Below are 115,343 nucleotides of genomic sequence, written 5' to 3'. Positions count from 1 at the left end.
CGTCACTTCATAGAAGCGGAGCAGCAGCGCCAGCACGGTCGACTTGCCGCCGCCGGAGGGGCCGACCAGCGCGGTGACCTTGCCGGGCTCGGCGGTAAAGCTCATCCGGTTGAGCACAGTCTCATTGGCGCGATAGGAGAAGCTGACGTCGCGCAGCTCGATCCGGGCGTCGGAGAGCTTCAGCGCCGGCTTGTCGTCGTCGGAGTGCTCGCTCGCCGGGCTGTCGACCACTTCGAGCAGCATGCGCGCGCCGACGAGCTGGCTGTTCAAATCGATGTTGAGCCGCGCCAGCCGCTTGGCCGGCTCGGTCGCCATCAGGAACGCGGTCATGAAGGAGAAGAACGCGCCCGGCGTGGCGTTGAGCGCGACCACGCTGTAGCCGCCATAGAGCAGGCAGCCGGCGACCGCGAAGCCGCCGAGCATCTCCATCAGCGGGTTGGAGCGGTTGGCGACGCGCGCCATCTTGTTGGCGTTGCGCTCGACGATGGCGATGTTCTCGTCGATGCGGCTCTGCATGGTGTCTTCGAGCGTGAAAGCCTTCACCGTGCGGATGCCTTGCAGCGATTCCTGCATGGTCTCCATGATGTCGGCCGTGCCGGTGAACTGGTTGTAGGCGAGGCCCTTGATACGCTTGACCAGCTTGCGCAGCACCAGCATCGCCGGCGGCACCACGACGAGGCCGATGAACGACATCACCGGGTCCTGCCACACCATCACGCCGATCATGGCGAGCAGCATCAACAGGTCGCGCCCGACAGCGTTGACCAGCATGTTGAGGACGTCGGTGATCGACTTGGCGCCGGCCGTCAGCCGGGCCAAGAATTCAGACGAATGCCGCTCGGAGAAGAAGCCGACGCTTTCGCGCATCAGTTTCGCGAACAGCTGGCGCTGGTTGGTGGCGAGGATGGCGTTGCTGATCTTGGTCAGGATCACCATGTGGCCGTAGGTCGCCACGCCCTTGATGAAGAGCAGGATCACCGTGATCCCGGAAAACATCGCGATGCCCGGGATGTTCTTGTCGACATAGGCCTGGTTGATGACCTGGCCGAGCACATAGGTCGCGCCTGCCGTTGCGCCCGCGGCGACCGCCATCAGCGCGAAGGCTACGAGGTAGCGCCGCCAATAGACGACCCCCTGTTCCGTGACCAGGCGGCGAATCAGGACCGCTGCCGCATAGGGATCGTCGGTGATTTTCTTTGGAAACTGGGCCATCCGGTGTCCATTGACGGCGCAGGACAAGCCTGCCCGCACGTCAGGGATCGAAGGGCCTCTGTGCCCGCTCAAGCGGGGTTTTTCAAGCCCAATTAAGGGCTTGCGCTCAGATGGAATCTAGGCCGAGGCGGCGTGGCGGAGCTCGCCATGGCGCTCATGGAACAGCTTGTCCTCCCACGCCAAAGCGTGGGCCGCGATGGTCTCGAGGTCCTCGTATTGCGGCTTCCAGTCCAGCAGGCCGCGGATGCGGCTGGTGTCGGCGACCATGGTCATGATGTCGCCGGGGCGCCGCGGGGCGTATTGCACGGCGAAGCTGCGGCCCGACACGCGGCGCACGGCGTCGATGGTCTCCAGCACCGAATAGCCGCGGCCATAGCCGCAATTGAGCGTCGTCGAGGCGCCGCCGTTGCGCAAATAGGCCAGCGCCGAACGATGCGCCTGCGAGAGGTCCGTGACGTGGATGAAGTCGCGGATGCAACTGCCGTCGGGGGTCGGATAGTCGGTGCCGAACACGTCGATCTTGGCGCGCTGGCCGGTCGCGGCCTCGACCGCGATCTTGAGCAGATGCGTGGCGCCGACGGTGGCAAGCCCGATGCGCGCCTGCGGATCGGCGCCGGCGACGTTGAAATAGCGCAGGGTGACGTACTGCATGCCGTAGGCGGCGGCGACGTCGTGCAGCATGATCTCGGTCATCAGCTTCGACGAGCCATAGGGCGACAACGGCCGCGTCGGCGCGTGCTCGGGCACCGGCACCTGGTCCGGATTGCCGTAGACGGCGGCGGTCGAGGAGAAGATGAAGCGGCCGATGCCGCGCTTCACCGCCACGTTGAGCAGGTTGCGCGCGGTCGTGAAATTGTTGCGGTAGTAGCCGAGCGGATCGCGCATCGAATCCGGCACGACCACCGAGCCTGCGAAATGGATGATGCTCTCGATGTTGTGCTGCGCGATCACGCCTTCGAGCAGGTTCTCGTCGCCGGCATCGCCGATGAACAGCGGCACGCCCTCGGGCAGATAGGCGGAGAAACCGGTCGAGAGATCGTCGATCACGACGACGTCCTCGCCGGCTTCCGCCAGCGCGAGGACCGTGTGACTTCCGATATAGCCGGCGCCGCCGGTGACTAGCACAGTCATGATCTCACCCGTCTTCGATCAACGCGCAAAGTTAGCTCTTGCGTGGTGAAGAGGGGGTATCGGCGCGGCTGAACTGGTCACTATGCTTAATGTTGCGTATAGGGACTTTGCGAAACGGAGCATGACGTGGCCAATTCCCCCGGCGATCTCGAAGTGATCGTGCCAAATCTGCACAGGCGCTATTCCGGGGTCACTGCGACCAACCGGATGGTGGCGCCGCGGCTGGCGAAACTGTACCGCGCCGCCTGGTTCGGCTCGCACGCGCCGGCTGGGATTGCGCGGCTGAGCGTTGCCGATTTCCTCAAGCTATGGCGCCGCAAGGCGCCGCTGATCTGGCATGCGCGGCGCAACAACGAGATGATCGCGGGTGTCGCGCTACGCGCGCTCGGCTGGCCGTTGAAACTCGTGTTCACCTCGGCGGCGCAGCGGCACCACAGCTGGATCACGCGCTTGCTGATCCGGCGCATGGACGCGATCATCGCGACGTCAGATCTCTCGGCTTCGTTTCTGAAAGTGCAGGCGACCGTGATCCCGCATGGCGTCGATACCGACATCTATGCGCCGCCGACCGACCGCGCTGTTGCGTTCACGGAGGCCGCGCTGCCCGGCCGTTACGCCATCGGCTGCTTTGGACGCGTGCGCGCGCAGAAGGGCACCGACGTGTTCGTCGACGCGATGTGCCGCCTGTTGCCGCGCTATCCCGATTTCACCGCCGTGATCGTTGGTCAGGTCACGGCCGAGCAGATGGCCTTTGCGAACGAGCTGAAAAAGCAGATCGAAGCGGCCGGCCTGCAATCGCGCATCGTCATCACCGGCGAGCTGCCGATCGAAGCGGTGCAGCGCTGGTACCAGCGGCTGACGATCTACGCCTTCACCTCGCGCAACGAGGGTTTTGGACTGACGCTGATCGAGGCGATGGCGGCCGGCAGCGCGCTCGTCGCCGCACGCGCCGGCGCGGCCGAGCTGGTGGTCGAGGATGGCGTGAGCGGCGTGCTGGTCCCGACCGGCGATGCCGATGCGCTGGCTGCGGCAGTGGAGCCGCTGATGCGCGATGTGGATGCCGCGACGACGATGGGCGAGAGGGGCCGAGCGCGGGTGCTCGCAAAGTTCAGCCTCGATGCGGAAGCGGCGCGGATCGGCGAGGTCTATCGGCCGCTGCTCTGAGCCACGCCGCGAGGGCCGAAAGCAAAAAACGCGAAAACAACCCCATGCACAGTAGCCGGGATGAGCGGAATCAATGGCTTGGCGATGGGTTCGTCCGGTTGCCGATTTAGCGGAAGTCGACTTTGTTCCCGTATGGGAATTTTCGATTAATCCCATTTCGGGAACATGCTATGGCAATGAACGTTATCGCAAGAAGGGCACTGAAGGTCTTCTGGGAGCGATACCCCAAGGCGCGGACCCCGTGGGGACTTGGTATGAGATCGTGTCCAAAGGCGATTGGAGCGGTCCGGCTGACTTGAAGAAGGCGTTCGGAAACAACGTGGACTTCGTTGGCGATAACAGAGCGATCTTCGACATCGGCGGCAACAAGTATCGCCTTGTGGTTCATTTCTCCTACACATTCAAAACTGCTCTCATCGAGTTCGTCGGCACGCACAAAGAATATGACGGAATAGACGCGGAGACCGTGTGATGATGGACGTAAGGCCTCTTCGCAATGAACAGGATTACGATTGGGCTATCGGCGAAGTATCTCGTTATTTCCAGGCCGAGCCGGCGCCTGGTACGCCCGATGGTGATCGCTTCGAAGTTTTGTCTTCACTCATCAAGGAATACGAAGACAATCACTTCGCGACCTCGCGCGGCGATCCAGTCGATGTTCTCCATTTCGCGATCGAGTCCATGGGACGGTCGCAGTCAGAGTTGGCGGGTCTGATTGGTCGCAACAGAGCGTCCGAGATCTTGAATCGTGTCCGTCCGCTGACGCTGGACATGATCCGCATCATCAGCAAGAAATGGAGCATTCCAATTGATGCTCTCACAGCTCCCTACGAACTGACGCGCGCGCATGCTTGATCTCATGCCCGGCTTCCGCGGGCGCCACGCTCAATTCTAAGCCGGCTTTCCAGCTTCCCCCAGCACCCGCTGTGCGATCGCCACCACCTCACTCGCTGCGATATCGCGCATGCAGCGGTGGTCGTTCACCTTGCATACCGTGCTTTGGCAGGGCTGGCAGGGCAGCACTTCCTTGTCCTGGACCACGGTCGCGGCGAGGCCGTTGAGGGGGGCCCAGAGATAGGGGCTGGTCGGGCCAAAGATGCCCATGGTGGGCGTGCCCAGGGCAGCTGCGATGTGCATCAGGCCGGAATCGTTGGAGATGGCGACGCCGGCCGCCGCCATGGCCAGCACGCCGTTGCGCAGATCGTTGCCGGTGAGGTCCCGCACGCCTGAGCCGCCGGCCGCGACGATCTCCTGGGCCAGCCCCTTTTCCGCGGGGCCGCCGACCACCCAGACCTCGAGGCCGCGCTCGACCAGCAGCCGGGCGGCCTCCGGATAATAGGTCCAGCGCTTTGAGACGCCGACCGAGCCGGGGGCCAGCGCCACCGCGGCGCCGGCGCCGATCCCGTTGGCCTGCCGCCAGCGGACGATGTCCTCGGCCGGGACCCGCAATTGCGGCACCGGCCATTCCGCCGGCAGCGGGGCGCCGTCGGGCTGGGCCAGGGCGGCGTTCTTATCGATGAAGCGCGGCAGCTTTTTCTCGCCCCAGCGCCAGCGGTTGAGCAGGCCGAACCGGAACTCGCCGACGAAGCCGACCCGTTCAGGAATGCCGGCGAGGGCGGGGGCGATGGCCGCCTTCCAGGTCCGGGGCAGCACCAGGGCCGTGCCGTAGTTCCGCTCGCGCAGGAGTTTCCCCAGGGCGAGCTGGCGGGCGACGGCGAGGCGTCCGCGCGGCAGGTCCCAGACGATCCCCTCGCGCACGCCGGGCATGTAATCGACCAGCGGGGCGCACACGGAGGTGGTCAGAAGATCGACCGGCCGGTTCGGCCAGCGCTCCTTGAGGACCCGGACAACGGTGTGATTCCGGACGAAATCGCCGATCCACATGTAGGGAATGATCAGAATCGGGCGGGTGTCGCTCCGATCTGCATCTCCGCTAAGTGTCGAATCTTGGTTCATTCGTTAATAGGGCCGAGACGATCTGATTGTGGCGGTTCGGTAGCCGCTCCAGGCCGGCAGGTAAAGCCGGCAGACCACTCAATCCCAAAACCGCTTACACTTTGGCGGCTCATGCGCTACGGCAGGACCGGGCCGCAAAGATCGGGCAGGGATTTCGGAATGTTGCTGGTGACCGGCGGGGCCGGTTTTATCGGGTCGAATGTCGTGGCCGCGCTCAATGACGCGGGCCGCAGCGACGTCGTGGTCTGCGATTTCCTGGGCAACGAGGGCAAGTGGCGGAACCTCGCCAAGCGCCAGCTTGTGGATATTGTCCCGCCGGCCGAGCTGATGGACTGGCTGAAGGGCCGCAAGCTCGAGGCTGTGATCCATCTCGGGGCGATTTCCGCGACCACCGCGACCGACGGCGACCTCGTGTTCGAAACCAATTTCCGCCTGTCGATGCGCCTGCTCGATTGGTGCACGGCGGGCGCGGTGCCGTTCATCTACGCCTCCTCGGCGGCAACCTATGGCGACGGTGAGACGGGATTTGACGACGACGCCTCGCTGCCGGCACTGAAGAAACTGCGGCCGATGAATCTCTACGGCTGGAGCAAGCACATGTTCGATCTCGCGGTCGCCGGGCGCGTAGCGAACGGCGATCCGCTCCCGCCGCAATGGGCGGGCCTGAAATTCTTCAACGTGTTCGGCCCCAACGAGTATCACAAGGGCTCGATGATGAGCGTGCTGGCGCGCCGCTTCGACGACGTCAAGGCAGGCCGCGTGGTGCAGCTGTTCAAGTCGCATCGCGAGGGCATCGCCGACGGCGATCAGCGCCGCGATTTCATCTATGTCGACGACGTCGTGCGCGTCGTGATGTGGCTGCTGGCGACGCCGTCGGTATCCGGCATCTTTAATGTCGGAACCGGCAAGGCGCGCAGCTTCAGGGATCTGATGTTGGCGGCCTATGCGGCGCTCGGCACCAGGCCCAACATCGAATATATCGACATGCCCGAGCAGATCCGCGGGGCCTACCAGTATTTCACCCAGAGCGAGGTCGATCGCCTGCACCGCGCCGGCTATAACGGCGGCTTCACGACGCTCGAGGATGCGGTGAAGGCCTATGTCGGGGATTACCTCGACCGGCCCGACCGCTTCCGCTGAGGCCTTTTGACCATGCCGACGCCCATTCTCGATTTCGACGCCCTCGCGCAGGCCATCTCAGGCCGCACGGTGCTGTGCATCGGCGACATCATGCTGGACGAGTTCGTCTATGGCGAGGTGTCGCGGATCTCGCCGGAAGCGCCGGCGCCCGTCATCGCGGCCCAGCGCAGCGAGATCCATATCGGCGGCGCCGGCAATGTCGCGCGCAATGTCGCCTCGCTGGGCGCGCGCTGCATCTTCGTCGGCCTCGTCGGCGAGGACGATGCCGGTGCACGGCTCAAGGCGGCGCTGGACGGGCACGCCGGCATCGAAAGCGTGCTGGTGTGCGATCCCTCGCGCCCGACCACGCGAAAAGTCCGCTTCGTCTCCGAGCATTTTTCCACGCACATGCTGCGCGCGGACTGGGAGCAGGCGGCGCCTGCTTCCGATGACATCGAGACGAAGCTGATCGAGGCGATCCTGCCGCAAATCGCGCGCGCCGACATCGTGCTGCTCTCGGACTACGCCAAGGGCGTGCTGACGGCGCGCGTCATCCGCCACACCATCGATGCCGCGCGAAAGCTCGGCAAGCCCGTCATCGTCGATCCCAAGAGCCTGAACTGGGCGATCTACCGCGGCGCCACGCTGCTGACGCCCAATCGCAAGGAGTTCTCTGAAGCGACCCGAAGCCGCGCCGAGACGGTGCAGAGCATCGTCGAGGCCAGCGAGGACGTGATGCGGCTCGCCGATTGCGAGGCGATCCTGGTCACCCAGGGCGAGCACGGCATGACGCTGGTGCCGCGCAATGGCGCGGCGGTTCACGTTCCGGCTTTTCCGGTGAAGGTGCGCGACGTCTCCGGCGCCGGTGACACCGTCGCCGCCGCGCTTGCGGTGTCGCTTGCTACAGGCGCGGACTGGGACACGGCGTTGCGCACGGCCAATGCCGCTGCCGCCGTCGCTGTCGGCAAGCAAGGCACCGCCAGCGTGAGCGCGGCCGAGCTGCGCCGAAAGATCCTGCCGCATGCCACTCTGGCGGCCGAGGAGAAAATCGTGCTCGAGCCGGCCGCACTCGATGCGCAGCTCGCCGAATGGAAAACGCAAGGCCAGCGCGTCGGCTTCACCAATGGCTGCTTCGACATCCTGCATCCCGGCCACGTCAAGGTGCTGACCGCGGCGCGCGCCGCCTGCGACCGCCTGATCGTGGGGCTCAACAGCGACGCCTCGGTGCGGCGGCTCAAGGGCGCCGAGCGGCCGGTCCAGGACGAGCGCGCGCGTGCCGAGGTGCTCGCCGCGCTCGAGGCCGTCGATCTCGTCGTCATCTTCGAGGAGGACACGCCGATCGACCTGATCACCCGGATCAAGCCCGGTGTGCTGGTGAAGGGCGGCGATTACACCCGCGAGCAGGTGGTCGGTCACGAGGTCGTCGAGGCCGCGGGCGGCACCGTCGTGCTGGTCGACATCCTGCAGGGCTTCAGCACGACGGCGCTGGTCCATCGCGCCCGGGGAGGGGGCAAGTGACGGCACTGGTACGCGAGACGACCGGCGGGATGTTGCTTCGCCGCCTGCGCAGCCCGGCGGCCTGGCGCGAGACCGTCGACATATTTGCGGTCCTGACCGCGGCTTCGCTGCCGTGGTCGACCTCGCTGGCGGGGATATTCAACGCGCTGATGCTGCTCTGCATGGTGCCGTTTCTCGACGTCCGCGCCTTCCTGCAATCCTTGAAGCGTCCGATCTGCGCGGCCCCGATCGCGCTGGTCCTGCTCGCGCTGGTGGGGACGCTGTGGTCGGACGCGAGCTGGGGCGCCCGCTTCTATGCGGTCAACCCGACCATCAAGCTGCTGGTGCTGCCGGTCCTGCTCTATCATTTCGAGCGCTCGCCGCGCGGACGCTGGATCTTCATCGCCTTCCTAGTGTCCTGCGCCCTGCTATCGGTGATGTCTTGGCTGGTTGCCTTCTACCCGAACCTCGCGCTCAAGACCGATCCGGCCGAGCGCGGCAACTTCGTCAAGAATTACATCGAGCAGAGCCAGGAATTCGCGCTTTGCGCGGTCGCGCTCGCCTATCCGATCGTGATGCTGCTGCTTGAGAAGCGATACTGGTTCGCCGGGCTGCTGACGGCGCTGGCACTGAGCTTCTTCGTCAACATGACGTTCGTCGTGGTGTCGCGCACCGCGCTCGTCACCGTTCCGATCATGTTCGGCGTGTTCGCGCTGCTTCATCTCAAATGGCGCAGCATCGGGCTCATCTCCGCCACATTGCTCGTCGCCGCTATTCTCGCCTGGCAGGCCTCGCCATATTTGCGCCATACCGCCGAGAGGTTTTCCGATGACTACACGCGCTATGTGGAAAAGGGCGAGCCGACCTCGCTCGGCCTGCGCCTCGAATTCTGGCGGAAGTCGCTCGGCTTCTTCGCCGAGGCGCCGATCAAGGGGCACGGCACCGGCTCGACGCGCGGATTGTTCGAACGCGTGGCGACGCCCGCCGGTCAGTACCAGGCGTCCGCCGAGGTGATCGGCAACCCGCATAACCAGACGCTGAACGTTGCCGTGCAATGGGGCGTGATCGGCATCGCCGTTCTCTACGCGATCTGGATATTGCATCTGCGCTTGTTTCGCGGCGACGGCCTTGCCAACTGGATCGGGCTCCTGGTGGTGGTGCAGAACGTCTTCACTTCGCTGTTCAACTCCCATCTGTTCGACTTCCACGAGGGCTGGATGTACGTCATCGGCGTCGGCGTTGCCGGGGGCATGGTGATCCGGGGGCAACAGGCCGAGGCGAAGACGGGGGAAGCCGGTTCCTGAAGGCCGCGCGGCTGGCAAGTCTGGTCCAGATGGGCTATCAGCGCGGTCAGGTTGCATCTAACTGGGTTTTCATCGGTCGGCGGATGACGCGTCTTTCGCATCTCACCTTGCGCAATTTCCTGATCGCGCTCCACGACCTGCTGGCGACCGCGGCGGCGCTTTTTGCCGCCTTCTACCTGCGATTCGAGGGTGGCGACGGCTTCTTCGACCGCCTGCCGCTGCTGTTCCAGATCCTGCCCTACTTCCTCGCCTTCGGCGTGGTCGTGTTCTTCATCTTCAACCTGACCACGACGAAGTGGCGCTTCATCTCGCTGCCTGACGCGCTGAACATCATCCGCGTCGCGACCGTGCTGACGGTCGCCCTGCTCGTGCTCGACTACATCTTCGTCGCCCCCAATGTCCGCGGCGCCTTCTTTCTCGGCAAGGTGACGATCGTCCTCTACTGGTTCCTCGAGATCTCGTTCCTCAGCGCGCTGCGAATAGCCTACCGCTACTTCCGCTATACGCGGGTGCGGCGTCACGCCAGGGGCGAGGAGGCCGCGCCGACGTTGCTGATCGGCCGCGCCGCGGATGCCGAGGTGCTCCTGCGCGGCATCGAGAGCGGGGCGATCAAGCGCATCTGGCCGGTCGGCGTGCTGTCGCCGTCGAGCTCGGATCGGGGCCAGTTTATCCGCAACGTGCCGGTGCTGGGCGGCATCGACGACGTCGAGGACGTCGTCGATGACTTTGCCAAGCGCAACAAGCCGATCGCGCGCCTCGTCATGACGCCCTCGGCATTCGAGCCGGAAGCGCGTCCGGAGTCGATCCTGATGCGGGCGCGCAAGCTGGGTGTGATCGTCAACCGGATGCCCTCGCTCGAGAGTGGCGATACGCCGCGGCTCACGGCCGTCGCGGTCGAGGACCTCCTGCTGCGGCCGAGCGAGACGATCGACTATGCGCGCCTGGAAGCGCTGATCAACGGCAAGGCGGTGATCGTCACTGGCGGCGGCGGCTCGATCGGGTCGGAGATCTGCGAGCGTGTCGTGGCCTTCGGCGCCGCGCGGCTGCTGATCGTGGAAAACTCCGAGCCCGCGCTCTATGCCATCACGGAAGCGCTCGCCGCGCGAGGCGCGGCCGCCGAGATTGAAGGGCGCATCGCCGACATCCGCGACCGCGAGCGCATCATGCGCCTGATGGCCGGGTTCAAGCCGGACATTGTATTCCACGCCGCCGCGCTCAAGCACGTGCCGATCCTCGAACGCGACTGGAGCGAGGGCGTCAAGACCAACATCTTCGGCTCGATCAACGTTGCGGATGGCGCCGTTGCCGCCGGCGCCGAAGCCATGGTGATGATTTCGACCGACAAGGCGATCGAGCCGGTGTCGATGCTCGGCCTGACCAAGCGCTTTGCGGAGATGTACTGCCAGGCGCTGGATCACGACCTCGCAGCCGGGGCGCACGGCGCCAAGCCGCCGATGCGGCTGATCTCGGTCCGGTTCGGCAACGTGCTGGCCTCGAATGGCTCGGTGGTGCCGAAATTCAAGGCTCAGATCGAGGCGGGCGGCCCGGTGACGGTGACGCATCCCGACATGGTCCGCTACTTCATGACCATCCGCGAGGCCTGCGATCTCGTCATCACCGCGGCCACGCATGCGCTCGGAACGCACCGTCCCGACGTCTCGGTCTACGTGCTCAACATGGGCCAGCCGGTGAAGATCGTCGATCTCGCCGAGCGCATGATCCGCCTTTCCGGACTGCAGCCCGGCTACGACATCGAGATCGTGTTCACGGGCATGCGGCCGGGCGAACGTCTGCACGAGATCCTGTTCGCTACCGAGGAGCCGACCCGCGAGATCGGCGTTGCCGGCATCATGGCCGCGCAGCCGAACGAGCCGCCGATGCAGACGTTGCGCAAATGGATCGCGGCGCTGGAGCAGGCGATCGCGCGCGACGATCGCGCCACCATCAGGACCATCCTGAAGGATGCGGTGCCCGAATTCGGGTCGACCGCAGCCTGATGACCATGCAGCCTCGGGGCAAGATCGTCGTCGCGAGCCAGCATTATCCGCCGGATACCAGCACGACGGCGGCCATCATGGCCGAAATCGCCTGCCGTCTCGCCGCCGAGCGCGAGGTCGTCGTGCTCTCGGGCTGGCCGGGCGCATTGCCGGCCTTGCAGACCGGCCCGGACAAGCCGCGCGTCAGGCCGAAGCGGGCTTGAGGACGCTGGCGCGCGACAACGACATGAAGATCTCGGTGATCCGGCCGCCGCTGGTCTATGGCGCGGGTGCCAAGGACAATTTTGCGCTGCTGATGCGCGCGGTCCAGCTCGGGTTGCCGCTGCCCGTTGCCGCGATCCGCAACCAGCGCGCCTTCCTTGCCGTGCAGAACCTGGCGTCGTTCATCCTGCGCCGGCTCGGCCATCCCGATCCCGCCAGCAATTTCGAGATCTTCCTCGTCGCCGACAGGGAGCAGGTCTCGACGCCCGAATTCATCACCCGTCTGGCCGAAGCGTCCGGCAAGAACCTGCGGCTGTTCGGTGTGCCGCCGGGCCTGCTCAGCACGCTGCTCAATGTCATGGGCCGGCAGGATACGCATGACAGCCTGATCGGCTCGCTCGAGCTCAACATCTCGAAGGCGCTCGCGACCGGTTGGCAGCCGCAGGTCTCCCTCGACGAGGGGTTGCGGCTGGCGCTGTCGGCTCAGGATGCCTGAGGGCGGGAAAAGCGCCGCAGCACGAAGGCGACCGCGAACGCGCCTGCGATCACGGAGACGATCGTGACCGTCGTCGAGCCGGCGCGAACGCTGACGATGGCAAGCAATGCCAGCACGAGATTGAGTGCGAACACCTCGCCGATCACCTGCTTGACCGTGAAGCCATTGTCGGTGGCGCGCTGATAGAAGTGCGTGCGGTGTGCCGACCAGAATGGTTCGCGCCGCGCGATGCGCCGAAACAGCGTGATGGTGGAATCCGCAAGATAATAGGCCGGCAGCAGCAGCGCCGCGGCGGGCTGTCCGTGCCAGGCGAGCTCCAGCAGGCACCAGCCGAGCAAGAGGCCGATCGGCAGGCTGCCGACATCGCCCAGGAAGACCTTTGCGGCGGGACGGTTGAACGGCGCAAAGCCGAGCATGGCTCCGCACAGCGCGGTGGCGAGCAGCGCCGCGGACGGCGAGAGGTCGCCATACCATCCGAGCAATCCCAGCGCGGCCGTGACAGGCACCACCTCCGCCACGGTCATCAGGTCGAGCCCGTCCATGAAATTGACGAGGTTCACGAACCAGATGCCGGCGAGCAGGATGAGGCCGCGCTCGAGCGCGAGCGGCAGCGCCGGCACGATGCGCGCGGTCTCCGGTGTCGTGAAGACGACGGCGGCCACGGCTCCCGCCTGCAGCACGAGGCGGAGCAGCACGGGCAGGGGCCTGATGTCGTCGACGAGCCCGACCATCGCGATCACGACGGCGGAGCCGATCAGAGGCAAGGGAATCGCGCCGTAGGTCCAGGCGGCCCAGGAGGCAGCCACCAGCAGCGTGGCCGCGACAACCGCGATGCCCGCACCCTGCGGGGTTGGTATCTTGTGCGACGAGCGTGCATTCGGACGCGCCAGTGCATAACGCTGCAGCAGCGGCATGCTCTGCCAGGTGACGCAGGCCGAGATCAGTGCAGCCAGCACGGCCGGCGCAAGCGCGAACAGCACCAGCCCGGCCGCAAGGTCCGGACCCGCGACGAGGGTCGTCACTCCGGTACTCCGATCGGCTTCGACCCCTGCGCCGCTTTCTCCGCGCTGAGGATCCAGACCAGGCCGCCGAACGCACCGACGATGAAGGACACGGCGCCGAACAGCAGCGAGACGTTGACGCCCTCGTTGGCGGCAAGTCCGGCGAAGCCGAACGCCAGGCCCATCGTGGCTTCACGCACGCCCCAGCCGGCAATCGAGATCGGCATCATCGTGATCAGCATCACGGGCGGGACCAGCAGAAACACGTCGCTGAAGCGAACCGGGGCCGCAATCGACTGCACGACGCACCAGGCGATGACGACGGCGAGCACGTGAACGAGCACCGACAGGATTGCGATGATCGGTCCGCGGCTGCGGCTGAAGATCACGCGGTTCGCGATCACGGCACAGGCGTGAATGTGATGCGTGGCCCACCAGGTCTTCAGCCAGCGCCATTTCAGAGCGCCGAAAACCAGGAAGCCGAGGCCGCCGGCGAGCGCCAGGAAATCGATGAGCAGCAGCGCCGAGCGCCCGTGCGGATCGGTGATGAGGGTGTAGCTCCAGGGCAGGCTCGCGACGATGAGAATCGCGAGCGCGATCAAGCCGATCGCGCGGTCGACGAAGATCGAATAGGTTGCCGCACGCCAGCCGGCGCCGGCGCGCGCCACCAGCCAGAGCCGGACCGCGTCGCCGCCGATCGCCGATGGCAGGGTCTGGTTGAAGAAGGAGCCGATCACGTTGTAGCGCATGGCGCGGCCGAGCTCGAGCGGCGCGCCGCAGACGGCGCTGATCTCGCGCCAGCGCAGCACGCCGACGAAGATCTGCAGGAAGGTGACCGCGATCGCGGCGCCGATCCAGAACAGGCTGGTCACGGTGAAGCGCGAAAACAATTCGGACAGATCGACCTTGCGCAGCGCCAGATAGAGCAGCGCCGCGGAAATCACGATTTTGGCCGTCGACAGCAGGATTCGGCGCATCTCGCCCGCATGAACAGGGTTTGCGAAGATTTGAGGCAACCCGACGCGAGCGCCGAATTCGGCCGCTTTGGTATGGTTTTGGCGCCAATCTTGCAATAGCCCTCGTGAGGCTCTCGTGAGCCCTCGTGGGGGGGCATTATGGAGCGCATACAGCGGGCCTATTGCGATCACCTTGAGGTGACGGCTAAACAGGATCGGGCTAGGGATCCCCAGGGAACAGGATGACGGATCAGGCGATTTTGGTCACCGGGGCCGCAGGCTTCATCGGCTTTCACGTCGCCCGGCACCTCCTGGGCGAAGGCCGCACCGTCGTCGGGCTCGACAACCTCAACAGCTATTACGATCCGGCACTGAAGCGGGCGCGCCTGGCACTGTTGCAGAGCGAGCCCCGCTTCTCCTTCGTCGAGGCCGATCTTGCCGACCGCGAGACGATGGCGGCGCTGTTTGCGCAACATCGTTTTACGGAGGTCGTGCATATGGCGGCGCAGGCCGGCGTGCGCTACTCGATCGAGCAGCCGCACGCTTATGCCGATTCCAATCTGTTGGGCTTTCTCAACGTGCTCGAAGGCTGCCGCAACAGCGGCTGTCGTCATCTCGTTTACGCCTCGTCATCCTCCGTTTATGGCGCCAACACAAAATTGCCATTTGCGGTTGCGGACCGGACCGACCATCCCGTGAGCTTCTACGCTGCGACCAAGAAGGCGAACGAGGTGATGGCGCAGTCCTACAGCCATCTCTATCGCTTGCCGGTCACGGGCCTGCGCTTCTTTACCATTTACGGGCCATGGGGACGGCCCGACATGGCCATGTTTCTGTTCGTAAACGCCATCATGGCGGGCAAGCCGATCCGGCTGTTTAACCATGGCCGAATGCGTCGCGACTTCACCTATGTTGATGATGTCACACGTGTAGTATCCAAGCTGCTCGATCTTGTGCCTGCGGACGATCCGGCTGCCGCAAATGCGCCGTTTAAGCTCTACAATGTCGGCAATCACCATCCGGAGGAACTGATGCACGTCGTCGGTCTTCTGGAGCGGGAGCTGGGCCGGACGGCGATCAAAGAATTGCTGCCGATGCAGCCGGGAGATGTGCTGGAAACGTTCGCGGATGTCGAGGATCTGATGCGCGACACCGGCTTTGCACCGTCAACGCCGATCGAGCATGGGGTCCATAATTTTGTCACCTGGTATCGGGACTACTTCAAGGTTTGAGATGACGATGGACAAACGCATTATCCCCCTGATCATGTGCGGCGGTGCCGGCACGCGGCTGTGGCCGGCTTCGCGCGAGGTGCGGCCAAAACAGTTCCTGCCGCTGTTCGGCACGCGCTCGACTTTCCAGGACACGCTGCTGCGCGTCTCCGATCCTTCCCTGTTCGACCGGCCGATCGTCATCACCAATGCGTCCTATCGCTTCATGGTGCTGGAGCAGCTCGCCGAGATCGGCATCGAGGCCGACGTGATCCTCGAGCCGATGCGGCGCGATTCAGGACCTGCGATCGCGGCCGGCGCCGTGTTCGCGCAGAACCGCGCCAGTGAAGCCATCGTGCTCGCGCTCGCCGCCGACCACGTCGTGCAGGACAATGCCGCTTTCGTTGCCGCATGCCGCGAGGGCCGTAACGCCGCGAGCACCGGCCGTATCGTCACCTTCGGCGTCAAGCCGGAGCGGCCCGCGACCGAATACGGCTATATCAACCCGGGCGAGGTGATCTCCGGCGAGGTGCATGCGGTCGCGCGCTTCGTCGAGAAGCCGGACGCGGTGAAGGCCTCCGACTACGTCAATTCGGGCTATCTCTGGAACAGCGGCAACTTCATGTTCCCGGCCAGCGTGCTGCTCGATGAGTATCGCAGGGTCGATGCAGGAAGCGTCGAAACCGTCACCAACGCGGTCAACAATGCCGGGCGCGATCTCGGCTTCGTCACGCTGGAGCCCGAGGCGTTCGGCGCGGCCAAGGCGATCTCGATCGACTATGCCGTGATGGAGAAGACCTCGCGCGCCGCGGTCGTGCCGGTGTCGTGCGGCTGGTCCGATGTCGGCTCCTGGCACGCGGTGTGGGAGCTCTCCGACAAGGATGCGCAGGGCAATGCCTCGCACGGCGCCGCGGTGTTCGAAGACTCCCGCAACTGCAACGTCACCACCGACCAGGCGCTGGTCGCGCTCGAGGGCGTCGACGATCTCGTCGTGGTCGCGACCGCGGATGCGGTGCTGGTCTCGCGCCAGAAGGATGCCAATGGCCTGAAGCGTCTCGTCACCAAGTTGAAGGCGGTCGCGCCGAAGGTCACCGAGGAGCATCTCAAGGTGCATCGGCCCTGGGGCAGCTATCAGTCCGTCGACAATGGTGAGCGCCACCAGGTCAAGCGCATCGTGGTGAAGCCGGGCGGGCGGCTGTCGCTGCAGAAGCACCATCATCGCGCAGAGCACTGGATCGTGGTCCGCGGCGCCGCCCGCGTCACCGTCAACGAGGCCGTGAAGACCGTGCACGAGAACGAGTCGATCTACATCCCGATGGGCGCCGTGCATCGGATGGAGAACCCCGGTAAAATCATGCTGGAACTGATCGAGGTCCAGACTGGAAGCTATCTCGGGGAAGACGACATCATCCGGATTGAAGACGACTATCAAAGGTCGTAACCAGCAAACTCCGAATCACGTGACCCGGGCCAAAGACGCGATATTTTTCGGCTTAAGGCCCGGGGAACGTGTAACTTTTTGAATCAAATCGTGTCCGGGCCGCCAAGGCGGCATTCGCCACAAATGTGGCGTCCGTGCTAGAAGCGCGCCGGGGATTTGCGTTGAATCGGGGTTTACTCAGATGAGTTCCAAAGGGTCTGCACCGGCAAAGGCCGGCTTGCGCGTCGGCGTCATTGGCGCTGGCGTGATGGGGAGCAACCACGCGCGCGTGCTTGCGGGTCTTCCCGGCGTCAGCCTCGTCGGCGTCGTCGATCCTTCGCCGGCACATCGCACACGCGCGACGGAACTTGCCAGTTGCGCAAGCTTCGAGACGCTCGACCAGCTCTTCGCCGAAGGCGTCGACGCCGTCACCATCGCAGCTCCCACCCATCTGCATCACGAGGTCGCGCTCGCCTGCATCGCCAGGAACATTCATGTTCTGGTCGAGAAGCCGATCGCATCCACGGTGGAGGAGGGCCGCGAGATCGTCGCTGCCGCGCAAAAGGCCGGCGTCACGCTGATGGTCGGCCATGTCGAGCGCTTCAATCCGGCGGTCGCCGCCGTCAAGCAGGCGATCGCGGGCGAAGACATTCTTTCCATCGCGATCACGCGCGTCGGCCCGTTCCCGCCGCGCATGTCCAATGTCGGTGTCGTCATCGACCTCGCCGTGCACGACATCGACCTGATCCGCTGGTTCACCGAATCCGACATCGTCGAGGTGCAGCCGCAATTGTCGAGCGCGGTCGCCGAGCGCGAGGACATCGCGCTGCTGCAGTTCCGCACCGAGAGCGGCGTGCTCGCCCACATCAACACCAACTGGCTGACGCCGTTCAAGGCGCGCAGCGTCACGGTCGCGACGCGCGGCAAATACGTGATGGGCGATCTGCTCACGCGCCAGGTCACCGAGTGCTTCGGCTTCAAGCCGGACGGCAGCTACTCGATGCGGCATCTGCCGGTCGGACATGACGAGCCGCTCCGTGCCGAGCTGATCGCGTTCCTCAAGGCGGTGCGCAACGGCGAGACGCCGGCGGTCACCGGCGACGAAGGCGTCGCCAGCCTCGAGATCGCGACGCAGTGCCTGGAGACGCCGTCGCGGCCCGCGGCCAAATCGCCCGCCCTCAAGGGCCCGCGCCGCGTCGCCGGCTGAACCCCTTCATCCATGTCGACCATTCAAGAAGGCGCCAAGAGCCAGGTCATGAACCAGCATCTGCGTTCCGAACCCATTCCCTTCATCGACGTCGCCTCGCAGCGCCGCCGGCTCGGCGCTTCGCTGGATGCCGCGGTCAAGCGCGTTCTCGACCACTGCCAGTTCGTCAATGGCCCTGAAGTCGCCGAGCTCGAGAAGCAGCTCGCGACTTATAGCGGTGCCAAGCACGTGATCGGCTGCGCCAGCGGCACCGACGCACTTCTCATGGTGCTGATGGCAAAGAACGTCGGTCCCGGCGATGCCGTGCTGTGTCCGTCCTTCACCTTCATCGCGACCGCGTCGCCGGCGGCCCGGATGGGCGCGACCCCTGTCTACGTCGATGTCGACGAGACGACCTTCAACATGAGCCCGGAGTCGCTCAAGCGCGGCATCGCAACCGCCCGCAAGGCCGGCCTGAAGCCGGTTGCGGTCATTCCGGTCGATCTGTTCGGCCAGCCCGCCGACCACGATGCCATCGCCGAGATCGCCAGGGCCGAAGGCCTGTTCGTGATCGACGACGCCGCGCAAGGGTTCGGTGCGAGCTACAGGGGCCGCAAGCTCGGCACCTTCGGGCTCGCCACCACGACCAGCTTCTTCCCCGCAAAGCCGCTCGGCTGCTTCGGCGACGGCGGCGCGATCTTCACCGATGACGACGATCTCGCGGCCACCTTGCGCAGCATCCGCGTGCACGGGCAGGGCGTCGACAAATACGACAACGTCCGCCTCGGCCTGACCGGCCGGCTCGACACCATGCAGGCCGCGATCCTGATCGAGAAGCTGAAGATCTTCGACGACGAGATCGCCGCCCGCAACAAGGTCGCCGAGCGCTACGCGCGGGGCCTGAGCAACGTCGTCACCGTGCCGCGCCTGGCACCCGGCAACACCTCGGTCTGGGCGCAGTACACGATCCGTCTCCCTGAGGGCACCGACCGCGACGGCTTCGCTGCCGCGCTGAAAGCCCAGGGCGTGCCGACCGCGATCTATTACGGCAAGTCGATGCATCAGCAGACCGCCTACAAGCAATATCCGGTCGCCGAGGGCGGCCTGCCCGGTTGCGAGAGCCTGTCGCAGGACGTCATCAGCCTGCCGATGCACGCCTATCTGACCGAAGCCGATCAGGAGCGAATCATCGCCGCCGTCCGCGGCGCGATTGCGGGCTGATCGCTTACCCTCTCCCCCTGTGGGAGAGGGTGGCTCGCCGCATAGCGGCGAGACGGGTGAGGGGTCTCTCTCCACACGGTATGCGCTGAGAGATACCCCTCACCCGATTGAGTTTGCATCTACCAGCGTCGCTGCCCTCGAGGGCACGGCAATGCGCATCGCAGGCCGAGCGCCCGTCTTTTTTGATCACGTCAAACTTCAAAGCCTTATCGTTAGGCTGATTAGTCTCTAAAACAGACGCATGCTCGGACGCATCTTCACGGTCGGTGGTTACACGCTGCTCTCGCGGCTGACGGGGTTTGCCCGCGACATCATGCTCGCGGCGATCCTCGGCGCCGGCCCCGTGGCCGACGCCTTTTTCGTCGCCCTCCGGCTGCCCAATCATTTTCGCGCGATCTTCGCCGAGGGCGCCTTCAACGCCGCCTGGGTGCCGGCCTATGCGCATGTCCATGGCGAAAAGGGCGCGGCGGCGGCGCGCCTGTTCGCCGACCGCATCTTCACGCTGCTGCTGGCCTCGCAGGTGGCGCTGTTGATCGTCGCCTGGCTGTTCATGCCGCAGGCCATGAGTATCCTCGCGCCGGGCTTCGGTGAGGATGCCGAGCAGCGCAAGCTCGCGATCGAGCTGACCCGGATCACCTTTCCCTATCTCCTGCTGATCACGCTGGTGACCCTCTATGGCGGCATGCTCAACGTGATGCAGCGCTTTGCCAGCGCCGCGGCCGCCTCGATCTTCCTGAACGTTTCGATGATGATGACGCTGGCGGTCGCCGTCTGGTTTCCGAGCGCGGGCCACGCCGCGGCCTGGGGCGTCCTGATCTCCGGTTTCCTGCAATATTTCCTGCTCGCCGGCGATCTCGCCCGCCATGGCGGTCTGCCGCGGTTTGCGCCGCTCAAGCTCGACGAAGACGTCCGCGGCTTCTTCAAGGCACTCGGCCCCGCGACGCTGGGCTCGATGGGCACGCAGGTGGCGCTGTTCGCCGACACCATCATCGCGACCTTCCTGCCGGCCGGCGCGCTGTCGGCGCTCTATTACGCCGACCGGCTCAACCAACTCCCCATTGGCGTGATCGGCATCGCCATCGGCACCGTGCTGCTGCCGGAGATGTCGCGGCGGATCACCGCCAACGACCATGACGGTGCGATGAAGGCGCAACGCCGCGCTTTCGATTTCACGCTGCTGTTCTCGATCCCGTTCGTGGCCGCGTTCCTCACCGTGCCCGACGAGATCATGCGCGCGCTATTCGCGCGCGGCGCGTTCTCCAAGGCCGACGCGGTCGCCGCCGGCGGCACGCTCGCAGCCTACGCCATCGGCCTGATCCCGTTCGTGCTGATCCGCAGCGCGGTTGCGACCTTCTATGCGCGCAAGGATACGGCGACGCCGGTGCGGGCGTCGCTGACCGGCATCGCCGTCAACGTCGCGCTGAAGTTTGCCTTGATGGGGACGCTCGCGCAGATCGGACTTGCGCTCGCGACCGCCATCGGCGTCTGGACCAATCTGCTGCTGGTGCTGTTCTTCGCCGTGCGGCGCGGCTTTCTCGTGCTCGACCGCGCCTGGCTGATGTCGCTGGCCAAATTCCTGCTGACAGGGATCATTCTCGCCGCCGCCTTCTGGCTGATCGCGCACTTCAGCGCTTCAGCTCTCGCCTCGATGCGCTTCCACGACGAGTTGACACTGGTCCTACTGGCCGTCGGTGGCACGATCGTCTACGCGCTTGCGATCCTCATCCTGTTCGGCCGCAGCTGGCTGGTCTCGCTGGTGCGCGGCTAGGCGTGTGCCGAAAGCCAACACGCCTAGCCCGCCGTCACCGCGCCGAAGAATCGCTTTGAACGCGGCCAACGCCGTGAGCGGATGGACCGTTTGTTGGGCCTCGGATGCACCAGGGGTCTACAGTGCGTCATGCCTCGCGGGGCGGCCTTCATGCGGTTCGCCAATCGTGATACGATATTCAGGTACCGTCCTCAGGTAGCAACGCGATGAGGCAGTGACCATGTCATTTCGCTCTCCCTGGTCCACATCTCGGATCGACCAGTTCGCCACCAGCAATGCCGACCTGCTGATCCTGATCGGCCGCATCCTGCTTGCATGGGTGTTTGTTGGAAGCGTGTATGGAGCACTTTCCAACTTCAGTGGCTCAGTGGGCTATTTTCGGTCGCTCAACCTTCCAGTGCCGCAGCTGTTCACGACGACCACCGTCATCCTGGAAATACTGATATCGGTTGGTTTGATACTCGGCATTGGTACGCGCTACTGCGCAATTTTGATCTTTCTGTTTGTATTGTCGGCGACTGCAATCGCACATCGTTACTGGGAATATCCCGCCGGTCCGCAACAGATCGGGCAGTACAATAATTTCCTGAAGAACATCTCGATATCAGGAGGCGCTCTGTTGATCCTGGTCACCGGAGGAGGCCGGTTCTCCCTCGATCGGAGGCTGGCAGGCTAAGCAGCGTTGTTCGTTTCAGCCGTTTCCTCAGCCTGATAGCCAATAACTTGCTTCGAGTGAGCATCGTCGGCCCCAGTAGGGTTGCGAGAGGTTGCAGCCGCACGATGTGCCGCTTGGTCCGTTCGTCTTGACGCCATCAACGCGAGGCGCAGCTGTGCCAGCTCGGCAGCTGCCAAGCCGTGCCTTTGCGGCCGTTACTACGTCACTTCGCCTTGTGCCTGAAAGCAACTTCGAGCAGATGGCTGACGAGATTTGAGAGCGGCTTCAGGCGCTCGCTTATTATCCTGAAGGAAAGCATCAGCCACGTCGCGAGCGCGGCACACCACAACAGGATTTCCAATGTTTCGGGCATGAGGACACCCATCAAAGCAATTACTGGAAATCCAAGCAGTGTTGCCGATCTGAACCCACCCGACAAGTCCTCTTAAAAGTGGCAAGATGCTGAAACACTCGGAAGAACCGTTAGCTCGCCATGACATCGCCTAAGCACGGCGTCTGAGTGTACGCCGGAAAGCTGGACCATTCTGCTGCTGGTGCTCTTCTTTGCCGCGCGGCGCGGCTTTCTCGTGCTTGACCGTGCCTAGCTGATGTCGCTCGCCAAATTACTGCTGACCGGGATCATCCTCGCCGCATCGTTCTGGCTAATTGCGGTTCAGCTTTCGCCTCGATGCATTTCCATGACGAGTTGACACTCGTCCTGCTCGCCGTTGGCGGCACGATTGTCCATGCTCTCGCGATCTCATCCTGTTGGCCGCAGCTGGCTTGTCTCGCTCGAGCGCGGCTAGGCAAGCAGGTGCTCGCCCCCAGGGTGCAACGGACATCGGCACATCTCTTGATTTTGCGCGATCGGCGTGCTATACGCGCTGCATGATTAAATGCTCGCGCACCGTCAACCGCAACCACATGACCCGCTTCGGCTGGGCCGTGGAAGGAGTCGTGCGCTAGCAATTCGACGACGACATCTTTTCCACCAGGCCCCGCCGGCATCGGACGGGGCCTTTTGTTTGGCCACGCTCCCTGCCGGCTCAACAGCAGGAGCATCCGATGCCACCACAACAGACCAACATCACAGCCGCGACGGAGGTCGACGCCGCAAGGCGTGGCCTCGACCTCTCCATCGTCCAGAGCCTGCTCAGGCGATACTGGCGGGCGTTTCAGGATTGGCGGCCGCGCGCAGGGGTCGCCTTGCAGGATCTCAGCGACAGGGAGCTGATCGATATCGGTCTGACGCGCGGCGATATCGATTGCATCGCGCCTGAACGCGCCATCGAGAGATTAAGAGACAGCACGAGGACTCTGTGGGGCCGTGGCGGGATGTGACGGATTCTTCACTGCGACAAGGAGAGGAGGCGATCATGATATCGCATGCTGCCGGTGCTCAGGCGGACGTGGAAATCCGACGATTGAATGTCGATGATCTCGATCTTTTTCGCGACATTCGCGCGCAGGCACTTCAGATGCACCCTCAAACGTTTGGTTCTGCTGAAGAGGATGCGGGCGGGGAGCCGATGATGGCGGCTTATCGCCGTTGGCTGGATGGAATGATCCTCGGCGCATTTCGATGCGGGAGCTTGATGGGCGTCGCGGGCTTCTACGTATCGTCAGATCGGCGATCGCAGCACAGGGGCAACATCTTCACGGTTTACGTGAGGGAGGAGAGCCGAGGTAAAGGGGTCGGAGATCGGCTCATCAAGGAGCTTCTTGCCCATGCCGAGACACGCGTCGAGCAGGTGCATCTCGCCGTCCTGCTCGAATCGACCGCTGCAATCAACACCTACAAGCGTAACGGCTTTGAAATCTACGGTACCGATCCCGCTGCCGTCCGCATAGGAGAGGCCACCTACGACAAGTACTTTATGGTCAGGAAATTCAGCCGTTAACGCCGTTTCCCACGGCTGTCCGACCTGGCCGCGCCAGAACTGTCGGGGGTGGCTTCGAATCATCGGCCCCAATGGGAAACGGCCCGCCTAAAGCCGTTTGCCTTGCCGGTTTTTCCACGGCAATATGCCCGGCAAAACAACCATGAGAACGGGAAGATAAAATGGCGGCTCCCATCAAGTTCGGCGTTGGCCAAAGCGTGCTGCGCAAGGAGGATGACGCGCTCATCCGCGGCAAGGGCCGCTATACCGACGATTACGCGCCGCAGGCTGCGCTCCGCTGCCTGATGCTGCGCTCGCCGCACGCGCATGCCAAATACACCATCGATGTGAGCCGCGCCCGCGGCTTGCCCGGGGTAGCGCTGATCCTGACCGCCGATGACGTCAAGGATCTCGGCAATCTGCCCTGCCTGTTCAACCTCGAGACCGATCCGTTCACCGGCCCGCCATACCCGATCCTGGCCAAGGACGAGGTGCGCCACGTCGGCGATGCCGTCGCCTTCGTCGTCGCCGAGACCATCGACCAGGCGCGCGATGCGATCGAGGCGATCGAGGTCAAATGGAGCCAGCTCCCGGCTGTGACCGGCGTCGTCAATGCCGTGAAGAAAGGCGCGCCGCAGGTCTGGCCGGACAAGGCCGGCAACGTGCTGTTCGACGTCTCGATCGGCGACAAGGCGGCGACGGAAGCTGCTTTCGCCAAGGCGCATGCGGTCGCCGAGATTGCCATCGTCAATCCGCGCGTGGTTGCCAGCTTCCTGGAAACGCGCGCAGCGGTCTGCGAATATGACGCCAAGCGCGACCATCTGACACTGACGATCGGCAGCCAGGGCAGCCATCGCCTGCGCGACATCCTCTGTCAGAACGTGCTCAACATCCCCACCGACAAGATGCGGGTGATCTGCCCCGATGTCGGCGGCGGCTTCGGCACGAAGCTGTTTCCGTATCGGGAATACGCCCTGATGGCGGTCGCCGCGCGAAAACTGAAGAAGGCGGTGAAGTGGGCGGCAGATCGCTCCGAGCATTTCCTGGGCGATGCGCAGGGCCGCGACAACGTCACCACTGCGAAGATGGCGCTGGCCGAGGACGGCAAGTTCCTCGCCATGGACTGCGACCTGATGGGCGACATGGGCGCGTATCTGTCGACTTTCGGCCCCTACATCCCGCATGGCGGCGCGGGCATGCTGCCGGGCCTCTACGACATCCAGGCCTTCCACTGCCGGGTGCGCACCATCTTCACGCACAGCGTGCCGGTCGATGCCTATCGCGGCGCCGGGCGGCCGGAGGCGGCCTACGTCATCGAACGTCTCGTCGACGCCTGCGCGCGAAAGCTCGACATGACGCCCGATGCCATCCGTCGCAAGAATTTCATTCCGCCGAAGGCGCTGCCTTACAAGACCGCGACGGGCAAGGTCTATGATTCCGGCGATTTCGCCGCGCATCTCAAGCGCGCGATGGAGATCGCCGAGTGGAAGGAATTTGGCAAGCGCGCCAAGGCGGCCAAGAAGAACGGGCTGATCCGCGGCATCGGTCTTGCGAGCTACGTCGAGATCTGCGGCGTGATGGGTGAGGAGACGGCCAACGTCCGTCTCGATCCCAGTGGCGACGTCACCGTGCTGATCGGCACGCAATCGAGCGGGCAGGGCCATCAGACCGCCTATGCGCAGATCGTCGCCGAGCAATTCGGCCTGCCGCCGGAGCGGGTGCATATCCGTCAGGGCGACACCGACGAGATCGCGACCGGCCTCGGCACCGGCGGCTCGGCCTCGATTCCCACCGGCGGCGTCTGCGTGGAGCGTGCTGCGGGCGATCTCGGCAAGAAGCTGAAGGAGCTCGCCGCGCAAGCGCTGGAAGCAAGTGCGGGCGACCTCGAGATCACCGATGGCGTGATCCGGATCGCCGGCACTGACCGCTCGATCTCCTTCGCCGACCTTGCCAAGCGGCCCGGCGCCGATCCGTCGAAGCTGAACGGCAGCGCGACCTTCGCCAGTGCCGACGGCACTTACCCGAACGGGACGCATCTGGCGGAGGTCGAGATCGATCCGGCCACCGGCATCATCAGAATCGTCAACTACGTGATCGTCGACGATTTCGGCAAGACGCTCAACCCGCTGCTGCTGGCCGGCCAGGTGCATGGCGGCGCCATGCAGGGCATCGGCCAGGCGCTGATGGAGCAGGTGGTTTATGGGCCCAATGACGGCCAGCTCATCACCGCGACCTTCATGGACTATGCACTGCCGCGCGCGGCGGACGGGCCGGCTTTCGTGTTCGAGACCGCCAACGTGCCCTGCAAGACCAATCCGCTGGGCGTGAAGGGGGCGGGCGAAGCCGGCGCAATCGGCTCCTGTCCGGCCGTCGTCAACGCCATCGTCGACGCCCTCTGGCGCGAGTACAAGATCGACCACATCGACATGCCCGCGACCCCCGAGCGGGTGTGGATCGCCATCAGCGAGCACCATCGCCGCCACAGCCTCTAGGCGGGATTCTTCCGCGGCGGGAATAAACGCCCGCTGCGGGGTTCTATCCATGGATGGGCCCATCCTCACCTCTGCGAGCCGGAGACGTTAGCCAATGAAAAGAACGATGATTGTCGCGGGCACCCTTTTGCTGGGGGCCGGCGCCGTGATGGCGCAACAGGAGATTGCCGTCCAGCAGGACAATCTGATGCGCTCGATCGCCAAGAACCAGTATGGCGTCATCCAGAAGATGACGAAGGGCGATATCCCCTTCGACCGGAAGGCTGCCGATCAGGCCATTGCCAGCATCGAGGCCGACGTCGCCAAGATCGCCAAGACCTTCGAGGTCAATCCGAAGCAGGACGTGGTGAACGCGACGTACGGTGCCTCGCAAAAGGTCTGGCAGAACAAGGCCGATTTCGACTCCAAGATTCCTCCGGTGCAGAAGGCGATCACCGACGCCAAAGGCAAGATCACCGACGTCGCGAGCCTGAAGGCGGCCTATACCGCGATCAATGATCGCTGCAACGATTGCCACGAGACCTATCGGGTGAAGTTGAAATAGCGGGTTACAGAGTCCCTTGCCCGGATGAGCGAAGCGATATCCGGGGAGTCCAGCCGAGTTGATAGTCTGTCCCGGATGTCGCTTCGCTCGTCCGGGCTACATACTGCATTGGAATTATGAAGGGTGGTTGCGAAAGCGACCGCCCTTTTTCTGTGCGCAAGGTCTGACGGATCGCTGCCGGAGCAGCTATCTTCGAGCCAACGGCCGTGGCGTTGATGCGACGAGGCGCACCTCTTTCCCGACTGCCTCATTACATCAGGAGTTCCAACGCGCGGCGAAGACCCCAATCAACAGCGAGACAGGCCATGGCAAAACCGTTTCCGTCGAAGACCCACATCGGCAATCACATGCTGCACCCTGAAACTCTGATGCTGACCTATGGCTATGATCCGCAACTGTCGGAAGGTGCCATCAAGCCGCCGGTGTTCCTGACCTCTACCTTCGTGTTTAGGACGGCCGATGACGGGCAGGACTTTTTCGATTTCGTCGCCGGTCGGCGCGAGCCGCCGGAAGGCATGGGTGCGGGTCTGGTCTATTCGCGCTTCAACCATCCCAACAGCGAGATCGTCGAGGACAGGCTCTCGATCTACGAGCGCACCGAGAGCTGCGCGCTGTTCTCGTCCGGCATGGCGGCCATCGCCACCACGATCCTGGCTTTCGTTCGCCCGGGCGACGTCATCCTGCACTCGCAGCCGCTCTATGGCGGGACGGAAACGCTGCTGACGAACACGCTGGCCCGCCTGTCGATCGGCGCCGTCGGCTTTGCCGACGGGATCGACGAAGCCGCCGTCAAGCAGGCCTCGGAGGAGGCCATGGCCAAGGGCCGCGTTTCGATGATCCTGATCGAGACCCCGGCCAACCCGACCAACGGCCTGGTCGATGTCGCCATGATCCGCCGCATCGCCGACGCTATCGGCAAGTCCCAGGGACACACGCCGATCATCGCCTGCGACAACACGCTGCTCGGACCGGTGTTTCAGCGGCCGATCGAGCACGGCGCCGACATTTCCCTCTACTCGCTCACGAAGTACGTCGGTGGTCATTCCGATCTGATCGCGGGCGCCGCGCTCGGCTCGAAGGCGCTGATGAAAGGCATCAAGGCGCTCCGGGGCGCCATCGGGACCCAGCTCGATCCGCATTCCTGCTGGATGATCAACCGCTCGCTCGAGACTCTGAGCCTGCGCATGGAAAAAGCCGATGCGAATGCGCGCCTCGTGGCGGACTATTTGCGCGATCACCCCAAGGTGGCCAAGGTCCACTATCTCGGTCATCACGAGGAGGCCTCGCCGGCCGGGCGTGTGTTCGCGCGGCAATGCCTGGGGGCGGGATCCACCTTCTCGTTCGACATCGTCGGCGGCAAGGACGCTGCGGTCAAATTCCTCAACGCACTGCAGATCCTCAAGCTGGCGGTCAGTCTCGGCGGCACGGAATCGCTCGCCAGCCTGCCTGCGACCATGACCCATTCCGGCGTTCCCGCCGACATCCGCCGGAAAATCGGCGTGCTCGATTCCACGATCCGGCTGTCGATCGGCATCGAGAATCCCTCCGACCTGATTGCCGACCTCACGCAGGCGCTGAACGCGGCTTAAGGCGCGGCCGGAATCGAAAAGGCCGGACGCCCCTCCTGCGCCCGGCCTTCACGCAACGAAGCAGCGTCGCGGCTTACTTCGTCACCTGGCCGCGGATCTCGCCGCCCGGGTTCGCCGCGGTGTGGATGTTAATGTAGAGCTTGCCGCCGAGCAGATCGGCGGCCTGCGCGTCGGTGAGCGTCGCTTCGCCCTTGACCGGGCTCGCGGCCGCATTCGGGATCGCAACGGCCACGCCTGCGTTCTTGCCGGCCTCGGCCGGGCCGTGGAAATGCGCGGCGGTGGCGGGCCCGGAGAGCCCGGAATAGGTGACGGTCCACGACAGCTTCTTGCTGGCGGCATCATAGTCCAGATCGGCGGTTCCGGTGCCGCTGGTGGTCGTTGCCGGCACCTCGGACTTGCCGTCGAGCGTTGCTTTCAGCTTTTCGGCGCTGGCCGGGCCGGCAAAAGCAACGGCACCGAGCGCTAAGGCGGCAATGACGGTCTTGTTCATGACATTCTCCCTGCTGAGCCCGTTCGGGCTGCCAAACTTTCAACAGCCGGCGTTTCAGTTTATTCCCGTTTCCGGCCGGGGCTGGCTAAATTCTTCGTGGTTGGAGTTGCGACGGCATCAGTCTTAGATTCTCCGCGACGAGTGAATGGATCCGCATGTTGCAACGAACAATTCTCGCGGGGCTGCTCGCCGCGGTCACTGCTGCCGTGGTCTATTGGTGGCTCAGCGCGCCGGTGGTGGCGGCCGCGGGCAATGCGCCGGCCCACGTGGCAAACCTTGCCAACGGCGAGGCCATGTTCAACGCCGGGGGCTGCGCGTCCTGCCATGCCACTCCGGACCAGCCCGACCGTGTCAAGCTCGGTGGCGGCCTCGCGATCAAGTCGCCGTTCGGAACGTTCTACGCGCCGAACATCTCTCCCGATCCGAACGACGGCATCGGCAAATGGACCGACGCCGACTTCGTCAACGCGGTGATGCACGGGGTTTCGCCAGGCGGGCAGCATTATTTTCCTGCCTTTCCCTATACGTCCTATCAGCACGCAAGGCGAGAGGACGTGCTCGATCTCTTCGCCTATCTGAAGTCGCTGCCGTCTGTTGCCGGCAAGGTGCGTGACCATGATATCCCGTTTCCCTTCGATATCCGGCGCAATGTCGGCATCTGGAAATTGCTGTTCATGGACGGCAAGCGCTTCGTCGTCGACGGCACCAAGTCGCCGCAATTCAATCGCGGCGCCTATCTCGTCAACAGTTTTGGCCATTGCGCCGAATGCCACAGCCCGCGCAACGCGCTTGGCGGCATCATCTCGGGCGAGCGCTTTGCCGGCGGGCCCAATCCGGAAGGCGAGGGGTGGGTCCCCAACATCACCCAGAAGCGCCTCGGCGAGTGGAGCGCCAAGGATATCGCCGATTTGCTCAAGACCGGCGACTTGCCCGACGGCGACAGCGTCGGCGGCGCGATGAGGCGGGTGATCAGGAACACCTCGCAATTGTCCGACGCGGATATTGCGGCGATGGCGGACTATCTCAAATCGCTGCCGCCGGTCGAGGGTCCGCCGCGGCCCAAGCGCAAGGAAGCTGGTTAGCTCAGCTGGCGCCGAACGCCTTGAAGGTGATGATGGTGAGGGTGTCCTGGATGCCCGGCAGCACCTGCACCTTCTCGTTGACGAAATGTCCGATGTCGGTGTCCTTGTCGACGTAGAATTTCACCAGGAGGTCATATTGGCCGGCCGTGGAGTAGATCTCGGACGCGATCTCGGCTTCGGCAAGCGCATTGGCGACCGTATAGGACTGGCCGAGCTTGCATTTGATCTGGACGAAAAAAGGAACCATCGCGGGCACTCCGAAAGCGTATCTGACGGCTAATAGGCCAAACCCGGCCCGATTTAGCAAGCGGACTTGCCGGCCGCCAGATGCCGGTCCCTCGTTTAGGACGTCACCACGGCCGCGGCGAATGCGTCTCTGAGCCGCTGCGCGAGCTCGACCTTGCGATAGGGCTTGGTCAACACGATCGCCTGCGCATGCGCGTGGCCCTGCTCGACCAGGGTCTCCAGCGCGTAGCCCGAGGTGAACAGGACCGGCAGACCGGGACGAATCCGCCGCGCCTGGTCGGCGAGCTCCCAGCCGCTCATGCCGCCGGGCATTACGATGTCGGTGAACAGCATGTCGATACCGGGCTCGGTACGCAGCTGCTGCAACGCCTCCTTGCCGTTGACTGCGGCAACGACGCGATATCCGAGAGCTTCCACCCTGCGAATGGCGGAGGAGCGAACGAACGGATCGTCCTCGGCGATCAGGATCGTCTCATATCCTCGCGGCGCTGCGTCCTCGCCATCGGAAAGCTCGGTGTGCGATGGTCCGATGTCCGCGCGCGGCAAATAGATCCGGACCGTCGTCCCAAGGCCCGGCTCGCTGTAGATCGTGACATGGCCATTGGATTGCTTGGCGAAACCATAGACCATGCTGAGGCCGAGGCCCGAGCCCTTGCCGACCTCCTTGGTGGTGAAGAACGGCTCGAACACGCGCCGGGTGACGTCCGGCGTCATGCCTTCGCCGTCGTCGGTGATCGAGATCAACACATAGCTGCCGGATGCGACTTCGGGGTGAAGGGCGCGATAGTCGTCGTCGAGTGTCGTCAACTCCGTGCTCAGGGTCAGATGACCACCGGCCGGCATGGCATCCTGCGCATTGAGCGCAAGGTTGAGCACGGCGGATTCGAGCTGGGCCCGATCCGCGAAGGCCACGATCGTGCCGGGCCTGGAAGCCGTCCTGATCTCGATGTCCTCGCGCAAGGTGCGCTTGAGCAGCTTGAACATGGACTCGAGCAGGCCGCGGCAATCGATCGTCTGGGGCTGCAGCAACTGGCGGCGACTGAATGCGAGCAGGCGCTGCGTCAGCTCGGCGCCCCGTTCGCCCGACTGGCAGATGTCCTCGGAAAAGCGGCGCAGGTCGGGCCTCGCCTTGAGCTGCTCGCTCAGATGCTCGGCGTTGCCGATGATGACGGTGAGCAGGTTGTTGAAGTCATGGGCGATGCCGCCGGAGAGCTGACCGACCGTCTCCATCTTCTGCGCCTGCTGGAGCTGCTGCTCGGTCAGCTTGCGCGCGGTCAGGTCGTGGACGATGCCGACGAAGATCAATTCGCCGTCCTGCCGAGTCCGGCCGACCGACACGTCCATCGGAAAGGTCGAACCGTCCTTGCGCAGGCCGATGGCCTCGCCGGCGGTCGCGAAAAGCCTTGCGTGGCTGTCGGGCGCGGTGCCCGCCTCGGGCATCAGCATCCTGACGTTCCGGCCCATGACCTCGTCGGCGGAGTAGCCGAACAAGCGCTCGCAGGCCGGATTGAACAGCAGAATATGGTCCTGCGCGTCGAGCAGGATGACCCCGTCGACCGCGGTCTCGACGATCGCGGTGAGGCGCGCCACGCTCTCGCGCATCGCGCGCTGGGCGTCGCTGACCTGCTTGAGCAGCAGCGTCGCGTCCCGGCTCTTGATCTCCTCCTCCTCGAGCGCGGCCTGGACCTGCCGCAGCTCGAACGGCGAGGGGATCGTCAGGATCTTCGGCAACAGCGGCCAGAGCGCGCCAGCCGTGACCACGGACGCCACCGCGGTCGCCGCCTTGACCATGCCCTCGATGCCATAGACCGGGACCCAGAGCGTGTAGATCGACAGCACATGGGTGAGGCCGCACGCCATGATGAAAATCGCGAAGGCCCAATAGACCCAGCCGAACTTGAGGTCGCGCCGCTTGGTGACCAGGATCGCAAGGGCAAACGGAATCGAAAAATAGGCGGCGGCGATGCAGGCGTCGGAAACGACGTGAAGCCAGATCAGCTCAGGCTCCCACAACAGGCAGATGCCGTGCGGCGACAGCATGGACGAGTCGAGAAGACGTTCAAAAAAGCCCACATCATTCCCACCCCAAGATTCCGTTCCAGGCGGCTTGCGGGCCGGGAGCCCGCAACATGGGTGTCGCTGGACAGTTCCACTCTCACCTCGCGCTCTTCGGCGAAGCAGGTGAGGTTCGAGACTATACCAAGGGTCCGGCGCGGTTGCATTTTCAAGTCCGCACGATTGCGGGGCGAGCCGGCCCGCTGTTTGCCTGATTCGCAGGGAATGCACGGCGTCGCGAATCACTATCGGCCGCGGCTCGGCGCGCTTGCCGGTGTTCCACGGCCGCGCTAGGACAGGTCATGGCGGTGTCCTTATCCAGCAAAGGTGCCCGGCGATGACGACCCCGGTCGCACTCACCATCGCCGGCTCCGATTCGAGCGGCGGCGCCGGCATCCAGGCCGACCTGAAGACGTTTGCCGCGCTCGGCGTCTACGGCGCGTCCGTCATTACGGCCTTGACCGCGCAGAACACGCGCGGCGTCACCGGCATTCATGCGGTGCCGGCCGAGTTCGTCACCGCGCAGATCGATGCGGTGTTTTCCGATCTCGACATTGGCGCGGTGAAGATCGGCATGGTGGCCCAGGTCGCCAGTATCGATGCGATCGCGGCCGCGCTGTCGCGCTGGGCGCCGGGGCACGTCGTGCTCGATCCCGTGATGGTGGCGACCTCCGGCGACCGCCTGCTGGCATCCGAGGCCGTCGACGCGCTCCGCACAAAACTGATACCGCTGGCGTCGGTGATCACGCCCAATCTGCCGGAGGCCGCGGCTCTGCTCGACGAGCCGATCGCGGCAAGCGAGGCCGAGATCGAAACCCAGGGGCATCGCCTGCTGGCGCTCGGCTGCGGTGCGGTCCTGATCAAGGGCGGACACGGCGAGGGCGCCGAGAGCACCGACTATCTCGTCACGTCCGAAAGCACGATCGCGCTTGCGGCGCCGCGCGTTGCCACACGCAACACCCATGGCACCGGCTGCTCGCTGTCCTCGGCGGTCGCGGCGGGGCTCGCCAAGGGCGAAGGTCTGGAGCTTGCCGTGCGCAACTCCAAGACCTGGATCAGCGCGGCCATCGCAGCCGCTGACCGCTTCAGCGTCGGTCATGGCCACGGCCCGGTCCATCATTTCCACAAGTTCTACTGAGGCGGGCGGCCAGCGGGAGCGCAGCCGTTCGTCTGTTCAGCGCTGCTCGTGTGGGTAGTTCACCCTCCCCTGGAGGGGGAGGGTAGGATTGCTGCGGCGCCCCCTGCGGCGCCATGTCGCCTGATTGTCGCATGCGACTGATATTCGCGGAGAGGGCGAGGCAAGGCGTGATTCGTATCTGAAGGTGCCTCAAAAGTTCAATCGGTCATCCCCCTGTCACGGGACATTGTTACAGGCTGGCGCATGGGAAGTTACGATGTGAGTGACGAGAGCCCGGAGCGGCGCTTTCGCACGTTGTTCATCTCCGACGTTCATCTCGGAGCCCGCGGTTCTCAAGCCGATCTTCTGCTCGACTTCCTGCGCTACCATGATGCCGACACGATCTATCTGGTCGGCGACATCGTCGACGGCTGGGCGCTGAAATCGAGCTGGAACTGGCCGCAATCCCACAATGACCTCGTGCAGAAGCTGCTGCGCAAGGCGCGCAAGGGCGCCAAGGTCGTCTACATCCCCGGCAATCACGACGAGTTCCTGCGCAACTATTACGGCACGCATTTCGGCGGCATCGACGTCGTCGAGAACACCGTCCACACCGGCGTGGACGGCAAGCGTTATCTCGTCATCCACGGCGACATCTTCGATCTCGTGGTGCAGAACGCGCGCTGGCTCGCCCATCTCGGCGACAAGGCCTACGACTTCGCGATCCAGATGAATCGCTTCGTCAACTTCTTCCGCCGCCTGTTTGGCGTGCCCTATTGGTCGCTGTCGCAATGGGCCAAGCAGAAGGTCAAGAACGCCGTCAACTATATCGGCGCGTTCGAGCAGGCGCTCGCCGCCGAGGCGCGGCGCCACGACGCCGATGGCGTGATCTGCGGCCACATCCACTACGCCGTGATCCGCGACGAGGGCGGCATCCGCTACATGAATTGCGGCGACTGGGTCGAGAGCTGCACGGCCCTGGTCGAGCACGACGACGGCCATTTCGAGATCATCACCTGGGCGGATCATTTGCAGAAGCCGGCACAAGTCCCGCAGGTCGCAGCCAGAGCTGCATAACAGAGGCCGCCTGATGCGCATCCTGGTCGCGACCGACGCCTGGCACCCGCAAGTCAACGGTGTGGTTCGGACGCTGACCAAGCTCGCCGACGCCGGCAAAAGCCTCGGCGTCGAATTCACATTCCTGACGCCGCAATCGTTCCGCACCTTTGCGATGCCGAGCTATCGCGACGTGCGTCTGGCGATGCCGCGTCCGGCGCGCATTGCTAAGCTGATCGCGGAGGCGCGCCCCGACAGCATCCACATCGCGACCGAAGGGCCGATCGGCCTGATGGTCCGCCGCTACTGCCGCCAGCGCAGGCTGCCGTTCACGACCAGCTTCCACACCCGCTTTCCCGAATATGTCCGCGCCCGCGTGCCGGTGCCGGGCTCGCTGATCTGGCGGGCGCTGCGCCGCTTCCACAGCGCCAGCCGCGCCGTGATGGCGGCAACGCCTGCGCTCGCCCGCGAGCTGACCGAGCGCGGCTTCGACAATGTCGTGCTGTGGCCGCGCGGCGTCGACACCCAGCTGTTCCACCCCCGCGCCATCGATCTCTGCCTGCCGGCGCCGGTGTTCCTGTCGGTCGGCCGCGTCGCCGTCGAGAAGAATCTCGAGGGCTTCCTCGACCTCGATCTGCCCGGCACCAAGGTCATCGTCGGCGACGGCCCCGCGCGCGCCTCGCTCGAAGAGGCCTATCCCGATGCGATCTTCCTCGGCGAGAAGCACGGCGAGGAACTGGCGGATATCTATGCGGCCGCCGACGTCTTCGTGTTTCCGAGCAAGACCGACACGTTCGGCCTGGTGCTGCTCGAAGCGCTCGCAAGCGGCCTGCCGGTGGCCGCTTTCCCGGTGAAGGGCCCCCGCGACGTCATCGGTGATGCCCCGGTCGGCGCGCTCGATCACGACTTGCGCAGCGCCTGCTTCGCGGCATTGGATATCTCCCGGCAGGACTGCGTCGCGTTCGCGGCCAATTACACCTGGGAAGCCTCGGCGAGGGCCTTTGTGGCCAGCATTGAGGCGGTAGGCGCGGTGCTGCCTGGCCGGAACGGCGCGGAACAGCCGCGCTTCGTGGCCTGACGAGGACAAATCCTCGCGCGGAGGTGTCTTGCCCGGGCCTCATCGGCCGCGATAACATTCGGCCATGACCGAACAGCTCCTCCCGATCGGCCCCGCCGATATCGACGCCGCAGCGCGCGTGATCGCGCCCTACGCCATCCGCACTCCGCTGTTGTCCTTTCCCGTGCTCAACGAGCGCGTCGGCGCGAAGGTGTTCTTGAAACCGGAGATGCTCCAGCGCACCGGCTCGTTCAAGTTCCGCGGCGCCTTCAACAAAGTGTTCTCGATCCCGCAGGACAAGCGCGCCGGCGGCGTCGTGGCGTTCTCCTCCGGCAACCACGCCCAGGGCGTGGCGGCCGCGGCAAAAATCCTCGACATGCAGGCGACCATCGTGATGCCCGCGGATGCGCCGTTGTCCAAGCGCGAGCGCACCAAATCCTATGGCGCCGAGGTCGTGCTCTATGATCGCGACAAGGACGACCGCGAGGCGATCTCGCGCGGCATCGCCGAAAAGCGCGGTGCGACGCTGGTGAGGCCCTATGACGATCCCTTCGTGATCGCGGGGCAGGGCACCGCCGGCCGCGAGATCGCGGAAGACTTGGCTGGCCTCGGCCTTAGCCCCGACATCGTGGTGGCACCGGCCTCCGGCGGCGGCCTAATCGCGGGCGTAGCGACCGCCGTGAAGGCACGCTATCCGCGCGCCGAGATCGTGGTGGCCGAGCCCGAGGCGTTCGACGATCACGGCATCTCGCTGAGCGCAGGACATCGCGAGCCGCATCCACCCGCGGGCCGCACCATCTGCGATGCGCTGATGGCCCTGATCCCCGGCGAGATGACCTTCGCGATCAACAGCAAGCTGCTCGCGCGCGGCGTCACCGCGTCGGACAAGGAAGTCGGCGCCGCCGTCGCCTTCGCCTATCGCGAGCTGAAACTCGTGGTGGAGCCGGGAGGCGCGGTGGGGCTGGCCGCGCTGCTGGCGGGCCGGCTCGATGTCGCCGGCAAGAACGTCGTGATCGTGCTCTCCGGCGGCAATGTCGACGCCGACCTGTTCGCCGAGCTGGTGGCCTAGCCGTCGTTCCGGGCCTGCGCCTCTCGGCGCATCCCGGAATGACCACATCTAAGGGTTTATGAAGAAGGGGCAGAGCGTTGCCGCTCTGCCGCTTTTTTGTGTTTGTCGATCTTGTGGATCGAACTAACCGCTTGCTCGGTGCAACCTCTCCCGCTTGCGGGGGAGGTCGGCGCGAAGCGCCGGGCGGGGGCTCTTTCCTCTTGGGGACTGTCCCGTTGTGGAGACACCCTCTCCCCAACCCTCCCCCGCAAGCGGGGGAGGGAGCGCACCTTCTTCTTCTCCCAATCAGTGCATGAAGCCGCCGCGACGGTTGCCGCCGCCATTCATGCTCGGCGCCTGGTTCATCGACTGCCGGAAGTTGTTGTTGCTGTTGACCACGCGGCTCGGCATCGTGTTGAGCTGCGGGCGGTTGTTCTGGACGTTGTTCTGCACCTGCACCTTGTTCACCGGATTGTTGTTGGGCTTCACGATGCCGGTGTTGCCGTTGTTGACGCGGATCGGGTTGTTCTGCGTCTGAACGTTGACCGGCTTCGTCTCGATCTTCGTGCCGCCCTTGCCGACATTCACCGGCATGCTCACGATCTTGCCCGGCTTGCCATTGGCGTTACCAGCGTCCGGCTTGTTGTTGGTCGCCGGCAGGGTGACGATCTTGCCGATGCCGCCATTGCTGGTGGTCGTGTTGGTCGGCGCAGGCAGGGTGACGATCTTGCCCGGGGTCTGTGACGGCGTGCCGTTCGGCTGGTTGTTGCCCGAGGGCAGGTTGCCGATCTGGCCACCATTGCCGAGCTTGCCGATGACAATGCCGTCGACCGGCTTCTGCACGACCGGCAGATTACCGTTGATCTGGCCGCCATTACCCTGCTGCAGCGGCATGTACTTCGGCTGGCTGAGATTGCCGATCTTGAAGGTCGGAGCAATGTTCTGCGGGGCCAGGAACTTGGTCGCCTGCATCAAGGGGATCTGCTTCGGCTGCATCTGCAGCTTCAGGGCCATTTGCGCATAGGGGCTGGTGCCGTAGCTGTCATAGAAGGTCTTGTAGGCAACCGGCGAATTCACGAGCACCGCCTTGTGCCAGGCCTGCGAGAGCAGGATGTTGTTGAGCAGCCAGCGGACGTGGTCGCACAGCGGGTCGTGCGGGTACATCCGGATGAACTCCTGATAATATTCCGGCCGGCCCTCCGACACGACATAGTCATAGGCCTGACGCGTCGAGCGGCTCGGCAGGTTGGAGGCCATCTGCACCACCGGTGCCCTGACCGGCGCGCGGTTGGCGGCAACCGCGGTGTCACCGAAGAAGGTGAAGTCCGAGGTCAGCGAAGAGCTCTCCCACGGGATCTGCGCACCGCTGGTGGACTGGTTCACCTGCAGGCGAACGCGCTTGAACAGCTGCTCGATCGGCACGTTGGGTTCACGTGCGACGTTCAGGAACGCCTGCGTGTAGGGGCTGTGACCGCCGGTGCCGTCGAGCGCTTCAGCGCCCGGTGCGGTCGAGTAACCGACGATCGAGCCGTTCGGCGCATCGACGATGGCAAGGCCGCGGCCGGCGTCATTGACATCAGGGAACGGGTTGTTGCGGCAGGCATCGAGGATGACGATACGCATGCGGCTCGGGATCGTCTCCAGCGTCGACATCACGTCGACCAGCCGCACCGAATTATTGACGAGCTCGGTCTGGCTCGACACCTTGGCGTCGACGGGAACGAGATAGTTCTCGCCGGCGAGCTGCACGCCGTGACCGGCGTAATAGACCATCGCCACCGTGTTCGGACCGCGCGCGGACACCTTGGCGGAGAAGTCCTGCACCACGCGGAGCATGTCGTTCTGGGTCAGGTCGGTCGCGGCAACCACCTCGAAGCCGGCCGAGTTCAGGAACTTCGCCATCGACTCGGCGTCATTGTCGGGATTGGCGAGCTGCGGCGCGTTCTTATAGTTCGAATTGCCGATCACCAGCGCCACCCGCTGCTCCGGGCCCTGCAGCGCGGTGGGGGCCGGCTCGACCGGGGCAACTTGCGCGGAAACAGGGCCGCAGGCGAAGCCGAACAGGCTCCCCACAAGGCTTGCTGTCATCAGGAAGGGCTTTAGGCGGAACATGGCGTGCTCCTTTGGCACTGATCTCGATGCGAGATTGGTTGCCGGGGAGCCTCGCCGCGTTCGAGCTTGAGGTCCGTGATCCCCCTCACCATGGTGGCCTTGCGTGATCTGAATCACGCTCGGAACCTGCTATGGTTAGCGATCGATAATGGGAACTGCCGTCACATGCTGAAATCGATCGATCCGATCCTCACGCCCGACCTGCTCTGGCTGCTGGCCTCCATGGGCCACGGCGACGACCTCGTCGTCGTCGACGCCAACCACCCGGCCACGCACATCGCCCGCTCGACATCGTCGCAGCGCCTGATCCAGCTGCCGGGCATGACGATGGAGACGGCCGTTCGCGCCATCATGACGCTCTACCCGCTCGACGATTTCGATCCCGACCCGGTGCGGCTGATGGCGCCGGTCGACGATCCCGACCGCGTGCCCGACGTGCAGGGCGCCGTGCTGGCTGAGATCGAGCGCGCGGTCGGACGCGCCGTTATTCCCGGCAAGCTCTCGCGGGCGGATTTTTATCGCGCGGCCGCGGCGGGGTTTGGTGTCGTGCAGGTCGGCGACAGCAGGGGGTACGGCTGCTTCCTGATCAGGAAGGGCGTGATCAGCTAGCCGGATTGGCGCATCAGCGCCGAGGGCCAGCCAATCCGGACGAGAAGGCCATCGGGGCCGCTGATGCCGACTTCATACATGCCCCATTCGCGGTGGCGCAGCACGCCGCCGGGCCGGATGATGAGATCGTCCACGCGCGCGGCAATGGCCTCGACCTCGGGCGTGCGAATGAAAATGCCAAAGGGATTGTGCTCCGGCACGCGCCACGGGCCATCGCCGGCTTGCGTGAGATGCACCTCGCATCCCCAGCCGCTCATGATGACATAGCCGGCATCGCCGCCGATGCGCGCAAAGCCGAGCCGTTCCCAGAATGGAATTGCGGCGGGAAGATCGTCGCTGGGAACGATCGCAAAGGCGCCGACGCGCGGGCTCTCAGGCATTCGGTCACTCCGGCACATGCAAGCGGTCCGCGCCGCGTTCACGCTACGCGTTGCGAGCTGAGCTTATCGAGAGTGGCCGCTCGGCAGAAGCGGCGAAACGTCCCGCACTCGAATTTGAATGGCGCGGCGGGAACTGACTGTCTATGGTTTCTCCATGTCCCGCTTTATGTGTCTGTCTGTTGCCATCATCCTCTCGCTGCTGCCGACTGTGGCGTCCGCTGAGCCCCTTCAAAAGCGTCCCAAGCCCGTCTGGAAGGGCTACGGCTTCCTGCCGGGCTATCGTCAGCCGATGAGCAATAGCATTCCGCTCTACAAGCAGAAGGACGCGATGCGTCGGCTCGCGCGCAACGACCGCCGCCACTGGTACATCGATCCGGTTCCGCAATATTATCGCTGGGACGGCGAGTGGCACTATTTCGGCCGCCCCGGTTTCAACGGCGGCCGCTACAACGGCGGCAGTTTTGGCCCGTGCTGGACGCGCACGCCGATCGGGGCGGTGTGGAATTGCGGATGATAGGGCGCGCGACGGCTAGGGAAAGCTGCGGACGACCTCGATCGGTCCGACGATCGCTGCATTGAAGGCATCGAGGTTTTCGGCCGGAATCCAGTATTCCAGATGCGACCGTCCGCCAGCTTCCTGCACGTCATACTTCGCGATGAAGTCGCGCTTGACCGCAAAGCGCGTCACGAAGCCGGAGCCGCTCGCCGGGACATTCCAGTCGCGCGCGATCTTGATGGCGTAGTCTTCCGTCAGCACCGGATAGAAGATCGGCTGGTCCGGCAGGCGCGGCGGAAACGCGCGCATGCCGGATTGCTGGATCAGTTCCAGTTCTTTCGGGCCGACGGGGCGCCAGAGGGTGAGGGTGTCTTCGGCCACGGACATCTGTTGAGAGGACTAGGTTCAAGCTCGTACATACACCTACGGCCAGACGGGGCAACAGCACTTGGCAGCCCGGCCACGAGATTGAGCCGCGAGCACCCGTCCATCACCGTCACCCTGAGGCGCTCGCCTCTTCGGCGAGCCTCGAAGGGCGACGCCCGGCTGCATCGGGGCCGTGCATCCTTCGAGGCTCCCCGCACGATGCTGAGCATCGTGCGTCTCGCGCCTCAGGATGACGGAGTTGGCAGTCTCGCTGTCGCTTCGTTGCTCGCAATGACGCGGAGAGAGCGCTCCCCTTTACGAGAAGAACGCGATCTTCTCGGCCTGTGTCATGCGGCGGATCGGCGCGAGCGGGTCGTTGGCGGGCGCGCGGGGTTTTTGCAGGATGCCGCTGGCGAGGATGGTGGCGCCGAGCGAGGGCTCGGGGAGCGGCGTGGGCATCGGAAGCGTTGCGGCCGGTGCTGCGGCGAGCGATGCGGTGGCTGCCATCGCCGGGGCCTGCTGCTCCATCACTTCGGCCGCGGCCTCCGCGATGGCTTCGGTGAGGCGCGCGAGCGAGTCCATTGCGATCGGCGCGTCGGCGGCGGGCTCTTCCACCATGGGAGCGACGACAGGCTGAGGCGCGATCGGTTCCGGAAGCTCCGCAGCAATGGGCGCTGCAGCCTCCGCCACCATCGGCTCCGGAACGGCCGCTTCCATCTCGACCGGCGCGATGAACTCGTCGAACTCAGGATCGGGCGCGGCCATCTCCAGCGCGATGGCCTCGAGCACGGCGTCGTCCTCGGCTTGCGCGGCCGCGTCGAGCGCGAACGCGTCAGCGGCTTCCGCGAAGGCGGCGGTGTCCGTGGCCGGCTCTTCCAACGGGACGGCTTCGGGCGCGACGTCTTCTGGCGCGACTTGGTCGAGCGCTGTGCTCTCGACGGCGATCTGGCTCTCGGCCGCAATCTCCGGCGCGACGGCCGCGTCCATTGCCTGTTCCGCCTCGGCGAACGCTTCGACGGCGACGGTCGCTTCGGGCTCGGCAGCCGCGGCGACGTCCCGCTGTGACTCCGTAAAAGCCACGGATGCTTCGCTCGCCATCGCCGCGGGCGCGGCCGCGGCGGGCGGAGCGTCGGCCGCGGATGATGGCGCCTGCTGCATCGGAGCCGACGTGGACGGCGCCGCCTGCGGCGATGCGCCGCCGTCGGTCTGGTCGACCCGATCCCTCAAGAGATCGAATGCGGCTTTGAGCTCGACGCGGGGGTCGATGGTCGAAATCTGTCCGCAGGCGGCCTCGATCGAGGCGAGCTGCGAATCAATGAGGTCGCAGATTCGTCCGTCGGCGCCGATCTCGCGCCAGCGCCAGGAGATCTCCTTGATAATGCGCACGCCGCGCGGGATCGCGGCGAGGCTCGTCTCGATCGCGGCGGGGTCGACGGCGGCGATGGCGATCGTCTCGGCCTCGCGGATCGCGCGGCGAATCTCGACCAGCGCTTCGGGCAGGCGGTCTTCGACGACGGGTTGTCGCTGCGCCGCAAGGGTTTCTTCGATTTTCGCGACCGCGTCGAGCACCATGCGCGTGTCGGCATTGCGGTTGCGCTTGGCGTATTCGCCGAGGAACCAGCGGCCGCGCGCCGTCTCCATGAAGGCTTCGCGGATCGCGTCGTAATCCTGCTCGTTCGGCTCGGCCGCGCGGGCAGACATGGGCGAAAGGGCGAATGCTTCGTTGGCCATTGCGATCTCGTCGCGCAAATCACCGCGCGTTACAGTAACGATCACCACGATATCGTCCGAATCGCAATTGGTTTGATGGCACCCGAATCACAAATCCCCACGCCAGCATCCGCGAAACGGCGATTCGCCGTCAGCCTCGCCCTGTTCTATTCGGCCATCTTCGCGGTCTCGGGCACGCATCTGCCGTTCTTCCCGGTATGGCTGAAGGCGATCGGCGTCGACGCGGCCTGGATCGGGCTCATCAACGCGCTGCCGGCGATCACGCGCTTCACCACGCTGCCGCAAGTGACCGCCTTCGCCGAGAAGCGACATGCCATTCGCGCCGGCATGATGGTGTCGGTGCTGGCGACCGCGATTGGCTTCACCGCGGTCGGCTTGCAGCAGCAGCCGCTGGCGCTGTTCCTGATCTACGCGCTGACCTGCATGATGTGGACGCCGACGATGCCGCTGACCGATGCTTATGCGCTACGCGGCGTCGCCCGTTACGGGCTCGACTACGGACCCTTGCGGCTGTGGGGCTCGGCGGCCTTCGCCGCCGGCTCGCTCGCCTGCGGCTATCTCGTCGACCACATCGCCGCGCGCGATCTGATCTGGGTCATCGTCGCATGGGCCGTCGTTGCGGTCGCAGCCGGCCTGCTGCTTCAGCCGCTCGACGATGTCAGGCGCAAGACGACTGAGAGACATGCCGGCAAGGCGCTGCTGCGCGATGCCGGCTTCTGGGCCGTCATCGTCTCGGCGGCGCTGATTCAGGGCAGCCACGTCGCCTACTACACCTTCTCGGCCATCAACTGGCAGCTCCATGGGATCAGCGGGCTGACGATCGCGGGTCTGTGGACGCTGGGCGTGATCGCGGAGATCGTGGTATTCGCGCTGTCGCCGCGCTTCTCGCTGCATCCGTCCACCATGATCGCGATCGGAGGGCTCAGCGCCGTGCTGCGCTGGATCGTCACCGCGAGCGAGCCGCCGCCCGCGCTGCTCGCGATCGTCCAGCTCGGCCACGGTCTCAGCTTCGGCATGACCATCGTCGGCACGATGAATCTGCTGGTGCAGCGCGTGCCCTCGCATCAGATCGCGCGAGGGCAGGGCTATTACGCCGCGTGCAACGGGCTTCTGGGCGCTGCGACCTCGATCGCGTCAGGCGCGATCTACGCCCGTATCGGCGATGGTCTGTATTATGTGATGGCCGCGATGGCGGCGGCCGGCGCGCTTCTGATCTGGTCGGCGCGGCACCGGCTCAAGCCTCAGCCCCAGAGCGAGGCATCCGGCGGATAGACCAGGCTGTCGTCGTAACGCAGGCCGTGATCGCGGTCGCGCGCCAGCAGCAAGGGGCCATCGAGATCGACGAAGCGCGCCTGCGGCGTCACCAGCATCGCGGGGGCCATCGACAGCGAGGTTGCGACCATGCAGCCGATCATGATTTCGAAGCCGAGCGCCTGCGCGGCGTCCGCCATCGCAAGGGCCTCGGTGAGGCCGCCGGTCTTGTCGAGCTTGATGTTCACGGCGTCGTAGCGGTCGCGCAAGGGGGCAAGCGAGGAGCGGTCATGCACGCTCTCGTCGGCGCAAACCGCGAGCGGGCGCTTGATCCGCGCCAGCGCCTCGTCTTTGCCCGCGGGCAGTGGCTGCTCAACCAGGGTGACGCCGGCGGCATCGCAGGCGGCGAGATTGTGCGCCAGATTGGCCTCGGTCCAGGCCTCGTTGGCATCGACGATCAGCTCGGATTCGGGAGCGGCCTTGCGTACCGCCGCGATCCGCTCCGGATCGCCGTCGCCGCCGAGCTTGATCTTGAGCAGCGGCCGGTGCGCCGCCTTGGCGGTGGCGGCCGCCATGGCTTCGGGGGTCCCTAACGAGATCGTGTACGCCGTAGTGCGCTCGCCCGGCACCGGGCGGTCGAGCAGGTTCCAGGCCCGCTGGCCCGCCGCCTTGGCCTCGAGATCAATCAAGGCGCAGTCCAGGGCATTGCGGGCCGCACCGGGCGCCATGGCGGCCTGGAGGGCTTGCCGCGTCAGCCCGTCCGTCAAGGCCTGCTGCATGGCCTGGATCGCCGCCAGCGTCGCCTCGGGCGTCTCGCCATAGCGGGGATAGGGCACGCACTCGCCGCGGCCGGTCAGCCCGTCCCGGCCGACCTCCGCCACGACCGTTACGGCCTCGGTCTTGGCCCCCCGGCTGATGGTAAAGCTGCCCGCGATCGGGAAGCGCTCGATTCGCGCCGCCAGGGAAGCAAATTTCATGGAAGTCATTTTGAACTCTGGCGAAATCTGAACCTGCTAGTTACCTCTAGCAACTAACATTAACCACTTGGGGATACCTTCTCTGGGTAAGGGCGCGTGCGCAACTATCTGATTTTCTCCGCCCCGGCACGGGAGCGGACATCTTGAGCAGCGATCCGAAGCTGGAGCGGATTGCCAAGGGCAACGCGCTGGCACTCTGCGCCACCGGGACATGGACCGCGAGCTTCGCGCCGGTCCTGGAGCGCATGGTGGCCGACGCCGAGAAGCTCGCCGGCGGCCCGCAAAGCATCTTCATCGACGTCTCCGAGGTCGCCAAGCTCGACACGTTCGGCGCCTGGCTGATCGAGCGGCTGCGCCGCAGCCTGACGAAAGGGACCGTCGAGGCGCAGATCGCGGGTCTCTCCGCCAATTATTCCAGCCTCGTGGACGAGGTGCGGCGGGTCAGGGCGACGGCCGTGGTCGACGGCGGCACGGTGACCATCACGGGCATGCTGGAGCAGATCGGCCGGACCGTGGCCGGCATCGGCGGCACGGTCGCAGGCCTCGTCGACATGCTCGGCGCCGTGCTCACGGCATGGTTTCGCGTCCTGATCCATCCGCGCTCGTTCCGCCTGACCTCGACCGTGCATCACATGGAGCAGGTCTGCTGGCGCGCGGTGCCGATCATCGTGCTGATCACCTTCCTGATCGGATGCATCATCGCCCAACAAGGCATCTTCCATTTCCGAAGGTTCGGCGCCGACATCTTCGTGGTCGACATGCTGGGCGTGCTGGTGCTGCGCGAGATCGGCGTGCTCCTGGTCGCGATCATGGTCGCGGGCCGCTCGGGCAGCGCCTACACCGCCGAGCTCGGCTCGATGAAGATGCGCGAGGAGATCGACGCGCTGCGCACCATGGGGTTCGACCCGATCGAGGTGCTGGTGCTGCCGCGCATGATGGCGCTGGTGCTGGCGCTGCCGATCCTGGCTTTCCTCGGCGCGATGGCCGCGCTCTATGGCGGCGGTCTCGTTGCCTGGCTCTATGGTGGGGTCGAGCCCGAAGCCTTCCTGCTGCGCTTGCGCGACGCCATCTCGATCGACCATTTCATCGTCGGCATCGTCAAGGCGCCGGTCATGGCCGCCGTGATCGGCATCGTCGCCTGCGTCGAGGGCCTTGCCGTGCAGGGCAGCGCGGAATCGCTGGGCCAGCACACCACGGCCTCGGTGGTGAAGGGCATCTTCTTCGTTATCGTCATGGACGGCGTGTTCGCCATCTTCTTCGCCTCGATCGGGATGTGACGATGGCTGGCGAGATCCAAAATCCGATCATCCGCGTCCGCGACATCACCGTGCAGTTCGGCTCAACACGCGTGCTCGACGGCCTCAACCTCGACGTCAAGCGCGGCGAGATATTGGGTTTCGTCGGTCCTTCCGGTGCCGGCAAGTCGGTGCTGACGCGCACCATCATCGGTCTCGTGCCGAAGGTTGCGGGCTCCATCGAGGTGTTCGGCGTCGATCTGGATTCCTCGAGCACCTCGCAGCGCCGCCACGTGGAGCGGCGCTGGGGCGTCTTGTTTCAGCAGGGCGCGCTGTTCTCCTCGCTGACCGTGCGGCAGAACATCCAGTTTCCGATGCGCGAATACTTACGGGTCTCGCAGCGGCTGATGGACGAGATCACCATGGCCAAGCTGACCATGGTCGGCCTCAAGCCCGAGGTTGCCGAGCGCTTCCCGTCCGAGCTCTCCGGCGGCATGATCAAGCGCGTGGCGCTGGCGCGCGCGCTGTCGCTCGATCCGGATCTCGTCTTCCTCGACGAGCCGACCTCGGGCCTCGATCCGATCGGCGCCGGCGATTTCGACGAGCTGGTCAGGACGCTCCAGCGCACTTTGGGGCTGACCGTTTTCATGGTAACCCACGACCTCGACAGCCTTTACACAGCGTGTGACCGCATCGCCGTTTTAGGGAACGGTAAGATCATAGCGGCAGGGTCGATCGCCGACATGCAGGCCTCGCAGCATCCCTGGCTGAGGCAATATTTCCATGGCAAGCGCGCCCGCGCGGTCATGGGTTGAGTGGCTGGGTTGAATAGCTGTGATGAGTAGCCGGAGCACCTGATGGAAACGCGGGCAAACTACGTCTTGATCGGGTCGTTCACGCTGGCGGTGATCGCCGCGGCGATCGGCTTCGTGCTCTGGTTCCAGTCGCTGCACACCACCAAGCAGCGCAGTCCGCTGCGCGTCGTGTTCGAGGGCCCGGCGGCGGGCTTGCGCAACGGCGGCAGTGTCAATTTCAACGGTATCAGGGTGGGCGAGGTGGTCTCGGTGAAGCTCGACAACCCGCGGCGGGTTGTCGCACTCGCCATGATCGAGAACAACGCCCCGATCCGCAAGGACACGCTGGTCGGCCTCGAATTCCAGGGCCTCACGGGCGTTGCGGCCATCTCGCTCAAGGGCGGGGACGAGGCCGCGGCCCCGCCGCCGCTCGACCAGGACGGCATCCCGACGCTGACGGCCGACCCCAACAAGCTCCAGGACGTCACCGAGGCGATCCGCGGCACGCTGCAGAACATCAACAAGATCGTCGCCGACAATCAGGAATCGGTGAAGAACTCGCTGAAGAACCTGGAGACCTTCACCAACTCGCTGGCGCGCAATTCCGAGAAGATCGACGGCGTGATGGCCAAGGTCGACGGCGTCATGCTCAAGGCCGACAACCTCATGCTCGGACTCAACACGCTCGCCGGCGGCAAGGACGGCGGCGAGCTGTTCCAGGCGGTGAAGTCGATCCGCGAGCTCGCCGACGATTTCGACAAGCGCTCCGGCGCGTTGATGAGCGACGGCCGTCGTACCCTCGGTGACATCAGCCGCGCCGTGAACAATTTCGACCGCAACCCCACCCGCGTGCTGTTCGGCGCCAGCAACTCATCGCAGCCCGCCCCGCCGCCCGAGCCGCCGAGGCCGGCCCCCACCGCGAGCGGCAGGCGCTAGGCGAGCGCAAGTTCGCGCACTTCGTCATCGTAGGTCTCGTGTCCCGGACGCGCTGCAGCGTGCGCTTCGTTCCTCGCAATGACGGCTTGCGGAGACCATCGCGGCCTTCTTCACCCCGCGCGATACGAAAGTATGGGGGTCCAGCCGAGCCAAGGTAGGGGGAGGGGTAGGCCGGTATTGTCCGCTATATCGCGCTCAAGGCGTGCCCACGACAAGGCGCGTCGACTTCACTCACAGGGGAGGAGAGAGCGCGTGGTACGCCTGCTGCTGTTGTTGCCGTTCATCGGCCTGATGATCGTGCCGTTCTACAATATCAAGGAGCCGCATCTGTTCGGCTTCCCGTTCTTCTACTGGTATCAGCTCGCCTGGGTGCCGCTGACCTCGCTGCTCACCTACATCGTCTACAGGAGCGTGCGCCGTGCTGACTAATGTCGATAGCGCGGCGTTCGCCGTATTCCTCGCACTATTCATTCTCGTCACCGGCATGGGCTTCGTCGCCTCGCGCTGGCGCAAGCCGGAGACGCTCGCCCATCTCGACGAGTGGGGCCTTGGCGGCCGCAAGTTCGGGACCTGGATCACCTGGTTCCTGGTCGGCGGCGACTTCTACACCGCCTACACCGTGATCGCCGTTCCTGCGCTGGTCTACGCGGTCGGCGCCTACGGCTTCTTCGCGCTGCCCTACACCATCATCGTCTATCCGTTCGTGTTCGCGGTGATGCCGGTGCTGTGGAAGGTCGCCAAGGAGCGCGGCTACGTCACCGCGGGCGACGTGGTGCGCGGCGCCTACGGATCGCGCGGGCTCGAGCTTGCGGTCGCGGCCACCGGCGTGCTGGCGACGATGCCTTACATCGCGCTCCAGCTGATCGGCATGGAGGTGGCGATCAAGGCGCTCGGCCTGCACGGCGAGGTGCCACTCGTTCTCGCCTTCCTGGTGCTGGCGCTCTACACATATTCGTCGGGCCTGCGCGCGCCGGCGCTGATCGCCTTCGTCAAGGACATCATGATCTACATCGTGGTGATCGCCGCGATTGCGATCGTGCCCTCGAAGCTTGGCGGCTACGGAGCGATCTTCACCGCGGCGGATGCGGCATTCGCAGCGAAAGGCGCAGGCGGCATCCTGCTGTCCCCGGCGCAGATCGTGCCCTATGCCTCGCTGGCGCTGGGCTCGGCGCTCGCCGCCTTCATGTATCCGCACACGCTGACCGGCATCTTCGCGTCCTCGGGCGGCAACACCATCCGCAAGAATGCGATGATGCTGCCGGCCTACACGCTGCTGCTCGGCCTGCTTGCGCTGCTCGGTTACATGGGCCATGCGGCGGGCCTCAAGCTCGCCAGCAACAACGACGTCGTGCCCGAGCTGTTCAAGACGCTGTTCCCGAGCTGGTTCGCAGGCTTTGCCTTCGCCGCGATTGCGATCGGAGCGCTGGTGCCGGCCGCCGTCATGAGCATCGGCGCCGCCAATCTGTTCACCCGCAACTTCTGGAAGGTGTGGGTCGATCCGAAGGTGACACCGGCAGGTGAGGCGAAGGTCGCCAAGATCACCTCCATGCTGGTGAAGGTCGGCGCGCTGCTCGCCATCCTCCTGATGCCGACGCAGTTCGCGCTCGACCTGCAACTGCTCGGGGGCCTCTGGATCCTGCAGACGCTGCCGGCGCTGGTGTTCGGTCTCTATCTGAACTGGTTCTCGAGCCCGGCGCTGCTGGCTGGCTGGGCCGTCGGCCTGGCAGGCGGATCGTGGCTCGCCTGGTCGGACGGATTGAAGCCGCTGCACAGTATCGACTTCGGCGCCGGGAAGGTCGCGATCTACACCGGTCTGTTGGCGCTCGCGCTCAACATCGTGGTGGCCGTCGTGGTCAACCTGGCGCTCAAGCGCATGCCGCAGCAACGGCTGTCCCGCGAGGCGGCCTGAGCGATTGCGGGCGGCGGCCGGGGAAATCCCTTCGGCCGCCGCTTGTCTGCGGACTGAAACGGCCTTCCATGCGATTGAAAACGCTCTAGTATCCGCCCGCGCCCGGCCGCTCGTCGCGAGCGCATCAGACTGTTTCGGGTGAGGATGTCTTGCAGGCGTGGTTCGTTCTTGCGGTCGCTGCCGGCTATGTGACCACGCTGTTCCTGGTGGCCTGGTGGGGCGACCGGCGAAGCGCCGGCGGGCCGCTGGTGTCGCCAAGCTCCTGGGCGGCCGCGATCAGTTATTGCCTGACGCTTGCGGTCTACAACACCTCGTGGAGCTTCTACGGCTCGGTCGGACGGGCCGCCACCAGCGGGCTGGACTTCGCCACGATCTATATCGGCCCGACCCTGGTGCTGCTGTTCGGCCAGCGGCTCCTGTCCAAGGTGATTGCGATCGCCAAGGCACAGAACGTCACCTCCATCGCGGACTTCATCGCCGCGCGCTACGGCAAGAGCCAGGTGCTTGCGGCCTTCGTGACGCTCGCATCGCTGCTCGGCGTGCTTCCCTATATCGCGCTCCAGCTCAAGGCCGTCGGCAAGAGTTTTGATTATCTGATCCTCCAGCCCGAGCGGGCCGGCGGCGAGGCGCTGCGGTTCTGGCAAGACTCGGCGTTCGGCGTCGCTGCATCGATGGCGCTGTTCGCGATCGTGTTCGGTGTCCGGCACGTCCATGCCAGCGAGCATCATCGCGGCCTGATGCTCGCGATCGCCTTCGAGAGCGTCGTCAAGCTGCTGGCTTTCCTGATCGTCGCGCTGTTCGTGCTGTTCGGACTCTCCGGCGGGCCGGCCGCTCTGCTGTCGCAGTTTCAATCGGATCCGCAATTGGGCAGCATTCTGAGCTTCGACCCGGCGCAGCCGGTGTGGCCTGCAACGATCATCATCTCGGCGATTGCTTTCCTCTGTCTGCCGCAGGCCTTCCATGTCGCCGTCGTCGAGAATGAGAGCCCAAGCCATACGCGCACCGCGGCCTGGCTCTATCCGACTTATCTTGCGCTGTTCAGCCTCTTAATCCTGCCGATCGCTGCGGCCGGGCTCACCCGCTTCGGCGGAATGATGGACCCCGACACCTACGTCATCTCGCTGCCGATTGCAGCCGATGCGGGCACCATCAGCCTGATCGCGTTTCTGGGCGGGCTGTCGGCCGCCACCGGCATGGTGATCATGACATCCGTTGCGCTCAGCACTATGCTCTGCAACGACGTCATCATGCCGCTGCTGCTGCGCTCGCGCGTCTTCGGCCTGCACGCACAGAGCCGGCCGATGACGTCGGTGCTGGTGACGGTGCGCCGGCTCTCGATCCTCAGCATCCTGCTGCTCGCCTATCTGATGCACCGCCTCGTCAACCAGTCCTATCCGCTCACCGTGATCGGCCTGTTGTCGTTCGTCGCGGTCGCACAATTCGGTCCGGCGTTCGTCGGTGGACTGTTCTGGCCGCGGGCCAACAAGGCCGGCGCCTCGCTCGGGATCGCGGTCGGCTTCTTCGTCTGGGCCTACACGCTGCTGCTGCCCTCGGCCGCGCCGCTCTGGCCGGGGATCGAGGAGATCGTTCGCCAAGGTCCCTGGCAACTCGCCTGGCTCAAGCCGAATGCGCTGCTGGGCCTCGAAGGGATCGATCCGATCTCGCACGCCACGCTGTGGAGCCTTGGCGCCAATCTCGTCTGCTTCCTGATGGTCTCGGCGCTGGGCCGGCAATCGACAGTCGAGCGTAATCAGGCGGCGGCGTTCGCCGACGGCGTCGTCCGCGAATCCATCCCCAAGCTGTCGTCGCGTGTGGTGGTGCGGCTCGATGATCTCCGCGCGCTGGCGCTGCGTGCGCCGAGCGCGGCGCGGCGGCCTTCGACGCTTATCTGGCGGCCCGCATCGCAGGGACGGGGCCGCGTCTCGATCCGTCGGGACTGGTCGATCTCGACTCGATTCGGTTCACCGAGAATTTGCTGGCCGGCGCGATCGGCGCGGCATCGGCGCGCGTCGTGATCGCGGCGTCGCTGGAAGGCCACTCGCTGTCGCGGCGGGAGGCGATGGCGATGCTCGACGAGGCCTCGGAAGCGCTGCGCTTCAACCGCAGCCTGTTGCAGTCTACGCTCGAAAGCGTACCGCAGGGCATCTGCGCCTTCGACGCCGATTTCAACATCACAGCCTGGAACGGTCGGTTCATCGCGCTGCTCGATCTGCCGCCGGACTTCGTGCGCGTGGGGCTTCCGCTGGCGGATCTCATCGCCTTCAATGTCGAGCGCGGCGAATATGCCGCATCCGAATTCGCCGCGCTTCTGGTCAACCGCGACGTGGCCACGCAGCGCTGGCCTTATCTCTACGAGCGCAAGCGGCCGGACGGCACGGTGCTGGAGATCGTCTACGACCGCGTCGCCGAGGGTGGCTACGTCTCGACCTATACCGACGTCACCGAGCGTCACCGTGCCGCCGAGGCCTTGCGACGCGCCAATGAAGGGCTCGAGCTGCGCGTCCGCGAGCGCACCGAGGCGCTCGAGCAGGCGAAGGCCGAAGCCGAGCAGGCCAATCTCGGCAAGACGCGCTTCTTGGCCGCGGCCAGCCACGATTTGCTGCAGCCGCTGAATGCGGCCCGTCTGTTTCTGTCCGCGCTCGACGAGAGCCTGAGCGCTCCGTCGCGCGCTGGCGACGCCGACAAGGAGCGGACCCTGGCGAGCAGCGCGGTTACGGCGCTACGATCGACCGAGCACGTGCTCGACCGGTTGCTCGACATCTCCTCCTATGATGCCGGCGCCGTGCGCGCCGAGATATCCGACTTTCCGATCGCCGATCTCTTCGTGCAGTTGAACGTCGAATTCTCGGCGATGGCGCGCGAGCGCGGGATCGCCTTCCGCGTCGTCGATTGCGGCCTTGCGGTGCGTAGCGATCCGCATCTGCTGCGCCGGATCCTGCAGAACCTGCTGTCGAATGCGCTTCGCTACACGCCCAAGGGACGCATCCTGCTCGGCTGCCGGCGGCGCGGAGAGGCGCTGCGCATCGAGGTCTGGGACACCGGCGTCGGAATCGCGGCGGTAGACCAGAAGCGCATCTTCGAGGAGTTCCAGCGCCTCGCGCCGGGGGCGGAGAAGGGATTGGGCCTCGGGCTCGCCATCGTCGAGCGCGTATCGCGGCTATTGGACCACGCCGTCGATGTCCGGTCGCGCCCGGGACAAGGTTCGTGCTTTGCCGTCACGGTGCCGCTGGCGCACGGACCGGGCCGGCCGCTTCAGAGCAACCCTGCGATGGCCGCGCCGGCACCGGCGGAACGCGCTCTGACCATCCTGTGCCTCGACAATGACGCGACCATCCTCGACGGCCTCTCCGCGCTGCTCGGCGGCTGGGGGCATCACGTGCTGGTCGCAGCCGACGCCACCGCGGCGATGGACGCGGCCGCGACCGTCCTGCCAGACGTCGTGCTGCTCGACTACCATCTCGACGGCGGCTGCAACGGCTTGGACTTTCTCGACAATCTCAGGCAGAAGGCGGGACGCGAGGTCCGCGCGCTGGTCGTCACCGGCGATCGCAGCGAGGCGGTGCGCCAGGTGGCGAGGGCGCGCGGCTGCGAGATCCTGTCGAAGCCGGTCAAGCCGGCGGCCCTGCGGCGCTTTCTCGGCGGCGAAGCCCTGAGCCGGCAGTTCGGCACGAAACCGGAGACTCCCTGACGATGCGCATCCTGATCGGCGACGACCACCCGCTGGTGCAGGCCGCGCTCCGTAGCGCGTTGTCGACCGTGCTGCCCGATCTCGACATCGTCGCCTGCCAGTCGCTGGACGAGGCGCTCAGCGTGCTGGCGGTCCAGTCGGACGAGATCGACCTGATCCTCTGGGATCTGACGATGCCGGGCATTCAGGGCTTTGCCGCGCTGTTCATCCTGTCGGCGCAATTCCCGACGGTGCCGGTCGCGATCATCTCGGCCCGGCAGGACGCCGCCACCATCCGTCGCGCCATCGCCTATGGCGCATCCGGTTACATCCCGAAATCGCTCAGCCTGCCCGAGATGGCTGATGCGATCACGAAGATCCTCGCCGGCGAGATCTGGATGCCGCCAAATGTCGGTGGCCGCGGCTCGATCCAGAGCGCCGACATCGAGCTCGCCGCGCGCATGGCCACCCTCTCGGCGCAACAGCTGCGCATTCTCGCGATGATCGTGGAAGGCAAGCTCAACAAGCAGATCGCGGGCGAGCTCGATATCGCCGAGCAGACGGTGAAGGGCCACGTCTCGACGATCTTGCGCAAGCTGGGCGTCGGCTCGCGCACGCAGGCAGCCGTCCTCGCGGAACGGCTGTCGTTCGGCCAGCCCGGCAGCAATTGAGCTTCAGAACATCCAAACAAAAACGGAGGCCGTGAGGCCTCCGTTTTCATTCGCTGTTCGTGTCGCTGCGAGCCGCTTACCCCAGCCGGCCCGCCGCGTGGGCGAGCAGCGTGTACACCAGGCCCGTCTCCGAGGTCAGGTGGCTGCGCAGCTCCTGCGGGCCGCGGCCGTCGCGGGCGACCTCGTCGAGCAGGCGCTCGAACTCGGCGACATAACGGTCGACCGTGCCCTTGAAGTTGCGGTCGGCGCGGTACTTGCGGGCGACCTCGTCGAAGGCCTTCTGGCCGGCGGGCGTGTAGAGGCGCTTGGTGAAGGCCTTGTTCTCGCCGCGCTGGTAGCGGTCCCACATCTCGGCAGCGAGGTTGCGGTCCATCAGCCGGCCGATGTCGAGCGACAGCGATTCCAGCGGATTGCTGCTTGCCTGCGGCACCTGCGGCTGCGGCGCGGGTGCGGCGCGGCCACGCGGAGCCTCACGGCCGGTCGGGGCGCCCTGATTGGCGTCCGTGCGGTTGAGGAGGTCCGACAGCCAACCGTCACGGCCCTGGTCGTTACCGGCGGGCGCGACCGGCGGTGCGTCGGTGCGGCGCGCGGCCGGCATGCCGAGGTCCGGCGGCGGCAGCGTGGAAGCGCTGCCGGTGTCGCGCATGCGGGTCTCGGCGCTACGTCCGCCCGCAGCCGCCATGATCGGCTCCTCCTGGCGCTGGACGGCGACGGAGGCGCGGCCCGTCGTGGTGACGTCGAGGCCGCGGCCATGCTGGGCCACGATGCGGTTGAGCTCGGCGAGGGCCTCGATCTGGTCGACGATCACCTTGCGCATCTGCGCAGTGCTCTCGGCGGCCTCCTGCGGCATCTCGAGCACGCCGCGGCGCAGCTCGTTGCGGGTGGCTTCGAGCTCGTTGTGCATCTCGAAGGCCATCTGCTTCATGCTGGAGACGAGGTTGGTGAACTTCTCGGTCGACTGCTTGAACATCGTATCCGCCTCGTCCGTGGTCTGGCGGTAGATGTCGTGCATGGCCTCGATGGTCTGGCGGTGCTCTTCTTCGGAGGCCGCACGCACCGCCTCGAACTGGCGGGTGATCGCGGCGGAGCCTGCGCCGGCGGTCTCGGCGACGACGCGGGCGATGTCGCGGGCGCGCTCTTCGGCGGCCGCCAGCGATTCATCGAGCAGGCCGGTGAAGCGCGACAGGCGCTGGTCGAGATCGGCGGTGCGCAGATCGATCGTGGTGACGAGCGATTCCAGCGCCTGCTTGCGCTCGGCGAGCGAAGCGGTGGTGTTCTTGTTGCTCTGCTCGACGACCTGCGCGGCATCGACCAAGGCCTTGCCGTGCGCGTCGAACTGGGTCGACAGCTCGCCGAGATCCTGGAGCGCCTTCGTGGTCTTGCTGTTGAAGACGTTGAGCTGCTCTTCCAGGTTCTGGGTCGCCGCGCCGTTGCGCGAGGTGACGTCGTTCATCGCCGAGACGAAGTCGGCGACGCGCGTCACCAGCGCCCGCTCGAGCGAGTTGAGGTTGTCGTGCGCACCGGTCAGCACCTCCTGAAGCAGGATGTTGCCTTCGCGCAGGCGCTCGAACAGCGCCACGGTGTCGGTACGCAGGATCTTGCTGGTCTCCTGCATCTCGGTGACGGCCGCGATCGAGACCTGGCGCGACTGGTCGATCGCCGCGCGCGAGGCCTGCTCGAGGTCCTTCAGCGACTTGCCAACCGCGCCGGTGGCGATCTCGCTCGCCGCGTTGATGGTGCGGGCGACTTCCGAACCGTTGCCCATCATGGTCTGCGAGAAGGCCTGGCCGCGCGTCTCGATCGACTTCAGCGCGTCCGAGGTGACGCGGTCGATGTCGAGCGTGAGCTGGCTGGTCTTGGAGCCGATCGCGTCGACCAGGGCGCCGCGCTTGGCGTCGATCATGTTCGACAGGCGGTCGGCCTGCTGCTGCACGTAGGTGACGATCTCGTCGGTCTTGCCGGTCATGGCCTGGCCGAAGCTCGAGCTGGCGGCGAGCACCGAACGCTCGACGTCGGACGAGCTCGACTTGACCCGCGAGCTCGCCTCGTTGGAGGCCGATATCAGCGCGTTCTGGGCGTTGAGCGCGCTGGTCTGGATGTCGTTGGTCGCGTTCGCGGTGGCCGCGCTCAGCGTCCGCTCGATCTCGGTCGAGATCGTGCGGATCTGGCTCGCGGCGTCCGCCGAGGTCGACGTCAGCGAGGTCTGGGCCTCACGCGCGCTGTTGAGGATGGTCGAGGCGGTGTCGGCGCCGACCGCGGTCAGCGTGCGCTCGATGTCCGTGGTCAGCGACTTGATCTGGCTGGCCGCGTCGGTCGAGGCGGAGATCAGCGAGCCCTGGGCCTCGCGCACGCCGCTGGTGAGCGCCTCGATAGTGGCGCCGCCGGCGGTCGCCAGCGCGCGCTGCATCTCGGCCGCGAGCGAACGGACCTGGCTGGTCTGCTCGGCCGAGACGGAGAGCAGGGTGCTCTGGGCGTCGCGGGCGCTGGTGGTGATCGTCTCGGCGGTCGACTGGCCGACCTGCGAGAGCGAACGATGCACTTCGGCCGCGAGCGACTTGACCTGGCTCGCCGCATCCGAGGAGGCCGTAACCAGCGTGCTCTGGGCTTCGCGGGCGCCGCTCATGATGGTCTCGGCGGTCGAGGTGCCGGCCATCGTCAGGGAGCGCTGCACGTCCGAGGACAGCGCCTTGATCTGGTTGGCGGTCTCGGCCGAGGCCGCGATCAGCGCGCTCTGCGCATCGCGGGCGCCGGCGGTGATCGATTCCGCCGTGGTGGAGCCGGCCAGCGACAGCGAACGCTGCACGTCGGCGGTGAGCGTCTTGACGTGGTTGGCCGCGTCCGAGGACGCCGTGACGAGGGTGGTCTGCACCTCGCGGGCGCCGGCCAGGATCGAGGCTGCGGTGGCGGAGCCTGCCGCCGACAGCGTACGCTCGACGTCGGCCGCGAGCCCCTTGATCTGGTTGGAGGCTTCGCCCGAGGCTGCGACCAGCGTCGACTGCGCCTCGCGGGCGCTGCTGAGGATCGAGTTCGCCGAACCGGTGCCGACCGCGGTCAGCGCGCGCTCGACCTCGGCAGAGGTCATCTTGAGCTGGGCGTTGACGTCGGAGGAGACCGTCATCAGCGACTGCTGGGCGGTGCGCGCACCGGTCTGGATCGTCTCGCTGGTGTTGACGACGAGGTTGGTGAGCGAGCGCTCGGCGTCCTCGACATGCGAGCGGATCGCGGTCGAGATCATCTCGGCGCGGGACATCATGTCCTCGCTGGCCTGGCGGCCGCTGCTTTCGATGCGGCCTGCGACGGCCTCGACGCGCGAGCCGAGCAGGTCCTCGAACTGTGCCACGCGCACGTCGATGTCGCTGGCGACCGAGCCGACCCGGGTCTCGATGACCTGGTGGATCTCCTGGAAGCGCGCCGTGACCGTGTCGGTCAGGTGCGTGCTGCGGCCGTCGATGATCTCGGTGACGCCGGTGATGCGGCGGTCGACCGCCTCGATCGCCTGCGCGGTGCCGTCCGTGAGGGTCGAGGTCAGCAGGGTCAGGCGCGTGTCGATCGACTGCACGGCCTGCGAGGCGCCGTTCGTGACCGCGGTGGTCAGGTAGGTGAGGCGGGAGTCGATCGACTCGAGCGCCTGCGTCGCATTGCCGGTCAGCGTCGTCGTGAGGTGCGTCAGGCGGGTATCGATCGACTGGATGGTCTGCGAGGCGCCATCGGTCAGCGAGCTCGTGAGATGGTTGAGGCGCGCATCGATGGTTTCGATGGCCTGCGAAGCACCGCCGGTCAGCGACGTCGTGAGGTGGGTGAGGCGGGAGTCGATCGACTGGATCGCCTGCGCGGCGCCGTCGGTCAGCGAGGTCGCGAGCGTGTTGATGCGCCCGTCGATGGTCTCGGTCATGGATTGCGCGCGGGTGTCGAACGACTGTTCGAGTGCGGCGACGCGGCCGATGAGCTGCTCGTCGAAGGTCTTGATGTGACCATCGATCGTGCCGTCGAGGCTGGCGATCTTGCTGTTCAGCGAGGCGTCGAGGTGGTTGACGCGTTCGCCGACCGTGGTCTCGAACTGCACCAAGCGCTGGTCGAGCACGGCCGTGATCTCGCCGCCATTGGCGGTGAAGCGGGTGTCGAAATTCTCGACATAGGTCTTCAGCGACTCGTGGATGTCCTGCGTGCGCTGGCCCATGCGCTCGACGATCTCGCCGCCGAAGGTCTTCACGGTGCGGTCGAACTCGGAGATGTGGCGCGTGATCAGCGCACCCAGCGTCCCGCTGTCGCGGGCGAATTTCTCGACCAGCTCGGTGCCCTGGTTCCTGACCAGCTCGTCGAACGCGCTCATCTGCAGCGACAGCGAGTCGTGCGCAGTCTCGGTCTGGCTGACGACCTTGGCGACGAGGGTGTTGACGGTGGCGTCGAGCGCCTCACTCGCCTTGTCGCCGCTCGTCAGGATCTGGCCGGCGAGGCGGTTGCCGGCGTCGTCGATCTTGGCGGAGAGGTCGTTGGAGCGCAGCTCGAGCTCGAGCAGCAGCGAATCCGAGGAATTCTTCAGGCTGTCGTGCACCTGCTCGGTGCGCTCGGAGATGCCGTCGACGATCGCGGCGGAGCGTTGCTCGAACTCGCCGGTGATGCGGTCGATGCGCTCGTTGAGCATCTCGTGGACGCGGTCGGCGAGGTCGACGAACTCGTCGTGGACGTGGCCGGTCTTGAAGTTGAGGCTGGTGGTCAGCCGCTCGCTGGCATCGAGCACGGCGCGCGTGGTCTCGTTGCTGGCTTCCTCGAGGCGGTCGAGCAGGTCGCCGCCGCGCTCGCCGAGCGCCAGGATCATGTTGTCGCCGGCATTGCTCAGCGCGCTGGTGATGTGGGCCCCGCGCTCTTCCAGCGCGCCGGTGATGGACTTGGCGACCTCGTCGACGCGCGAGGCGATGGCATCAGAGATCAGCGCGATGTCGTGGCGCAAATCGATCTGCACGCCGGAGATGGCGCTGCGGACCTGCTCGGCCTGGCCGACCAGATTGTCGCGCTGATGCGCGATGTCCTGCAGCAGGGCGCGGATGCGAACTTCGTTGTCGGAATAGGCGCGTTCGAGCGCGGCGACCTCGTTGGCGACCAGCGTCTCGAGCTCGCCGGCGCGCGCGATGGCGCGCTCGATGCCGTCGCCCATCGCCGCGACCTCGCGGCGGATGGCCTGGCCGACGGTGACCATGGAATCGGAGGCCGAGCCCTCGGGCTCGGAGAAGCGGATCGCAACCTGCGCCATCGCCTGCGCGATCATGCGCATTTCCTGGCCGCGCCAGACGAGGCTCGCAAGGAAGTAGAACAGCATGATCGGCGCGAAGAACATCGCAACCAGGCCGGCGATGACGAGCACGCCGCCGCTCTGGCCCATGGCGGCCTGGATCGAGGGCAGGAAGCCGAAGGTCAGCGCGGCGCAGGCGGCGAGCCAGACGCCGGCGAAGATGGTGGCGAAGGTGTAGACGTTGCGGGCAGGGCGGCCCTTCTGCAGGGCCTGGAGCAACTGGCCAATGGTCTCGCGGTCGTCATTGGCGGCGCGGCGCGATGAGCGCGGCTCCTCGACCGGGTCGAACACGGTCGAACGTTCGTTGGCGGCGGGGCGCGGCTCGAAGCTCGGCTCGTCGAAGATCGGGGGCGGCGGCGCCACCGAAGGCGCGGTTTCGTTGCGCATCGCGGCGTTGCGGCTGGTGTCGGCAGCCGTGTCGCTGATGTTCAGGGCTTCCTGGATCGCAGAAAGCGCAACTTCTGTGGGGTCTTTGACCTTTTTCGGAGTGTTCGCCATGTTCAGTCCGAGCCCTCGTTACTTGTACGCGTCCCCCCGCGAGCCCTGCGCGCTGCGTGCGCAAGCCCACAGACCGGATCATGCCGCTTGCGCGGATCTCCGAGCCGTCCCCACCCGGACGGCTTGTCCGCCAATTTCCGCAACATCCTATTGGCAGAGCGTCGCGAATGAAATGCCCGCGATTAAGACATTCTTAATCATCGTTAACAGGATCGGGCCGTAACGCCTTAGCAATAAATGACTCGGCCGATTGCGGCAACTTTTCGTCAATAAACCGGCGGAACCGCGTCGCTGACCCCGAACATTTCGTTAACCATTTCCATGCTTGGGTGAGGTCAATTCACCGCCGGACCGGCGGAACCGTCGCGCGATGCCGGGGCCTGCGCCATGACGCCTGAACTGCAACGGATGGACTGGATGCCCTCGCCCCCGCTTGCACCCATCGACAGCCCGCTCGACCTCGATCACCTCTCCCGGATGACGCTCGGCGACGCCGAGCTGGAACGGGAAGTGTTGGCCATGTTCGCCGAGCAGGCGGTCCGCCTGGTCGCGGCGATGGCGACGCTGCCGGCCGAGGCGGGCGCGCTGGCCCACAAGCTCAAGGGCTCGGCGTGCGGGATCGGCGCTTTTGCGGTGGCGGATGCGGCCGCAAGCCTGGAGATTGCGGTCCAGACCGGCCATGACCAGCGCCACGCTTTCGCCGCGCTGAAAGAGGCGGTGACCGAGGCCCGCGCCGCCATCGAGGCGATGCTGAAGCCTTGAGGCCACGCGGCCGAGCCGGACTCTAGTCTCTTGTTTTGACGCGTTTTCTTCCCGCAAAGCGGGATTCACTTCGGCTGAAAACCCTATGGCGCCCGGCTGATCGACCCGTTATAGGACAGCCCGGACCCTCCTTCATTCCCAGCACCGCGGCAGCACGAGCACACATGGCCAAGATTCACTTTGTCGACCACAAGGGCGAAACCCGCACGGTGGAAATCGAGAACGGCGCAACCGTGATGGAAGCCGCGATCCGCAACAGCATTCCCGGCGTCGAGGCCGAATGCGGCGGCGCCTGCGCCTGCGCCACCTGCCATGTCTATGTCGACGAAGCCTGGCGCGAGAAGGTCGGCAGCCCGACGCCGATGGAAGAGGACATGCTTGACTTCGGCTTCGACGTGCGCCCGAATTCGCGCCTGTCCTGCCAGATCAAGGTCTCCGACGATCTCGACGGTCTCGTCGTGACGACGCCGGAACGCCAAGCCTGATCCTGACAAGCCTGATCCTTACAGGCCTGCCCCTTCTGAACTGAACTATATGTTCGGCGTCGCGACCTCGATGCCGCGCTTGTGCCAGGGTCTGAGCTTCTCGACGATCTCCGCGCTGAGCGGCGCTGGCCGCCGCGTTGCCTCGTCGAGCATGACCCCGACCGACATCGCCGAGGCGATGCACTTTCCTTGCGAGAACACGACCTGCTCGAAGGTCACTGACGTCCGTCCGAGCTTCACTACGCCTAGGCCGAGCTCGATCGTGTTTGGCCAGTACAGCTCGGCGCGGAAATGGATGTCGAGCCGCACCATGATCCAGGCGAGCCCTGGCGGCGTCAGTCCGTACTCCGGCAGCTTCATCAGCGTGACGCGGCCGGTCTCGAAATAGGTGGCGTAGACCGCGTTGTTGACGTGCTGGTTGGGATCGAGATCGCCGAAGCGGACGTTGTCGCTGAGGCGGTAGGGATAGTCCTCCAGGCGCGGCGTCGTATCGAGGCGGCTTGGTGCGTTCACCGATTGATCTCCGTCATATCTTTCCTTGTTACAGCCCAGTTATTTTGCCCCGGCAAGTGGGCGCGGCTGCGGGGCGCTCCCTCTTTTATGCCTTCCCTGATCCATCCCCGTTGGCTAGACAGGTAGGGTCACCTCTGCCCGCCGGGCCGCCGTCCAACCGACAACGACCGATAAAGAGACGACATGAGCGATGTGATCAAAACCGATGTGCTGATTATTGGCGCCGGCCCCTGCGGTCTGTTCGCCGCTTTCGAGCTTGGCCTTCTCGACATGAAGGCGCATTTCGTCGACATCCTCGACAAGGTCGGCGGCCAGTGCGCCGAGCTCTATCCGGAAAAGCCGATCTACGACATTCCCGGCATTCCGCAGGTTTCGGGGCAGGGCCTCACCGACGCGTTGATGGAGCAGATCAAGCCGTTCTATCCGACCTTCCATCTCGGCGAGATGGTCGAGACGGTGGAGAAGATCGGCGATCCCGCCTTCCGCTGCACCACCGACGCCGGCAAGGTGTTCGAATGCAAGGTGCTGGTGATCGCGGCCGGCGGCGGCTCGTTCCAGCCCAAGCGCCCGCCGGTGCCGGGCATCGAGGCCTATGAAGGCACTTCAGTCCATTACGCCGTGCGCAAGATGGAGACGTTCCGCGACAAGAACGTGCTGGTCGTCGGCGGCGGCGATTCCGCGCTCGACTGGACCCTCAATTTGCATCCGATTGCCAAGCGCATCACGCTGTTGCACCGGCGCGACGAGTTTCGTGCCGCGCCCCACAGCGTCGAGCAGATGCGCGCGCTGGTCGCCGGCGGCAAGATGGATCTCCGGCTCGGCCAGGTCACGGCGCTCTCCGGCACTGAGGGCAAGCTCACCGGCGCCACCATCAAGGGCAACGACAACAGCGTCACGGACATTGCCTGCGACACCATGCTGCCGTTCTTCGGGCTGACCATGAAGCTCGGCCCGGTCGCGAATTGGGGCATCGCGCTGGAGAACAATCTGGTGCCGGTCGAGACGTCCGCGTTCGAGACCAATGTTCCCGGCATCTTCGCGATCGGCGACATCAATACGTATCCCGGCAAGATCAAGCTGATCCTGTGCGGCTTCCATGAGGGCGCGCTGATGTCGCAAAAAGCCCATCGCTACGTCTATCCGGAGAAGCGGCTCGTGTTCCAATACACGACCTCGTCCTCCAGCCTGCAAAAGAAGCTCGGTGTCAACTGACGGCGCCAGGGTGGGGAGGGGATGCCCCATGTTTCTGGTGCTGGAACCGTTCGCGAAATCGCCGTAGTCTGCGGCCATTCCGGTCGTGGAATAACAAGGTGATCTAATGCGGATTTTTACCAGCTCTCGGCTGCTCCCCTTCCTCGCGCTCGCATTGTCGCTCGCGACGGTGACGCCGTCTGCGGCACAAATCGCCGAGCCCACGGCGGCGGGCCTCTGGCAGAAGGTCGAGGACGGCAAGACGGTCGGATGGTTTCTCTTCATCGACCACAACGGCATCTTCGAAGGCGTGATCGCAAAGACCTTCCCGCGGCCCGGCGACGATCCGAACGAGATCTGCAGCAAGTGCACCGACGATCGCAAGAATGCGCCGGTGCTCGGCATCTCCTTCGTCCGCAACATGAAGCGCGACGGATTGAAGTACGAAGGCGGCAACGTGCTCAATCCGCGCGACGGCCAGATCTGGAAGGCCAACATGAAGGTCAGTCCCGACGGTCAGACCCTGACCCTGCGCGGCTATCTCGGCATCGCGCTGCTCGGCAAGGACGAGGCCTGGACGCGCCTGCCTGACACCAACATCGCCCAGGTCGATCCTGCCATCGTCGCGAAGTATCTGCCTGCGCAAGCCGCGGCCACCAAGCCGCCGGCACCGACGAAGAAGAGCGGCGGCACGATGATGGCGCCGGCGCCCAAGCAGTAGGCTCGAGCTCTGAGCTGGCTGATCGGCGGTAGCTTCCGGTCACGGTCATTCCCCGCACCAGCAGACGGTCTTCGCGGCGACGTTCGCCAAAAGGCGAATGCGTGCCCCGCCTGCTCCAGTAGTTCCCCGGAATGCGCGCTGGCGCCGGATTTGCATAGCTGTCCGCAAAGCTGCTGGGGAGCGAGTCGCCGTCTCCATGCCTGCCGTGCGCGGTGCTGTGGGCAGACGGCAGCGTTTGCCTCGCGGCGATCACTTCGACCGCGGAGACGACATGAGACCTGCAAGACAGTGTGCCGCCGTGCTGCTGGGGTTGACGGTTCTGCTCACCAATTCGGCGCTGGCGCGCGACGACGGGCGCTACGCCAACTCGCCGCTAAAACCCTGGTTCGAAAGCCTGCACAGCGAGTTCGGCCAGTGCTGCACCGACGCCGACGGTTACGTCATTGCCGACGTCGATTGGGAGTCCGATCGCGGCCGCTTCCGCGTCCGCATCGACGACGAATGGGTCGTGGTGCCTGACGGTGCCGTGATCACCGTGCCGAACAAGATCGGCCGCACCATGGTGTGGAAGCACTATATCGACGGCCATCCGCGCGTGCGCTGCTTCATGCCGGGCAGCATGACCTGAAAACGCTGACGGCGCCCGCATCGGATGCAGGCGCCGCAAGCGACGAGAAAGGCTCAGCGCGCTTCGCTGCCCGAACCTGCGCTCGCGAGCTGCTTGACGCGCGGCGACAGCACCGAAACCTGCGCCGGCGAGGCGGGCATGCCGGCGACGATCATCGAGGGCGCGGCCGACTGCTCTTCGACGCCGGCGCCGCCGAGCACCTGCACCTGCGTCGCCGAGATCGGCAACGATTTCACTTCGTAAGTCGGAAGTTCGCTGGCGAAAGCAACGGTCGAGCTCGCAATCACGGCGCTGGCGACGGCAATCATTGTGAGAACACGCATTGGAAAATCTCCGTTGAAGATGTCAATCGGAGGTTTGGTCGTCTCGATGCCGGAACAGGTTCGCTTGTGCGAGAACATTCCCGTGGCCGTCGGCGAACATATTGATTGCTTGATGCGCAACGACGAAACGAGAAAGAAGTTTTTCGCGCCAGTGTTTCCGGACGGTTTCGCGGATTGACCGGCGCAGCTCGCGGTCAGCCCGCTTGCAGATCCATGTGTGGAGACCTGCTCGGCGCTACGGCTATCGGAAAGCGCAGGCTCATGCTCGTGCCGCGGCCAGGCGTGGAGGCGATGACCAGCTCGCCGCCGTGCGCGGCCATGATCTCGCGGACGATCGACAGGCCGAGGCCCGCGCCATCGCCGGCAGTGTTGCCGGTCTGAAACGGCTCGGTCAGCCCGTGCTCCACGCCGTCCGGCAGGCCTGCGCCGTCGTCGTCAATCGAGATGCCGTCGCGGCCGAGCGTGGCGACGATGCGTCGTGCGCCACGGGCGTGGATGAGCGCGTTGCCGACGAGATTGGCGAGCGCGCTGCGAATCGCGGCGTCCACGCCCTGCACCAGGAGCGGACCTTTCTCGGCCTGTTCCAGCGCGAGCTCGATGCCGGCGTCCAGTGCCGAGGGGCCGAAATCGGCGAGCACGTCCAGCGTGATCTGGGCGAGATCGATCGGCCGTTTTTCGATCGCATGGTTTTGCAGCCGCGCCAGATCGAGCATCGCGGAGACCAGCGAAGTCAGGCGCCTGATATCGCGCACCAGTTCGGCCTTCAGGGCAGGCTCGGGTACGTCTTCGACCTTCGCACGCAGCAGCGTCAGCGGCGTGCGGAGCTGATGGGCGGCATTGCCGAGGAAGCGGCGTTGCATCCTGATATAGGCATCGATCTCGCCGAAGGCGCGGTTTAGCGCCTCGACCAGCGGCTTCAGCTCGCGCGGGACCTCGGACAGCGAGATCAGGCCCTGCGGGGCCGATGGATCGATCGCGAGGGCGCGACGCGCGACCCGCTCGATGCCGCGTGAGACGAAACGCGCAGCAAGCGCCGACCCGATCGCGACGGTGGCCGCAAAGGCCAGCGCTACCACGAGGATCGAAAAGAAGCTGCGGGCGAGGAAGCTTCTTGCGAGCCGGCCGAAGCGGACCTGAGGCTCGCCGACCATCGTCGTGAGCCGCAAGGCGCCCCGTTGCGCAACCGCGAGACAGAACGTGCTGTTCTGGTCGGGTGTGCTGAAGACGGACAAGCCGACAGGCCCGCGATAGGGAAAGGCGAAGGGTAGCTGTGGCCGGTGCTCGCTGCCGTACTCGCTGACAAGATTGCCGACGGAGACGACGTACCAGAGGTTTGGACTGTCCGCCTTCAGCTCTTCGAGCGCGGGAGTGGGGCGCACCGTCAGGTTTTGCCCATCGATAACAGTGGCGCGATCCAGAACGGCGGCCACGACCCGGCACGCCCTGAACTCGCGTTCCTCCATCGGGTACCGCGAGACGAAGATCGCGACCATGATCAGGAAGATCGTCGTCGCGGCGATGCCGAGCGAAAACGCAAACGTATGGGCGATCGACCTCATCGCGGCGTTGCCAGCCGCAGGATGTAGCCGATGCCCCGCATGCTGCGGATCTCGACGTCGCCGCCGAGCTCGAGCAATTTCTTCCTCAGGCGCGAGACCTGCGCTTCGAGCGTGTTGGATTCGATCTCGTCGTCGAAGCCGTAAATCTCCTCGATCAGGGCGGCGCGGGTGATGACGCGGTCGCGCCGCATCAACAGCGCTCCCAGGATCAGTGCCTCGCGCCGCCGCAACAGGATCCTGGTGTCGGCAACCACCGCCTCGTTGCTTCCGAGATGCAGCTCCACATTGCCGAGCGACAGCACCGAAGGGGCGAGCAGCCGGGGCCGCCGCAGCACCGCCCGTACGCGCGCGATCAATTCCTGCGGCTCGAACGGTTTTCCGAGATAGTCGTCGGCGCCGCCGTTGAGACCCTCGACGACGTCTTCCTTGGCGTCCTTGGACGTCAGCATGATGATCGCGGGCCGGTCCGGGGATTGCCTCAGGGCCGTGACCACCTGGAGCGCATCGCCGTCGGGCAGCATGCGGTCGATGATGGCGAGATCATATTTGAAATTGTCGAGCGCCTGGCGGGCATCGGCAATCGAGCCAACGAGGTCGACGATTCCGTGCAATTGCCCGAGCAGGCGGCTGACATAGGCGCCGATCTGCGGTTCGTCTTCGATTACGAGGGAACGCACGCGGGTCGTCCTTGACTCTGCTGGGCAACAAATCCCCGAGCGTGACGCTCCCTGGCCGAAGTCTGGCGTTTCGGCTCCTGCGCAGGGTTCCCATAAAGGCAGCGAGCTTGGCGAATAAAAGGCAGATGCGAGTGGGGTGACCGGCAGTGCCGGCCAAAGTTTGGGCGCGTGAATGCCTCCCGGCAATGTTCGGGCAATGTTGGTTCGATGGCGCACGCTTCATGCGCGCCGGGAGCATCTTGGGACGGTGGTTGTCGCCTTGCAATCTTGGGGCAATTTTGCCGGACCACATGCTGGAGCTCCAACCACACGAGTCGACCAGGCCAGGAAGGCCGGTCCGGGGCCCTGTAATGAAGCATTTTGACGACGCCGCTCTTCGCCTCACGGTGAATGTGCGGCTCACGACCACCTTGCTCGCCGCACTCGGCGCGATCATGGCGATCCCTCAATCCGCATCGGCGCAGACCGCGTTCACGCTGCCGGCGCCGCCGTTCGAGCTGCCGATGCTGCCTTCGCCCTCCGGCAATTGGACGATCATGGTCGGCATCGGTGGTGAGTACACACCGGATTTCGTCGGATCGAAGAACGGCAAGCTCATGCCGATCCCGATCTTCTCCATCCGCCGCGCCGGATCGAACGACCAGTTTCGGGGCCCGCGCGACAGCGCGAGCATCGCGCTGCTCGACGTCGGCAATTTTCGCGCAGGGCCTGCGTTCAAATACGTCACCTCGCGCAAGGCCGACAAATATGCCGAGCTGACGGGCCTTGGCGACGTCAAGGCCGCCTATGAGCTCGGCGGCTTCGTCGAATATTATCCGGTCGACTGGCTCCGCCTGCGCAGCGAATTGCGCCAGGGCATGGGTGGCCATACCGGCACCGTCGCCGACATCTCCGCGGACGTCATCGTGCCGCTGATTCAAAGGCTGACGATCTCGGCCGGCCCGCGCTTCGCCTGGAAGAGCACCAACGCGACCGCGCCGTATTTCGGCGTCGATGCCGCGCAGGCACTGGTGTCGGGATTGCCGACGTACAATGCCAAAGGCGGTGCGCACTCGGTCGGGTTCGGCAGCCAGGTCTCTTATCGCATCAATCCGCAGTGGGAGGTCCATGCCTATGTCGAATACGAGAAGCTGCTCGGCGACGCCGCGGACAGTCCGCTGGTGAAGCTGCGGGGATCGTCGAACCAAACCACCGTCGGCATCGGAGCGTCCTACTCGTTCGATTTCAGGATTCGATGAGCCGCCATGCGCCGCATTGCATTTCTATGGCTCGGCCTTGCAGCCGCTTGCGTCGCCCTCGGCGCCGCCGCTGCGTTCGAGACCCGCGCGAGCCGGATTCAGGCGATCAAGACGGTCGGCATCGTCTCCGCCATCGGCGAGGAGATGAGCCTTTCACAGGCAGGCCTTACCAAGCTCGGCTCCACCGGGCAAAGCGCCTCGATCAGTGCATGGGGACTGGACGAGCTGATCGTCCAGCAGGCGACCAGGCTGCTGGGCGCACGCTATCGCGTTCAGGCCGTCAACTACACCCGCGCCGCGTTCGCCGCGATCCGGGATTCGGCGGTCACGCCCGTCAATCTGCTGCGGAGCGATCCGTTCAAGGAGCTGGTTCGCACCGATGTCACGCCCCAGGGACTCGATGCGTACATCGTCATTACCCGCGCGAGATCGAAACTCGGCAACGGCCGCAACGTCGAGGGTGTCGGGCTCGCCGAATACCGGACGCTGCTTGCGGACTACGGCCTGATCCACGTGCTGTATGAGGTCCGCGTCATCGACGGCAAGACGTTCGATGTGATCGAAAAGCGGGCGGCCGCGCCGCTCGACAACACCGGGACCCTGAGGATCGCAGGCCCCAGCGGGCCGATCGACGGGACATTTGACGGTCCGGCTTCGAGCGAACGGCTGCGCGCGGCGATTGCGGATCTCATCACGCGCAGCCTGCCTGTCACGCTCGATGACATGCACCTGATCGGTGGTCAGTGAAGCCGGCTGGCGGCCTCAGGTCACCGGCGCGGGGTTGAACAGCGTCAGATCATTGTGGATGCCCCAGCGGTCCGACCATGGCTTGGTGCGGCCGGAGGCGACGTCGAGGATGAGCCGGAACAGGTCCCAGCCGGTCTCCTCGATGGTCTTCTCGCCGGTGGCGATGCGGCCTGCGTCGAAGTCGATCAGGTCTTTCCAGCGGCGGGCAAGCTCGCTGCGGGTCGCGACCTTGATCACGGGTGCGGCCGCAAGGCCGTAGGGCGTGCCGCGGCCGGTGGTGAACACCTGCAGCGTCATGCCGGAGGCGAGCTGGAGCGTGCCGCAGATGAAGTCGGAGGCCGGCGTTGCCGCGAACAGCATGCCCTTCTGCGTCGCCTTCTCGCCGGGCGAGAGCACGCCGGTGATGGCGCTTGATCCGGACTTGACGATCGAGCCGAGTGACTTCTCGACGATGTTGGCGAGGCCGCCCTTCTTGTTGCCGGGCGTGGTGTTGGCGCTGCGATCGGCGCCGCCGCGCGCGAGATAGGAATCGTACCAGGCCATCTCCCGCACCAGCGCGCGGCCGACGTCCGCGTTGATGGCACGGCGGGTGAGCAGCTGGATGGCATCGCGCACCTCGGTCACTTCCGAGAACATCACGGTGGCGCCGGCGCGCACCAGGAGGTCCGCGGCGAAGCCGACGGCGGGGTTCGCGGTGACGCCGGAGAAGGCATCGCTGCCGCCGCATTGCAGGCCGATGACGAGGTCGGAGGCCGGGCAGGTCTCGCGGGTGCGCTTGTTGAGGATTTTCAGGCGGGCTTCCGCCTGGGTCATGATCGCATCGACGATTGCGCCGAAGCCGTCGAAGGCTTCGTCCTGCATGCGCACGATGGCATCGCTGACGCCTTCCGGCACCAGCCGCTCCGGTGCGAGCTTCTCGCAGCCAAGGCCGACGACCAGGATCTCGCCGCCGAAATTCGGGTTCAGCGCGATGTTCTGCAGCGTGCGGATCGGCACCACCGCGTCGGGTGCGGTGATCGCGACGCCGCAGCCATAGGCATGCGTTAGCGGCACGACGTCGTCGACGTTGGGGTATTTCGGCAGCAGCTCGGCGCGGATGCGCTTCACCGCGTATTCCATCGTGCCCTTGACGCATTGCACGGAGGAGGAGATGCCGAGGATGTTCTTGGTGCCGACCGATCCGTCCGGATTGCGATAACCTTCGAACGTAAAGCCTTCGAGCGGCGGCAGCGGCGCGGGGACGGCGGTCGAGATTTCGAGCTTGTCGAGGTCGGGGGCATCCGGCATGCGAATGCGCGCCTCGTCGACCCATTCGCCGGCCAGGATCGGCGAGAGCGCGTAGCCGATCACCTCGCCATACCGGACGATCGGCTGATCTTGCGCGATGTCGACCAGCGCCGTCTTGTGCCCCTGCGGCACGAAGGCGCGCAGCGTCAGGCCGCTGGCAAAGCGGGAGCCGGCGGGAAGCCCGAAATCATTGACCACGATCGCGACATTGTCGCGCTCGTTGAGCTTGATGTAGCGGGGCTGCTCTTTCGCTGCGACGTCCTGGTCCATCTGCGCCTGCCTTCCGAAGCCGTAGGGTGGGCAAAGGCGCAACGCGCCGTGCCCACCATGCTTCACACCGAACGTAAGCGGTGGGCACGCTTCGCTTTGCCCACCCTACGATATCTTCCCCGCGGTCAACCCGGGAACGTATAAGCCGTCTTCACCGTGGTGTAGAACTCGCGCGCGTAGGAGCCCTGCTCGCGGGCGCCGTAGCTCGAGCCCTTCCGGCCGCCGAACGGCACGTGATAGTCGACGCCGGCGGTCGGCAGATTGACCATCACCATGCCGGACTCGCTGTTGCGCTTGTAGTGCGAGGCGTATTTCAGGCTGGTGGTGCAGATGCCCGAAGCAAGGCCGAACTCGGTGTCGTTGGAGATCGCCAGCGCCTCCTCGTAGTTCTTGGCGCGGATGACGGCGGCGACCGGGCCAAAGATCTCCTCACGCGCGATGCGCATGTTGTTGTTGGCCTCGGTGAACAGCGCCGGCTGCAGGTAGTGGCCGGGCGTCTCGCGCTTGAGCAGCTCGCCGCCGAACGACAGCTTGGCACCCTCGTCCTGGCCGATCTTGATGTAGCGCAGGTCCTGGTCGAGCTGGCTCTGGTCCACGACAGGGCCGATATGCACGCCGGCCTTGAGCGCGTCGTCGACCGACAGTCCGTTCAGGCGCTCGGCCACCGCCGCGACGAAGCGGTCGTGGATGCCCTCGGTGACGATCAGGCGGGAGGAGGCGGTGCAGCGCTGGCCGGTGGAGAAATAGGCGCCGTTGACGGCGACCTCGACGGCGGTCTTGAGGTCGGCGTCATCGAGCACGACCAGCGGATTCTTGCCGCCCATCTCGAGCTGGAACTTCTTCATCGGGTTCGAGAGCACGCAGGCCTGCGCGATCTTGCGTCCGGTTTGCACCGAGCCGGTGAAGGAGATCGCGGCCACATCGGGGTGGTCGAGCAGGGTCTGGCCGACCACGGAGCCGGAGCCAACCACGAGGTTGAACACGCCGGCGGGAATGCCGGAGCGGGTGATGATTTCGGCCAGCGCATGACCCGAGCCCGGCACCAGCTCGGCCGGCTTGAACACCACCGTGTTGCCGTAGCAAAGCGCAGGCGCGATCTTCCAGGCCGGGATCGCGATCGGGAAATTCCAGGGCGTGATCATGCCGACGACGCCGACCGGCTCACGGGTGAGCTCGACGTCGAGGCCGGGACGCACGGAGGCGCCCTTTTCGCCGATCAGGCGCAGAGCCTCGCCGGCGAAGAACGCAAAGATCTGGCCGGCACGCGCGACCTCGCCGATGCCCTCAGGCAGCGTCTTGCCTTCCTCGCGCGCGAGCAGGCGGCCGAGCTCTTCCTTGCGGGCGAGGATCTCGAGGGAAATCTTGTTCAGCGCGTCGAAGCGCGCCTGCGGCGTTGACTGCGCCCAGGCGGGGAAGGCGGCCTTGGCGGCGGCGATCGCCTTCTCGGTCTGCGCCTTGTCGGCCTTGGCGTATTCGCCGACAACGTCGTTGGTGTTGGAGGGGTTGATGTTCTTGGTGACGCCAGAGCCATCGACCCATTCGCCGCCGATGAAGTTCTTCAGGATCGCAGTCATCTTTTCCTCCGAGGAAGTATTTTAACGCACGAGGCACGGACGCTTGTCGTCAAAGGTCCAGCCGGGGATCAGGTCCTGCATGGCAATAGCGTCATCGCGGGCACCGAGTCCATGCTGCTTGTAGAGGTCATGCGCCGCGTCGATAGCGGCCCTGTCGATTTCGATACCCAGGCCCGGCCGGTCCGGGACTGCAATCTTGCCGCCCTTGATCCGGAGCGGCTCCCTGGTGAGCGCCTGGCCGTCCTGCCAGATCCAATGGGTGTCGATCGCAGTGACCGTGCCGGGGGCGGCGGCGCCGACATGGGTGAACATGGCCAGCGAAATGTCAAAATGGTTGTTGGAATGCGAGCCCCAGGTCAGGCCGTTGTCACGGCAGGTCTGGGCCACCCGCACCGAGCCCTGCATGGTCCAGAAATGGGGATCGGCCAGCGGAATGTCCACCGCGCCCAGGCGCAGCGCATGGGAGAGCTGCCGCCAGTCGGTGGCGATCATGTTGGTCGCGGTCGGCAAGCCGGTGGCGCGGCGGAACTCGGCCAGGATCTCGCGGCCGGAGAAGCCGGCCTCGGCGCCGCAGGGGTCCTCGGCATAGGCGAGGATGCCGTGCATGTCCTTGCAGAGCCTGATCGCCTCGTCGAGCGACCAGGCGCCGTTGGGATCGAGCGTCACGCGCGCGTTCGGAAAACGCTTTGCGATCGCGGTGACGGCCTCGATCTCCTGCTCGCCGCGCAGCACGCCACCTTTCAGCTTGAAGTCGGCGAAGCCGTAATGGTCGTGGGTGGCTTCCGCGAGCCGCACCACGGTCTCCGGCGTCATCGCTTCCTGATGGCGAAGGTCGAACCATTCGGGCTTGCCGGTCTCGCCGCTGACGTAGTCGAGCCTGGACTTGCGGCGATCGCCGACGAAGAAGAGATAGCCGAGCGTCTCGACGCCCTTGCGTTGCTGGCCTTCGCCGAGCAGCGCGGCGACCGGCAAGTTGAGATGCTGGCCAAGCAGATCAAGCAGTGCGGATTCGATCGCGGTGACGGCGTGGATCATGACGCGAAGATCGAAAGTCTGCTTGCCACGGCCGCCGGCGTCGCGGTCGGCGAAGGCGGTGCGGATGTCGGCGAGGATGTTGTTGAGCGCGCCGACGGTCTTGCCGATCACGAGATCGCGGGCGTCCTGGAGCGTCTGCCAGATCTTCTGCCCGCCCGGCACCTCGCCGACGCCGGTATGGCCGGCATTGTCGGTGAGGATGACGATGTTGCGGGTGAAGAACGGCGCATGCGCGCCGCTCAGATTGAGGAGCATGCTGTCGCGGCCCGCGACCGGGATCACCTGCATCGCCGTGACGACAGGTGCGCCAGAGATATCGGTCAGGGCCATCGCTCGCTCCTCGCTGTTGTCGTCCTATTCTGCCGCTTGTTGTGTCGATCGGATGGCGGGCAGATTCTTCACCAGCGCGGTCACTTCCGCGATCTCCTGCTCGGTGAGGTCGGTGAGCGGCGGGCGGACCGGGCCGGAATCGCGGCCGATCACCTTCATGCCGGCCTTGATGATCGAGACGGCATAGCCCTTCTTGCGGTTGCGGATCGCGATCAGCGGCAGGATGAAGTCCTTCAGCCCGGCCTGGATCGTGGCATGGTCGCGCTTGCGTACCGCGGCGTAGAAGTTGGTGGCGAATTCCGGCACGAAATTGAACACGGCCGAGGAATAGGTCGTCACGCCCATGTCGAGATAGGGCAGCGCGAAGGTCTCGGCGGTCGGCAGGCCGCCGACATAGGTGAGACGATCGCCGAGCTTGGTGTAGACGCGGGTCATCAGCTCGATGTCGCCGATGCCGTCCTTGTAGCCGACGAGGTTCGGGCAGCGCTCAGCGAGGCGCGCCAGCGTGTCGGGCTGCAGGATCGCGTTGTCGCGGTTGTAGACGATGACGCCGATCTTCACGGCGGCGCAGACCGCCTCGACATGGGCGGCAAGGCCCTCCTGCTCGGAGTGGGTGAGGTAGGGCGGCAGCAGCAGCAGGCCGTCCGCGCCGGCCTTCTCCGCGCCGATTGCGATCTCGCGGGCGATCGCGGTGCCATAGCCGGTGCCGGCGAGCACGGGCACGCGGCCCTTGGTCTCGTCGACGGCGACCTTGACGACTTCAGGGACCTCGGTCGGCGTCAGCGAGAAGAATTCGCCGGTGCCGCCGGCGGCGAACAGGCCTGCGACATCATAGCCGCACAGCCAGTCCATGTTGGCGCGATAGGTCGCCTCGTCGAAGGAGTAGTCAGCCTTGAAGGGCGTGACGGGGAAAGACAGGAGGCCAGATCCGATCTTCTGGGCCATTTCCTGCGGGGTCATCTTGCTCATGGGCGCGGCTCCCTCATTGCGTGTTGTGGAGGACGCAAGCAGAAGGCTGCGCGTCCATGCGCCGTGGTTTAGGAGACCGTTCGATGCGGGTCCAAGCCAAAGCCTATATCGACCGATGCGAAATCAGCATCAATCTTCGGATGGCTCCGCAGAGGCCAGTTCGCCGGCGATTTTGACCAGCGCCGACAGCAGCGGATTCTCGTCGTCGCGGCGCCAGACCATGAACAGCTCCACGGGGACGCGCGTGCGCAGCTTCAGCGGGCGCAGGCGCACGTCGGAAATCTTCAGGCTCGCCGCCGCCGCCGGCACGATGGCAAGGCCGAGGCCGGCGCGCACCATGGCGAGGATCGAGTGGATCTGGCTGAGATGCTGGACGTAGCGCGGCAGCACGTCGGCACGGGTGAAAAGCGCCACCAGGAGATCGTGGAAGTAGCGGCTCTCATAGGGCGAATACATCACGAAGGGCTGGTCGTCGAAATCCTTGATGGTGATGCTGTCGGCATTCGCCAGCGGATGCTTCTTCGGGATCGCGGCGAGCAGCGGCTCGGCGACGACGCGGCGGCTGGTGAGCTCGGGCCGCGCGATCGGCGGCCTGAGCAGGCCGGCGTCGATCTGGCCCGACGTCAGCGCCTCGAACTGGTCGCCCGACACCATCTCCTTCAGCGAGAAATCCACCTCGGGCAGTTTGGCGCGGCAGGCCGCGACCAGTTCGGGCAGGAAGCCATAGGCCGCGGCCGCGGTGAAGCCGATCTTCAGCGAGCCGGTCTTGCCGAGCGCGATGCGGCGGGCGACTTGCGAGGCGCTTTCGGCGAGCTTGAGGATGCGCCGCGCCTCCGGCAGGAAGCTACGCCCGGCCGGCGTCAGGCGCACCGAGCGGCTGGTGCGCTCGAGCAGCGGCGCATCGATGATGTGCTCGAGCACCTGGATCTGCCGGGACAGCGGCGGCTGGGTCATGTTCAGCCGCGTCGCGGCGCGGCCGAAATGCAGTTCCTCCGCCACCGTGACGAAACAGCGGAGCTGGTTGAGGTCGAACATCGATACATGCCTTAGATGGATAAGGCGTTTCCCCGGTACTTCTAGCATCGATCATCCCCAAAACAAAGACGGCGGCTTTTTGGGCCGCCGTTGAGTTGCCTGGTCAAGCTCCCATCGGGAGCCCTCAGGAGGAACGTTTGAGCGTCACCCGCTCGATCTTGCCGACGATGACGAGATAGGCGAACGCCGCCACCAGCGCGTTGAGGCCCACGAACACCAGCGCGCCGTTGAACGAGCCGGTCGCGGCCAGGATGTAGCCGATCACGATCGGCGTGGTGATCGAGGAGAGATTGCCGAAGGTGTTGAACAGGCCACCGGAGACGCCGCCGGCTTCCTTTGGCGAGGTGTCGGAGACGACCGCCCAGCCGAGCGCACCGATGCCCTTGCCGAAGAAGGCGAGCGCCATGAAGCCGACCACCATCGCCTGTCCGTCGACATAGTTGCAGGCGATGATCGACATCGACAGCAGCATGCCGCCGACGATCGGGATCTTGCGTGCCATGGTCAGCGAGCCGGTCCGGCGCAGGATCGCATCGGAAATGATGCCGCCGAGCACGCCGCCGATGAAGCCGCACAGCGCCGGCAGCGTCGCGACGAAGCCGGCTTGCAGGATCGACAGGCCGCGCTCCTTGACCAGGTAGACCGGGAACCAGGTCAGGAAGAAATAGGTCAGCGTGTTGATGCAATACTGGCCGAGATAGACGCCGAGCATCATACGGTTGGAGAGTAGCTGGCGGATGTGGTCCCAGCCGGAGCCGGCCTCTTGCGCACGCTCGCGCAGCTGATCGTTCTTGGGCGCGTCGAGATCGACCAGCGCGCCACCTTCCTTGATGTAGTCGAACTCGGCATCGTTGATCGAAGGATGCTCCTTCGGGCCGTAAATGGTCTTGAGCCAGACGAAGCCCATGACGATGCCGAGCGCGCCCATCACGAAGAACACGAAGCGCCAGCCATGGGCATGCGCGATCCAGCCCATCAGCGGCGCGAAGATCACGGTGGCGAAATACTGTCCCGAGTTGAAGAAGGCCGACGCGGTGCCGCGCTCGTTGCCCGGAAACCATGCCGCGACGATGCGGGCGTTGGCGGGGAAGGAGGGCGCTTCCGCGACGCCGACAAGGAGGCGGAGCGCGAACAGCACGACAACAGCCGTGCCGGCGCTGAGGAAGCCAACCCAGCCCTGCATCAGCGTGAACAGCGACCAGACGATGATGCTGAAGGCATAGACAAGGCGCGAGCCATAGCGGTCGAGCAGCCAGCCGCCCGGGACCTGCGCCGCGACATAGGACCAGCCGAACGCCGAGAAGATCCAGCCCATGGCGACGGGATCGAGATGCAGCTCCTTGGACAGCGCGGGGCCTGCGATCGACAGCGTGGCGCGGTCGGCATAATTGACGGTGGTGACCAGGAACAACATGGTCACGATGAACAGCCTGACGCGAGACCTTCTCACGTCCGCTGCGGACACCACTGCGCTCATCAGGCGCCTCCTCAAGTCGAAATGTTTCCTCGATCCGACTCCTAGAGGCGCGCGCGGCAAAGTGTCCAAGCTCAAGGGGGTATCGATCGATACCGTTTTTGGATTGATGAAACGGCAAGTAGCGGGGAACGATGCTGGCGCGGAGTGAATGTGCGAGCACCAAGCACTCCGCTGTCGTTCCGCGCGAAGGCGGGGAATCCAGTACGCCGCAGCCTCGATTCAAGACTGCCGTCGCGGCGTACTGGATCGCCCGGTCAAGCCGGGCTGCCGAGGTGCGAGGACGTTGCGCGTAGCCCGCATGAGCGAAGCGATATGCGGGGAGATGGCTCCGGATGTCGCTGCGCTCATCCGGGCTACGACTCGCAAAAGGAGTCTTCGCGCGCGCTACTGCTTTGCGCTCGGCAACAGCTGCGGCAGAAATCCGCGCGTGACGCCCGGCGGCACGGCATCGAGCCCGAGCACGGCGCTCGCGGCCGGCAGCGCCGCATCCGCCATCGCCGCATGCCCTTCCGCGCTCGGATGCACCGCGCCGCCATAAACGGCGGAGAGCACGCCCCAGGTGGCGTCGTGAATGTCGGTCGGCTGGCTCGCCGCCGGCAATCCCTGCGGATAGGTCATCGCGGCAAAATAGCTGTCATTGGCATCGCGGATCCAGCGCGCGCGGGGTAAATAGGCGCGGTATTCCGAGGCGCCGCGGCCGCACAGCATCGGCTGGCTCGCCGCGCTCACGATGTCTGGATTGAAGCTCTGGCCGTTCTCGGCAAAGCAGCTGCGGTCGAATTCGGGGTCGTTGCCGGAATGGGCGCAGAAGCCGTGATCGGCGAACGCCGCCTGATGCGCATCGACGAAGGTCATGCGGTCGGCTTCGGGATCGCGGCACAGCGCGCCGCGGGTGCAGGTGGCGAGCCCCTTCAGCTGCGGCAAGAACTCGGTGTCGACGAAGGTCGAGACGCGGGCAAGGCGCTGCGGATCGGCGTTGAAGGCCGGATGGATGTCGAAGCCGGCCCGGCCGCCGCGGCAGGGCACGCCGCCGTCGGCGAGCGCGGGGTTGGCGTAGGAAACATAGACGACATGCGAGAGGTCGCCGCCGACCAGCGGCTTGAGCGCCTCGCGCAGCTTGACGAAGTTCTGCGGCAGTTCGCGCGCCAGCGCATCGCGGGAATCGTCGACGCTCGCCATCACGCCGGAGCGGCGGAACAGCGCGCGCTCGGTCGCGGTCTCGACGATCACGTCGGCAACGAGACCGGAGAAATAGACGTCGTTGGCGCCGACAGAGAGCAGCACGAGGTCGAGCGTGCGGTCGGGCTGGCGCTTCTTCGCCGCGGTGAGCGCCTCGCGCAACTCGGCGACTTGCGCGTTCACGCTGGTGTTGCAGACACCGGTCTTGCCGGGCGGGCATTCGCGGGCGCGCTGCGAGCCGAGCAGCCCATCGCCGATGCTGGCACCGGTGCAGGCGAGCGGCAGGTAGGTCACTGCGATGTGGGTGTAGCGCACGGCGAGTGCGAGGGCGGTGCGCGTCTGGTAGCTGTAGAGCGAGCGGTGGCAGGGCGAGTTGAACCAGAGCGCGCTGTAACGCTGCCAGTTGGCCAGCGTGTCCGGCGCCTCGCAGGCGCGGCCGCCTTTGAAGCCGTGGCGGCTCGGCCGGTAGTACTGCGCGCCGGCGGTGCCCAGATAGGAGCGGAAGCAAAACCCTTCGTCCGACAGCGCCAGCGGCCGGTCCGGATTGCCTTCGCCGGAGGCGATGCTGTCCCCGAGGCCGGCGACGAAGATGTCGCGGACCTGGATCTCGGTCTGGACGCGCTGGGTCGGATCGGAGCCGGACGAGACGTCGACGGTCGCGACCGTCTGCTTGCCGTAGCGGACGCGCAAATTGATCGGCTCGGCGCAGTCGAAGGTCGATTGTTGCGGCCCGTCGCCGTCGTCGAACGACCAGGCGCAGGTGGCGCCGACCGGCACCGCGCCAACGAGGCGGACGGTGACGGGGTGATCGATCGGGGTGAGGTAGTTTTCCTTGGTGTTGTCGCGGGTGCAGGGCTGGTTGACCCGGCCCTGGAGGTCGATGCAGAGCCGGTTGACCATGTTGCGGGCCCAGCCGCGGCCCTCGCTCTGGAGCTCCAGCGATTGCTCGGCGGCCAGGATGCTGCGGTTGCGGGCGTTCTCGACATGGAGCAGGAAGTCGCGCTCCTCGCGGAACAGCCGGAAGCGGTTACGCACCTCCCAATTGATCTGCAGGGCGCCGGTGTCCTGAGCGCTAGCGCGCTCGGGCGGCATGGCCGTCAGAATCCCGGCAAGCAACAGGGCGCCTGCGGAAAGGGTACGAAGGAATACAGGGATCATGGCCCGCGTCTTCAACGGCAAAGTTGAGGCGGAAATAAGAGAGCATTGCTCCGCCGCCCGCAACCCCGCCGGGTCCAGATCGTGGCCTACCGCTTGTTGGCCTGGCGCAGTATCCGCTCGCGCTCCATCGGCGTCACCTGCTTGGGCAGATTGGCCTGCGCGCAGGCCTCCGCCAGCCGCCGCCGCTCCTGCCAGGGCTCGACCACGTTCATCCAGAGTTCGCGCGTGCCCATGATCGAGATGGCGAGGCCGAACGGGATCACGAAATAGAGAAGGCGGAACACCAGCAGCGTCGCCAGAAGTTGCTCGCGGCCGAATTCGGGCAGCGCCAGCAGCATGGCGGCATCGAACACGCCGATCGAGCCGGGGGCATGGCTGGCGAAGCCGAGCAGCGTCGCCAGGATGAACACCACCGCCAGCGACATGAAGTCGATCGGCGGATTGGCCGGCATCAGCAGGTACATCGCCGTGGCGCAGAAGCCGAGATCGACCACCCCGATCAGGATCTGGACCAGCGTCAGCGGCGCCGACGGCAGCACCACCTTCCAGCCCTTCTGGCCGAGCTCGCGCCGCTTCTCGCCCATGCAGAGCCAGACCAGATAGGCACCGATCGAGGCGAGGCCGCCGAGCGCGATCAGCCGATTGATCGAGGAGGGGAGCTGATCCATCGAGGACGCAGCATCCGGATGGATCGCCATGCCGATCGAGAGCACGAAGATGTTACCGAGCCAGAAGGTCAGGCCCGACAGGAAGCAGATCTTGGCGACGTCGATCGCGTTCAGCCCGTAGTCCGAATAGATCCGGAAGCGGATCGCGCCGCCGGTGAAGACCGTGGCGCCGATGTTGTGGCCGATCGAATAGGACGTGAAGCTGGAGAGCGCCGCAATGCGGTACGGCACGTGCTTCTTGCCGATCGTTCGCAGTGCAAAAAAATCGTAGAAGGTCAGCGTACAGAACGCAAAGAACACGCAGATCGCCGCCAGCCCGATGCTCCCGCGGGGAATCTCGGTTAACGCGGTCAGGATGACCCCGGTATCGATGCCCTTGAGGGTTCGCACCAGCGAGGTGATCGCGAAGGCGATGATGAAGACGCTCGCGGCTACTCCGAGCCGTCGCCAGCCGATCCATCTCTTGAAGCCGCGTTGCAGCGCGGGCAGCAGTCCGTGCATTCATCCTCCCGGCGGGGGGCAAGACCGACCAGGCCAGACATTGGCCAGTCGGGTACGATCACGGCCAAAAGCAGGCATCGATCGCGGGGCATGATCCAGCTCATTTAAGGCAAAAACACCGGCTTGTGCAGCCCTTGACAACAATTGGTTCTGCGTCGGACCGGTCACTTTTGTCATACGCGGTTCACATCGGCGGCGCGTTAAGCATATGAGTCGTGAAACCGACTCGGCCCGCGCGTTTCGTATGCCGACACCATTTCAGATGCCGCTGCCGTCCGCATTGTTCCAGCGCAAGCCATCCGGGTCTTTTTGGAACGTCGATGCCGCGTGTCCGTTGGGCCCCATCAGCAACCGAACATGGCGGAATAAGCGGCTTTTCGTGCAAGCCGCTGCCTTCGTGTTCCACAAAACCGAAGAGGACGGAACGATGGGACTGTTCACAAAAGACATCAAGACCATGAACGACCTGTTCGTGCACCAGCTCCAGGACATCTATTACGCCGAGCAGCAGCTGACCAAGGCGCTGCCGAAGATGGCCAGTAAGGCCACCGATCCGCAGCTGAAGCAGGGCTTTTTGACGCACCTTGAAGAAACCAAGCAGCACGTCGCGCGGCTCGAAGAAGTGTTCAAGATGCACGGCGTCCCCGTGAAGGCGGTCGATTGTCCGGCGATCGACGGCATCATCGAGGAGGCCGACGAGACCGCCGGCGAGGTCGCCGACAAGGCGGTGCTCGATGCCGCCCTGATCAACGCGGCGCAGGCCGCCGAACATTACGAGATCGTACGCTACGGCAGCTTGATCGCCTGGGCCAAGCAGCTCGGCCGCAATGACTGCGCGACCGTGCTCGCCAAGACGCTTGAGGAGGAGAAGGCGACCGACAAAAAGCTGACCACGCTCGCCGAGAGCAAGGTCAATCTGCGCGCGGCGAGCTGATGAAGGTAAAGCGACGGGCGCGCCGCGCGGCTATCCGTGCGGCGCTCTCGCCACATATGCTCTGTCATCGCCCGCCTAGTGCGCGATTGCGCACAGGGGCGGGCGATCCAGTATTCCAGAGACAATAATGGGATACGGAGAAGCCGCGGCGTACTGGAATCCCCGCATGCGCCGGGCACGACACCGCTTGTAAGGCGAGTGCCCGCAGCATCCATCCTTCGTCCATTATCGAAACATGACTGCGCAATGAGAGCGTATATTTCGCATGGGGCTGCAATCGAGGTGCAGCATGCGAGCCACCACCATCAAACATGAAATCTTTCAGGATAGGACCGGCGCGTCGCGCGCCGGTTCGCCTCTTGCGACCTCGCTCACGCTGGCCGCGATGAGCCTTGGCTACGGCGTGGTGCAGCTCGACGTCACCATCGTCAACACCGCGCTCGATGCGATGGGCCGGACGCTCGGCGGCGGTGTCGCCGAACTGCAATGGGTGGTCAGCGCCTACACCATCGCGTTTGCCGCCTTCATCCTGACGGCAGGCGCGCTCGGCGACCGCATCGGCGCCAAGCGCGTCTTCATGGCGGGGTTCGCCATCTTCACCGCGGCTTCGTTCGCCTGCGCGCTGTCTCCCAATGCGACCGTGCTGATCGCAGCGCGGTTGGTGCAGGGGCTGGCGGCGGCGATTCTGGTGCCGAATTCCCTCGCGCTGCTCAATCATGCCTATCCGGACGAGCGAGCGCGCGGCCGTGCCGTCGCGGTCTGGGCTGCTGGCGCGAGCCTCGCGCTCACCGCGGGCCCCTTCGTCGGCGGCGCGCTGATCACGCTGGTCGGCTGGCGCGCGATTTTCCTGGTCAATCTGCCGATCGGGCTCGCCGGCCTGTGGCTGAGCTGGCGCTACGCCAGCGAAACCACGCGGGCCCGCTCGCGCGAGATCGATCTGCCCGGCCAGCTTGCCGCGATCGGCGCATTGGGGGCGCTGGCGGGCGCCATCATCGAAGGCGGTGCGCTCGGGTGGGATCATCCGGCCGTGATCGCAGCCTTCGTCGGTGCCGCAGGTCTCGCCGCGCTCTTCATCTGGCGCGAGAGCCGCGCGGCGCAGCCGATGCTGCCGCTGTCGCTGTTCGGCCAGAGGCTGTTCGCGCTGACCTCGCTCGTCGGCCTGCTCGTCAATATCGCGATCTACGGCCTCATCTTCGTGCTCAGCCTGTACTTCCAGCGGATCAATGGGCTGTCGGCGTGGTGGACCGGGCTCGCCTTCGTGCCGATGATGGCGGCGGTGCTGCCGGTCAATCTGCTGGCGCCGCACCTCGCCGAGCGCATCGGCCCGTGCCCGACCATCGTGGTCGGTGCCAGCGTGTCGGCGCTCGGCTGTCTCGGTCTGCTGTGGATCGCGGCTGATACGAGCTATTGGATGATCTGCGCGCAGATGATCGCGATCAGCGGCGGACTTGGGCTGCTGGTTCCGCCGCTGACCTCGACCTTGCTGGGCAGTGTCGACAAGGCGCGCTCCGGCATCGCGGCCGGCGTCCTGAACGCGACGCGGCAAACCGGCAGCGTCCTCGGCGTCGCGCTGTTCGGCTCGCTGGTGGCCGCGGAGGGGGCGTTCATGGCGGGGCTGCATCTGTCGCTGGTCGTGTCCGCATCCGTCCTGCTGCTCGCTGCCGTCGCGATCGGCCTCGGTGCGCCGGCGCGAGGATGAACAATCCGAGCGAATGGGCACATCTTCCGTTCACCATTGCCGCAACAGGCGCGTAGCCAGTTACCACCTGTCCACCTCTGTTGGTTCAACTGCGGGTCCATAGGGGCCCGCGATGTATCAAGTTCTCTACTGTCTCACCGAAGAGCACGATTGGCGGCTCGTCGCGCTAGGCGGCGCGGTGTGTCTGCTCGCCAGCGCGGCGGCGATCAGCCTGTTCCACCGGGCGCGCGCGACCAACGGTGTCGGACGCCTGGCCTGGCTCGGCCTCGACGCCGCCGTCAGCGGCTGCGGCATCTGGGCGACGCATTTCATCGCAATGCTCGCCTACGGGCCGGGCGGCGCCGGCGCCTACAACATCCCGGTGACGATCCTGTCGTTGATCTTTGCGATCTCCGTGACCTTCGTGGGGCTGAGCATCGCCGTATCGTCCTCGCGGGCGGTGTGGATCGCCCTCGGCGGCGCCATCGTCGGCACCGGGGTCGCGGCGATGCATTACACCGGCATGGCGGCGCTGGAGCTACCGGCGCGGGTCAATTGGATCGGAAGCACGGTCGCCGTTTCGGTGCTATCAGGAATCGTCTTTGCGGCACTTGCACTGTTCGTGGCCGCGCGGCGCGACGACCTCTTCCATGCGCTGACCGCGACGGTCCTGCTGACCGTCGCCATCGTCGCGCATCATTTCACCGCCATGGGCGCGGTGCTGCTGACGCCTGATCCGACGCTCGCGATCGGCGGCCTGTCGATCCCGCCGGCCTCGCTGTCCTTCCTCACGGCTAGCGCCGCGGTCGCGATCATCGCGATCGCGCTCGTGGCTGCGCTGCTCGACCGCCGCGCCAAGGGCGAACTGGGCGCCCAGCAAATGGTGCTGGATACGGCGCTCGAGAACATGTCGCAGGGTCTGTGCATGTTCGATGCCGACGGCAAGATCATGCTGTTCAACGAGCGCTATGCCGCCATGCTTCGTCGCACCGACATCGCGCTGACCGGCCGCCTGCTGGTCGACGTGCTCAGGGAGGAGCAGGCCAAGGGCCAGTGGCAGGGCGATGCGGATCAATTCTTCGCCCGCCTCGTCGCCGACGCGCGCGAGGGGCGCACCACGACCGACATCGTCAGCCGGTTCGACCGCTCCATCCGGGTGGTCAACCAGCCGATGCAGGGCGGCGGCTGGGTCGCGACCTTCGAGGACATCACCGAATGGCTCGAGGCGCAGGCCAAGATCTCGCACATGGCGCGCCATGACGCGCTGACCAGCCTGCCGAACCGCGTGCTGTTCCACGAGCAGCTCGAGCAGGGACTGCGCCGGACCAGGTCGGGCGATCAGCTCGCGGTGCTTTGTCTCGATCTCGATCACTTCAAGGACATCAACGACTCGCTCGGTCATCCCATCGGCGATGCGTTGCTGAAGGAGGTCGGCCGCAGGCTGACGGCCGCCGTCGGCGAGAGCGACACGGTGGCGCGACTGGGCGGCGACGAGTTCGCCGTGGTCCAGATCGGTCGGTCCGAGGAAACCGCTGCGAGATCGCTTGCCGGCCGCCTCGTCGAGGTCATCTCGGCGCCCTACGAGATCGACGACCATCAGATCGTGATCGGCGTCTCGATCGGCATCTCGCTGTCGCCGCAGGACGGCAGCGATCCGAGCGAATTGTTGAAGAACGCCGACCTCGCGCTCTACCGCGCCAAGGCGGACGGCCGCGGCACCTATCGCTTCTTCGAGACCGGCATGGACGCGCGCGCGCAGGCGCGGCGCCTCCTGGAAATGGACCTGCGCGCGGCGGTGCAGCGCGACGAGTTCGAGGCGTATTATCAGCCGATCCGCGACGTCGCCAGCGGCCGCGTCGTCGCCTTCGAGGCGCTGCTGCGCTGGAACCATCCGCAGCGTGGCCTGATCGCACCCATCGACTTCATCCCGCTGGCCGAGGAGACCGGTCTGATCGTCCAGCTCGGTGAATTCGTGCTGCGCTCGGCCTGCGTCGATGCGGCGAGCTGGCCTGATGATGTCGACCTCGCCGTCAACCTGTCGCCGGTGCAGTTCAAGAATCCGAACCTGATCGCATCCGTGATCGCGGCCCTAGCCGCCTCGGGACTCGACGCGCGCCGTCTCGAGCTCGAGATCACCGAATCCGTGCTGCTGCAGAACAGCGAGGCGACGCTGACCACGCTGCATGATCTGCGCGCCATGGGCGTGCGCATCTCGCTGGACGATTTCGGCACCGGCTATTCGTCGCTGAGCTATCTGCGCAGCTTTCCGTTCGACAAGATCAAGATCGACCGCTCCTTCGTGTCGGAGCTGGCGACGCGCGAGGATTCCATGGCGATCATCCGCGCCGTGACCGGGCTCGGCCGCAGCCTCGGCATCGTCACCACCGCGGAAGGCGTCGAGAACGACACGCAGCTCGAGCTGCTCAGGCGCGAGGGCTGCACCCAGGCGCAGGGCTATCTGTTCAGCAAGCCGCGGCCCGCCTCCGACGTGGCGGTGATGCTCAACCGCCCGCGGCTGCTGGCCTCGGCTTGAGGGAGACTATTGTTTGAGCATGATCTATTCGGAAAACCGCTTCGCACTTTTCCGGATCATGCTCTAGCCTCGGCGCAATGCGAAATGCGCGCCGCAAAATGCCATGACGGCGCCGAGGCACAGCGCGGCGAGTCCGGCCAGCACGCCCGCGACGGTCGGGATCGGGCTCGGCGCCGAGGCCACCTGGCCCGCACCCGCGAGCAGCAGCACGCCGACCGCGATCAGGAACTGCCGCATCCGTTGCGGGATCTGGCCGGAGACGGCGCTCTGCATCAACGTTGCCGTGAAATAGCCGCCGGAGAAGCCGACGGTCGCGATCAGCCACCACGCGATCGCCGCGCCCGCCGGGATGAACTCATGCGTGTTGGAGCGCCAGAGACCGCCGAGGTCGAGCCCATAGCGCGCCCCCAGCATGTGCACCGCGAGCGCGAGCAGCACGCCTGATATCACGGCGGCGCCGAGAATCAGGCGGCGCGGAAAAAAGGTCGTCTCAGCCATGCCTCGCTTGTAGGATGGGCGAGGGCGATCGCGCAAGCGGATCGCGGGCTGGATGGCGCGGACGAGGTTGATTGTCGGGATGCAGGGGTCGGAAGCTGAGGCCACGCCGGTCACGAGCTATGCTTACAAGGCGTCGCTGATCGGCTCGGCGCATCGCTTCGAGCTGACGGAGCAGGGGCTGTCCTGGCACATCGGCGGCCGCACCTCGCTCTGGCCTTATGACGAGATCAGCGCGATCCGGCTGTCATTCCGCCCGGTGTCGATGCAGCAGCACCGCTTTCGCGCCGATGTCACTCACAACAGCGGCCGCCGCATCGCGATCCTGTCGACGAGCTGGCAGACCGCGGCGCTGATGGCGCCGCAGGACAACGGCTTTCGCGCGTTCATCCTCGCGCTGCACGCCCGTATGGCGAAGGCGGGCAGCCGCGCGGTGCTGACGGCGGGACTCGGCCGCACCGCCTATGCGGCGGTGCTGGCGTTCCTGGCGGTGCTGACGGTGGCGATGGCGGGCCTGTTGATCCGCGCGCTCGTGAGCGGCGAGTTCGCCGGCGCGCTGTTCATCCTCGGCTTTGCCGCGCTGTTCGCCTGGCAGGTCGGCGGCTTCGTGCGGCGCAACCAGCCGCAGCGATACAGCTTCGATCAGGTGCCGAAGGCCTTGCTGCCTTAGACCGAGAGCTACGACCAATCGCTACTCAGTCGAGTCGAAATCCTCTTCCTTGGTGCCGAGCAGCGACACGATCGTGCGCAGGCCGGAATCGAGCTGCTCGAAGGTGGGCGGCGCGAGGGCGAGGCGCACCGCGTTCGGTGCATGGCCGTGGGCGATCGCGAAGGTGGAGGACGGCGTCAGCGCGATGCCGCGCCGGGCCGCGGCCGCGACGAAGGTCTGCGAGCGCCAGTGCGACGGCAGCATCAGCCAGAGATGATAGGAGCGCGGATCGGCGGCATGCTGGTAGCCGGCCAGCAGCCTTGCCGCGGTCTGCTGCCGGCGCGCCGCGTCGATGCGCTTCAGCCGCGTCAATTCCGCGACGGTGCCGTCGGCCATCAGCCGCTGCCCGGCCGCCAGCGCGTGGCCCGAGGCGATCCAGCCGCCGGTGCGGACCGCGCTCATCACGCTTTCGCGCAAGTGAGGGGGCGCCACCAGGATGCCGAGCGCAAGGCCCGGCGCGACCTTCTTGGACAGGCTGTCGAGCACGATGCAACGGTCCGGGCCGAGCGCGGCGAGCGGCGTGTCGTCGGCGAGGAAGCCGTAGACGGCGTCCTCGATGATGGTGAGGTCGAGCTTTTCGGCGACGCGCATGATGTCGGCGCGGCGCGTCGCGTTCATGGTGACGCCGAGCGGGTTCTGGATGATCGGCTGGAGATACAGCGCTGACAGGTGCGCTTCGCGATGCGCTTTCTGGATCGCATCGGGACGTACGCCGAATTCGTCCATGGGAATCGGGACCAGCGTGATGCCGAGCCGCGCCGCGATGCTCTTGACGTAAGGGTAGGTCAGCGCCTCGACGCCGCAGCGGCCGCCGGTGGGCACCAGCGCCGCGAGCGCGGCTGCGAGCGATTGCTTGCCGTTGGCGGTGAAGACGATCTGCTCGGCCTGCGGCGCGAAATCCTTGCGCGCGAGATAGGCGGCGGCCGCATTGCGCGCGCTCTTGGTGCCGGTGCTGGTCGAGACGCGCAGCGCGGATTCGAGTGCGTCGACGCGCTCCAGCCCCGCAAGGCTTTTGGCGATCATCGCCCATTGCTGCGGCAATAGCGGATAATTGACCTCGAAATCGATCCGCGCATCGCGCGGCTCGCTCAACGCCTCGACCTCGCGCCTGATGTCGCCGGAGATGAAGGTGCCGCGGCCGACCTCGCCGACGACGAGCCCGCGGCGGAGCAACTCCGTATAAACCCGGCTCGCGGTCGAGACCGCGATGCCGCGGTCATAGGCAAAATTGCGCTGCGGCGGCAGCCGATCGCCGGGCCTTAACGTGCCGTTAGCGATATCCACGGCAATGGCATCGGCAAGCTTCACGTACTCGAACTTGGACATTATTGCACCGAGAGCAATGTTTTACTTGCTCCGAGAAGTGTACTGGAGCATTTAAGTTCCATCAAGGTCCGCGATTGAGCCGAGGTGAGCGAGAGCAATCCGACGGCAAATGAGGTGCAGGCGCTGAATGCGTCCGCGCCAACGGCATCTGCTTCGCCGCGCGGATCTCAGGCCGGAGAAGAAAAATGACCACGATCTCGCAAACTGCCGGGCAGAGTTTACGCCCATCCTCCTCGAGCGGATTTTTTGCAACGCTCGCCCAAGGCGCCTATGCGCTGTTCAACCGCCTGGAGCGACGCTCGGCGGTCAAGACCTTGAACGAGCTCGACGACCGCGCCCTGCGCGACATCGGGATCACGCGCAGCCAGATCGAGGACGCCGTCTACGGGCAGGTCAAGGCCGAGCTGACGCGGTATCTGTAAGCCTCTCGTGTCCCGGCCGCGCCGCAACGCGCAAGCGTTGCTGCGCGGAGCCGGGACCCAGGAAGCCGCGCAGTCGCTGATACATAGGCCCCGCCTCTGCAGCGCACCGTCGAAGCTGCGCTGCGTCCGGGGCACGAGAGCGGTGTTTGGCGCACAGTTGTCTCAACGTCGACATTGCTTCGCTGCAAGGGCTCCTCGCAATGACGGAGTGTGGGACGAACGCTTGTTCTTTCAATTCGCATCTTCATTGCACACACAGCTTCGCATCCTCGCGGCTCATCTCGCCCGAGCTTTGCTTCATCTCTTCACCCTCAATTGAAAGAGGGCGCAGGGAAGACCGGGCGCCGGCTGGCACCCGCGGTCCACTGTGCGAAATCTGCGTAACAAGAAGCTGCACAGCGGCATACAGGTGTAGCCAGGACATCCCGGCCTTCCCTGCGCAGTGGTTTTACGGCTTATGTCGTGCTCTCCCCGGGGAGCGTTGCACTATTGCCCCCGTCGCCTTGCGGATGGCTGACGGATGCGTCCGGTTGGACGACACCCATCACCGCAACACTTGACGCACAGACCCCGGGCGTCAGGACCACACGATTTTGCCGTACGCCGATCACACCGGTCGTGTGCGCAACACCCTCGCTCACAGTTGCCTGCCCCGCGAAAGCTCTTCGCGCCGATGTCACCTGCGTCCACCGCCGCCCGGCCCGCGTTCGTGACGATCGCGATACGCCCCTCTTCCTTGGGCCGGGTTGTCGCGACACATACGTGATTTCCGAATTTCGGTAAAGCGGAATATTTTCGACGGCGCGGATTGACCGACCAATTGGGTGTTTTGCCCGTCGGGCCACACAAGGGATTGTAGAAACGCAAGGGATTGTAGACGAGTAGGGTGGGTTAGCCCCGGGCTGCGCGAAGCGCAGTCCCCAGGCGTAACCCACCTCTCTGCCGCCGCGGATATTAAAGTGGTGGGTTACGCCGAGCGGTCAGCGCTTCGCGCAGTCCGCACGGCTAACCCACCCTATGAGACCGGGCTATGACGATCCTTAATGCCTCACCACCAGCACCGAGCACTTCGCGTAGCGCACCACATGTCCGGCGTTGGAGCCGAGGAAATAGGTGCGCATCGCCGGCCGGTGCGAGGTCATCACGATCAGATCGGCCTTCATGTGCACGGCTTCTTCCAGGATCTCGTGATAGATGCCGCCCTGGCGTACCACGCTGGAGATGCGGGAAGCCTCGATGCCGGATTCGCGCGCGACGATGGCGAGGGCTTCTTCCGAGGTCTGGCGCTGCTGCTCGTCGAAATCGGCCGGCACGTATTCGGCCAGCATCACCGGCGTCATCGGCAGCACGTTGAGCAGGCGCACCTGGCCGCTCCAGGTCTGCGACAGCGTTGCCGCGGTCGCGATCGCCGGCTTGGCGAGGTCGGTGTCGGCGAGGTCGATGGGCACGAGGATGGACTTGAACATCTGCGCCTCCAAATCTTCCAGTCAGCACGTTTTCCCGGCCGTCGCGATCATCCCGATCGAAGCAGCTTGGGGCTGGTGAAAAGCACCAGCTTGCCGCGGCGGTAGGCCACGTCACCCCAATCCTTGACGTCAAAGTCAAAGATCGCAAGTCCCGCGGTGGGCAGATTGTGGCTGAGCGCCCTGGCGCCATCATGATCGCCGCCGCCCATCAGCATCAAGGCGGCCTCGTGCATGCCGGGATTGTGGGCGACCAGCAGCAATCGCTTCGGGTTGGCCGGGGCGGTTGCGGTGCGAATGGAGTCCAGGATCTGCGCGGGATCGGCGCCGTAGAGTTCCGGCAGGATCTCGACCTGCGGCGTCGGGACGCGGTCCTTCATCGCCTCCCAGGCGATGTCCCAGGTCTGCCGGGCCCGGACGGCGTGCGACACCAGCACGGTCTCGGGGAAGGGCGGATGGGCGGCGATCCAGTCGCCCATCCGGGCGGCATCCTTGTGGCCGCGATCGTCGAGCCGTCGGTCCTGGTCACGGCCGCTCGGCGCGTCGGTCTCGGTCTTGGCGTGACGCAGCAGCATCAAACGGCGCATGGCATTCTCGAATCGTTACGGCCGCGGATAATGTACAGACGCGGGCGGGGACAAGGTGACAAGCGCCTGGCAGGTGTAAAGCGCGATGAGACTAGAACGAATCGTCATCGTGCTTAAGGTTGTTATTTCGAGCATGATCTGTTCGGAAAACCGCTGCACAGTTTTCCGGATCATGCTCTAAGAAAACGACATGAGCGAGACTTTCACAAGCGTGTCCCAGGAAGAAGCCGGCTTTCGCGACCGTGTGCGGCTGTCGTTCGATCTCGACGCCGACATCTGCGTCATCGGTGCCGGGCTTGCCGGGCTCTCCATCGCGCTGGAGGCAGCCCGGCTCGGGGCCAGTGTCGCGGTGCTCGAGGGCCGTCATATCGGCTGGAACGCCTCCGGCAACCAGCTCGGCACCGTGATGCCGGGCTTTGCGCTGCCGCTCACCGACCTGATCGAGCGCATCGGCTTCGAGGACGCGCGTGAATTGTGGACACTGTCGAAGGAGGGGGCCGAGTTCGTCCGGGCCAATGCCACGGAAGAGAACATGCCGGGGATTGCCCCGAGCAACGGCGTGCTCGAGGTCTCCAACGTCGATGCCGGCGACCGTCTGATTAGCCGGTTGCAGATGCTGAACGAGGATTTCGACACCGAGGCCGAGGGCTGGCAGGTCGATCGCGTCCGCGAGGTGCTCAAGACCGATCGCTATTTCCACGGCGTGTATTATCCCAAAGCGTTCCAGGTCGACGGCCGCAAATATGTGCATGGCCTTGCGGCGCTGGCGCGGCGGGCCGGCGCCCGCATCTTCGAGGACACGCCGGTCGTCAGCATCGATCATTCCGGCATCCGCAAGCGCATCGTCACGCCGTCGGCGCGGCTGCGCGCCACCCACATCGTGCTCGCGGGCAACATCCATCTCGGCGCGCCCTTGCGGCGGCTGTCGGAGACGCTGCTGCCGGTCTGGCGCTACGCCGGCATCACCGCGCCGCTCGGCGAGCGCGTGCACGAGATCATCGCCTTCAAGGGAGCGGTGATGGATTCCGACGGGGTCGACCATTTCCGCATCGTCGATGGCGACCGGCTGATGTGGGAGAGCCCGGAGACCACCTGGGCCGCGCGTCCGCAGCGCTTTGCAGGCAGCGTCAGGCGGCGGATCCGCACGATCTTTCCGGAGCTCGGCAATGTCGAGATCAGCGAAATGTTCGGCGGCGCCACCGGCCAGACCGTGCACGGCATGCCGCAGATCGGCCAGTTGCGCAAAGGCCTCTGGGTGGCGAGCGGGTTCGGCCGCCAGGGCATGAACATTTCGGCCATGGCCGGGCAGATGATCGCGCGCAGCATCCTGTGGGGCGACGAGCGCTGGAAGCTGTTCTCGCCGTTCGAGCTGGTCTGGGCGGGCGGCGCCACGGGGCGGGTCGCGGGCCAGCTGGTCGGGATCTGGGGCAGGGCGAGTTCTGCCGCCGCGGGCTCGCTCGCCCGCTACCGCGAACGCGCCAGGGTCAAGGACAGGGAGCGCGAGGCGCGCCTTGCCGAAGCCAACCGGGCCGCCGGCACCGGTCCGCGCCGTCCAGCGCCCGGCGTCAGGCCGCGACCGGCCCCGCCGCCGAAACGCGCGGTCCGGGAGGCAGAGCGTGCCGTGGAACCGGCCTCGCATGATGGCGCCGCCTCCCAATAAGTTGAGAGAAATTCCGCCCGGACGTGTAACTTCGGCCGACAGAAGCCCGTATCTCAGGGCGTGGATTGCCCGCGCACGGAGAATGAGATGTTTGATCGCCGCATCCTGTTGACGACTGCCGCCGGCCTGTTCGGCCTCGGGGCCTTCCGCTGGCTGAGAGGAACGCCCGCCGAGGCTGGCGAGAAAGCCGTGGAAAAGTTCGAGATCACGAAGACGGAGGCTGAATGGCGCGCCCAGCTCACGCCGCAGCAATATGAGATCCTGCGCAACCATGGCACCGAGCGGCCCGGCTCGAGCCCGCTGTTGAAGGAGCACCGCAAAGGCATCTTCGCCTGCGCCGGCTGCGACCTGCCGCTGTTCGCCTCCGAGACCAAGTTCGAGAGCGGCACCGGTTGGCCGAGCTTCTACCAGCCGATCGAGGGCAATGTCGGCAAGACCGAGGACCGCGCCTACGGCATGGTGCGCACCGAGGTGCATTGCCGGCGCTGCGGCGGCCATCTCGGCCACGTCTTCGACGACGGTCCGAAGCCGACCGGATTGCGCTATTGCATCGACGGTTTCGGGCTGGTGTTCCATCCGGCGGCGGCATCGACGTAGGTTTCGCGGGGATCATTCCGGAGCGATGCGTGAGCATCGAATCCGGAATCTCGAGGTTCTCAGGTGCGCAATGCGCACCAGGGCTCGATGTGCTTCGCATCGCCCCGGAACGACGATATGTCCCGGCAATTGTTGCCGGTCCCGGCAAATGTGCCCCGGTCGTCAGGCCGGGGCTTTTTCATTAAGTCGTTGATTTTCTGAGAATACCTGCATTGGCATAGCCCTTGCGACTGTCTCCTCCGACTGCGGCCATGTCGACCCGCCGCCGAGATCGGATTTGGAGACAAAGTTATGGGTATCTTCGATGCAATGAACACCTCGGTGGGTGGCCTGCAGGCGCAGTCCTACGCGCTGCAGAACATTTCCGGCAACATCGCGAACTCATCCACCACCGGTTACAAGGGCATCGGCACCAGCTTCGTCGATCTCATTCCGGACTCCTCGGTTCCGAGCAAGCAGGTCGCGGGCGGCGTGACGGCCAACGCCAAGGCCACCATCACCACGCAGGGCACGATCTCGGGCTCCACCGTCGCCACCAACATGGCGATCACCGGCGACGGCTTCTTCTCGATCCAGAAGGCGAGCGGCGTCGTCGACAACGTGCCTGTCTTCACCGGGGTCACCTACTACACGCGGCGCGGCGACTTCCAGCTCAATGCCAACGGCAATCTGGTCAACGGCGCCGGTTATTACCTGATGGGCGTCACGGTCGATCCGAAGACCGGTAACCCGACCGGCAGCGTGGCCAACGTGCTGCAATTCCAGAACAACTTCATTCCGGCGCAGGCGACCACCTCGATCCAGTACGCTGCGAACCTGCCGACGCAGCCGAACACAGTGGCGAAAACGACCGCGTCGAGCGGCACGCTGCTGGCGGCCGGCGGGCTGAACCCGTCCGATTTCGCCGCCAACCCGCTGCCGGTCGGCACACCTCCCGCGCCCTATGCCAACGCAATGGTGTCCGGCGCGGCTGCAACCGGCAACATCCGTTCGGCCTATTCGTCGACGACGGGCACGGGCACGGTCGCACTCCAGAACAATTCGGCGGCGGTGGCCTCGACCACCACATCGCTCGATAACGCGGTCGGCACGCATCTCGCGTCCAGCATCCTCACCGCCTTGAGCGGCCAGACCCTGACCATCAATGGCAACACCATCACGTTCAACGGTGGCACAACGGTCTCGACCGTCGGCAACAACACCACGATCGGTCTCGGCGCGGGCACGACGGCGACGGTCGCGGACATCTTGAACGGGATCCAGACCGCGGGCGGCGCCGGCGTCACGGCCTCGCTCTCCGCGAGCGGCAACATCGTGATCTCCACCGGCACCGGCACCGATGTGGCGGTCGGCAGCGGCACCGCCGCCACCGCGCTCGGCATCAGCAGCGTGACCCGCGGCGGCAACGTGCTGTCCTCGCCCGCGATCTCGGGTGCAACGGTGCTGAGCGGCAGCGCGACCGCCGGTGGCGCCCAGGTGCTCTCGTCCGGCTTCGCCGCCGGCGATACCATCACCGTCAACGGCCAGACACTGACCTTCGTCTCGCCGCCTACGGTTCCCAGCGCCAGTCAGATCCTCACCACCGACAACGTCACGACTCTGCTCGGCAAGATCGATGCGCTCTCCGGCGCCTCCGGATCGACGGTCAGCAGCGGCGGCGTCATCACACTGAACACCGGCACCGTTTCCAACCTCTCGGTGTCCAGCTCCAACAGCGCTGCCTTCTCGGCGCTCGGCTTCACCTCGACCATCACCAAGAACCGCGACGGCGGCGGCACCGCCGGCACCGGCGGCGTGATCGGCAACGACATCGCGACCTTCACCAAGGAATCGATCAGCGGCGGCGCGGTGACCGCCTACAACGCCGCCGGCACGCCGGTGAACCTGCAATTGCGTTGGGCCAAGACCGACAGCGCTTCGCTGGGCGCGGGTCATTCGGATAGCTGGAACCTGTTCTACCAGACCGACCCGAACGCGACCGGCACGACCGTCGGCTGGGTCAATACCGGCCAGACTTTCACCTTTGCCAGCGACGGCTCGCTGACCTCGCCGAGCGGCTCGGGCATCACCATCAACAACGTCAGCGTCAGCGGTCAGTCGCTCGGCTCGGTCGCCTTCAACATCTCCTCGGGCGGACTGACGCAATATGCCAGCACCAGCGGCGCGGTGACCATCAACACCATCACGCAGAACGGCTATGCCGCCGGTCAGCTTCGCTCGGTTGCCGTCAACAACAACGGCATCGTGGTCGGCACGTTCTCCAACGGCCAGAACCTCAACCTCGCTCAAGTTCAGCTGTCGCACTTCAACGGCACCAACTATCTGAAGGCGATGGACGGCGGCGCCTATGCCGCGACCGAGCAGTCGGGTGACGCCATCGACGGCGCTTCAGGCACCATCAGCGGCTCGTCGCTGGAGGGATCCAACACCGACATCGCCGACGAATTCACCAAGCTGATCGTGACCCAGCAGGCCTATTCGGCCAACACCAAGGTGATCACGACCGCGAATTCGATGGTGCAGGACCTCTTGAACGTGTTGCGCTGATCGGCGCGTAACGTAACCAAAGGCGGCAAGTAACATGGGTTTGAGTTCAGCCCTCGCCAGTGCGATGAGCGGTCTGCGTGCCAACCAGGCCGCGCTCTCGATCGTCTCCTCGAACGTCGCCAATGCGCAGACGCCGGGTTACGTCGTCCAGACCCCGAACCAGATCGAGGTCACCACCGGCGATTTCGGCTCGACGGCGATGACGACCGGCGTCAGCCGGGAGCTCGACACCTATGTGCTGAACCAGCTGCGCACCGAGACCGGCGGCAGCGGCTACGCCGATCAGATGGCCAACATCCTGAAGCAGCTTCAGAATGTCTATGGCACGCCCGGCAACAGCGGCACGCTCGAAACTGCGCTGAACAAGTTCACCACGGCGCTGCAGGCGCTGTCGACCAGCTCAGGGGCGTCGTCGGCGCAAACTGTTGCGCTCGGTGCGGCGCAGGCGCTGGCCACGCAGCTCAACGTCACCACCAAGGGCATCCAGTCGCTGCGCTCCAATGTCGAGCAGGATCTCGGCAATTCGGCGCAAGCGGCCAACGTCGCAATGCAGCAGATCGCCGACATCAACACCAAGCTGCAGGGCCTGTCGGCCAACGACCCCTCGGCCGCGACGCTGATGGACCAGCGCGACCAGGCCATCAACACGCTGTCGAAATATGTCGACGTCCGCGTCACCACCGACGGTTCGAACCAGGCCAACATCTACACCACGACGGGCATCCAGCTCGTCGGCGCCGGGCTCGCCTCGCAATTCACCTTTGCTTCCGCCGGCGCGCTGTCGGCGACCTCGCTCTACAACATCGATCCGGCCAAGTCCGGCGTCGGCGCGCTCAACATCGTGCTGCCGAACGGCTCGAAGGTCGACGTCGTCGCCAACAACGTGGTCTCCTCGGGCCAGATCGCGGCCGATCTGAAGCTGCGCGACGAGACGCTGGTGCAGGCGCAGAACCAGATCGACCAGCTCGCCGCCACGATGTCGAGCGCGCTGTCGGACAAGACCACCGCCGGCACCACGGTGTCGGGCCCGCCGGCCGGCTTCGACATCGACCTTGCCGGTGCGCTGCCGGGCAACACCGCCACCTTCACCTACACCGACACGGCGACCAACACGAAGCGCCAGGTCACCCTTGTCAACGTCACCGACCCGGCGGCGCTGCCGCTGCAGAACGCGGCCAACGCCAACCCGATGCAGATCGGCGTGAACTTCTCCGGCGGCATGGGCGCGATCGCTTCGGCACTCAACACGGCGCTTTCCACCTCGCATTTGACGTTCTCCGCCGCGCCGTCGCCGGCGACCGCCACGACGCTGCGGATCACGGACGACAACAGCGGCCTCGCCAAGGTCAATTCATCCTCGATCACCAAGACGATCTCGCCGCTGACCTCGGGCAATCCGCAACTGCCGCTGTTCACCGACGGCGGACAGGCGCTCTACACCGGCGCGATCACCGCCTCGGGCTCGCAGATGACCGGCCTTGCCGGACGCATCGCCGTGAACACGCAGTTGGTCTCCGATCCGACCCGGATGTCGGTGTACAACACCTCGCCGGTGACGCCTTCGGGTGACACCGCGCGTTCGGACTATCTCTACTCGCAGCTCACCTCGGCGGTGTTCTCCTATTCGCCAGCGAGCGGTCTCGGCTCGGCGAGCCAGCCCTTCACCGGCAGCGTTTCGAATTATCTGCAGCAGTTCCTGAGCGTCCAGGCCAATTCCGCGACCCAGGCCACCCAGCTGCAGCAGGGCCAGAGCGTCGTGGTCTCGACGCTCCAGGCCAAGTTCGACTCGACCTCCAAGGTCAATCTGGACTCGGAGATGTCGAACCTGATCCAGCTCCAGAATGCCTATGCCGCCAACGCCCACGTCATGTCGGTGGTGCAGAGCATGATGAATACGTTGCTCCAGGCTCAAGTGTAACAAGTAACAGGGCTCTGAAACATGTCGATCAGCAGCATCAACTACTCTTCGTCGATTCTCGGCTCGCAGATCCGCAACATCAATCAGCAGCTCACCGACCTGTCGACGCAGCTCTCGACCGGCAAGCTGTCGCAGAACTATTCCGGGATGGGCACCAACGAGGGCTTTGCGATCGCCGGGCGCGCGCAGCTCTCCAACATCGCCGCCTATACCGACACGATCACCAACGTCAATGTCAGCATCAACCTCGCCAACACGGCGTTGCAGTCGCTGACCAAGATCCGCAGCACGGTGCAGACCGGCGCGGCCAACACCGCGCAGGATCTCAACGTCAACGGCCAGACCATCGCGCAGAACACCGCCGCCGCCCAGTTCGGCTCGATGGTCGGCGTGCTCAACACGCAGACGGGCAACCGCTATCTGTTTTCCGGAACCGCCGTCAACACGCAGTCGGTTGCGGATGCCGGCGACATCATCAACGGCACCACGACGCAGGCGGGGTTCAAGACCGTGATGGCGGAGCGTCAGGCCGCCGACCTCGGCGCCAATGGCATGGGCCGCCTGGTGCAGACGCAGCCGACGCCGAGCTCGATCCAGGTGTCGGAAGACGCCGCCGGATCGCCGTTCGGGCTGAAGCTCAAGGCGGTATCCTCGACCCTGACGGGCGCGACCATCACCGGCCCGAGTGGCTCGCCGGTGTCGTTCTCGGTCGATCTCAACGGCGTCAACCCGAACAATGGCGACAAGCTGAGCGTGCAGTTCACGCTGCCGGACGGCTCGACCGAGCAGATCGATCTGACCGCGTCGACGGCGACGCCAACGCCGCTCGGCAGCTTCGCGATCGACGCCAGCACCCCCGTCAACCCGACCAACACCGCGAACAACCTCAACGCCGCGCTGAACACTGCGATCACGAAGCTCGCCAACACCTCGCTGGTGGCGGCATCCGCGATCGTCGCCGGCGACAATTTCTTCAACACCGCAAGCTCGGCGATCGGCACGCCCGTCAACAACCAGGCGGCGCCGCCGGCGCCCGTGACCGGCGCGACCGCGCTGTCCGGGGTGAGCCCCTCGGATTCGATCTCGCCGGGCTTCGTCGCCGGCGACACCATCACCGTCAACGGCACCACGCTGACCTTCGTCAGTTCGGGCGCGACCGGCAACCAGCTCAACGTCACCGACAGCATCCAGAATCTGCTCGGCAAGATCGACCAGATCACGGGGACGTCGAAGCCCTCGACGGTCCATGGCGGTTCGATCACGATCAACACCGACGATGCGGCGAGCCTGAACATCACGAGCTCGAATACCGGCGCGCTGGGCTCGCTCGGTTTCAGCGCGACGCCCGTGACCGCCACCCAGCCGCCACTGCGGGTCGGATCCTCGCCCGCGAGCTCGGCGACGACGCTGGTCAACGGCTCGGCCACCACCGTGGAATGGTATCTTGGCAATGACGGGCCCGGCTCGGCGCGCTCGACCGCGATGGCGCGCGTCGACGATTCCGTCACGGTGCAGTACGGGGCCCAGGCGAACGAGGACGCGATCCGCCGGCAGTTGCAGGCGATCGCGGTGTTCGGAACCTTCTCGACCTCGCCGACCGGGCAGTATTCGGGCGGGCAGGTCGCTGCGCTGAGCCTGCGCACGACCCAGGCGCTGACCCAGCAGCCCGGCCAGCAGCGCATCGAGGACATCCAGACCGACATCGCGATGGCCCAGAACACGATGAAGGACGCGAGCACGCGCCAGACCCAGGCCAAGGCGCAGCTCCAGACCATCATCGACCAGGCGGAATCGGCCTCGCCGGACGAGGTCGCGAGCCAGCTGCTGGCGCTGCAGAACGCGCTCCAGGCGTCCTATCAGGTGACCTCGAACCTGGCGCAGCTCTCGCTCGTCAAGTTCCTGTAAGGACGCGTTAAGGCGCCGTTAACCATGCCTCTTTACCTCTTGGTGAGGATTGGAGCGGGGCGGAGCTGCCGATGTCGGACAGGATGCAACTGGTGGTGGCAACGCCGTGCTTCGGCGGGCAGGTGTCGAGCATCTATGCGAGCTCGATCTTCGCGCTGCAGCGCGCTGTGCATGGCATGTCCAATCTCGAGCTCAAGGTGCTGCTGCGCGACGGCGATGCGCTGATCACCCGCGCGCGGGCCAATCTGGTCGCGATGTTCCTGGACGATCCCAGGGCGACGCATTTCCTGTTCATCGACGCCGATATCGGCTTCAAGCCGGAGCAGGTGTTTCGGCTGATCGAATGCGGCGCGGATGTCGTCGCCGGCTGCTATCCGATCAAGCGGGTCAATTGGGACAAGGCCGCGCGGGCGATCCAGTCGGGCCGCACCGACGTGCCGGCCGCCTCGCTCGACTACGTGCTCGAGATCGAGGATCCCGACCGCATCGTCGTGGTCAACGGTTTCACCCGGGTGCGCTATGCCGGCACCGGCTTCCTGATGATCCGGCGCCAGGCGCTGGAGGCGATGTGCCGCCATCCGGACTATGCGGCGTTGCAGTTCTTCCGTGAGCATTCGCACGACACGCTGGCGGCAAGCCAGAACCGGTTTGCGCTGTTCGAATGCATGATCGATGCGGCGACCGGCACGTATCTGTCCGAGGACTTCGCCTTCTGCAAGCGCTGGACCGATATCGGCGGCGAGATCTGGGCCGACATCCAGAGTTCGCTCGATCACGTCGGGCCGTCGGTGTTCCACGGCGATATCGCCTCGCAATTCGCGCCGGCGGCTGCGGCCGATGCGGCGTGAGCCTTCCGGGATGAGCGCCGGCGCATCCCGTCTGTCAGGTCAGGAGCGCGCCCCCGACGGCGGCTCACGTTATCTCCTGCGCGATCTCTTCACGCCACTGGACACGCTGCTGGTCTCCGGCGGTGATCCGCGGCTGGCGCTCGACGCCAGGGATCGCGTCAACGGCTATGGCTGCGCGGCTTCGCCGGAGCCGGAGATCTGGAATTTCGCCTCCTCGACCGCATCGACGATCTCGCAAGTGGCTTACGACCGTGCCGCGCTGGCGCGCGAAGAGCTGATGCACAAGTGCCTGTTCGACGAGGTCGAGATCGCCTTCGATGCGCGCTGCGAGGACATGCGGGACGAGCTGCGCGGCCATCTCCAGCTCTCGCCGCGTGTCGACGTCGTGTTCTCGCCCTCCGGCACCGACTCCCAGCTCCATGCCCTGTTCCTGGCGCGCGCGGTGCTCGGGGCGCCGCCGGTGACGATCGTGGTCGGCGCCGACCAGACCGGAAGCGGGACGATCCATACCGCCCGCGGGCACCATTTCAGCTCCATGACGGCGAGCGGCCTTGCGGTTCGCAAAGACGGTGCGGTTGCGGGGCTCGCCGGCGCCAGTCTCGCATTGCCGCTGCTCGCGACTGCGCCCGGGATTGCGATGCGCGCGGACACGGATGCCGCGGTGCTGCGTGCGGTCGAGGCCACGATCGCGCAAGGTGCGCCGGTGCTGCTCCAGATCATGGATGCATCCAAGCTCGGCTGGCGTGCACCGAGCGCGGCCTGTCTCGACGAGATCGCGCGGCGCTGGCCGCGCAAGGTCCAGATCGTCGTCGATGCCTGCCAGGCCCGGCTCGGTCGCCGCCGGCTGCGCTCCTATCTCGACCGCGGCTATATGGTGCTGATGACAGGCTCCAAATTCTTCGGTGGGCCGGCCTTCAGCGGCGCGGTGCTGGTGCCGAAGGGCCTTTCGCGGTCGCTCGACCGGGTCGAGGGGATCGCGCCTGGTATCTTCGACTATGCCGGCCGTTGCGATTGGCCGGTGGCTTGGACGGCGCTGCGTTCGCGCTTCGAGCGCCGTCCGAATTTCGGTCAATGGTTGCGCTGGGAAGCGGCGCTGGCCGAGATCGGCCGCTACTACACGGTGCCCGGGGCTTTCCGCGCGGAGATACTCGCCGAGCTCGCCGCCGGCATCCACAGCATGAGCGCGCTGTCGCCGTCGCTTCGCCCCGTTCCATCCGCGATCGAGACTGCCGGCGCGGATGATGAGGAATTTGCACAAACCACGATCTTTCCGTTCATCCTGCTGCGCGACGGCAAGCCGGTCTCGATCGCCGAGACCGCCGCCGTTCATCGGGCATTGGCGCGCGACATGAACGAGGCGATCGGCGGCAGTGCGGCGGACCGGCAGGTCGCCGTGCAGCGCTGCCTGATCGGCCAGCCGGTCCGGCTGGAGCGGCAGGACGAGGCACCGCAGGCCGTGCTGCGCCTCTGCGTCGGCGCACGGCTCGTGACCGAGGCTTGGTCGCCCGACATAGCGCAGGCGCAACGCAACGTGCAGCAAATTCTCGATCGCATCGCCCATGTCCTGGTAAAGATCGAGCTGCTGCTCGACCGTGGCGCGGTCGCGGCGGTGCCGGTAAACTCCGCGTTCGAGGTGTGAGATGCAGCATCCGGTTTCCGCGCCGCTTCGCATGACCGCGGCGAACTACGCCGATCGCATCGGCTTTTCGCAGTTGACGCGCCAGGCCTTCGAAGGTGTCGACCTGCATCCGTTGCGCGACCAGCTGCTGGCGCGGATCGCGGCGGGGACCGCACTGGCAGGCGAAGGACTGGATCTGTCGTTGATCACCCAGCTACTCGGCGACAAGGATCAGGGGCTTGCGATCCAGTCGGAGGTGCTGAGCTTCCACCAATTGTTTCGCACGCCGAGCGCTGCTCCGAAGCCGGGCTTGCGCGTGCTCGCGCTTGCAGCCGACATCGACATGGGCGGCAACACGCCGATCGATTTCCTGCTCGAAGGCTCCGACATCGAGCTGTTGACGCTCTACGTTGTCAAGGGCGTCGGTCTGCCTGAGAATTTGCCCGAGCACGACGTTGCCATCGTGGTCACCTCCGATTCCGAGGAATGCCGCGAGGCGCTCGCCTCGATCGAGCAGGCCGCGCCGCACTGGCCGCGGCCGCTGCTCAATCGTCCCGATCGCATCGGCAACCTCGATCGCGACAAGCTGCATCGGCTGCTGGCCGGCGTGCCGGGTCTCGATATTCCCGCGACCATTCACGCGACGCGCGCGCAATTGTCAGATCTTTCGCGAGGGCAGATCGCCTGCCGGGACATCGCGGGTGAATTGCGCTTTCCGATGATCGCGCGGCCGCGCGGCTCGCATGCCGGCGTCGGACTCGCCAAGCTCGACGATGCGGCCGCGCTCGCAGCCTATCTTGCCGAGCGTGATGAGCAGGATTTTTTCGTCGCGCGCTTCGTCGACTATGTGAACCGCGACGGGCTCTACCGCAAATATCGTCTCGCGATGGTCGACGGCAAACCTTACGCCTGCCACATGGCGATCGCCGACCGCTGGGACATCTGGTATCTCAACGCCTACATGGCGTTCAGCGAGGAGAAGCGGGCAGAGGAAGCGATCTTCATGCGCGACTTCGATCACGCCTTCGCCGCGCGCCACCAAAGCGCGCTCGACGAGATGAGCAGGCGCGTCGGCCTCGATTATTTCATCGTCGATTGCGCCGAGAACCAGGGCGGCGAGCTCTTGGTGTTCGAGGCCGACAACACCGCTGTCGTGCACAACATGGATTCGCCGGCCGTGTTTCCCTACAAGCCGCCACAGATGCGCAAGATCTTTGCGGCGTTCTCGGCGATGCTGTCGCGGCATGCAAGAGCAGGCGAGGGGAGTGCAGCATGAACGAGATCATCCGCAGCGCGCAAAGCTCCGTCGCGCACGCCTCGCTCGACCCGCAGGACTGGAGCGAATTTCGCGCGCTCGCCCATCGCATGCTCGACGATGCGATCGACGGCATCGCCAACGTCCGGGCGCGCCCGGTCTGGCAGCCGATTCCTGATGCGACCCGCGCGGCCTTCAAGGCCGACGTGCCGCGCGAGGCGAGCGACCTCGCCGAGGTCTATCGCGAATTCGCCGATCACGTCGCGCCGTATGCGACCGGCAACGTCCATCCCGGCTTCATGGGCTGGGTGCATGGCGGCGGCACCGCGGTCGGCATGGTCGCGGACATGCTCGCGGCCGGCCTCAACGCCAATCTCGGCGGACGCGACCACATGCCGATCGAGGTCGAACGCCAGATCGTCGACTGGATGCGCCGCCTGTTCACGTTCCCGGACAGTGCGAGCGGCATCTTCGTCACGGGCACGTCGATGGCCAATCTGATGGCGGTGCTGGTGGCGCGGACGGCTGCACTCGGCACGCTGGCGCGGCAATACGGCATCGGCAATGACGGTGCGGCGCTGACGGCCTATACGTCGCAGGCCGCGCATGGCTGCGTCTCCAGGGCGATGGACATCGCCGGGCTCGGCACCGATGCGCTGCGCAAGGTCGGCGTCGATGCCGATCATCGCATCGACGTAGCCGCGCTGCGTGCGCAAATCACTGTTGATCGCGAGGTCGGCTTCAAGCCGTTCCTGGTCGTGGCGTCTGCCGGCACGGTCGACATTGGTGCGATCGACGACCTCAAGGCGATCGCGGAGCTGTGCCGCGAGGAGGGCATCTGGTTTCACGTCGACGGCGCTTTCGGCGCGCTTGCGATCTTCTCGCCCGAGCTCGCGCCGCTGCTCGGCGGCATGGAGCTCGCAGATTCCATTGCGCTCGACTTCCACAAATGGGGGCAAGTGCCTTACGACGCCGGATTCCTCCTGGTGCGCGATGGCGAGCAGCATCGGCAGGCCTTCGCACAGCCCGCGGCCTATCTGCGCCGCGAGGCGAGGGGGCTTGCGGCGGGCGCGATCTGGCCCTGCGATCTCGGTCCCGATCTGTCGCGCGGCTTCCGTGCGCTGAAGACGTGGTTCACGCTGAAGACATTCGGTACCGATCGGCTTGGTGCGACGATCACGAGAAGCTGCGCGCTGGCAAGATATCTGGAGGCCCGCGTAATGGCCGAACCGCGGCTGGAATTGCTGGCGCCGGTCAACCTCAACATCGTCTGCTTCCGCTATCGTGCCGATGATGCGGTCAATCGCGAGATTGTCGCCGACATCCAGGAGTCCGGAATAGCAGCTCCCTCGAGCACGACGCTGGACGGCAGGTTTGCGATCCGCGCCGCGATCGTCAATCATCGCACCGAGGAGGCGGACATCGACGCGCTGGTCGCGGCCGTGCTGGAGTTCGGCAGCCGGCGGTTCGCCGACGGAATGATCGAGGTCGAGGCACCGCCGCTCGCGGCGCAATAGCACTGGTGCATGGCTGAAACGACAACGGCCCCGGAGACGATCCGGGGCCGTTGTCGTTTGCGTCGATGGTCAGGCGGCGGAGCTCACGTCCTTGGCCGCTTCCGTCTGGGGATGGGTGGCCTCGAATTGGCTCCGCAGCTTCTCTTCATAGGCGATCAGCTTGCGGGCATCCTTCAGCGCCCGGTAGAGGTCGCCGTTCAGGATGTTGTTGTTGATGCCCTCGATGATCGGCCAGGCGCTCGGCACCGCGGTGACGATATCGCGCACCAGGTTGAAATAGGTGCCGTGCTGGCTCTGCGGATCCGGCGAGATGTACATGAGCTGGACCGCCAGATAGACGAGCTTCGCCGGCGAATCCGCGGTCTCGGGCGTGAGGATGTCGCGCTCGCGCAGGATCGGCACGTTGTCGCCGTCGATCAGGAGGCGCGCACGCTGGTCCGTGTTGGTAATCACGCAGTTGCCGACGATGATGCGTTCGTGCGGTCTGAGCTCGACCTTGAGGGCCATTGCCTGTTCTCCATCAACGCTTTCGTAACCGAGCGCTCGTTGCGGCCTATTAAGACGTGATTCTCGCTCGGAATTAGTTAACGAGCTGTAAATTCCAGCCGTTCACGCGGGAAACCGCAATATTTTCAAGGTCGTACCCTTGCGGCTGCGCGGCGATCTTGCGCGGCGTCCCCGGCCGAATCACGCGAAACCCGGCAAAGGCACGGATTTCATTTCATGTTTCGTTAGAGGTCTCGGCGCCACGGTCCGCCGGTCGCTGGGTCACTCTCGATCCAAGCAGACGAGTAACAGTTGCGTCGTTTACCAGAAAGGTAACAGAGTTATGTCAGGCATCGTCCTCTCCGCGTCGGTTCGCCAGAACCTCCTCTCCCTTCAGTCCACTGCTGATCTTCTCGCCACCACGCAGAACCGTCTGTCGACCGGCAAGAGCGTCAATTCGGCCCTGGACAATCCCACCAACTTCTTCACCGCACAGTCGCTCGACAACCGCGCCAGCGACATCAACAACCTGCTCGACGGCATCGCCAACGGCGTGCAGGTGCTGCAGGCTGCCAACACCGGCATCACCTCGCTGCAGAAGCTGATCGACTCAGCGAAGTCGATCGCCAACCAGGCGCTGCAGACCACGGTCGGTTACTCCACCAAGTCGAACGTCTCCGCCACCATCTCCGGTGCGACGGCCGCCGACCTGCGCGGCACGACCTCGTTCGCGAGCGCCACCGCATCCAGCAACGTGCTCTATAGCGGCGCGGCGGGCGGCACCACGGCGGCGACCGGCACCACGACGCTCGGCGCCAGCATCGGCGTCTTCGCGAGCACTGGCGCAACGACCGGCGCCGGCGGTACCACGACCCTGGAAGGTACCATCACCCTGATCGCCACCAACGGCACGAGCGCCAGCGGCCTGGCCGGCAACGCCCAGCCCGCCGACGGCGACACCCTGACCGTGAACGGCAAGACCATCACCTTCCGCGCCGGCGTCGCGCCGGCGGCGAGCGGTGTCCCCTCCGGTTCGGGCGTCAGCGGCCATCTCGTCACCGACGGCAGCGGCAATACCACCGTCTATCTCGGTAGCACCGGCACGCCTGCGACGCTTGCGACCGTCGACGATCTGTTGAGCGCGATCGATCTCGCCAGCGGCGTCAAGACAGTTGCCATCAGCTCGGGTGCTGCGACGATCGCCACCAGTGTCGGCCAGACCGCCTCGACCGTTGCCGGCGGCGCCGTCACGCTGAGGAGCTCGACAGGCGCGGATCTGAGCGTCACCGGCAAGGCCGACCTGCTCAAGGCGCTCGCCCTGACGACGTCCGTGGGCGGCGGCAACGCCACGGTCAACGTCAACCGGACCACGAGCTCGGCCTCGCTCGGTGCGACCATCGCGGACGGTTCGACGCTGAACGTCGACGGCCACGTCATCACCTTCAAGAACGCGCCGGTCCCGGGCTCGACCGGTGCTCCGAGCGTTCCGAGCGGTTATGGTGCGAGCGGCAACGTCCTCACCGACGGCAACGGCAACTCGACGGTCTACCTGCAGGCCGGCACGGTCAACGACGTGCTGAAGGCGATCGACCTTGCCACCGGCGTGCAGACCGCGACGATCAATGCCAACGGCACCGCGACCCTTGCGACCGCCACCGGCCAGACCAACTCGTCGATCAACGCTTCCGGCGCGCTGAAGCTCTCGACCGGCGTCAATGCCGATCTGTCGATCACCGGCACCGGCAACGCGTTGAACGTGCTTGGTCTTGCCGGCAACACCGGCACCTCGACCGCGTTCACCGCGGCTCGTACCTCCGGCATCGGCGGCATCAGCGGCAAGACCTTGACCTTCTCCTCCTTCAACGGCGGCACGGCGGTTGACGTCACCTTCGGCGACGGCACCAACGGCACGGTCAAGACGCTCGATCAGCTCAACACCAAGCTGCAGGCCAACAACCTGACGGCGACGATCGACGCCAACGGCCTGCTGACGGTCTCGACCACCAACGACTACGCGTCCTCGACCATCGGTTCGAGCGCCGCAGGTGGTGCGATCGGCGGCACGCTGACCTCGTCACTGACGTTCTCGACGGCTTCCAGCCCCGTCCAGGACACGGTTGCCCAGACCTCGCGTGCGAACCTGGTCTCTCAGTACAACAACATCCTGAACCAGATCGACACGACCGCGCAGGACTCCTCATTCAACGGCGTCAACCTGTTGAACGGCGACCAGCTCAAGCTGGTGTTCGACGAGACCGGCAAGTCGAACCTGAGCATCACCGGCGTGACCTACAACTCCAAGGGTCTGGGCCTCGCTGCCCTGACCAGCGGCGTCGACTTCATCGACAACTCCGCGACCAACAAGGTGCTGGCGAACCTGAACGCGGCGTCGAGCACGCTGCGCTCGGAAGCCTCGAGCCTCGGTTCGAACCTCTCGGTGGTGCAGGTTCGTCAGGACTTCAACAAGAGCCTGATCAACGTGCTGCAGACCGGTTCGTCCAACCTGACCCTGGCCGACACCAACACCGAAGCGGCCAACAGCCAGGCGCTGTCGACCCGCCAGTCGATCGCGGTCTCCGCGCTGTCGCTGGCCAACCAGTCGCAGCAGAGCGTGCTGCAGCTGCTCCGCTAAGTCGCGGACGACATCGCAAGCAAGATCCGGCGGCGGGGCTTCGGTCCCGCCGCTTTCTTTTTTGCGCCGGCATCAGGTGCCGCATAACGAACCGGGAATGATGCATTCGAATGCAGCCAATTGCTCACTCTGAGTTATGGTTGACAAGTGGCAAATGGCTCGTCGCTGCACCAAAAAGCGTCATCCTATCATGACGATATGGAGGGAGCGGATCAGGCTCCGAACGCGCGTATGGTGAATCCGCGCAAGGACTGGTGCGACACGCTTCATGCTTTGTTAGCCGTCTGCGTTCACCGTCCCGGCATCGATTAATCCTAATCGAAGTTTGTTTGTTGCGTTGCGTACCAGAAGGGTAACACTCAATGTCCGGTATCGTCCTCTCTTCGTCGGTTCGTCAGAACCTGCTCTCCCTCCAGTCCACCGCTGATCTTCTCGCCACCACACAGAGCCGTCTGTCGACCGGCAAGAGCGTCAATTCGGCCCTGGACAATCCCACCAACTTCTTCACGGCACAGTCGCTCGACAACCGCGCCAGCGACATCAACAATCTGCTCGACGGCATCGCCAACGGCGTGCAGGTGCTGCAGGCTGCCAACACCGGCATCACCTCGCTGCAGAAGCTGATCGACTCTGCGAAGTCGATCGCCAACCAGGCGCTGCAGACCACGGTGGGTTACTCCACCAAGTCGAACGTCTCGACCACCATCTCCGGTGCGACCGCGGCCGACCTGCGCGGCACGACCTCGTTCGCCAGCGCCACCGCATCCAGCAACGTGCTCTATAGCGGCGCGGCGGGCGGCACCACGGCGGCGACCGGCACCACGACGCTCGGCGCCAGCATCGGCGTCTTCGCGAGCACTGGCGCAACGACCGGCGCCGGCGGTACCACGACCCTGGAAGGCACCATCACCCTGATCGCCACCAACGGCACGAGCGCCAGCGGTCTGGCCGGCAACGCCCAGCCCGCCGACGGCGACACCCTGACCGTGAACGGCAAGACCATCACCTTCCGCAGCGGCGTCGCGCCGGCGGCGACCGGTGTCCCCTCCGGTTCGGGCGTCAGCGGCCATCTCGTCACCGACGGCAGCGGCAATACCACCGTCTATCTCGGTAGCACCGGCACGCCTGCGACGCTTGCGACCGTCGACGATCTGTTGAGCGCGATCGATCTCGCCAGCGGCGTCAAGACAGTTGCCATCAGCTCGGGTGCTGCGACGCTCGCCACAAGCGTCGGCCAGACCGCCTCTACCGTTGCCGGCGGTGCCGTCACGCTGAGGAGCTCGACAGGTGCGGATCTGAGCGTCACCGGCAAGGCCGACCTGCTCAAGGCGCTCGCCTTGACGACGGCCGTGGGCGGCGGCAACGCCACGGTCAACGTCAACCGGACCACGAGCTCGGCCTCGCTGGGGGCGGAGATCGCGGACGGCTCGACGCTGAACGTCGACGGTCACGTCATCACCTTCAAGAACGCGCCGATCCCGGGCTCGACCGGTGCTCCGAGCGTTCCGAGCGGTTATGGTGCGAGCGGCAACGTCCTCACCGACGGCAACGGCAACTCGACGGTCTACCTGCAGGCCGGCACGGTCAACGACGTCTTGAAGGCGATCGACCTTGCCACCGGCGTGCAGACCGCGACGATCAATGCCAACGGCACCGCGACGCTTGCGACCGCCACCGGCCAGACCAACTCGTCGATCAACGCCTCCGGCCAGCTCAAGATCTCGACCGGCGTCAACGCCGACCTCTCGATCACCGGCACCGGCAATGCGCTGAACGTGCTCGGCTTCGCCGGTAACACGGGGACCTCGACCGCGTTCACCGCGGCTCGTACCTCCGGCGTTGGCGGCCTCACGGGCAAGACCTTGACCTTCTCCTCCTTCAACGGCGGCACGGCGGTCAACGTCACCTTCGGCGACGGCACCAACGGCACCGTCAAGACGCTCGACCAGCTCAACACCAAGCTGCAGGCCAACAACCTGACAGCGACGATCGACGCCAACGGCCTGCTGACGGTCTCGACCACCAACGACTACGCGTCCTCGACCATCGGATCGACGGCGGCGGGTGGTGCGATCGGCGGAACGCTCACCTCGGCACTGACGTTCTCGACGGCTTCCACCCCCGTCCAGGATACGGTTGCCCAGACCTCGCGTGCGAACCTGGTGTCTCAGTACAACAACATCCTGAACCAGATCGACTCGACGGCGCAGGACTCCTCGTTCAACGGCGTCAACCTGTTGAACGGCGACCAGCTCAAGCTGGTGTTCGACGAGACCGGCAAGTCGAACCTCAGCATCACCGGCGTGACCTACAACTCCAAGGGTCTCGGCCTTGCTGCGCTGACCGGCGGCGTCGACTTCATCGACAACGCCGCCACCAACAAGGTGCTGACCAACCTGAACGCCGCGTCGAGCACGCTGCGCTCGGAAGCTTCGAGCCTCGGTTCGAACCTGACGATCGTGCAGGTTCGTCAGGACTTCAACAAGAACCTGATCAACGTGCTGCAGACCGGCTCGTCCAACCTGACCCTGGCCGACACCAACGTCGAGGCGGCCAACAGCCAGGCGCTGTCGACCCGTCAGTCGATCGCGGTCTCCGCGCTGTCGCTGGCCAACCAGTCGCAGCAGAGCGTGCTCCAGCTGCTCCGCTAAGTCGCGGACGACATCGCAAGCAAGATCCGGCGGCGGGGCTTCGGCCCCGCCGCTTTTCGTTTATCGCTCGAGGTTTTGAGAGGGCAGGCGACACTCCGAAAAGTAACCAGCGGTTATGGTTAATGGAGCGTAAGCGCAAAGAATTGCCAATGATTTCAGGCTGATTGCCATCTCGCTCCGCGTTTCCCACCCGCTTATGGTGAACCGGCGCTTATGCGGGCGATGTTCGTTTCACCCTTTGTTAGCCATGTCGCGGCACGCTGGCCCCGTCACTCGATCCGAAGCGATCGAACGAAGACGCGTAAGCCAGAAGGGTAAGAGTCATGTCAGGTATTGTTCTCTCTGCGTCGGTTCGCCAGAACCTCCTCTCTCTCCAGTCCACCGCCGACCTCCTCGCCACCACACAGAACCGTCTGTCGACCGGCAAGAGCGTCAACTCGGCCCTGGACAATCCCACCAACTTCTTCACCGCCCAGTCGCTCGACAACCGCGCCAGCGACATCAACAACCTGCTCGACAGCATCGCCAACGGCGTGCAGGTGCTGCAGGCTGCCAACACCGGCCTGACCTCGCTGCAGAAGCTGATCGACAGCGCCAAGTCGATCGCCAACCAGGCGCTGCAGACCACGGTCGGTTACTCCACCAAGTCGAACGTCTCCACCACCATCTCCGGTGCGACCGCGGCCGACCTCCGCGGCACGACCTCGTTCGCGAGCGCCACCGCATCCAGCAACGTGCTCTATAGCGGCGCGGCGGGCGGCACCACGGCGGCGACCGGCACCACGACGCTCGGCGCCAGCATCGGCGTCTTCGCGAGCACTGGCGCAACGACCGGCGCCGGCGGTACCACGACCCTGGAAGGCACCATCACCCTGATCGCCACCAACGGCACGAGCGCCAGCGGCCTGGCCGGCAACGCCCAGCCCGCCGACGGCGACACCCTGACCGTGAACGGCAAGACCATCACCTTCCGCGCCGGCGTCGCGCCGGCGGCGACCGGTGTTCCCGCCGGTTCGGGCGTCAGCGGCCATCTCGTCACCGACGGCAGCGGCAATACCACCGTCTATCTCGGTAGCACCGGCACGCCTGCGACGCTTGCGACCGTCGACGATCTGTTGAGCGCGATCGATCTCGCCAGCGGCGTGAAGACAGTTGCCATCAGCGCGGGTGCTGCGACGATCGCCACGAGTGTCGGCCAGACCGCCTCGACCGTTGCCGGCGGCGCTGTCACGCTGAGGAGCTCGACTGGTGCGGATCTGAGCGTCACCGGCAAGGCCGACCTGCTCAAGGCACTCGCCCTGACGACCTCAACAGGTGCAGGCAATGCCACCGTGAACGTCAACCGCACCACGAGCGCGGCCTCGCTGGGTGCGGAGATCGCGGACGGCTCGGCGCTGAACGTCGATGGTCACGTCATCACCTTCAAGAACGCGCCGGTTCCGGGCTCGACCGGGGCTCCGAGCGTTCCGAGCGGCTTCGGTGTCAGCGGCAACGTCGTCACCGACGGCAACGGCAACTCGACGGTCTACCTGCAGGCCGGCACGGTCAACGACGTCTTGAAGGCGATCGACCTTGCCACCGGCGTGCAGACCGCGACGATCAACGCCAACGGCACCGCGACGCTTGGGACCGCCACCGGTCAGTCGAATTCGACGATCAATACGTCCGGTCAGCTCAAGATCTCGACCGGCGTCAACGCCGACCTCTCGATCACCGGCACCGGCAATGCGCTGAACGTGTTCGGCCTCGCCGGCAATACCGGCAACGCGACCGCTTTCACCGCGGCCCGCACCTCCGGCATCGGCGGCATCGCCGGCAAGACCTTGACCTTCTCCTCCTTCAACGGCGGCACGGCGGTCAACGTCACCTTCGGCGACGGCACCAACGGCACGGTCAAGACGCTCGACCAGCTCAACACCAAGCTGCAGGCCAACAACCTGTCTGCGACGATCGACGCCAACGGCCTGCTGACCATCACCGCGTCCAACGACTACGCGTCCTCGACGCTGGGCTCGACGGCTGCCGGCGGCGCGATCGGCGGAACGCTCACCTCGGCGCTGACCTTCTCGACGGCCTCCAACCCCGTCCAGGATGGCGTTGCCCAGACGGCGCGTGCCAATCTGGTGTCCCAGTACAACAACATCCTGAATCAGATCGACACGACCTCGCAGGACTCCTCGTTCAACGGCGTCAACCTCTTGAACGGCGACCAGCTCAAGCTGGTGTTCGACGAGACCGGCAAGTCGAGCCTGAACATCACCGGCGTGACCTACAACTCCAAGGGTCTTGGTCTTGCTGCCCTGACCGTCGGCGTCGACTTCATCGACAACGCCGCCGCCAACAGGGTGCTGACCAATCTGAACGCCGCGTCGAGCACGCTGCGCTCGGAAGCCTCGAGCCTCGGTTCGAACCTCTCGGTCGTGCAGATCCGTCAGGACTTCAACAAGAACCTGATCAACGTGCTGCAGACCGGCTCGTCCAACCTGACCCTGGCCGACACCAACGTCGAGGCGGCCAACAGCCAGGCGCTGTCGACCCGCCAGTCGATCGCGGTCTCCGCGCTGTCGCTGGCCAACACCTCGCAGCAGAGCGTGCTCCAGCTGCTTCGCTAATAAGCGGCTGAAATTACTAAATAAAATCGGGCGGCGGGGTCATTTGCCCCGCCGCTCTTTTTTGCGTCCGGCGGCGGGCAGGGGCGTTCACCGGCGGTTAACCCTATCGATTAAACCGGCGTTAACCATACTTTAAAGGACACCTCCTAAAACTGGACAAAAGCCCGCTTTCGAGACCGCGCGGCCGATTCGTATCCGGTTCAAGAGGAAGACTCGCCAATGTCCAACATCGTTCTCTCGGCGTCCGTTCGCCAGAACCTGTTGTCGCTGCAGTCGACGGCCGACTTGCTGGCCACGACGCAGGAGCGGCTGTCGACCGGCAAGAAGGTCAATACCGCGCTCGACAATCCCACCAACTTCTTCACGGCGCAGGGGTTGGACAACCGGGCGAGCGACATCAGCAACCTGCTCGATGGCATCAATAATGGTGTCCAGGTGCTGCAAGCCGCCAACACCGGCATCACCTCGCTGCAGAAGCTGATCGACAGCGCGAAATCGATCGCGAACCAGGCGCTGCAGACCACGGTCGGCTACTCCACCAAGTCCAACGTCTCCACCACCATTCCCGGTGCGACGCCGGCCGACTTGCGCGGGACGACCTCCTATGCAAGCGCGACCGCCAAGAGCAACGTGCTCTATACCGGTGCTGCCGGTGGCACGACCCCGGTCACCGGAACCGCCGCACTTGGCGCCTCGCTGGGCTCGAGCGCCGGCACATTGGTCGGATTTGCGGCGACCGCGGCCGACGGCACCACCGTGCTCAGTGGCACCGCCACGCTGGTCGGCACCACCGCTTCCACCACCTTCGGCGCCGCGCCCGCGGATGGCGACACCATCACGGTGAACGGCAAGTCCATCACTTTCCGCACCGGCGTCGCTCCGGCCACGCAGCCGACCGGCTGGGGCCTCGACGCCAGCGGGCACATCGCCACTGACGGCAACGGCAATTCGATCGTCTATGAGGGAACGGCGGCGGCGCCCGCGGCGACCATCAACGACGTCCTCACCGCGATCGACCTCGCCAGCGGCGTCAAGACCGCTACAATCAGTGCGGGTGCGGCGACCATCGCGGTCAGCGGTTCGGCGGGTCCCGTCGGCACGCTTCAAGTCGCATCGTCCATCACCGGCGGCCAGGTCACGGTGAAGAGCTCGACCGGCGCCGATCTGAGCGTGACGGGCAAGGCCGACTTCCTCAACAAGCTCGGTCTGACCGCGGCGACCGGCGCAGGCAATGCAAGCGTGACCGCGAACCGGTCGACAACCGCCGGCTCGCTCGGCTCTCTCGTTCAGGACGGCTCGACGCTGAACATCGACGGCCACACCATCACGTTCAAGAACGCGCAGACGCCGCAATCGGCGGCGAGCGTCACGTCGGGTGGCGTCAGCGGCAACATCGTCACCGACGGCAACGGCAACTCGACGGTCTATATCCAGAGCGCGACGTTGACCGACCTGCTCAACGCGGTCGACCTTGCCACCGGCGTCAAGACCGCGAGCCTCTTTAACGGCGCGGCGACCCTGTCGACCACTGCGGGCCAGATCCCGTCGTCCGTCAACAGCAGCGGTCAGCTTGCGCTCTCCACCGGCATCAACTCCGATCTTTCGATCACCGGCACCGGCAACGCCCTCAGCGCGTTCGGCCTCAGCGGCAACACGGGAACGGCGACCGCCTTTACCGCGGCGCGAACCTCCGGTGTTGGCGGTGTCAGCGGCAAGACCCTGACCTTCTCCTCCTTCAACGGCGGTACGCCGGTGAACGTCACCTTCGGCGACGGCACCAACGGCACCGTCAAGACGCTCGATCAGCTCAATGTGCAGCTTCAGGCCAACCACCTGACGGCGACGATCGACGCCAACGGCGTGCTGACGGTCACCACCGTCAACGAATACGCCTCCTCGACCCTTGGTTCGACGGCGGCGGGCGGCGCGGTCGGTGGTACGCTCACCGGCGTGCTCGCCTTTACCACTGCACAGCCGCCGGTTCAGGATCCCGTCGCGCAGACGGCGCGTTCGAGCCTGGTCAGCCAGTTCAACAACATCCTGGCGCAGATCGATACGACGTCGCAGGACTCGTCCTTCAACGGCATCAACCTGCTCAACGGCGACACGCTGAAGCTGGTTTTCAACGAAACCGGCAGCTCCACGCTCGGCATTAACGGCGTCGTGTTCAACGCGGCCGGCCTCGGCCTCAGCAATCTCGTTCCCGGCACGGACTTCATCGACAACGGCGCCACCAACAAGGTGCTGGCCAGCCTGAATGCCGCCTCGAGCAGACTGCGCTCGGAAGGCTCCTCGCTCGGTTCGAACCTCTCGATCGTGCAGGTGCGCCAGGACTTCTCCAAGAACCTGATCAACGTGCTGCAGACCGGCTCGTCCAACCTGACGCTCGCCGATACCAACGAGGAAGCGGCCAACAGCCAGGCGCTGTCGACCCGCCAGTCGATCGCGGTGTCCGCACTGTCGCTGGCCAACCAGTCGCAGCAGAGCGTGTTGCAGCTGCTCCGCTAATTTCGAGGCGCAAGATCGCCACACGATATATCGCGGCGGGGCTAACGCTCCGCCGTTCTTTTGAGGGAGATCGCTAAGACAAGATTAGCTGAGATCGACACGCATCACGCGAAGCGAATTTACATCGTGCGTGCGTGGATCTAGCGTTGCGCCGACGAAGAGCTCCGTGACCCGTAATTATCCGGAGGGCTTCCAAGCACAACACGTAAGCAAATCTTAAGCGGTGCTGCCTAGGGTTGGGAAAGAAATCCTTAAGCGCGTCCAACGCGCTAGGTAACCTCCAGGGTGTGATTGATGTCGAATTCCGCTGCCTCGGCTTATGCGCGTGTTGCAACAACCACCGCATCTCCTCGCGACATCGAGGCGCAGACCCTGCTCAAGGCCGCGAACAAGCTCCAGGATGCGGTGAACAACGCCGATCCGCTCAGCGAGCAGACCATGCAGGCCCTGATGTTCAACCGCAAGCTCTGGACCATCTTCCTGAGCGAGGCGATGCGCGACAACAATCCGCAGCCGATCGACGTCCGGCAGAAGATCGCCAACATCAGCGTGTTCGTGCTGAGCCAGACCGCCGCGCTGCAGATGAGCCCGCAGTTCGATCACTTCCGTCCGCTGATCGAGATCAACCGCAATATCGCGGCGGGCCTGTCCGGACGGCCGTGACGAGGACACGTGATGGTCGGCATCGCGAGCATTTGCCAGCGATTGCCTCGGCCAGCTCAATACGCGATCGTCAGGCGCTGACGTCGGTGCTGAGTGGACGCGAGGGCTCGGACTTCATATCCATTGCATGGAAATAGGCCCGCCGGCGCAGCATCGCTTCGTCGGGGAACTGGTTGACCACCGCGTCGGTCCTCTCGTTGACGACCTGGAAGACGAAGGATGCGGCCGCCTGGTCGAACACGACCTGGCGCGAGACGTTCTCGTGGTTCGGCAGATCGTTGCGCACGGGCGCGCCCGTATCCGCCGCGGCGACCGTCTGGCGCACCGGAAGATCAGTCTGCACAGCCTCGTTCGCCGCCGCATTGGACGTCGTGACGATCTG

The 115,343-nt window shown here is 65.4% G+C and carries 95 protein-coding genes and 1 pseudogene (2 of these 96 running past the window's edge); 63 read left to right on the top strand and 33 right to left on the bottom strand.

Going from position 1 to position 115,343, the window contains the following annotated elements; all coding sequences use genetic code 11:
- On the bottom strand, positions 1-1,212 hold the 5' portion of the coding sequence (locus tag GGD61_RS03630; RefSeq protein ID WP_018317395.1) for an ABC transporter ATP-binding protein. The gene continues 591 nt to the left of window position 1, outside the view; the window shows 1,212 of its 1,803 coding nt (coding positions 1-1,212); its start codon is at positions 1,210-1,212; the stop codon falls past the left edge of the window.
- 117 nt (positions 1,213-1,329) lie between these two features.
- A complete protein-coding gene (gene galE, locus GGD61_RS03625) occupies positions 1,330-2,343 on the bottom strand; it encodes a UDP-glucose 4-epimerase GalE (RefSeq protein ID WP_091959059.1) in 1,014 nt (337 codons plus the stop codon).
- Positions 2,344-2,469: 126 nt separating this feature from the next.
- Here galE and GGD61_RS03620 point away from each other — a divergent pair, with 126 nt between their 5' ends.
- The 3 genes from GGD61_RS03620 (at position 2,470) to GGD61_RS03610 (ending at position 4,362) form a co-directional block, all read left to right on the top strand.
- Positions 2,470-3,507 carry a glycosyltransferase family 4 protein gene (locus tag GGD61_RS03620; protein WP_183230209.1) on the top strand — a complete coding sequence of 346 codons (1,038 nt, stop codon included), beginning with the start codon at positions 2,470-2,472 and terminating at the stop codon, positions 3,505-3,507.
- A gap of 73 nt (positions 3,508-3,580) precedes the next feature.
- Positions 3,581-3,979 carry a type II toxin-antitoxin system HigB family toxin gene (locus GGD61_RS03615; protein WP_409362447.1) on the top strand — a complete coding sequence of 133 codons (399 nt, stop codon included), beginning with the start codon at positions 3,581-3,583 and terminating at the stop codon, positions 3,977-3,979.
- Positions 3,979-4,362, top strand: a complete 384-nt coding sequence (locus GGD61_RS03610; RefSeq protein WP_246785855.1) for a type II toxin-antitoxin system HigA family antitoxin — start codon at positions 3,979-3,981, stop codon at positions 4,360-4,362. Before GGD61_RS03615 ends, GGD61_RS03610 begins: the two co-directional genes overlap by 1 nt.
- Before the next feature lie 36 nt (positions 4,363-4,398).
- Here GGD61_RS03610 and waaF read toward each other — a convergent pair whose 3' ends face one another.
- Positions 4,399-5,463 carry a lipopolysaccharide heptosyltransferase II gene (gene waaF, locus GGD61_RS03605; RefSeq protein ID WP_092261085.1) on the bottom strand — a complete coding sequence of 355 codons (1,065 nt, stop codon included), beginning with the start codon at positions 5,461-5,463 and terminating at the stop codon, positions 4,399-4,401.
- A 159-nt stretch (positions 5,464-5,622) separates the two neighbouring features.
- Between waaF and rfaD the strand changes: the two genes are divergently transcribed.
- The 6 genes and pseudogenes from rfaD (at position 5,623) to GGD61_RS03575 (ending at position 12,077) form a co-directional block, all read left to right on the top strand.
- The gene (gene rfaD / locus GGD61_RS03600) at positions 5,623-6,603 is read left to right on the top strand and encodes an ADP-glyceromanno-heptose 6-epimerase (protein WP_092261087.1); all 981 of its coding nucleotides are present in this window, start codon (positions 5,623-5,625) and stop codon (positions 6,601-6,603) included.
- Between the two features lie 12 nt (positions 6,604-6,615).
- The gene (gene rfaE1, locus GGD61_RS03595; protein WP_092261088.1) at positions 6,616-8,100 is read left to right on the top strand and encodes a D-glycero-beta-D-manno-heptose-7-phosphate kinase; all 1,485 of its coding nucleotides are present in this window, start codon (positions 6,616-6,618) and stop codon (positions 8,098-8,100) included.
- Positions 8,097-9,383 (top strand): O-antigen ligase, encoded by a 1,287-nt coding sequence (locus GGD61_RS03590; RefSeq protein ID WP_092261090.1) that lies wholly within the window; start codon positions 8,097-8,099, stop codon positions 9,381-9,383. The genes rfaE1 and GGD61_RS03590 overlap by 4 nt, the downstream gene beginning before the upstream one ends.
- An 83-nt stretch (positions 9,384-9,466) precedes the next feature.
- Positions 9,467-11,380 carry an SDR family NAD(P)-dependent oxidoreductase gene (locus GGD61_RS03585; RefSeq protein ID WP_177237349.1) on the top strand — a complete coding sequence of 638 codons (1,914 nt, stop codon included), beginning with the start codon at positions 9,467-9,469 and terminating at the stop codon, positions 11,378-11,380.
- Positions 11,278-11,565 (top strand): annotated as a pseudogene (locus GGD61_RS40320) (glycosyltransferase WbuB); the annotation flags it as partial. The gene GGD61_RS03585 and the pseudogene GGD61_RS40320, both read left to right, overlap by 103 nt.
- A gap of 14 nt (positions 11,566-11,579) precedes the next feature.
- On the top strand, positions 11,580-12,077 hold the full coding sequence (locus GGD61_RS03575) for a hypothetical protein (RefSeq protein ID WP_246785854.1): 498 nt from the start codon (positions 11,580-11,582) through the stop codon (positions 12,075-12,077).
- On the opposite strand, the gene GGD61_RS03570 is transcribed toward GGD61_RS03575, so the two are convergent.
- Together GGD61_RS03570 and GGD61_RS03565 are read right to left on the bottom strand one after the other, a co-directional pair.
- The gene (locus tag GGD61_RS03570; protein WP_409362355.1) at positions 12,065-13,099 is read right to left on the bottom strand and encodes an MraY family glycosyltransferase; all 1,035 of its coding nucleotides are present in this window, start codon (positions 13,097-13,099) and stop codon (positions 12,065-12,067) included. The genes GGD61_RS03575 and GGD61_RS03570 overlap by 13 nt on opposite strands.
- Positions 13,096-14,055: a lysylphosphatidylglycerol synthase transmembrane domain-containing protein gene (locus GGD61_RS03565; RefSeq protein WP_018317383.1), complete on the bottom strand. Its 960-nt coding sequence runs from the start codon at positions 14,053-14,055 to the stop codon at positions 13,096-13,098. The genes GGD61_RS03570 and GGD61_RS03565 overlap by 4 nt, the downstream gene beginning before the upstream one ends.
- Before the next feature lie 221 nt (positions 14,056-14,276).
- Here GGD61_RS03565 and GGD61_RS03560 point away from each other — a divergent pair, with 221 nt between their 5' ends.
- The 6 genes from GGD61_RS03560 (at position 14,277) to GGD61_RS03535 (ending at position 21,516) form a co-directional block, all read left to right on the top strand.
- Complete coding sequence (locus GGD61_RS03560; RefSeq protein ID WP_092261096.1) at positions 14,277-15,266, top strand: NAD-dependent epimerase; 990 nt, start codon at positions 14,277-14,279, stop codon at positions 15,264-15,266.
- A gap of 7 nt (positions 15,267-15,273) precedes the next feature.
- Positions 15,274-16,686 carry a mannose-1-phosphate guanylyltransferase/mannose-6-phosphate isomerase gene (locus GGD61_RS03555; protein ID WP_183230207.1) on the top strand — a complete coding sequence of 471 codons (1,413 nt, stop codon included), beginning with the start codon at positions 15,274-15,276 and terminating at the stop codon, positions 16,684-16,686.
- Positions 16,687-16,867: 181 nt separating this feature from the next.
- A complete protein-coding gene (locus GGD61_RS03550; protein WP_183230205.1) occupies positions 16,868-17,872 on the top strand; it encodes a Gfo/Idh/MocA family protein in 1,005 nt (334 codons plus the stop codon).
- 12 nt (positions 17,873-17,884) lie between these two features.
- Entirely contained in the window at positions 17,885-19,072 is a 1,188-nt protein-coding gene (locus GGD61_RS03545) for a DegT/DnrJ/EryC1/StrS aminotransferase family protein (RefSeq protein WP_283806128.1), read from the top strand.
- 241 nt (positions 19,073-19,313) lie between these two features.
- Positions 19,314-20,840, top strand: coding sequence for a murein biosynthesis integral membrane protein MurJ (gene murJ / locus GGD61_RS03540; protein WP_183230203.1), 1,527 nt, complete (start codon positions 19,314-19,316; stop codon positions 20,838-20,840).
- 220 nt (positions 20,841-21,060) lie between these two features.
- Positions 21,061-21,516, top strand: coding sequence for a DoxX family protein (locus GGD61_RS03535; protein ID WP_092261218.1), 456 nt, complete (start codon positions 21,061-21,063; stop codon positions 21,514-21,516).
- Positions 21,517-21,718: 202 nt separating this feature from the next.
- Here GGD61_RS03535 and GGD61_RS03530 read toward each other — a convergent pair whose 3' ends face one another.
- The gene (locus GGD61_RS03530; protein ID WP_177237325.1) at positions 21,719-21,868 is read right to left on the bottom strand and encodes a hypothetical protein; all 150 of its coding nucleotides are present in this window, start codon (positions 21,866-21,868) and stop codon (positions 21,719-21,721) included.
- Positions 21,869-22,560: 692 nt separating this feature from the next.
- Here GGD61_RS03530 and GGD61_RS03525 point away from each other — a divergent pair.
- The 5 genes from GGD61_RS03525 (at position 22,561) to GGD61_RS03505 (ending at position 28,000) form a co-directional block, all read left to right on the top strand.
- Entirely contained in the window at positions 22,561-22,836 is a 276-nt protein-coding gene (locus GGD61_RS03525) for a DUF1127 domain-containing protein (protein WP_183230202.1), read from the top strand.
- Between the two features lie 35 nt (positions 22,837-22,871).
- Entirely contained in the window at positions 22,872-23,396 is a 525-nt protein-coding gene (locus tag GGD61_RS03520; RefSeq protein WP_183230200.1) for a GNAT family N-acetyltransferase, read from the top strand.
- Positions 23,397-23,557: 161 nt separating this feature from the next.
- Positions 23,558-25,867 carry a xanthine dehydrogenase family protein molybdopterin-binding subunit gene (locus tag GGD61_RS03515; RefSeq protein WP_183230198.1) on the top strand — a complete coding sequence of 770 codons (2,310 nt, stop codon included), beginning with the start codon at positions 23,558-23,560 and terminating at the stop codon, positions 25,865-25,867.
- Between the two features lie 94 nt (positions 25,868-25,961).
- A complete protein-coding gene (locus GGD61_RS03510) occupies positions 25,962-26,411 on the top strand; it encodes a cytochrome c (RefSeq protein WP_183230196.1) in 450 nt (149 codons plus the stop codon).
- Positions 26,412-26,716: 305 nt separating this feature from the next.
- Complete coding sequence (locus GGD61_RS03505; RefSeq protein WP_183230194.1) at positions 26,717-28,000, top strand: cystathionine gamma-synthase family protein; 1,284 nt, start codon at positions 26,717-26,719, stop codon at positions 27,998-28,000.
- Positions 28,001-28,073: 73 nt separating this feature from the next.
- Here GGD61_RS03505 and GGD61_RS03500 read toward each other — a convergent pair whose 3' ends face one another.
- Entirely contained in the window at positions 28,074-28,490 is a 417-nt protein-coding gene (locus tag GGD61_RS03500; RefSeq protein WP_018317371.1) for a CHRD domain-containing protein, read from the bottom strand.
- Between the two features lie 155 nt (positions 28,491-28,645).
- Here GGD61_RS03500 and GGD61_RS03495 point away from each other — a divergent pair, with 155 nt between their 5' ends.
- Positions 28,646-29,572, top strand: coding sequence for a cytochrome c (locus GGD61_RS03495; protein ID WP_183230192.1), 927 nt, complete (start codon positions 28,646-28,648; stop codon positions 29,570-29,572).
- Position 29,573: 1 nt separating this feature from the next.
- Here GGD61_RS03495 and GGD61_RS03490 read toward each other — a convergent pair whose 3' ends face one another.
- On the bottom strand, positions 29,574-29,819 hold the full coding sequence (locus GGD61_RS03490) for an Lrp/AsnC family transcriptional regulator (RefSeq protein ID WP_018317369.1): 246 nt from the start codon (positions 29,817-29,819) through the stop codon (positions 29,574-29,576).
- 95 nt (positions 29,820-29,914) lie between these two features.
- Positions 29,915-31,858 (bottom strand): PAS domain S-box protein, encoded by a 1,944-nt coding sequence (locus GGD61_RS03485; protein WP_183230190.1) that lies wholly within the window; start codon positions 31,856-31,858, stop codon positions 29,915-29,917.
- A gap of 352 nt (positions 31,859-32,210) precedes the next feature.
- Here GGD61_RS03485 and thiD point away from each other — a divergent pair, with 352 nt between their 5' ends.
- The 4 genes from thiD (at position 32,211) to GGD61_RS03465 (ending at position 36,172) form a co-directional block, all read left to right on the top strand.
- Complete coding sequence (gene thiD, locus GGD61_RS03480; protein ID WP_183230188.1) at positions 32,211-33,011, top strand: bifunctional hydroxymethylpyrimidine kinase/phosphomethylpyrimidine kinase; 801 nt, start codon at positions 32,211-32,213, stop codon at positions 33,009-33,011.
- 243 nt (positions 33,012-33,254) lie between these two features.
- On the top strand, positions 33,255-34,067 hold the full coding sequence (locus GGD61_RS03475) for a UDP-2,3-diacylglucosamine diphosphatase (protein WP_018317366.1): 813 nt from the start codon (positions 33,255-33,257) through the stop codon (positions 34,065-34,067).
- A gap of 13 nt (positions 34,068-34,080) precedes the next feature.
- Positions 34,081-35,124 carry a glycosyltransferase family 1 protein gene (locus GGD61_RS03470; RefSeq protein WP_018317365.1) on the top strand — a complete coding sequence of 348 codons (1,044 nt, stop codon included), beginning with the start codon at positions 34,081-34,083 and terminating at the stop codon, positions 35,122-35,124.
- 64 nt (positions 35,125-35,188) lie between these two features.
- Positions 35,189-36,172 carry a threonine/serine dehydratase gene (locus tag GGD61_RS03465; protein WP_018317364.1) on the top strand — a complete coding sequence of 328 codons (984 nt, stop codon included), beginning with the start codon at positions 35,189-35,191 and terminating at the stop codon, positions 36,170-36,172.
- A 285-nt stretch (positions 36,173-36,457) separates the two neighbouring features.
- Here GGD61_RS03465 and GGD61_RS03460 read toward each other — a convergent pair whose 3' ends face one another.
- Entirely contained in the window at positions 36,458-38,263 is a 1,806-nt protein-coding gene (locus tag GGD61_RS03460; RefSeq protein ID WP_183230186.1) for a caspase family protein, read from the bottom strand.
- Positions 38,264-38,428: 165 nt separating this feature from the next.
- On the opposite strand from GGD61_RS03460, the gene GGD61_RS03455 reads away from it, so the two are divergent.
- Positions 38,429-38,872, top strand: coding sequence for an RbsD/FucU family protein (locus GGD61_RS03455; RefSeq protein WP_183230184.1), 444 nt, complete (start codon positions 38,429-38,431; stop codon positions 38,870-38,872).
- On the opposite strand, the gene GGD61_RS03450 is transcribed toward GGD61_RS03455, so the two are convergent.
- Positions 38,869-39,252: a glyoxalase gene (locus GGD61_RS03450; protein ID WP_183230182.1), complete on the bottom strand. Its 384-nt coding sequence runs from the start codon at positions 39,250-39,252 to the stop codon at positions 38,869-38,871. The two genes, GGD61_RS03455 and GGD61_RS03450, sit on opposite strands and share 4 nt — an antisense overlap.
- Before the next feature lie 118 nt (positions 39,253-39,370).
- On the opposite strand from GGD61_RS03450, the gene GGD61_RS03445 reads away from it, so the two are divergent.
- Positions 39,371-39,766, top strand: coding sequence for a hypothetical protein (locus tag GGD61_RS03445; RefSeq protein ID WP_246785853.1), 396 nt, complete (start codon positions 39,371-39,373; stop codon positions 39,764-39,766).
- A gap of 15 nt (positions 39,767-39,781) precedes the next feature.
- On the opposite strand, the gene GGD61_RS03440 is transcribed toward GGD61_RS03445, so the two are convergent.
- Both GGD61_RS03440 and GGD61_RS03435 read right to left on the bottom strand, forming a co-directional pair.
- The gene (locus tag GGD61_RS03440) at positions 39,782-40,135 is read right to left on the bottom strand and encodes an ADP-ribosylation/crystallin J1 (RefSeq protein ID WP_183230180.1); all 354 of its coding nucleotides are present in this window, start codon (positions 40,133-40,135) and stop codon (positions 39,782-39,784) included.
- Between the two features lie 294 nt (positions 40,136-40,429).
- Positions 40,430-41,845 (bottom strand): hypothetical protein, encoded by a 1,416-nt coding sequence (locus tag GGD61_RS03435; protein WP_183230339.1) that lies wholly within the window; start codon positions 41,843-41,845, stop codon positions 40,430-40,432.
- Positions 41,846-41,920: 75 nt separating this feature from the next.
- Here GGD61_RS03435 and GGD61_RS03430 point away from each other — a divergent pair, with 75 nt between their 5' ends.
- Entirely contained in the window at positions 41,921-43,117 is a 1,197-nt protein-coding gene (locus tag GGD61_RS03430) for a major facilitator superfamily domain-containing protein 6 (RefSeq protein WP_183230178.1), read from the top strand.
- Here GGD61_RS03430 and dgcA read toward each other — a convergent pair.
- Positions 43,087-44,082, bottom strand: a complete 996-nt coding sequence (dgcA, locus tag GGD61_RS03425) for an N-acetyl-D-Glu racemase DgcA (protein WP_183230177.1) — start codon at positions 44,080-44,082, stop codon at positions 43,087-43,089. The genes GGD61_RS03430 and dgcA overlap by 31 nt on opposite strands.
- 134 nt (positions 44,083-44,216) lie before the next feature.
- On the opposite strand from dgcA, the gene GGD61_RS03420 reads away from it, so the two are divergent.
- The 8 genes from GGD61_RS03420 to GGD61_RS03390 all read left to right on the top strand — a co-directional run bounded on the left by GGD61_RS03420 (position 44,217) and on the right by GGD61_RS03390 (position 53,285).
- Complete coding sequence (locus GGD61_RS03420) at positions 44,217-45,350, top strand: ABC transporter permease (protein ID WP_183230176.1); 1,134 nt, start codon at positions 44,217-44,219, stop codon at positions 45,348-45,350.
- 2 nt (positions 45,351-45,352) lie between these two features.
- Positions 45,353-46,123: an ABC transporter ATP-binding protein gene (locus GGD61_RS03415; protein ID WP_183230174.1), complete on the top strand. Its 771-nt coding sequence runs from the start codon at positions 45,353-45,355 to the stop codon at positions 46,121-46,123.
- Positions 46,124-46,165: 42 nt separating this feature from the next.
- Positions 46,166-47,038 (top strand): MlaD family protein, encoded by an 873-nt coding sequence (locus GGD61_RS03410; protein ID WP_018317354.1) that lies wholly within the window; start codon positions 46,166-46,168, stop codon positions 47,036-47,038.
- A 252-nt stretch (positions 47,039-47,290) separates the two neighbouring features.
- Positions 47,291-47,467 (top strand): DUF3311 domain-containing protein, encoded by a 177-nt coding sequence (locus GGD61_RS03405; RefSeq protein WP_183230172.1) that lies wholly within the window; start codon positions 47,291-47,293, stop codon positions 47,465-47,467.
- Entirely contained in the window at positions 47,457-48,947 is a 1,491-nt protein-coding gene (gene mctP / locus GGD61_RS03400) for a monocarboxylate uptake permease MctP (RefSeq protein WP_018317352.1), read from the top strand. Before GGD61_RS03405 ends, mctP begins: the two co-directional genes overlap by 11 nt.
- A gap of 149 nt (positions 48,948-49,096) precedes the next feature.
- Positions 49,097-50,962, top strand: coding sequence for a sodium:solute symporter family protein (locus GGD61_RS41590; protein ID WP_409362446.1), 1,866 nt, complete (start codon positions 49,097-49,099; stop codon positions 50,960-50,962).
- A complete protein-coding gene (locus GGD61_RS41585; protein WP_409362445.1) occupies positions 50,920-52,635 on the top strand; it encodes a NahK/ErcS family hybrid sensor histidine kinase/response regulator in 1,716 nt (571 codons plus the stop codon). Before GGD61_RS41590 ends, GGD61_RS41585 begins: the two co-directional genes overlap by 43 nt.
- Positions 52,632-53,285, top strand: a complete 654-nt coding sequence (locus GGD61_RS03390) for a response regulator transcription factor (protein ID WP_183230338.1) — start codon at positions 52,632-52,634, stop codon at positions 53,283-53,285. Before GGD61_RS41585 ends, GGD61_RS03390 begins: the two co-directional genes overlap by 4 nt.
- A gap of 76 nt (positions 53,286-53,361) precedes the next feature.
- On the opposite strand, the gene GGD61_RS03385 is transcribed toward GGD61_RS03390, so the two are convergent.
- On the bottom strand, positions 53,362-59,070 hold the full coding sequence (locus tag GGD61_RS03385; RefSeq protein ID WP_183230170.1) for a negative regulator of septation ring formation: 5,709 nt from the start codon (positions 59,068-59,070) through the stop codon (positions 53,362-53,364).
- A 387-nt stretch (positions 59,071-59,457) separates the two neighbouring features.
- Between GGD61_RS03385 and GGD61_RS03380 the strand changes: the two genes are divergently transcribed.
- Complete coding sequence (locus GGD61_RS03380; RefSeq protein WP_183230168.1) at positions 59,458-59,832, top strand: Hpt domain-containing protein; 375 nt, start codon at positions 59,458-59,460, stop codon at positions 59,830-59,832.
- A 164-nt stretch (positions 59,833-59,996) separates the two neighbouring features.
- A complete protein-coding gene (locus GGD61_RS03375; protein WP_018317347.1) occupies positions 59,997-60,317 on the top strand; it encodes a 2Fe-2S iron-sulfur cluster-binding protein in 321 nt (106 codons plus the stop codon).
- A gap of 45 nt (positions 60,318-60,362) precedes the next feature.
- Here the strand turns inward: GGD61_RS03375 and GGD61_RS03370 are convergent, their stop codons facing one another.
- Positions 60,363-60,830, bottom strand: coding sequence for a thioesterase family protein (locus GGD61_RS03370; protein WP_183230166.1), 468 nt, complete (start codon positions 60,828-60,830; stop codon positions 60,363-60,365).
- Positions 60,831-61,013: 183 nt separating this feature from the next.
- On the opposite strand from GGD61_RS03370, the gene GGD61_RS03365 reads away from it, so the two are divergent.
- From GGD61_RS03365 to GGD61_RS03355, 3 genes are all read left to right on the top strand, one after another.
- Positions 61,014-62,042, top strand: coding sequence for an NAD(P)/FAD-dependent oxidoreductase (locus GGD61_RS03365; RefSeq protein ID WP_183230164.1), 1,029 nt, complete (start codon positions 61,014-61,016; stop codon positions 62,040-62,042).
- A 106-nt stretch (positions 62,043-62,148) separates the two neighbouring features.
- Positions 62,149-62,742: a DUF2147 domain-containing protein gene (locus GGD61_RS03360; RefSeq protein ID WP_179737758.1), complete on the top strand. Its 594-nt coding sequence runs from the start codon at positions 62,149-62,151 to the stop codon at positions 62,740-62,742.
- A 271-nt stretch (positions 62,743-63,013) separates the two neighbouring features.
- Entirely contained in the window at positions 63,014-63,370 is a 357-nt protein-coding gene (locus tag GGD61_RS03355) for a hypothetical protein (RefSeq protein ID WP_177237352.1), read from the top strand.
- Positions 63,371-63,423: 53 nt separating this feature from the next.
- On the opposite strand, the gene GGD61_RS03350 is transcribed toward GGD61_RS03355, so the two are convergent.
- Positions 63,424-63,693: a hypothetical protein gene (locus GGD61_RS03350; RefSeq protein WP_026201829.1), complete on the bottom strand. Its 270-nt coding sequence runs from the start codon at positions 63,691-63,693 to the stop codon at positions 63,424-63,426.
- 13 nt (positions 63,694-63,706) lie between these two features.
- Between GGD61_RS03350 and GGD61_RS03345 the strand changes: the two genes are divergently transcribed.
- A complete protein-coding gene (locus tag GGD61_RS03345; protein WP_177237353.1) occupies positions 63,707-63,871 on the top strand; it encodes a hypothetical protein in 165 nt (54 codons plus the stop codon).
- Between the two features lie 16 nt (positions 63,872-63,887).
- Here the strand turns inward: GGD61_RS03345 and GGD61_RS03340 are convergent, their stop codons facing one another.
- Entirely contained in the window at positions 63,888-65,252 is a 1,365-nt protein-coding gene (locus GGD61_RS03340) for a cell wall metabolism sensor histidine kinase WalK (protein WP_092261165.1), read from the bottom strand.
- Positions 65,249-65,929, bottom strand: a complete 681-nt coding sequence (locus GGD61_RS03335; RefSeq protein WP_183230162.1) for a response regulator transcription factor — start codon at positions 65,927-65,929, stop codon at positions 65,249-65,251. The genes GGD61_RS03340 and GGD61_RS03335 overlap by 4 nt, the downstream gene beginning before the upstream one ends.
- 350 nt (positions 65,930-66,279) lie before the next feature.
- Here GGD61_RS03335 and GGD61_RS03330 point away from each other — a divergent pair, with 350 nt between their 5' ends.
- On the top strand, positions 66,280-67,167 hold the full coding sequence (locus GGD61_RS03330) for a MipA/OmpV family protein (RefSeq protein WP_177237354.1): 888 nt from the start codon (positions 66,280-66,282) through the stop codon (positions 67,165-67,167).
- A gap of 6 nt (positions 67,168-67,173) precedes the next feature.
- Complete coding sequence (locus tag GGD61_RS03325; protein WP_092261169.1) at positions 67,174-67,914, top strand: hypothetical protein; 741 nt, start codon at positions 67,174-67,176, stop codon at positions 67,912-67,914.
- Positions 67,915-67,929: 15 nt separating this feature from the next.
- Here GGD61_RS03325 and garD read toward each other — a convergent pair whose 3' ends face one another.
- The 8 genes from garD to GGD61_RS03285 all read right to left on the bottom strand — a co-directional run bounded on the left by garD (position 67,930) and on the right by GGD61_RS03285 (position 79,397).
- Positions 67,930-69,471, bottom strand: a complete 1,542-nt coding sequence (gene garD, locus GGD61_RS03320; RefSeq protein ID WP_183230160.1) for a galactarate dehydratase — start codon at positions 69,469-69,471, stop codon at positions 67,930-67,932.
- Positions 69,472-69,596: 125 nt separating this feature from the next.
- Positions 69,597-71,045 carry an aldehyde dehydrogenase family protein gene (locus GGD61_RS03315; protein ID WP_092261172.1) on the bottom strand — a complete coding sequence of 483 codons (1,449 nt, stop codon included), beginning with the start codon at positions 71,043-71,045 and terminating at the stop codon, positions 69,597-69,599.
- Between the two features lie 21 nt (positions 71,046-71,066).
- Entirely contained in the window at positions 71,067-72,410 is a 1,344-nt protein-coding gene (gene gudD / locus GGD61_RS03310; RefSeq protein ID WP_092261175.1) for a glucarate dehydratase, read from the bottom strand.
- A 24-nt stretch (positions 72,411-72,434) separates the two neighbouring features.
- Positions 72,435-73,379 carry a 5-dehydro-4-deoxyglucarate dehydratase gene (gene kdgD / locus GGD61_RS03305; protein WP_018317335.1) on the bottom strand — a complete coding sequence of 315 codons (945 nt, stop codon included), beginning with the start codon at positions 73,377-73,379 and terminating at the stop codon, positions 72,435-72,437.
- 129 nt (positions 73,380-73,508) lie between these two features.
- Entirely contained in the window at positions 73,509-74,414 is a 906-nt protein-coding gene (locus GGD61_RS03300) for a LysR substrate-binding domain-containing protein (protein ID WP_092261178.1), read from the bottom strand.
- A gap of 124 nt (positions 74,415-74,538) precedes the next feature.
- On the bottom strand, positions 74,539-75,891 hold the full coding sequence (locus tag GGD61_RS03295) for an MFS transporter (RefSeq protein ID WP_183230158.1): 1,353 nt from the start codon (positions 75,889-75,891) through the stop codon (positions 74,539-74,541).
- Between the two features lie 384 nt (positions 75,892-76,275).
- Positions 76,276-78,228, bottom strand: a complete 1,953-nt coding sequence (locus GGD61_RS03290) for a hypothetical protein (protein WP_018317332.1) — start codon at positions 78,226-78,228, stop codon at positions 76,276-76,278.
- A gap of 86 nt (positions 78,229-78,314) precedes the next feature.
- Positions 78,315-79,397, bottom strand: a complete 1,083-nt coding sequence (locus GGD61_RS03285) for a YbhN family protein (RefSeq protein ID WP_018317331.1) — start codon at positions 79,395-79,397, stop codon at positions 78,315-78,317.
- A 427-nt stretch (positions 79,398-79,824) separates the two neighbouring features.
- Here GGD61_RS03285 and GGD61_RS03280 point away from each other — a divergent pair, with 427 nt between their 5' ends.
- The 3 genes from GGD61_RS03280 (at position 79,825) to GGD61_RS03270 (ending at position 84,542) form a co-directional block, all read left to right on the top strand.
- Positions 79,825-80,331 (top strand): ferritin-like domain-containing protein, encoded by a 507-nt coding sequence (locus GGD61_RS03280; RefSeq protein WP_091958911.1) that lies wholly within the window; start codon positions 79,825-79,827, stop codon positions 80,329-80,331.
- 289 nt (positions 80,332-80,620) lie between these two features.
- On the top strand, positions 80,621-82,030 hold the full coding sequence (locus tag GGD61_RS03275) for an MFS transporter (RefSeq protein ID WP_183230156.1): 1,410 nt from the start codon (positions 80,621-80,623) through the stop codon (positions 82,028-82,030).
- Positions 82,031-82,142: 112 nt separating this feature from the next.
- Positions 82,143-84,542, top strand: a complete 2,400-nt coding sequence (locus tag GGD61_RS03270; protein ID WP_183230154.1) for an EAL domain-containing protein — start codon at positions 82,143-82,145, stop codon at positions 84,540-84,542.
- A gap of 63 nt (positions 84,543-84,605) precedes the next feature.
- Here GGD61_RS03270 and GGD61_RS03265 read toward each other — a convergent pair whose 3' ends face one another.
- Positions 84,606-85,040 carry a hypothetical protein gene (locus tag GGD61_RS03265; RefSeq protein WP_183230152.1) on the bottom strand — a complete coding sequence of 145 codons (435 nt, stop codon included), beginning with the start codon at positions 85,038-85,040 and terminating at the stop codon, positions 84,606-84,608.
- A gap of 79 nt (positions 85,041-85,119) precedes the next feature.
- Between GGD61_RS03265 and GGD61_RS03260 the strand changes: the two genes are divergently transcribed.
- Positions 85,120-85,707 (top strand): hypothetical protein, encoded by a 588-nt coding sequence (locus GGD61_RS03260; RefSeq protein ID WP_018317327.1) that lies wholly within the window; start codon positions 85,120-85,122, stop codon positions 85,705-85,707.
- A gap of 21 nt (positions 85,708-85,728) precedes the next feature.
- On the opposite strand, the gene GGD61_RS03255 is transcribed toward GGD61_RS03260, so the two are convergent.
- Positions 85,729-87,072: a PLP-dependent aminotransferase family protein gene (locus GGD61_RS03255; RefSeq protein WP_183230150.1), complete on the bottom strand. Its 1,344-nt coding sequence runs from the start codon at positions 87,070-87,072 to the stop codon at positions 85,729-85,731.
- Positions 87,073-87,257: 185 nt separating this feature from the next.
- On the opposite strand from GGD61_RS03255, the gene GGD61_RS03250 reads away from it, so the two are divergent.
- The gene (locus GGD61_RS03250; RefSeq protein ID WP_183230148.1) at positions 87,258-87,494 is read left to right on the top strand and encodes a DUF1127 domain-containing protein; all 237 of its coding nucleotides are present in this window, start codon (positions 87,258-87,260) and stop codon (positions 87,492-87,494) included.
- 1,040 nt (positions 87,495-88,534) lie between these two features.
- Here GGD61_RS03250 and GGD61_RS03245 read toward each other — a convergent pair.
- Together GGD61_RS03245 and GGD61_RS03240 are read right to left on the bottom strand one after the other, a co-directional pair.
- Complete coding sequence (locus tag GGD61_RS03245) at positions 88,535-88,960, bottom strand: universal stress protein (protein WP_026201824.1); 426 nt, start codon at positions 88,958-88,960, stop codon at positions 88,535-88,537.
- Positions 88,961-89,007: 47 nt separating this feature from the next.
- Entirely contained in the window at positions 89,008-89,544 is a 537-nt protein-coding gene (locus GGD61_RS03240) for a histidine phosphatase family protein (RefSeq protein WP_179737787.1), read from the bottom strand.
- A gap of 190 nt (positions 89,545-89,734) precedes the next feature.
- On the opposite strand from GGD61_RS03240, the gene GGD61_RS03235 reads away from it, so the two are divergent.
- The 9 genes from GGD61_RS03235 (at position 89,735) to GGD61_RS03195 (ending at position 103,409) form a co-directional block, all read left to right on the top strand.
- Positions 89,735-91,204, top strand: coding sequence for an FAD-binding oxidoreductase (locus GGD61_RS03235; RefSeq protein WP_183230146.1), 1,470 nt, complete (start codon positions 89,735-89,737; stop codon positions 91,202-91,204).
- Positions 91,205-91,291: 87 nt separating this feature from the next.
- The gene (gene msrB / locus GGD61_RS03230) at positions 91,292-91,801 is read left to right on the top strand and encodes a peptide-methionine (R)-S-oxide reductase MsrB (protein ID WP_183230145.1); all 510 of its coding nucleotides are present in this window, start codon (positions 91,292-91,294) and stop codon (positions 91,799-91,801) included.
- 291 nt (positions 91,802-92,092) lie between these two features.
- On the top strand, positions 92,093-94,348 hold the full coding sequence (locus GGD61_RS03225; RefSeq protein WP_183230143.1) for a flagellar hook-basal body complex protein: 2,256 nt from the start codon (positions 92,093-92,095) through the stop codon (positions 94,346-94,348).
- A 34-nt stretch (positions 94,349-94,382) separates the two neighbouring features.
- Positions 94,383-96,266 (top strand): flagellar hook-associated protein FlgK, encoded by a 1,884-nt coding sequence (flgK, locus tag GGD61_RS03220; protein WP_183230141.1) that lies wholly within the window; start codon positions 94,383-94,385, stop codon positions 96,264-96,266.
- A 21-nt stretch (positions 96,267-96,287) separates the two neighbouring features.
- Positions 96,288-98,171 carry a flagellar protein gene (locus tag GGD61_RS03215; protein ID WP_183230139.1) on the top strand — a complete coding sequence of 628 codons (1,884 nt, stop codon included), beginning with the start codon at positions 96,288-96,290 and terminating at the stop codon, positions 98,169-98,171.
- A gap of 71 nt (positions 98,172-98,242) precedes the next feature.
- A complete protein-coding gene (locus GGD61_RS03210; RefSeq protein ID WP_183230137.1) occupies positions 98,243-99,019 on the top strand; it encodes a hypothetical protein in 777 nt (258 codons plus the stop codon).
- Positions 99,009-100,658 carry a hypothetical protein gene (locus tag GGD61_RS03205; RefSeq protein ID WP_183230135.1) on the top strand — a complete coding sequence of 550 codons (1,650 nt, stop codon included), beginning with the start codon at positions 99,009-99,011 and terminating at the stop codon, positions 100,656-100,658. The genes GGD61_RS03210 and GGD61_RS03205 overlap by 11 nt, the downstream gene beginning before the upstream one ends.
- A 1-nt stretch (position 100,659) precedes the next feature.
- Entirely contained in the window at positions 100,660-101,913 is a 1,254-nt protein-coding gene (locus tag GGD61_RS03200; protein WP_183230133.1) for a hypothetical protein, read from the top strand.
- On the top strand, positions 101,910-103,409 hold the full coding sequence (locus GGD61_RS03195; protein ID WP_183230131.1) for an aspartate aminotransferase family protein: 1,500 nt from the start codon (positions 101,910-101,912) through the stop codon (positions 103,407-103,409). Before GGD61_RS03200 ends, GGD61_RS03195 begins: the two co-directional genes overlap by 4 nt.
- A 69-nt stretch (positions 103,410-103,478) precedes the next feature.
- Here the strand turns inward: GGD61_RS03195 and flbT are convergent, their stop codons facing one another.
- On the bottom strand, positions 103,479-103,916 hold the full coding sequence (gene flbT, locus GGD61_RS03190) for a flagellar biosynthesis repressor FlbT (RefSeq protein WP_028144338.1): 438 nt from the start codon (positions 103,914-103,916) through the stop codon (positions 103,479-103,481).
- Between the two features lie 322 nt (positions 103,917-104,238).
- Between flbT and GGD61_RS03185 the strand changes: the two genes are divergently transcribed.
- The 5 genes from GGD61_RS03185 to flaF all read left to right on the top strand — a co-directional run bounded on the left by GGD61_RS03185 (position 104,239) and on the right by flaF (position 114,961).
- Positions 104,239-106,527, top strand: a complete 2,289-nt coding sequence (locus GGD61_RS03185; protein ID WP_179737801.1) for a DUF1522 domain-containing protein — start codon at positions 104,239-104,241, stop codon at positions 106,525-106,527.
- Positions 106,528-106,889: 362 nt separating this feature from the next.
- Positions 106,890-109,178: a DUF1522 domain-containing protein gene (locus GGD61_RS03180; protein WP_183230129.1), complete on the top strand. Its 2,289-nt coding sequence runs from the start codon at positions 106,890-106,892 to the stop codon at positions 109,176-109,178.
- A 323-nt stretch (positions 109,179-109,501) separates the two neighbouring features.
- Positions 109,502-111,790, top strand: a complete 2,289-nt coding sequence (locus tag GGD61_RS03175) for a DUF1522 domain-containing protein (protein WP_183230127.1) — start codon at positions 109,502-109,504, stop codon at positions 111,788-111,790.
- A 219-nt stretch (positions 111,791-112,009) separates the two neighbouring features.
- Positions 112,010-114,298, top strand: coding sequence for a DUF1522 domain-containing protein (locus GGD61_RS03170; protein WP_183230125.1), 2,289 nt, complete (start codon positions 112,010-112,012; stop codon positions 114,296-114,298).
- A gap of 294 nt (positions 114,299-114,592) precedes the next feature.
- Entirely contained in the window at positions 114,593-114,961 is a 369-nt protein-coding gene (gene flaF / locus GGD61_RS03165; RefSeq protein WP_008554779.1) for a flagellar biosynthesis regulator FlaF, read from the top strand.
- Positions 114,962-115,031: 70 nt separating this feature from the next.
- Here the strand turns inward: flaF and GGD61_RS03160 are convergent, their stop codons facing one another.
- Positions 115,032-115,343, bottom strand: the 3' portion of a protein-coding gene (locus tag GGD61_RS03160) for a hypothetical protein (protein WP_018321837.1). It continues 48 nt past the right edge of the window; the window shows 312 of its 360 coding nt (coding positions 49-360); its start codon lies beyond the right edge, outside the window; the stop codon is at positions 115,032-115,034.

Source organism: Bradyrhizobium sp. SBR1B, from assembly GCF_014198205.1.
GTDB lineage: Bacteria > Pseudomonadota > Alphaproteobacteria > Rhizobiales > Xanthobacteraceae > Bradyrhizobium.
This window is presented reverse-complemented; position numbering and strand designations above follow the sequence as displayed.

What these genes read in the sequence shown, in the direction of transcription:
- galE (WP_091959059.1), bottom strand. Translation starts at nt 2,343, where the DNA reads ATGACTGTGCTAGTCACCGGCGGCGCCGGCTATATCGGAAGTCACACG.
- GGD61_RS03615 (WP_409362447.1), top strand. Translation starts at nt 3,581, where the DNA reads ATGGCTTGGCGATGGGTTCGTCCGGTTGCCGATTTAGCGGAAGTCGAC.
- GGD61_RS03610 (WP_246785855.1), top strand. Translation starts at nt 3,979, where the DNA reads ATGATGGACGTAAGGCCTCTTCGCAATGAACAGGATTACGATTGGGCT.
- waaF (WP_092261085.1), bottom strand. Translation starts at nt 5,463, where the DNA reads ATGAACCAAGATTCGACACTTAGCGGAGATGCAGATCGGAGCGACACC.
- rfaD (WP_092261087.1), top strand. Translation starts at nt 5,623, where the DNA reads ATGTTGCTGGTGACCGGCGGGGCCGGTTTTATCGGGTCGAATGTCGTG.
- rfaE1 (WP_092261088.1), top strand. Translation starts at nt 6,616, where the DNA reads ATGCCGACGCCCATTCTCGATTTCGACGCCCTCGCGCAGGCCATCTCA.
- GGD61_RS03585 (WP_177237349.1), top strand. Translation starts at nt 9,467, where the DNA reads ATGACGCGTCTTTCGCATCTCACCTTGCGCAATTTCCTGATCGCGCTC.
- GGD61_RS03565 (WP_018317383.1), bottom strand. Translation starts at nt 14,055, where the DNA reads ATGCGCCGAATCCTGCTGTCGACGGCCAAAATCGTGATTTCCGCGGCG.
- GGD61_RS03560 (WP_092261096.1), top strand. Translation starts at nt 14,277, where the DNA reads ATGACGGATCAGGCGATTTTGGTCACCGGGGCCGCAGGCTTCATCGGC.
- GGD61_RS03555 (WP_183230207.1), top strand. Translation starts at nt 15,274, where the DNA reads ATGGACAAACGCATTATCCCCCTGATCATGTGCGGCGGTGCCGGCACG.
- GGD61_RS03550 (WP_183230205.1), top strand. Translation starts at nt 16,868, where the DNA reads ATGAGTTCCAAAGGGTCTGCACCGGCAAAGGCCGGCTTGCGCGTCGGC.
- GGD61_RS03545 (WP_283806128.1), top strand. Translation starts at nt 17,885, where the DNA reads ATGTCGACCATTCAAGAAGGCGCCAAGAGCCAGGTCATGAACCAGCAT.
- murJ (WP_183230203.1), top strand. Translation starts at nt 19,314, where the DNA reads ATGCTCGGACGCATCTTCACGGTCGGTGGTTACACGCTGCTCTCGCGG.
- GGD61_RS03535 (WP_092261218.1), top strand. Translation starts at nt 21,061, where the DNA reads ATGTCATTTCGCTCTCCCTGGTCCACATCTCGGATCGACCAGTTCGCC.
- GGD61_RS03530 (WP_177237325.1), bottom strand. Translation starts at nt 21,868, where the DNA reads ATGCCCGAAACATTGGAAATCCTGTTGTGGTGTGCCGCGCTCGCGACG.
- GGD61_RS03525 (WP_183230202.1), top strand. Translation starts at nt 22,561, where the DNA reads ATGCCACCACAACAGACCAACATCACAGCCGCGACGGAGGTCGACGCC.
- GGD61_RS03520 (WP_183230200.1), top strand. Translation starts at nt 22,872, where the DNA reads ATGATATCGCATGCTGCCGGTGCTCAGGCGGACGTGGAAATCCGACGA.
- GGD61_RS03515 (WP_183230198.1), top strand. Translation starts at nt 23,558, where the DNA reads ATGGCGGCTCCCATCAAGTTCGGCGTTGGCCAAAGCGTGCTGCGCAAG.
- GGD61_RS03510 (WP_183230196.1), top strand. Translation starts at nt 25,962, where the DNA reads ATGAAAAGAACGATGATTGTCGCGGGCACCCTTTTGCTGGGGGCCGGC.
- GGD61_RS03505 (WP_183230194.1), top strand. Translation starts at nt 26,717, where the DNA reads ATGGCAAAACCGTTTCCGTCGAAGACCCACATCGGCAATCACATGCTG.
- GGD61_RS03500 (WP_018317371.1), bottom strand. Translation starts at nt 28,490, where the DNA reads ATGAACAAGACCGTCATTGCCGCCTTAGCGCTCGGTGCCGTTGCTTTT.
- GGD61_RS03495 (WP_183230192.1), top strand. Translation starts at nt 28,646, where the DNA reads ATGTTGCAACGAACAATTCTCGCGGGGCTGCTCGCCGCGGTCACTGCT.
- GGD61_RS03490 (WP_018317369.1), bottom strand. Translation starts at nt 29,819, where the DNA reads ATGGTTCCTTTTTTCGTCCAGATCAAATGCAAGCTCGGCCAGTCCTAT.
- GGD61_RS03485 (WP_183230190.1), bottom strand. Translation starts at nt 31,858, where the DNA reads ATGCTGTCGCCGCACGGCATCTGCCTGTTGTGGGAGCCTGAGCTGATC.
- thiD (WP_183230188.1), top strand. Translation starts at nt 32,211, where the DNA reads ATGACGACCCCGGTCGCACTCACCATCGCCGGCTCCGATTCGAGCGGC.
- GGD61_RS03475 (WP_018317366.1), top strand. Translation starts at nt 33,255, where the DNA reads ATGGGAAGTTACGATGTGAGTGACGAGAGCCCGGAGCGGCGCTTTCGC.
- GGD61_RS03470 (WP_018317365.1), top strand. Translation starts at nt 34,081, where the DNA reads ATGCGCATCCTGGTCGCGACCGACGCCTGGCACCCGCAAGTCAACGGT.
- GGD61_RS03465 (WP_018317364.1), top strand. Translation starts at nt 35,189, where the DNA reads ATGACCGAACAGCTCCTCCCGATCGGCCCCGCCGATATCGACGCCGCA.
- GGD61_RS03460 (WP_183230186.1), bottom strand. Translation starts at nt 38,263, where the DNA reads ATGTTCCGCCTAAAGCCCTTCCTGATGACAGCAAGCCTTGTGGGGAGC.
- GGD61_RS03455 (WP_183230184.1), top strand. Translation starts at nt 38,429, where the DNA reads ATGCTGAAATCGATCGATCCGATCCTCACGCCCGACCTGCTCTGGCTG.
- GGD61_RS03450 (WP_183230182.1), bottom strand. Translation starts at nt 39,252, where the DNA reads ATGCCTGAGAGCCCGCGCGTCGGCGCCTTTGCGATCGTTCCCAGCGAC.
- GGD61_RS03445 (WP_246785853.1), top strand. Translation starts at nt 39,371, where the DNA reads ATGGCGCGGCGGGAACTGACTGTCTATGGTTTCTCCATGTCCCGCTTT.
- GGD61_RS03440 (WP_183230180.1), bottom strand. Translation starts at nt 40,135, where the DNA reads ATGTCCGTGGCCGAAGACACCCTCACCCTCTGGCGCCCCGTCGGCCCG.
- GGD61_RS03435 (WP_183230339.1), bottom strand. Translation starts at nt 41,845, where the DNA reads ATGGCCAACGAAGCATTCGCCCTTTCGCCCATGTCTGCCCGCGCGGCC.
- GGD61_RS03430 (WP_183230178.1), top strand. Translation starts at nt 41,921, where the DNA reads ATGGCACCCGAATCACAAATCCCCACGCCAGCATCCGCGAAACGGCGA.
- dgcA (WP_183230177.1), bottom strand. Translation starts at nt 44,082, where the DNA reads ATGACTTCCATGAAATTTGCTTCCCTGGCGGCGCGAATCGAGCGCTTC.
- GGD61_RS03415 (WP_183230174.1), top strand. Translation starts at nt 45,353, where the DNA reads ATGGCTGGCGAGATCCAAAATCCGATCATCCGCGTCCGCGACATCACC.
- GGD61_RS03410 (WP_018317354.1), top strand. Translation starts at nt 46,166, where the DNA reads ATGGAAACGCGGGCAAACTACGTCTTGATCGGGTCGTTCACGCTGGCG.
- GGD61_RS03385 (WP_183230170.1), bottom strand. Translation starts at nt 59,070, where the DNA reads ATGGCGAACACTCCGAAAAAGGTCAAAGACCCCACAGAAGTTGCGCTT.
- GGD61_RS03380 (WP_183230168.1), top strand. Translation starts at nt 59,458, where the DNA reads ATGACGCCTGAACTGCAACGGATGGACTGGATGCCCTCGCCCCCGCTT.
- GGD61_RS03375 (WP_018317347.1), top strand. Translation starts at nt 59,997, where the DNA reads ATGGCCAAGATTCACTTTGTCGACCACAAGGGCGAAACCCGCACGGTG.
- GGD61_RS03365 (WP_183230164.1), top strand. Translation starts at nt 61,014, where the DNA reads ATGAGCGATGTGATCAAAACCGATGTGCTGATTATTGGCGCCGGCCCC.
- GGD61_RS03360 (WP_179737758.1), top strand. Translation starts at nt 62,149, where the DNA reads ATGCGGATTTTTACCAGCTCTCGGCTGCTCCCCTTCCTCGCGCTCGCA.
- GGD61_RS03355 (WP_177237352.1), top strand. Translation starts at nt 63,014, where the DNA reads ATGAGACCTGCAAGACAGTGTGCCGCCGTGCTGCTGGGGTTGACGGTT.
- GGD61_RS03350 (WP_026201829.1), bottom strand. Translation starts at nt 63,693, where the DNA reads ATGCGTGTTCTCACAATGATTGCCGTCGCCAGCGCCGTGATTGCGAGC.
- GGD61_RS03340 (WP_092261165.1), bottom strand. Translation starts at nt 65,252, where the DNA reads ATGAGGTCGATCGCCCATACGTTTGCGTTTTCGCTCGGCATCGCCGCG.
- GGD61_RS03330 (WP_177237354.1), top strand. Translation starts at nt 66,280, where the DNA reads ATGAAGCATTTTGACGACGCCGCTCTTCGCCTCACGGTGAATGTGCGG.
- GGD61_RS03325 (WP_092261169.1), top strand. Translation starts at nt 67,174, where the DNA reads ATGCGCCGCATTGCATTTCTATGGCTCGGCCTTGCAGCCGCTTGCGTC.
- garD (WP_183230160.1), bottom strand. Translation starts at nt 69,471, where the DNA reads ATGGACCAGGACGTCGCAGCGAAAGAGCAGCCCCGCTACATCAAGCTC.
- GGD61_RS03315 (WP_092261172.1), bottom strand. Translation starts at nt 71,045, where the DNA reads ATGACTGCGATCCTGAAGAACTTCATCGGCGGCGAATGGGTCGATGGC.
- gudD (WP_092261175.1), bottom strand. Translation starts at nt 72,410, where the DNA reads ATGGCCCTGACCGATATCTCTGGCGCACCTGTCGTCACGGCGATGCAG.
- kdgD (WP_018317335.1), bottom strand. Translation starts at nt 73,379, where the DNA reads ATGAGCAAGATGACCCCGCAGGAAATGGCCCAGAAGATCGGATCTGGC.
- GGD61_RS03300 (WP_092261178.1), bottom strand. Translation starts at nt 74,414, where the DNA reads ATGTTCGACCTCAACCAGCTCCGCTGTTTCGTCACGGTGGCGGAGGAA.
- GGD61_RS03295 (WP_183230158.1), bottom strand. Translation starts at nt 75,891, where the DNA reads ATGAGCGCAGTGGTGTCCGCAGCGGACGTGAGAAGGTCTCGCGTCAGG.
- GGD61_RS03290 (WP_018317332.1), bottom strand. Translation starts at nt 78,228, where the DNA reads ATGATCCCTGTATTCCTTCGTACCCTTTCCGCAGGCGCCCTGTTGCTT.
- GGD61_RS03285 (WP_018317331.1), bottom strand. Translation starts at nt 79,397, where the DNA reads ATGCACGGACTGCTGCCCGCGCTGCAACGCGGCTTCAAGAGATGGATC.
- GGD61_RS03280 (WP_091958911.1), top strand. Translation starts at nt 79,825, where the DNA reads ATGGGACTGTTCACAAAAGACATCAAGACCATGAACGACCTGTTCGTG.
- GGD61_RS03275 (WP_183230156.1), top strand. Translation starts at nt 80,621, where the DNA reads ATGCGAGCCACCACCATCAAACATGAAATCTTTCAGGATAGGACCGGC.
- GGD61_RS03270 (WP_183230154.1), top strand. Translation starts at nt 82,143, where the DNA reads ATGTATCAAGTTCTCTACTGTCTCACCGAAGAGCACGATTGGCGGCTC.
- GGD61_RS03265 (WP_183230152.1), bottom strand. Translation starts at nt 85,040, where the DNA reads ATGGCTGAGACGACCTTTTTTCCGCGCCGCCTGATTCTCGGCGCCGCC.
- GGD61_RS03260 (WP_018317327.1), top strand. Translation starts at nt 85,120, where the DNA reads ATGCAGGGGTCGGAAGCTGAGGCCACGCCGGTCACGAGCTATGCTTAC.
- GGD61_RS03255 (WP_183230150.1), bottom strand. Translation starts at nt 87,072, where the DNA reads ATGTCCAAGTTCGAGTACGTGAAGCTTGCCGATGCCATTGCCGTGGAT.
- GGD61_RS03250 (WP_183230148.1), top strand. Translation starts at nt 87,258, where the DNA reads ATGACCACGATCTCGCAAACTGCCGGGCAGAGTTTACGCCCATCCTCC.
- GGD61_RS03245 (WP_026201824.1), bottom strand. Translation starts at nt 88,960, where the DNA reads ATGTTCAAGTCCATCCTCGTGCCCATCGACCTCGCCGACACCGACCTC.
- GGD61_RS03240 (WP_179737787.1), bottom strand. Translation starts at nt 89,544, where the DNA reads ATGCGCCGTTTGATGCTGCTGCGTCACGCCAAGACCGAGACCGACGCG.
- GGD61_RS03235 (WP_183230146.1), top strand. Translation starts at nt 89,735, where the DNA reads ATGAGCGAGACTTTCACAAGCGTGTCCCAGGAAGAAGCCGGCTTTCGC.
- msrB (WP_183230145.1), top strand. Translation starts at nt 91,292, where the DNA reads ATGTTTGATCGCCGCATCCTGTTGACGACTGCCGCCGGCCTGTTCGGC.
- GGD61_RS03225 (WP_183230143.1), top strand. Translation starts at nt 92,093, where the DNA reads ATGGGTATCTTCGATGCAATGAACACCTCGGTGGGTGGCCTGCAGGCG.
- flgK (WP_183230141.1), top strand. Translation starts at nt 94,383, where the DNA reads ATGGGTTTGAGTTCAGCCCTCGCCAGTGCGATGAGCGGTCTGCGTGCC.
- GGD61_RS03215 (WP_183230139.1), top strand. Translation starts at nt 96,288, where the DNA reads ATGTCGATCAGCAGCATCAACTACTCTTCGTCGATTCTCGGCTCGCAG.
- GGD61_RS03210 (WP_183230137.1), top strand. Translation starts at nt 98,243, where the DNA reads ATGTCGGACAGGATGCAACTGGTGGTGGCAACGCCGTGCTTCGGCGGG.
- GGD61_RS03205 (WP_183230135.1), top strand. Translation starts at nt 99,009, where the DNA reads ATGCGGCGTGAGCCTTCCGGGATGAGCGCCGGCGCATCCCGTCTGTCA.
- GGD61_RS03200 (WP_183230133.1), top strand. Translation starts at nt 100,660, where the DNA reads ATGCAGCATCCGGTTTCCGCGCCGCTTCGCATGACCGCGGCGAACTAC.
- GGD61_RS03195 (WP_183230131.1), top strand. Translation starts at nt 101,910, where the DNA reads ATGAACGAGATCATCCGCAGCGCGCAAAGCTCCGTCGCGCACGCCTCG.
- flbT (WP_028144338.1), bottom strand. Translation starts at nt 103,916, where the DNA reads ATGGCCCTCAAGGTCGAGCTCAGACCGCACGAACGCATCATCGTCGGC.
- GGD61_RS03185 (WP_179737801.1), top strand. Translation starts at nt 104,239, where the DNA reads ATGTCAGGCATCGTCCTCTCCGCGTCGGTTCGCCAGAACCTCCTCTCC.
- GGD61_RS03180 (WP_183230129.1), top strand. Translation starts at nt 106,890, where the DNA reads ATGTCCGGTATCGTCCTCTCTTCGTCGGTTCGTCAGAACCTGCTCTCC.
- GGD61_RS03175 (WP_183230127.1), top strand. Translation starts at nt 109,502, where the DNA reads ATGTCAGGTATTGTTCTCTCTGCGTCGGTTCGCCAGAACCTCCTCTCT.
- GGD61_RS03170 (WP_183230125.1), top strand. Translation starts at nt 112,010, where the DNA reads ATGTCCAACATCGTTCTCTCGGCGTCCGTTCGCCAGAACCTGTTGTCG.
- flaF (WP_008554779.1), top strand. Translation starts at nt 114,593, where the DNA reads ATGTCGAATTCCGCTGCCTCGGCTTATGCGCGTGTTGCAACAACCACC.